The organism is Acetobacter sp. AC2005 (assembly GCF_037901235.1).
Taxonomy (GTDB): Bacteria; Pseudomonadota; Alphaproteobacteria; order Acetobacterales; family Acetobacteraceae; genus Acetobacter; species Acetobacter oryzoeni.
Window position 1 is genome coordinate 1,612,672 of the sequence record NZ_CP149625.1, and the last position, 114,733, is coordinate 1,727,404.

The following is a 114,733-nucleotide window of genomic DNA, read 5'->3' on the forward strand; positions in this document are numbered from 1 at the left end:
CCAACAACACGCCGGGGTTGGATACGGGCGGCACGCTGCCATCGCACATGCGTACGCCACGCAGCGCGTCTTCAAGAAACAAGCGTAACGGCACACCGGCTGCGGCTGCAGGCACCATACCAAAGTTGGAAAGCACGGAATAACGGCCACCAATTTGCGGGTCACCAGAAAAAATCTTCCAGAACCCTTCAGCCTTGGCATAGGCCTCCAGCTTGGAGCCCGGGTCTGTAATGGCTACAAAATGTGAACCCGCTTTTTCTTTCAGCGCCCGTTTGGCCAGATCCTGGAAGTAGGCCAGCATAATGCTGGGTTCCAGCGTGCTGCCGGATTTGGAGGCCACAATAAACAGTGTGTGGTGCGGGTCTATCTTTTTCTCAAAAGCGGCAACCTGCTGCGGGTCTGTGCTGTCCAGCACGTAAAGATGGCCAAAGCCTTCGTGCTTGCCAAAGGTCATGGCCAGCACTTCTGGCCCAAGGCTGGAACCACCCATGCCCATCAGCAGAACCTGATGGAAACCGCGTGCTTTCACTTCAGCCTGAAAGGCTTCCAGACTCCCAATATGGTTTAGGCGGTCATCTACCGTGTTCAGCCAGTTCAGCCATTTGGCTTCTGGTCCATTGGTCCAGACAGAAGCATCCTTGGCCCACAGGCGGCGGATGGAGCCATCCTTACGCCAAGCGTTTAAGCCTTTATCAACGGCTTCCTGAAAATCAGCTGGCAGGCTTGTTTTCAGGGTAGTGAGCTTATCTCTAAGAAGAGTCGCCTGCTTGGCGGCAACAGAGCCCAGCAGCCCATCAAAGGCATCAGCAAAGGACTGCACACCTTCATCTACAAGGGTTTTGGTAATGCCATCCAGATCAAGGCCAAGGCGCTGGGTATCTTCCATCACCTGTCGGGCGTTGGTGATATCCGTGCCGAGTGTTTCGGCTACGGTGCCGTGGTCACGGAAAGCATCCATAGTGGCGGGCGGCAGGGTGTTGACAGTCTGCGGGCCGATCAGGCTCTCAACATACAGCACATCGCTATAGGCTTTATCTTTGGTGCCAGTAGAGGCCCACAGGAGGCGCTGAGTTTGAGCACCTGCTTCTTCCAGCGCTTTCCAGCGCGGCGTCTGCATCATTTCCTGCCAGTACACATAGGCCATCTTGGCATTGGCAATGGCAACTTTGCCACGTAGGGTCTTTAGGGCTGCGGCGTCTTTATCTCCCGCAGCAACGCGCCGATCAATTTCTGCATCAATCTTGCTGTCAATCCGGCTGACAAAGAAGGAAGCAACGGATGCAACGCGGGACAGATCTCCGCCTTTGGCTTGCAGGTCTTCCAGACCGCTAAGCCATGCGTCCACCACGTCTTTGTAAGCATTCAGAGAGAAAATAAGTGTGACGTTGACGTTAATGCCCGCAGCAATGCTTGCCCGAATAGCCGGAATGCTTTCTGGCGTTGCGGGAATTTTAACCATCAGGTTGGGCTCAGCCACATCTGCCCACAGGCGGGCGGCCTCATGTGCTGTGCCTTCCATATCCCGCGCCAGATACGGAGAAACTTCCAGGCTTACAAAGCCATCCTTGCCATGGGCCTGTTCATAAACAGGGGCCAGCACATGGGCCGCTGCCTTGATATCGGCAACTGCCAGCTTTTCGTAAAGCACACCCGGGGCAACAATTTCATGCGCCAGAATATCGCGCATCTGGGCATCATATTCCGTGCCTTCTCCCATTGCTTTTTGGAAGATGGCCGGGTTGGAGGTGACACCACGAATGTCATCATCCTGCACGAGGCGCGCCAGTGAACCATCTTCCACAAAGGAACGACGGATGAAGTCCAGCCAAGGGGACTGGTGGGCTTTTGCAAGTGCCCGTAGTGGATTGGCGCTTGGCGTGGCAGAGGATGTCATTGGTAGTTATCCTTTCTCCATCCTGCCCGATCAACAACCGGGCAGGCCGATGTCATATAACGCGCGGTGAAAGATCAGGTTTGCTTAGCCTGCCTGCCGCTTGGCTGCTGCCAACACGGCTTCTGGCGTGAAACCAAATTTTTCAAGTAGTTTGCCCGCTGGAGCCGAGGCACCAAAGCCACGCATGGCAATGATTTCACCTGTTGGTCCAGCATAACGGTCCCATCCAATGGGTGAGCCTGCTTCTACAACCACACGTCCTGTTACAGCGGCGGGTAGCACGCTCTCACGGTAAGATTGTGGCTGAGCTTCAAAAAGTTCCCAACTGGGCATGGAAACAACGCGGGCCGGAATGCCTTCTGCGCTCAGGGCTTCATATGCGCCCACGGCAAGAGAGACTTCGCTGCCCGATGCAATCAGGATAACCTTTGGTGTCTGTTCGCTGCTTGCAAGAACATAAGCACCTTTTGTGAGGCCAGAAGCCGGTGCGTAGCGGGTACGATCAAGCGTTGGCAGATTCTGGCGGCTTAGGGCGAGGGCAGTGGGGCCATTGCGATGCTGGATCAGAAAACGCCATGCTTCGGCTACTTCATTGGCATCGGCCGGGCGCAGCGTTACCAAGCCCGGCGTAGCACGCAACTGCACCAGCTGTTCAATAGGCTGATGTGTGGGGCCATCTTCACCCACCCCGATGGAGTCATGGGTGAAGATATAGGTGACAGGCAGGCCCATAATGGAAGAAAGGCGGACAGGGGCCTTCATGTAATCCGAGAAAATCAGAAAGCCAGCCGCATAAGGGCGCAGGCCATACAGGGCCATACCATTTACAATGGCCCCCATGGCATGTTCGCGCACCCCAAAGTGGAAATTGCGTCCAGCATAGCTTCCACCCCATTGAGCAGGCTGAAAGCTTTTTTCACCCTTCAGCAGCGTTTTGGTGGAGGGTGCCAGATCTGCAGATCCGCCCAGAAGCCAAGGCAAACGGCCAGCTACAGCGTTAAGCACAGTGCCAGAACTGGCGCGGGAGGCCTCACCTTTTGCGCTGGTTTCATAAACCGGAATATCAGCATCCCAGCCTTCTGGCAGAGTGCCATTGAAAATAGCGTCTAGCTCTGCAGCCAAAGCCGGATGTGAGGAATGGTAACTGGCAAACAGTTTGTTCCATGCGGCACTGGCAGCGGCCCCACGGGCGCCTAAACCATCCTGCATATGTTGCAGTGCTTCTTGTGGAACAAGGAAGCTGCTGTCTTCTGGCCAGCCGAAAAACTTTTTGGTTTCACGCACTTCTTCTGCGCCCAAAGGTTCCCCGTGGGCGGAGGCCATGCCAGCCTTATTGGGCGCACCCCATGCAATAACCGAATGTGCAATAATAATGCTGGGGCGGTTGGTTTCAGCCTTGGCTTGAGCAATGAGCTGAGTGAAGGCTGCTGTATCATTGGCATCCTTCAGTTCCAGAACCTGCCAACCATAGGCGGCAAAGCGTTCTGCCACGTTTTCTGTAAATGCAATGTTGGTGCCGCCCTCGATGGAGATACGGTTGGAATCGTAAATCCAGATCAGGTTGCCAAGCTGGAGATGGCCGGCGAGGGATGCTGCTTCGCTGCTTACACCTTCCATCATGTCACCATCACCACACAGGGTGTAAACATGATGGTTAAACAGCTCGAAACCCGGTTGATTAAAGCGTGCAGCCAGCCATTTTTCTGCCATGGCCATGCCAACGGAGTTGCCACAGCCAGCGCCCAGTGGGCCGGTTGTAGTCTCTACGCCGGTTGTGTGCCCATGTTCAGGGTGCCCTGGGGTTTTGGAGCCAAGCTGGCGGAACTGTTCTAAATCAGCCGTTGTGAGGGCCGAAGCGTTCGTTACCTTACCGTTAGTCACCTGCCGGATGCCAGACAGATGAATCATGGAATACAGCAAGGCAGAGGCATGCCCGATGGAAAGCACGAACCGATCCCGATTGGGCCACAATGGGTTGGTCGGGTCATAGTTTAAAAGGTTTTGCCATAGAGTATAGGTCAGCGGCGCCATGGACATGGCCGCCCCCGGATGGCCGGAATTGGCCTTCTGCACAGTGTCCATGACAAGTGCGCGAATGGTGTTGATGCACAGCGTATCAAGGCTGGATGCGCCACTGCCCTGCATTTGTGCAGGTGCGCGAACAGGAGTGGGAAGAGAAACGCGCATGCAGACCTATCCTCCAGACTGGGCCGTAATTACGAATTATGGCCGGAAAGTTATGAGCACCCTAAGCGGTGTGCCTTGTAAGAGTTCCGCACAATTCCACGGTTAGGCGTTTTTCGGCAAGAGATGATGACGCTTGGGCTGCTTTTTATGTTCAACAGGCCTGCTGTCATAACTCTGTGATTTTGGGCCTGAAATGCTCTTTTTACCTGGGCAGGGAGCAGGCGTGCCACTTGTGCGTTTGTGGTATGGACAAAGGGGCTGATATGGTTCTTTTTCTTAATAACGCGGCAGCGTAAGATAACCGTTGTTGCAAAACCATTCTTTTCCGGAGGTCAGTCATGACAGAAGTTTCTTCCCGGACTCCGTCCGAGCAGGGAACAGCCGCCCCGGCAACCGGTGGTGGCGCACAGGGCTTTACGCGTGAACAGATTGAAGCACTTTTCCTGAACGCGGCGCGTGAAGGGGATGCAGATATGCTGGCCCGCTTTTTGCAGGCTGGAATGGACCCGAACTTAAGGGCTGAAAAAGGCTACACGCCGCTTATTTTGGCCTCTTACAATGGGCATAAGGACGCCGTGAGCGTGCTGCTGGCTCATGGTGCCAAGCCAGATTTGCAAGATGAAAAAGGGGCAACAGCGCTGGCTGGCGTGGCGTTTAAAGGCGATATGCCTATTGCCACCATGCTGCTGGAAGCTGGGGCAGGGGTGGATATTCCCAACGCTGTTGGGCGCACACCTCTCATTTTTGCCGTGATGTTTGGGCGGGATGATATGGCTCTTTTGCTGCTTAAGGCCGGTGCCAACCCGACATTGCGCGATGGCGAAGGCCTAAATGCTATAGATCTGGCCCGTAGGCAGGGTAAGCCTGCACTTGAAGAAGCGCTGAAAGCAGTGGCCGCCAGCCTTTCCTGAAAAAGGATTGGCGGGTTATTTTGGTTTTACACCTTCAGATAAGAAGGGATAAGGCGGCCTGATATCAGGCTGCTTTTGTTTTTTTGGATATAGGTAGCATGAGTCGTTTCTGGAGCCCGCTTGTTCATAAGCTGACACCGTATGTGCCCGGTGAGCAGCCCAAAATGACCGATCTGATCAAGTTGAACACCAACGAATCGCCTTATGGCCCGTCTCCACGTGCATTAGAGGCTATTCGTGCTGCAGATAATGACACATTACGCCTGTATCCAGATCCCGAAGCTTTGGCTTTGCGCACGGCTTTGGGGGCGCGCGTTGGGTTGGGGCCAGAATATGTGTTTGTGGGCAATGGTTCGGACGAGGTTCTGGCCCATGCTTTTCAGGCATTTTTTGCGCATGGTGAACCATTGCTGTTTCCGGATGTAACTTACAGCTTCTACCACGTGTATTGCGGCCTTTATTCCCTGCCGTTCCGTACGGTTCCACTTACGGATGATATGCAGGTAAATATTGCAGATTACGCGGGCCCATGCAGTGGGGTTGTAGTGGCTAACCCGAATGCCCCCACAGGCATTGCCCTGAGCTTGGCAGAGGTGCGCCAGCTTCTGGAACTCCAGCCAGACCGCGTTGTGCTGATTGATGAAGCCTATGTGGATTTTGGTGCAGAAAGCGCAGTTTCCTTAATTAAGGACTATCCTAACCTCTTGGTCGTGCAGACTTTCTCTAAATCACGCGCACTTGCTGGCTTGCGGGTTGGTTTTGCATTTGGGCAACCCGAACTGATTGAAGGTTTGGTGCGCATAAAGGATAGCTTTAATTCCTACCCGTTGGATCGTCTGGCGCAGGTCGGGGCAACGGCTGCGGTGGAAGATGAGGCATGGTTTGCCTCCAGCGTGCAGAAGGTTATTGCCAGCAGAACTGCATTGGCAGAAGGGCTGCAAAAACTCGGTTTTGATGTCTTGCCGTCCAAAGCCAATTTTGTTTACACTTGGCACCCGAACCGGAACGCAGCAGAACTGGCTACCCAACTCAGAGAGCGTGCCATTATTGTCAGGCACTTAAGGGGTGAGCGCACCGCTGCGTGGTTGCGCATTACGGTCGGCACAGATCAGCAGTGTGAAAAGTTGCTTTCAGCATTGCGGGATATTCTGTGCAGCAATTCGCTCTAACCAGACCTTAAAAGTCTGCTTTTCTTACGCGTATAAAGGGCTTGCCTGCCGCTTTTTGCGGTGGGTGAACTGCTATGTGCGTTTGGCGCAGGTTTGAATGGGTCATTTCTGCACTGTGCAGGCAGCGCGGCCATAACACTGGCCGCGCCTTATTTTGTTGTAATGAGGTTCAGCTCATGCGTGCTTATCGTGGCCAGATGTCTGACAACCAGCCTATTCGTCGTTCTCTGCCAGAAAAACAGAAGCAGCTGCGCGATCTGAAGGAAACGCTGGGGGCAATGAAGGCTCATACCTCTCCAGCACTTAAGGAAAGCATACGCAAACGTATTGCTCAGCTTGAAGCCGAGCTTACAGCAGCCCCCGTTCTTAAGGCTGCACGCAAGCAGCAGAATGGCACGCGCTTTGCGCGTCCAACTGGAGAAGGTGCAGGCCGCCGTTCCGGAGGTTTGCGGGCGCGATCATAAGTTAAGTGTTGGCAAAAGGTGGTTTCCCTGCCTTTTGCCAATTTCTGGCTCATGTTATGCAACCTGACAGGCGCTGGCGCCAAAAGCAGGTTTTATGACACAACCCGCTTGGGGATATGCCCGTAAGAAAGCAGGGAGACCAGTGATGCCCAACTTACCATCAGCCGGAGCTCTGCCTGATCTTCTTTCGGAAGGGGGCACCCTGTTGCGGGATGGCTTGGTGTGGGCCATTTTCTGCCGCCCCGGTAAAGAACCGGTGGAACTGGGGCGTGATGTTGTTACCCAGCGCCTGACAACCGGCAGCTTTCCCCCAGAACTGATGCAGGAGGATGGGTGGGCCTGGTTCCATTTTGATATCGTCCATACCCTTTCTCGCGCGCAGATTGAAAGCATACCTTCGTTACCAGAAGAAGTGCGTCAGGTTCTGACCAATCTGGAACGCAGCACACGCTTGGAAAGTGAAGGCGATATTGTTTTTGGTGCGCTGCCAGCATTTGATGACACATCCACTGATGATGAAAGAAATGTGAGCACATGGCGGTTTGCGCTAGAGCCTGATCTGCTGCTGACCACACGCAGGCACCCCATTCCGGCATTGGGTGTGGTGTATCATGAGCTACAGCGCGGGCTTGTTCCCCGTTCTCCTGCCAAGGTGGTGGATAGAGCTCTTCTGGAATTTGCAGATACATTGCGGCGTGATTTTGCACGGCTGGATGATCAGTTAGACCGGGCAGAAGATGTGCTGCTGATGCTGGATCGAGATACCGATCTAGGCCGTATGAGCGGCCTGTTGGGTGTTGCCCGGCGTCGCTCTACAGAATTGCGCCGTGTTTTGGCGCCGGTAGATCGTATTTTTCGTGATGAAGAACTGGAGCTGCCGGAATGGGCTGAGGATGATTTGCGAGATCGTTCCCAGCGCCAAGTTCATGCGGCACTGGATGACCTTTTGGCCTTGCAGGACCGTGCGCGCTCTTTGCAGGACGAACTCACATCCAATCAGGCGGAAGAAACCAACCGCCGCCTGTATATCGTTTCCGTTGGTACAACTTTGATGCTGCCCGCCACGTTTGTAACCGGGTTTTTTGGCATGAACACGGGCGGCATGTTTTTGTCCGGCGGTGCGTGGGATACGGTTATTGCCGGTATTCTGTGCTTTGGCATTATGCTGGGCACATGGTTTGTGCTGAAGCTGACAAAGCTGCTTTAAAAATTATCCGTGCCGTGGGGCCAACAGAATAACGCCAGCACCTAGCAGGCAGATAAGGGCTCCGGTTATTTCCCATTTATCTGGTGTCCGGCCTTCTACACAGCGCATCCATATAAGTGATGCCGTAATGTAAATACCGCCATAAGCGGCATAGGCTCGGCTGGCGCTTTCTTCATCTATACGTGTGAGCAAAAGGGCAAACACACATAGACTGATAAGGCCGGGGATAGTCAGCCAGCCTGAGCGGCCTTCCTTGATCCAGAGCCAGACAGCAAAGCAACCTGCAATTTCGGCAAAACCCGCAAGAAGATAGATTCCGAAAGAACGCAGCAGAAAAATAAGTGTATTCATATTTCAGGAATGATCTTTCTGGGCATTTTGTTCAGATTCTTTGCGGTATGCATCCATAACGGATTCCACTGGGCCATCCATCCGTATCTGGCCATGTTCCATCCAGATTAGCCGGGTGCACCATTTTTCCAGCACACCTAGCGCATGTGAGGTGATAACCAGAATATCTGTGGAATCTACAACAGAGGCCAAGCGCTTTTCAGCGCGTTCCTGAAAGTGGAAGTCTCCTGCCATAAACCATTCATCCATCAGAAGAATCTGTGGGGTAATGGAAGTGGCAAGCCCAAAACCCAGGCGAATAGTCATGCCTGTGGAGTAAAGCCTTACGGGTAAGTCCAAAAAGTCATCCAGCTGGGCAAAAGCTTCTACGTCTTTTTCAAGTTGGATGATTTGTGCAGAGTTAAAGCCTTTCTGGTGGCCAAACAGGCTTATGTTTTCTCTGCCTGTAAGTTGTGGGTTCATGCCAGAAAGTAGGTCCAGTAACGGGGCTACTTTGCCATGAATATGCACGTTTGGCGCTTCTGGCATGTAAATGCCCGCCATGACACGCAACAAAGTAGATTTACCAGCACCGTTATGCCCGATAAGCCCCACGCGTTCTCCAGCTTTGATGCTGAGCGAAACATCGCGGAGTGCTTCTACGTAAACAGTGCCTGTTTCACCTTGTCCGAGGGTAACGGAGCCGCCTGTCTGAAGCCCACGTGCGCTGGCCAACAGCGATTTGCCGCGTTTGAGAAGCATTTTCTTCAGTGAGCGTGCGCCCCCATGGAAAATGGGAAAGCTGAGCGAAAGATCTGTAATGCTGATGGATGTAGATTGAGTCGTGGTTTTTGTGCTCGTGGGCGCAGAAGAACCTGTCATATCCAGAACGCCAGTCTGCTACGGGAGCGGGAGAAGGTGAAGAGTGCCAGAATCCATAAAATAAGGCTGAAACTACCGGCAATTATCCATAGTGTTGCTTCTGGAGCCTGCCCCAAAAATGGGCGGCGTACAATTTCCAGCAACGCGTAAAATGGGTTGAAGTATAGCCAGAAAGTTGTGTTCCCAAGCTGTTTGGGTTCCCAGATTACTGGGGTGACGTAAAACATAATCTGGAGAATACTGCCCACAATAGGGGGAATATCTCTAAAACGGGCGCAGGCACTACCCAGCAACAGGCAAAGTGCTACGTTGTTAGCGAGCCATATTGCAATGGCAGGTAGGGCCAAAAGCATTGTAAGGCCGGGCCACACGCCCAATACCAAAAACACCACTACAGGCACGATGATGTTGTAACCAAACATAATCCCGCACCGCACCATAGTGCGGAACGCCTGCACGGAATACGGCATGTTAACCGAGCGCAGAGTTTCTGCTGCACGTGTAAAGGTAGAGCAGCTTTCCTGAATAAGAGAGGAAAGCCCCGCCTGCCATAGAATAAGCGAAATTGCCAAGTATGGCAGGTAATCGTGCAGAACCAGATGGAAGAGCTGAGAATAGATCAGCCCCATGGAGCCAACCATGACACCTGTAGTGAGCGTGAGCCAGAAGGGGCCGATGCGTGACCCGTTGAATTGCAGCCGGATATCTAGCCAGCCCAATGAAAGGGCCAGCCGCCACAGGCGCAGCCCGCCCGCAATATCATTGCAGGCAGAAACAAGGCGGGAGCGCGAAGCCCGGCCTGGTTGTGTGGGTAACCCAGACCCTGAAAACTGCGCGGAAGAACCGGATGTGGCCGTCATACTTTATGGCCTATCCGATCAATTCGGTCTCTGCAACAGGCAGTATAATGGGGAGAGAACAACAGCAGCGATTTCTTGCATGAGAAACATCCGAGGTATAAATACCAGCATGAGTTTTATGCCAGATCGTCAGGAAAACCTCCCGACAAGCCGGTGCTTTGCCTTCCATGAATGGGATGACCAGATAGCATGACATCCAGACAGATCAGCCAGCATAAGCGGTGTTCTGTGGCATGGCGAGGCAAAAGGCTGGCCCATGCTGCCAAAGGTTCAGTTATTCTGGGGCTTCTGGCCTTGCTTTCTGCCTGTGCAAATCAGCCCAGTGGGGATGATATTACCATGCCTGTGGCAGAAGAAGCCGCACGGTATCGGGCACATGCACGTTCCTATTACGCACCACCGGGCACGGCGGAAGATCCTTGGGGCCCCTATATTCAGGAAGCCTCAAAGCGCTTTGATGTGCCGGATGAATGGATACGCGCCGTTATTCAGCAGGAATCGGGTGGGCGGCTTTTCCATAATGGCCAGCTTGTTACATCCGGGCCGGGCGCCATGGGGCTGATGCAGTTAATGCCGCCTACATATGATGAAATGCGCCAAGCCTATAATCTGGGTGACGATGCGTTTGATCCGCATGATAATATCATGGCGGGCACGGGCTATATTCGCCAGTTATATGATGTGTATGGTTCTCCGGGCTTTTTGGCGGCCTACAATGCGGGGCCCGGAAGGCTAGAAGATTTTCTAACGCGCAACCGCACTCTCCCGCGTGAAACCCGTAACTATGTTGCCTCTATTGGGCGCAGAATTGTTGGCATTTCACCTACCAATCGCTCTCAGGCAGATTTGCTGGTGGCCAGCCATGATAGCATGGCCCAATCTTACCAGCCCATTCAGTCTGTGGGGGAAGTGAACTCCGTTAAGTCCGCATGGGCGCAGCGGAGCGGAAATAGTGGTGCACAGCCCGTGCAGTTGGCTGAAGTTGTGGGCAGTGATGGAGATTCTGCAACCACTTCTTACACGCCAGAATGGCAGCCGGTTGCCCGTAAGGGGCGCATTAACGGGCTGACAGAAAGCCCGGCAGATGTGCGTGCAGCTTGGGCGCAGCGGTTGGGATCTTCTGAAACAGCGGTTTCAACTGCGCCGGTGCAGGTGGCGGATGCGTCTGACCCCATTCCAAACCCGCCAGAACAACCTACAGCACCTGCGCGCCTTGTGTTGGGGAATACATCTGCCCAACGGCGCATGCAGGTGTTTCCTGCCGCACATGCAGAACCAGCACCGTTATTGACGCACCGCACACGCGGCGATGAATCAAAAACATGGGCTATTCAGGTGGGGGCTTTTGGCACGCAGTCCATGGCGCAGAGCGCAACCGGGCAGGCCCGCAATCGGGCGGCTCTTTCTGGGGCCCGTGCGCAAATTGCAAGTGTTCAGGCCAAAACGGGCAAATTGTATCGGGCCCGGCTGACCAATCTTTCGCATGAGGAAGCATTGGATGCCTGCCGCAAGCTTAGCGGTTGTGTGGTAATTTCCCCCGGTTCGCGCTCATAAGGTTTCTCTTTCTCTGCCTATCTTGAGGGACGAGCAGAGAAAGAGATTCATTATTTCTTATGGTAATGCAGAAGGTGCCGGTTAATTTGGCTGGGCTGGTTTTGCCGTGCTGTTTGTGCTTCCGGTAGCTTTTGCTTGTTGTTGTGCGTTGGCAGCGCCTAATGGTGCATTATCTCGCCCAGAATAACGGCCAATAATCTGTTTAACGGCAGCGGCTGCTTCCTGCGCTGCGGCAACGGCAACATCCCCCCAATAATTATCTAGGGAATGGGCATCAATATCATGCAGCTGTGTCGCTGCTCCGGCTTCCTTGCCTTCCTTGTCCACAACGCGCCAAACAATTTCGATATGTTGCTGGGGGTGTCCAAGTGTTCCTACGGGGCCAGGTGTAAGTTTAACGGTGGAAATGACCGTGAAATCTGCATTTTCCTTTGAGTTCTGGATTGTATCTTCACTGTCTCGGAAAGAGGCGGTGAAGGCACGGGCCAAAGATATATTCCCATCGCCCGGTGCACCGGTTACACCGGTAAAGTAAACCCGTGCAGCACGATGCTTCAGGCTGTGTGGGTCTTTTTCCATATCATCTGCCTGAATACCCGTCAGCACAGAGGAAATGCGTGGCGCAGCATCCTGCGCAACCAGCGTGAAGAAGGATGCATCTCCGGCAGACCATTGGGTGGCTGGTACGGCTTGCCCTTCCTGCGTAGCGCGAATCTGGTTTTTGGGCGTCATGATTGTGTAAATTGGCACAACCTGATCTCCCCTTAATTCCGCCCGCATTTTAAGCCACCAGTCTCCGGGCCGTGTGGGTTGAGCAATGGCCGGAATGGTTTGCTGAAGCAGTTCCGATGCAACATCCTTGGCCCATATCTGGGCAGAAGCATTAGGGAGCAAGGAATCCGTAGGGGTAGGGATATCTAATCGGGATGGTGGTGCATTGGCCGCAAGTTTTGAAGCCCCTTTTCCGGGGTTAGAAAACGGATGCGGCACATCCAAACACCCTGCCAACAGCAGTAAAGAGGAAAGGGGCAGGGCAGTATGGCGTAAAAGGCGGTTCATCCGTTCTGAGGTCCCGTAGCAATCGCTGAAATCTGGTGTCCAATTTGTCCACCACCCGCCAAAGTGCGGCGGCGATGGCTAAAAAAGCGTTTTTCGTCAGAGAGTGTATCAACGCCTAATGCGGCAGCATTGCGCACCCCAGCTTGCTGCAACCTGAAAACACACCAACCAGCCAGATCAAACTGATAATGGCCGGGGCGTGTGCCCGGTGCAAAAAAGCGTGCGGCCTGTTTATCTGCCGAGGTAATGGCCGTGTGCATATCTTCAGCCGTTTCATAGCTTTCCTGAGCAATGCAGGGGCCAACAACAGCGCTAATACTTTCTGCGTTAGCGCCAAGGGCCTTCATGGCTTCCAAGGTAGATTCCAAAATACCAGCCAAGGCACCGCGCCAGCCAGCATGGGCGGCGCCAACAATGGTGCCTTCTGCATTGGCAAACAGCACAGGCGCACAGTCTGCGGTAATAACACCAATGGCGATATCTGGCTGATTGGTGACAAGCGCATCGGCAGGTGCGCCGGAGCCGGGTGGCCAAGGTGCTGTGGCGGTGACCACGGCACGACCATGCACTTGTGTAACGCCTAACAAGTGGTCTGCCTGAACGCCCAGATGGGTTGCAACCCGCCTACGGTTTTCAGCCAGATTCTGTGGGCTATCGCCAGATTTTGTAGAACAGTTGAGGCTGGCATAGGGGCCAGTGGAAACACCACCTTCCCGCGTAAAAAATCCGTGGCGTGTATGCCCAAGCAAAGGGCTGGTGAGAGGTGAGAGCGTTGTAGTCATACGTCCGCTCCTTTCATGAAGCCGGGAGGTGAGGGCAGGCCGGGGGAGGCAAGGGCCATAACACGGAACAGATGCCCCATTTTTTCAGGAGCGGCTAGCCGATGCGCGGCACTGCGCAATATGGCGGCCTCTTCTGTAGTTGCACGTGTGGCCAGTTGTTCGGTGCGTTCCATAAGGCCTAATGCGCGCAAAAAAGCACCTTGCGTTTCTGCGCCATAAACATGGGCACCTGCTTGTTGGGCAGCTGTGGCAAGGGCGGTGAAATCAACATGCGCCGTGAGATCAGCCTCTCCGGCGGCTTTTAGCGGATGGGCTGGGCGTGCATGGCGTAAGGCCTGTAGGGAATCACCCGTTAGGGTGGAATGGTGGCCGTAATCAATAAACAGTGCCGCACCCGGCTGTGCCGCAAAACGTTGCCCCAGATAGCGTGCAACCTCCAGCGCGGGTTCGCATAACTCTACAATAGTGTCTGGTTCCAGCTTTCTGCCATCAGGCAGTGCTGGCGCATGGCATGGAACAAGGTGAAATGCCTCATCCATAACGTAGCGTTCGTGCCAGCCTGAAGGGGTCTGCACGAACTGGCGAATGGGAAGGGCATCCAGAAATTCATTTCCCAATAGAATGAGCGGGCCAGAAGGAAGGTTTTCTATCCGATCATGCCATGTGGGGTGCACATAAGGGGCTAGAGCCTGCTTTTGTGCTTGCCGCATAAGAGGGGAAGTTTCTATCAGATGCACATCAAGGGCACGCGCAAAATCTGGGGCACAACGCGTAATCAGGCGTAGTGCATCTGCCATAAGTGTACCGCGCCCCGGCCCGGCTTCGACAAGAATAACCTGTGCAGGGCTACCCATATTCTGCCAGACCGTGGCAGCCCAGGCCCCCAGAAGTTCTCCAAAGACCTGAGAGATTTCAGGGGCAGTAATAAAGTCTGAAAGTAAAGGCTTGGTTGCATAATAGCGCGCATTGGCGCGCGCCATAAATATATCCAGCCTTTCAGCTTTTGGAGGCAAGGGGGAAGGCATGAGCGCGCTTATGGCTTGGCTTCTTCTGCTTCTGGGGGAATACCCTCGTAAACAGGGTGGCGGTTAGCATACACCATAAGCGCAATACCGGCGGCCAGCATGGGGCAGCACAACAATTGCCCCATGGTGATACCACCGGGCAGAAAACCAAGGAATGAATCCGGTTCACGGAAAAATTCACAAAAACTCCGGGCGCAGGCATATCCGGCTAAAAACAGGCCGGCAAGAAAACCGGGATGTTGACGGATAGAAAGTTTGCGAGAGGCTGCAAACATAATCAAAAAGAGCAGCAGCCCTTCTGTAAGCGCTTCGTAAATCTGGGAGGGATGGCGTGGGATGGGCCCTCCATCAGGGAAGATCATCGCCCATGGCAGGGAGGCCGGAGCTTCACGCCCCCAAAGCTCACCATTGATAAAGTTGGCCACGCGGCCCAGCCCCAAACCGATTGGTACAGCAATGGTTACACGGTCTGCAAAGGCTAGAAAGTTGAGCTTGTGCCGCCATGTAAACAGCATCATGGCAATAATGACGCCAAGCGCGCCACCGTGGAAGGACATGCCCCCGTGCCATACTTCCAGCATGGCCAGAGGGTGCGTGATGTAATAGCCGGGCTGGTAAAACAGCACGTATCCCAGCCGGCCGCCCATTAGAATACCAAGGGTTACCCAAGCCAGAAAGTCATCTGCCAGTTCTGGTGTGCCAGCACGCGGAGGGAGATTCACCAACCGCCGCAGCAGCGTAATGCCCAGCACAATGCCGATGATGTAGGAGAGCGCATACCACCGTATGGCAAATGGCCCGACATGCACCAGCACTGGGTTAAACTGAGGAAACATCAGAACAGGAAGCATGATGGGTGATCCGGTATGGCTGGGTCAGAGATAGGGATTATCAGTGGCAAGATAATCTTGCACGTAGCGTTTAACGCCCTCTTCCAGCGGTGTGAACTGGGCAGTGTAGCCAGCAGCCCGCAAGCGGGAAAGATCTGCCTGTGTGTAGGATTGATACTGCCCATGCAAGCTTTGGGGCATATCAATAAATTCTACCCGGCGTTCACAGCCAATGGCATCACACACGGCATGGGCCAGATCCAGATAGGTGCGTGCGGTACCTGTGCCGCAATTAAACAGGTCTGATACCTCTGGGTTATCATACAGCCAGAGCATAACGTTTACGACATCACCTACCCATATAAAGTCACGGGCCTGCATGCCATCTGCAATATCTGGCCTATCAGACCGGAACAGGCGTGCTGGCTGGCCGGATTTTACCTCATCATATTTTACTTTAACCACAGAGATCATCTTGCCTTTGTGGTATTCGTTTGGCCCGTAAACGTTAAAGAACTTTAGCCCGGCCCATTGTGGCGGGCGAGGTGTGTGCTGATCAAGCGTAGTGGTAACGTGCTGATCAAACACGTGTTTAGACCAGCCGTACAAATTAAGCGGGCGCAATTGTGAAAGATTGCCCGGATCATCATTGAAGAGTTCTGGTCTGTCAGCCGCGCCATATGTGGCGGCTGAAGACGCATAAATAAACCGTGCACGGTTGCGTGTGCACCAGTCCCATAATGTTTGTGAGAGCTCCACATTGGTGCGCCATACCAGATCACCATCTGTTGCGGTGGTTTCGCTGATAGCGCCCATATGGAAAATGGTGTCTATTTTTGGGGTTGTGGCCAAAAAGGCTTCCAGATTTTCTGGCGCAATCAGGCGCGTGGGCGCATGCTGAGACACATTGCGCCATTTGCCTTCCTGCCCAAGCCAATCAACAATTATTGTTTCCAGCCCTCTGGCAGCCAATGCAGCCTGTAGGCATGAGCCGATAAAACCGGCTCCCCCTGTAATTACTATCATGGCGGGGGAGTATAAAGGGCGGCATCGTGCACTCCAAGCTGTCAAATGCCTGATGTGCCCAGAAGTGGGGTTTCATCCCATAGTCAGGGCGAAACATATTGCCTAATATTCCTGCGTGATCGCAATTTAACAGGAAAGAGGCGCATAGCATGAGCGAAGAAATTACAGTTGTTGCTCTTTTGAAGGCAAAGCCGGGCGCAGAGGAAAAAGTGGCACAGGCTATGGTGGCGTGCATCAAGCCATCTCGTGCAGAAAGCACCAACAGCCAGTATGTGCCCAACCGTGATCTGGATGATCCGCAGACATTTGTTTTTGTAGAGCGTTGGGCAAGCCGCAAGGCATTGCAGGATCATATGGAAACGCCGCATTTTAAAACACTTGCAGCAGAACTGAACACGCTGTTGGAAGCCCCCATTCAGCTTCATATCTTGCAGCCTCTACCCGGTGCCTGAGTGCACGTGGTGAAATCTGCATAAAAAAACGGCCCCACCTCAATGGGGCCGTTTTTTGTTTTGTGTAATCGGAGGGCAGTAAATCGGCTATCGCAGCACAAACTGCTGAAAAACAACTACCAACCCGATACAGAATGTTAAAAACAGACTGTGCTTAAAGGTGCGTGCCAGCACTGTACCTTCCTGCCCTTTGAGGGATGTTACAGATACGCCGGTGGTGATGTTCTGGGGTGAGATCATCTTACCCATCACGCCACCTGATGAGTTTGCTGAAGCAAACAGCACCGGGTCCAGTGAAAGCTGATGCGCTGCGGCCACCTGCAGGTTGCCAAAAAGGGCGTTGCCGGAGGTATCGCTCCCCGTCAGGAACACGGCAATCCAGCCAAGGAAAACAGAAACTAGTGGGAATACCATGCCCGCAGAAGAAACAGCATACCCCAAAGTATAGGTCATGCCGGAATAGTTCATCAAAAACGCCAGCCCGATTGTGAGTGCAACAGTTACCACAGCCAACCAGCCCTGTTTGAGCGTAGTGCGGGCGGCCGCGCCAAACTGCTGTAGTGTTGTACGGGTGAACAGGGCTGTTAGAATGGTGGCAACCAGAATAGCCGTGCCTGTGCCCAAGGGTTCAAACTTCCACACCGCGGCATAAGGCGTTTTATACAGAGAGATAAACACCGCATTATCCAGCCCCGGCCAATGAATGGGCAGTGCGCCAATTTTGGCGATATGCAGCGCATCCCACGCAATAACCACAGCAATAACCGTAATCCACGGAATCCACCCTTGCCAACGCGGAACGGGGGCAGTGCCTGTGTGCTGGTTGTGCAGATGGCTAAGATCAATAGCGTATTGTGGGTCGGATATCGGTTTCCAAAAGCGCAGGAAGCCAATGGTCGCTACAAGTGCCACGCTGGAAGAAAGCACGTTGCTCAGGCTGTAAAGTCCGGCGCCAGAAATAATCAGCAGTGTTAAGGCAAAGCTGCCACCGGCAACCAGTAGTACGGGCCATGTCTGCCGGACGGAACGCCACCCGCCGTAAAGTGCCATAACGTAAAAGGGAATAAGCAGCGCAAACGGGGTAAGCTGCCGCCCAATGGTTGCCCCCAGCACATCTGCCGGTAACCCTGTAATGGAGCCCAGAACGGTAACGGGAATACCCAAGCCACCAAATGCTACGGGTGCGGAGTTAAAGATCAGCACATAGGTCAGGGCATCCAATGCCGGAAAACCCAGCATGATCAGCAAAGCACTGGTAATAGCTACGGGAGTGCCAAATCCGGCCACACCTTCTAGGGCAGCACTAAAGCAGAAGCCCAGAACAACAAGCATGATGCGCCTGTCATTGGGGACGTGCTGGATAATCCAGTCTCGGAAAGCATCAAATCGCCCGTTCTGTACAGCCACATTGAACAGAAAGAGTGCAGAAAGTGCGATCCACATAACTGGCAGAAGAGAAAACACAACACCGTTGCTGATGCTGGCAACAGCCAATTTGGCAGGCAGCCCCCAAATTGTGGTGGCTACCAGCAACCCTACAATCAAGCCGCCCAGAGTGGCCTGCCATGCCGGACGACGCAGAATGCCCATAACAAAGAGTGTAACGATAATAGGTGAGGCCGCGAGCAGAAATGACAGCACAAGGTTGTGCCCTGCTGGAACAAGTGGCTGTATGAACATGGCAGTTCCTGAATAGGCGTTAATTCCCCTTCTTACGTGGGGGATAAAACAATCTTAAGGGAACGGTTGCGGCGTGATGCAAGAAAAAATGTCGTTATAACAATATGTTGTGATGATGGAACTTTTAGAAAGGCAGCTAAACAGCCACCTTTCATGAAAATGACATATTGGTAATGGATGTGGAGAAGCCCCGTAATCCGTGCTTTTTGTCGCAAGTTTATGGGACAAGCCTTATTGGCAAAAGTTCATGCGGAAGGGGACGGCAGGTGTCTTTTCGGATTCAGCAACGGCAAACGGTATGTGCCGCGTTACTGCTGGGGGTGGCGGGGTGCGCTACGCCTGCTGTCAGACCCGGTGGATATGCATCCTCTCAGGCGTATTATCAGGCTGCATATGAAAGATCAGAAGCCAACCCGGCGGCCTATAGGCCTGTAGGCCCGGCAGAGGATCCGTGGGGACCATATATCAGGGAAGCAGCGCAGCGTTTTTCCATACCGGAAAGCTGGATACGTGCCGTGATGCAGCAGGAATCGGGCGGGCATCAGTATCTGGATGGTCAGCTTACAACGTCATCCGCCGGTGCAATGGGGCTGATGCAGCTTATGCCCGCTACTTATGCGGATATGCAAAGCCAGTTCAATCTGGGGGGAGATCCGTATAACCCACATGATAATATCATGGCGGGGGCAGGGTATATCCGCCAGATGTATGATCATTATGGTGCGCCCGGATTTTTGGCAGCTTATAATGCAGGCCCACAACGCGTAGATGACTATTTAACATCTGGGCGGCCTTTGCCGGATGAAACGGTGAATTACGTTGCATCCATTACGCCCCATTTGGGTACAGCAACCGCACCAGCTGGCAGTTTTGCCCCAGCACCTTCCCCTGTAATGGTAGCCAGTGCTGGTTCATCCACAGCGGCTGCTCCTGTGGCAGAATACGCACGGACAGATCTTTCGCGTACGGCCGATGGCTGTTTGCGTGACCCTGATGCAGCATATGACCCCTCAACCCCTTGCTTGATGGATAGAGATACGCCTCATCCAGACCCGCAGCCGGTTGAAGAAGCTGCTCCTGTAGAAGTTGCACAGGCGCAACCTACTGGTGTTTCAGATCAGGCGGTAACAGCTACGCCGCTTGCTGTGGTGCCTGCTGGGGCTGGTAGTGCCCCGGTGCAAGTTGCAGCGTATAATGTTCCTTCAGAACAAAGAGGATATGCGCGTTCCAGCCCGGCGCATGTTCTCACGCTGCCTTCATCATCTTTGTCAGCAAGATCATCTGGAGCGGTGCAGGTAGGTGCCTTTGCATCTTATGCCGAGGCACAGCACACGCTGGAATCTGTAAACCGTCTGCTAACAGCGCATGCCTTATCTGTGCGTCCTACTGTTACACAGGCTTCTGTAGCAGGGCGGTCTTATTATCGGGCGCAGTTTATTACGGCTCAGAATACCGGTCCGGCTGATGTTTGTCAGGTGCTACGAGCACGTGCGCTCCCCTGTATTCAGGTGCGTGGAGGATAAGAGGAGAAAGTCTTTTCCCTTTTGAGCCAATTACCTGTAAAGCCTCTGCGTCTTCCAGAAAAACAAAGTGGAACAATAAATGGAAAACGCAGCAATGCCTGAAAAGGAAGCAGATAGTACTGTTCCCATAAAGGTTGTGGTTGTTGGTGTTCTGGCTGCAACGGCTGGCCTGATGTCCGGGTTGGATATTGGCGTTATTTCCGGGGCGCTAGATTTTCTGGCGCGGGATTTCAACGCATCTACTCTGGCGCAGGAATGGATTGTCAGCGCCATGATGGCGGGCGCTGCCGTAGGGGCTGTAGGTGCAGGGTGGATTACCCGGCATACCGGGCGCAAATGGTCTTTAGTTTTTGGGGGCGGCGTTTTTATTGCCGGCTCCTTACTGTGTGCTCTGGCATGGTCTGTGCCCGTGCTTATAGCTGGGCGCGTGCTGATGGGGTTGGCCATTGGCGTGGCAGCTTTTGCCGCTCCCCTTTATCTTTCCGAGGTATCAGACCAATCCAGCCGTGGCGCCATGATTTCCACCTATCAGCTTATGATTACGATAGGTATTTTTCTGGCGTTTTTAAGCGATACATTTTTCAGCTACCACGGGCAGTGGCGGTGGATGTTTGGCATTATTGCCATTCCCGGCATTGTTTACGTTATTGGGGTTTTGTTTCTACCCTATAGCCCGCGCTGGCTTATGATGCGTGGCCGGAGGGCAGAAGCGCTGGAAGTGCTGACAAGCCTGCGCGCAACCCCGCAGGAAGCACGGGCCGAAATAAAGGCCATTCATAACCAGTTGCAGGCACGCCAGAATGGCTGGAGCTTATTGCGTGCAAACGGTAATTTTCGCCGTTCGGTTGGCTTGGGAATGTTGTTGCAAGTTATGCAGCAATTCGCGGGCATTAATGTGGTGATGTATTATGCCCCACGTATTTTTCAGCTTGCAGGGTTTGTAGGGACTGCACAGATGTGGTGCACCGCCATGATCGGGCTGGTAAATGTGATGGCAACATTTCTGGCCATCAGCCTGGTTGATAAGTGGGGGCGCAGGCCAGTGCTGTATTGTGGCTTTGCCATTATGGTGCTGAGCATGGCGAGCCTCTCCTTACTGCTCCATGGCAGCATGGTGGATCAGGCATCCCGCATGGCATGTGTGTTTATGGTCATGGTTTTTATTGTGGCTCATGCCATGTCTGCCGGGCCGATTGTGTGGGTGCTGTGTTCGGAAATTCAGCCAATGCAGGGTAGGGATCTGGGCATTATGCTTTCCACCCTTACAAACTGGATTGCCAACATGATTGTTGGTGCTTCTTTTTTAAGCGTGCTTGCATGGTTGGGTGGTTCTGCCACTTTTGGAATGATTGCCGCATTGAATGCCTGCTTTTTAGGGCTGACATATTTGTTTGTGCCAGAAACCAAGGGTATCAGCTTGGAGCAGATTGAGCGGAATCTGATGTCTGGCAAAAAATTACGGGATATCGGAATTTCTTAAGCAAACCATAAGAATGGGCGCAGACAAAATGCGTCCATTCTGAATGTGCAAAAAATACAAAATCACATGCAAAATCTTGCAAGGAAAGTATTTTAAATTTTCTTGAGAAAACTTGGCGCACCCGAAAGGACTCGAACCTCTAACCCCCAGATTCGTAGTCTGGTGCTCTATCCAGTTGAGCTACGGGTGCGCCGTGAGCGGGTATTTAGCCGAGCACGGTGGGGTCGGCAACCCCTAAAATGCAAAAAAGTGAAATTTTTTTGTCAGTCATTGCCTAGAAAGTTTTTCCAACCGCGGTTTTCTGGGCGATGGAGCGTAACATGGGCCCGACATTCGGGGGTTCCGTATACGCCTTCAAACGTATCACCAGCCGGATGTGCTTCAAACACCATGGGAAGCGGCTGGTTTTTGGCGTCTTTTAAAACAAGTTGGGCATGATAATGCTGCTTACTCTTATCAGGTGTACCGCGTAGGATCAGCGTGCCCATTTCAGGCACAAAGATCATGCGTTTGGGTTCGATCTGCATGAGTGATGTGCCGTTAACGGGGCAATTTTCGCCTTTGTCTTGCACAAGGGTGCCAATCCATTCCCCGTATGGGTCATCTGCGGCAGAGGCCGGTTGCGTGGCGGCTTGGGCGGATGTGCAAAAAAAGCCAAGGCTGCCTAACGCCAGTGCGCCATATTTCAGCCAACAGGAAAAACGTGTGTGCTTCATGCAAAAACTCCTGATTTCGTTGGCAATCTGTACCTTGTGTATGGCACAGGCAAGGCGGGTATCAGGCGGAATAGGTGTGCACCTTTCTGGTTTTTAGGGTGACGCCATGACTGCATGGCTTTATATCCGCCTGTAAGAGAGCCCGTGCAGCCCCATATGTGGCCGCACATCCTTAGGAAAAGCCAGTTCTGGCACTGAAATCAGAAAGACCTGCAGTTCATGTCTGTTGATGCCACCCCGCCTGTTTCGCCTTCCAAGCTGGATGAATCCTTGCACCATGACCGTATTCTGATTCTGGATTTCGGAAGTCAGGTTACGCAGCTTATTGCCCGCCGTGTGCGCGAAAGTGGTGTGTATTGTGAAATCTGGCCGTTTACGGCAGATGCTGAACGGATTCGTCAGTTTTCACCCCGTGGTATTATTCTTTCTGGTGGCCCTGCCAGCGTAAATAACCCGGATGCCCCGCGCGTGCCGGATGTGGTGTTTGAAATGGCCGTGCCTGTGCTGGGCATCTGCTATGGTCAGCAGGCCATGTGCAAACAGCTGGGTGGGCAGGTTGAAAGCGGAGACCACCGTGAATTCGGCCGCGCCTTTGTTGATATTGTAGAAGATTGCGCGCTGTTCCGTGGTGCATGGGCACGTGGTGGCCGTGAACAGGTGTGGATGAGCCACGGTGACCGCGTGGTGGAACTTCCTCCCGGTTTCCGTACCGTTGCAGTGAGTGAAGGCGCACCGTTTGCTGTTATCGCAGATGAAGGCCGCCGCCTTTATGGTGTGCAGTTCCACCCGGAAGTGGTGCATACGCCACATGGTGCAGCACTGCTCAAAAACTTTACCCATAATGTTGCAGGCTGCTCCGGCACATGGACGATGGCTGGTTTCCGTGAAATGGAAATTGCCCGGATTCGTGAGCAGGTCGGTGATGGCAAGGTTATCTGCGGTCTTTCCGGTGGTGTGGATTCTTCCGTAGCTGCGGTGCTGATTCATGAAGCCATTGGCGATCAGCTTACTTGTATTTTTGTTGATCACGGTATGCTGCGTGCCGGCGAAGCTGATGATGTGATCAAGACATTCCGCGGCCAGTTTAACATCCAGCTTGTGCATCGCGATGCTTCAGACATTTTCCTGAAGGAATTGGAAGGCGTTACAGACCCGGAAATCAAGCGGAAAACTATTGGCCGCTTGTTTGTGGAAGTGTTTGAAGAAGAAGCCACAAAGCTGGGCGGGGCGCAGTTCCTTGCGCAGGGCACGCTTTATCCAGATGTGATTGAGAGTGTCAGCTTTACGGGTGGTCCTTCCGTTACCATCAAGTCTCACCACAATGTGGGTGGCTTGCCAGAGCGGATGAACATGAAGCTGGTTGAACCGCTGCGCGAACTCTTCAAGGATGAAGTGCGCGATCTGGGGCGTGAGCTAGGGATTCCCGAAATTATTGTCGGGCGTCATCCGTTCCCGGGTCCGGGGCTGGCTATTCGTATTCCGGGCAATATCACGCGGGAAAAACTGGATCTGCTCCGCAAGGTCGATTCCGTGTTTCTGGAAGAAATCCGGGCTGCCGGACTGTATGATGCTATTTGGCAGGCCTTTGCAGTGCTGCTGCCAGTACGCACCGTTGGTGTGATGGGCGATGGCCGCACGTATGATCAGGCCTGCACCCTGCGTGCAGTCACCAGCACAGATGGCATGACAGCCGATGTTTATCCGTTTGACATGGGCTTCCTCACCCGTGTTGCTGGGCGCATTGTGAACGAAGTGCGTGGGATCAACCGCGTAACGTATGACATTACGTCTAAGCCCCCGGGCACGATTGAGTGGGAATAAGTTTCCCGTCATAAAAAAGCCGGGTGGCTGCAAAGCCCCCGGCCTTTTTTATTGGTTTGTGACCAAAGATCTTATTTGTTCAGCCAAGGTGCGATTGGCAGATTTTTTGCCCGCAGGAACTCGGGGTTGAACAGTTTGGATTCATAACGTGCGCCGCCATCGCAAAGAATGGTGACAATCCGATGCCCCGGGCCGAGTTTGCGTGCAGTACGGATTGCAGAGGCCACGTTAATGCCAGAAGACCCGCCAACGGAAAGACCTTCTTCACCTAGCAGGCTATAAATAATTTCCAGCGCTTCTGGGTCAGGAATCCGCTCGGCATCATCAATAGGTGCGCCTTCCAGATTGCCTGTTACGCGGGACTGGCCAATGCCTTCTGTAATGGAAGATCCAGAAACAGACAGATCATTGCTTTTTACCCAGCCATACAGCCCAGAGCCTTCCGGGTCTGCCAGCACAATACGGGGGGCGGTTACGCCATCGCGCTTGGCAGCGTCATGCAGCCCCAAGGCCACGCCAGCTAACGTGCCGCCCGTGCCGCAGGCGCAGGTAAAGGCATCTACCTTACCACCCATCTGCTGCCAGATTTCTGGTGCCGTGGTGGCGCGGTGGCCTTCACGGTTGGCAACGTTATCGAACTGATTAGCCCATACCCATCCGTTTTCTTCGGAGAGGCGGCGTGAAACGTGCACGTAATTGCCCGGATCACGGTAGGGTTTGGCTGGCACAAGGCGGAGATCTGCCCCGATCATGCGCAGAAAGCCGATTTTTTCCTGGCTCTGGGTTTCGGGCATGACAATAACGCATTTATATCCACGCGCATTGGCAACCAGTGTGAGCCCAATACCGGTGTTACCGGCGGTGCCTTCAACAATTGTGCCGCCGGGTTTAAGCACACCACGGCGTTCTGCATCTTCAATAATGGCCAGCGCCGCACGATCCTTGACAGAACCGCCCGGATTCATGAATTCGGCCTTGCCGTAAATATCACACCCTGTGGCTTCAGACGCTTTGCGCAGGCGTACCAGAGGGGTTCCGCCCACCGCGCCCGGCATGTCGGCAGAAAGCGTGGTCCAGCCGGGGTGAGGGGTGGAAACGGCGTTTTCAGTCATTTGGTTACACCTTATGCTGTCACGTTATAATGCGTTGGTCACACTATCATGCTCCATCTGAAAATTCTGCCCCAAGGGCGAACAGATGAAAGATAGCGGCTTATGCCGCTTTTTACTGACCAGCTGTTGGTTCCTGTTCTGCGTCGTAAAGCACTTCGAGAATAGCTGCCCACGGATAGCGTGAGTCGTAGCTCTGGCCATCGGGGGAGGCGAGGCGCCCTTGGGTATCTGTTGGTACATGGGTCAGGGCAACGGCATCATCAATATTGCCACCGATAATGCTGATTTGTCGGCCAAAAGGCTGTCCATTCTGACCAACAGCAACAACAAAGCCGCAATGCGCAGGAAACCCATAAGAGGTGGGCAGGCTGGAGAATCGGATTGTATCTTTGCTGCGGCCACGTGCCACACAGATGAGATCACCCGGTTTGGGGGTGTAATTTGCCGGATCCTGCGCCCGCAGAATGGGCGACTGCCCAGAAGCTGCAGCGTTGATATAAGTGGAATGGTTGGGAGAATAGGGAAAGCGGCTGTTAGCCCCTGCTACGCGCATAACGTAGGAAATAAAGGCGGCGGACCATGCATAAGATCCATCATGCACAAAGTCGGTCAACCTTCCGTTGGCATCGTGTTTGCCGGTCCATGATGTTTCTGTCATGTCCGGGTCCATACCAATCCACCAGTATTCCCCTACGCGTTCCCACAGACCGGGGGCGCGTTCAGGCTTTACAGAGGCCACTTGCGGTTCTGGGCGCTGTTCCGGGTCATCATCATTTACCGGGCTGCCAAACAGGCGCCATTCACGCATGGCAATGCCCACAACATCCTGCCGGTTAAAAGGTTCAAAATTGCGGGTGGCAAAATCTGGCACATGGCCACCATAGCCGTAGCCACCACTGGCTGTGTTCCACGTATTTGTGCTGGAAGCACTAGGGGTGGGGCGTGCACCTGGCTGCGGTTGCTGTGTGGCGCATGCTGCCAGACACAAAGGGGCCAGCAGGGCAACGGTAAGCTTGCGTGACAATCTCGTCTCCATACCAGAACAACTCTCCGGTAGATCCGGAGCGCGAGACAACCATTGGTCGGAAGTCTGAATGCTATAGCAATAAGCGCCTGTTGTTCTGGGTGGAAGAGGGTTTGTGTTTTTGTGCCGCGCCTGTTTCTTTTCTGTATCTGTGTTATCCGGCGTCAGGAACAGTAACATCAGCCGTGCGGGCATTCACGCAGCGGATAGCATCTGCCGGTTTAAGCGCGACCACCAAGCCTCTGCCGCCGCCGTTAATGTAAAGTGTATCCAGTTTGAGAACGCTTTCGTCTAACACCACCGGTACTTGCGTGCGAGCGCCAAAGGGGCTGATACCCCCTACCTTAAAACCGGTCAGGGCTTCGGCTTTTTCAGCTCCCAGCATACGTGCATTGCGACCACCAAACAGGGCAGCCACCTTTTTCAGGTCCATTTTTTTATGAACAGGAATGGCTACACAAACAATCTGCTTTTTATCGATTTCAACCATCAGGGTTTTGAAAACCTTGTTTTGGTCGATACCAATGCCAGCAGCAGCATGCAGGCCGATTTTTCCAGGGTCAGACACATAGTCATAATCCTGAAGGGTGAAGGCAATGCCGTGAGCAGTCAGAAACTGCGTTGTGGGTGTTTCAATGGTTTCTGACATGGTAACCCTTTCTGGAAAATCCATGAAGCATTGTGCCTTTTGCAAGGCCTGCACATGGTTTCGCTTATTCAATAGTTACTCTTAGCGTCAAGTCATGGAGGCTGCATACCGCCATGCAACATGGCGGTATGCAGGATGACTTTTACTTATGGTCAGGGAAAAGGGTGAGGAGACCGTTTTCTGTGGCCGGGCAGCAGCCTTTTTCTGTAATGAGCCCGGTTACAAGTCTGGAAGGTGTGACATCAAAAGCAGGGTTGGCTGCTGGGCTATGATCTGGGGTGATCTGTACAGAGCCTATTTTTCCGTCTGACATGCGCCCCTGTACGTGAGTCACTTCAGATGCTGCACGTTCTTCAATAGGAATATCACGGATGCCATCGGCAATACGCCAATCTATGGTTGTAGAAGGTAATGCAACCCAGAATGGTATTTTGTTGTCCTGTGCAGCCAGAGCTTTCAGATAAGTGCCTATTTTGTTTGCAACGTCCCCGTTGCGGGTTACACGGTCTGTTCCAACAATAACAATATCAACCTGACCATGCTGCATTATATGGCCACCGGCATTGTCTGTAATAACAGTATGCGGAACGCCGTGGCTTCCAAGTTCCCATGCGGTAAGGGCAGCTCCCTGATTACGGGGGCGTGTTTCATCTACCCATACATGCACGTTCAGGCCCAGATCATGCGCCATGTAAATGGGGGCCAAGGCGGTGCCCCAATCTACTGTGGCAATCCATCCGGCATTGCAGTGGGTGAGAATGTTCAGGCGCTGCCCTTTTTCTTTTTTGGCGGCAATATCCTGCAAAAGTTTAAGGCCATGCCTGCCAATAGCTTCATTTTGGGCCGCGTCTTCATCACAGATGTGCTGGGCTTCAGTATAAGCAGCGGATACTCGGTTTTCTGGCGGAATGGGCCGGAGAGCATTTAGCATTCTTTCAAGAGCCCAGCGCAGATTTATGGCAGTAGGGCGCGTTGCTGCAAGCATAGCTGCGTTTTGTTCAAGGCTGGTATCACTGCTGTCTGTGCGTAATGCCAGTGCCAGACCATAAGCGGCAACAGCACCAATAAGTGGAGCGCCACGTACCTGCATACTGGTAATGGCGTGGGCTACATCCTGAACGGTGGTAAGTCGCAGGATATCTAGTGAAAAGGGAAGGCGTGTTTGATCGAAAATATGAATAGACCATAGGTCTTTTTCATCAACCCATACACTGCGGAAAGATGTGCCGTTGATTTTCATGAAGTATGTTCCGTGAGAAGGAGAGGTCTGCATTTAAGATATAAGGATGATTGCCTGTTTTGAGCAATATGCCACAAGCACATGAATTTTTGAGAACGTATTTAGAGCATTTTTAAGGTAAATAGATCAGAAGAATGAAATATATCTTTAAATGTGAAAGTATTTTTTTGCATTTTCTATAGCATTTGTTATGTAGAATGAAAATCTAAGGCTATACCAGTTCTTATAGGTATGTGCTTCAGTTAAAGAAGTTTTGAAGTTTAAAAATGTTGTTTGTATGTCTCCTTATTTTTAAAGGGAGATGAAAAGGAGTTGGAATGAGTGAGACAAGAGCCCGCCGAAAACCTGCTGCGGGTAAGACGGTTTCCAAGCGCAAGGTTGCTACTGCAGCACCTAAAAAGCGCGCACCTCGTGCAAAAGTTGTCGAAGTAGAAGAGCTTTTTGATTTCGAAGCAGAGCCAGAAGCTCCTAAGCCGCGTCGTGCTTATGTGCGTAAGGCTGCTCCCCGCAAAACAGCAGAAGAAAAACCGGTCGCACCCAAAACAACAGCGCGTAAGAAAGCTGTAGCTGCCAAAGCTGAAAGTAAGGTTGCTCCCAAGACAACGCGGCGCACTAAAGCCAAAGCGGAAGATGTGGTTGAAAAGCCAGTGCGTGCCACCAAAACAACGCGGGCTGCCAAAGCCCCGGTTGCCACTGCAGCGCGTAAAACTGCAAAGCCAGCCAAGGTGGAAGCAGCAAAGCCTGTACGCGCCACGCGCACTGCCAAGGCACCTGCTGCCAGTAAGGCCGCAAAACCAGCAGCCTCAACACGTAGCGCTGCAGCTGCTACAACCCGTAAGCGGGCTGTGCGTGAAGTAGAACCCGTAGCTAAAAAGAAACTTTCAGCTGTAGAAAAGCTGCGTATTGTCCAGGAAGAACGTCGTCGTAAGCGCTACGAACGTTTGGCAGCAGCTGCAGAGGCTGAAAAAGTAGCAGTAAAGGCACCTGCTGCACGTAAGGCAAAAGCAAAAACCAGCCGTCGCACGCGTGCGTCCTAAATGTCATAACCTTTTATCTGGTTTAGACATTTAGCTGTAAAATAATGCTGTTTTAAAAAGGGTTCATTTCTGTGGAAACGGAATGAACCCTTTTTAAATGAAATACGTTCCTGAGAGGTAATTTTACATTTTACGGGTAATTTCCTTTTCAGGGGAAAAACGTTCTGAATCTATATTTAAGTATATATAGTTTTCTGGCTACTTTCCGATTGTTGTCTGTTAGATTTCTCTACGGCGTGTCGTCAGTTAAGCCCTGAGAGTGGCACGTGAGGGTTGTACTTTGTGTCTGCGTGTGCTGACTGTTTTCCCATTTTTTGGGGAGACAGACAGATGCGGCGCTATAGTTTACGCGATGACCAGTGGGAGCGGATAAAGGATCTTCTTCCTGGTCGAGAAGGCTATGTCGGCGGCACTGCGGTGAACAACCGTCTGTTCGTGGAGGCGGTGCTGTATCGCTATCGCGCGGGTATTCCATGGCGCGACCTTCCTGCCCGTTTCGGTGACTGGAAAAACGTGCACCGGCGTCTGCGCCGCTGGTGTGAAAGCGGCGTCATCGAACGGATATTTCGTTATCTGGCCGCTGATTACGACAACGAATACATGATGATCGACAGCACAATTGTCCGAGCGCATCAGCATAGTGCCGGAGCTCTCAAAAAAGGGGCACGGATCAGGCCATCGGACGATCACGAGGCGGGCTAACTACAAAGATCCATGCCATCTGCGACGCTCTGGGCAATCCAGTGGAACTCGGCATCACACCGGGACAGGATGCCGATATCACCCAGGCAGAACCACTTCTGGAAAACATCGAACCGGATGCTTTCCTTGCTGACAAGGCGTATGACGCGGACAGGTTGATCGATCGGCTGATACAGCGCGGGATTACCCCGGTCATCCCGCCAAAACGCAACAGAACGACACGACGGAAAACCGATTTTTCTCTCTATCGCGAACGGAACCTTGTTGAGAGGTTCTTCAATAAACTCAAGCAGTTTCGCGCTATCGCAACCCGCTACGATAAACTGAAATCGACCTTCCTCGCAGCCGTGCAGTTCGCCTCAATCATCATCCTGCTTAACTGACGACACGCCGTAAGACTACCGTGCTAAAATAGAGGTCTCTTTTTAAGTTATCGCGCACTTAAAGTTACCGCTAAGTAGGTAGCAGTTGCTTGCAAATTCTGCCGTATGATCGGGATCTGGTTCAAGCGCATCTTCTACCATTACACGGCGTAAGCGTAGGATAACGGCATCTGCAGAATTATTGTCCGGCACGTAATCTGATAGCTTTGCCAGCCACGCACTTATGCCATTCTGTTCTGTCAGCATGAGTGGATGACGCTTATTAAGAGGAAGCCCTTCTTGTAATAACAAAGATGCCATAGAGGCATTTGCGATATGATACAGGAAACCATCAGCTTCCTTGGTATGAGTGGCTGCCAAGGAAGGTATGCGTGTCAGGCGGATTTCACTTGGTAAAAAGCGTGTGCGCAGCGGTGGAAGAAGAGGAAGAGAGAATAAGTCTGTTTGTATTTCTTTTGTGTTGATTGGTCGTTTCTGTTGAGTGCGCTGTTGTCTGGGCCTGCGTGGTGGTTGCTTTTCTTGCGATGCAGGCAGCGATAATTCTGGCAGCATGTCCTGCAAGGAAGAAGGGCGATGGTTACCCATTATGCACCTTGGTGCGGAATCTCTTTTGCGGGATGTATTGCCGACTGTTGAGATGCACAGTTTGCGCATAGTCCTTCTACTTCTACCGAGGTGCTCTGAATAACAAAATTCTTGTTTTTGCAAATGTGTTTCAGGGTTTCCAAAACGGTTGTATCTGCAATTTCCGTGACAGTTTTGCAGTTACGGCAAATGAGAAACTGCGCAGTATGCAGGCAAGCTTCTGAGTGCTCGTGCGTATGGGAACAATGGCGCAGATTGGTGCAGGGGATAAAAGCGGAAAGGCGTTCAATGCGGTGGATCAGGCCGTGTTCAAGCAGAAAATCCAGAGCGCGATATACGGTGGGGGGTGCAGGACGCCGTTCTGCTGTTTTTAGCTCTTCCAGTAAGTCATATGCACCTACCGGGTGTGCATGCATAAGGATAAGCCCAAGCACGTCGCGTCTTTGCGCTGTCATACGGGCGCCTTGCTGGGCGCATAGGGCAGTCGCTTTATCAAGTTGATGCTCAATATGCGCGGGAAAGGTATGAGGTGTTGCTGTGGAAGAAGACGTAGGGTGGGGCATGTTCATCATCCGTTCTCTGTATTTCTTAGCGTAACTGATCTGAGAGGTGAAGACCAAATTTGCGCGTGTGAGGTGGTGACGCGCAGCTGATAAAATGTAATAATATTACATTGCATTCAGGCATGGCAGGATAATGGGTATGGAATTGAGGAAAACAAAAGGCACTTCACGCCGGATGTTGTTTGGTATGGTGGCTGTGCTTGGTTTTGCAACCATGGGCACAGGTTGTGCGGCTGCACGTCCTTTGTCTGTTGTGGCGGCAGAAAACACATGGGGGGATCTGGCTGCGCAAATTGCTGAGCCAGACATGCACGTTACATCCATACTTGTATCACCCGCTGTCGATCCGCATTTATACGCTCCTACACCCGATGATGCGCGTCGTGTTGCAGATGCTACCTTGGTTGTGGCCAATGGCGCGGGATACGATGCATGGATGGATCATTTGGTGCAGGCTTCTGCTTTACCACAGGCGCGGTATGTGCGTGCAGATGCATGGTCCGGTTGGCACGAGGGCGGTAATGCCCATTTATGGTATGATCTCAACGCTGTAGTAGATTTTGCGCAAAGGTTTGAAAAAGCGTGCGAACAGGCAGATCCAGCACATGCAACAGCATATGCTGCGCGCGGGCATAAGTTGCAGGCTGATATTGCCCGAGTGCAGGCGCAGGCCGCTGCATTGCGTCCACACGTGCAAGGTATGGCTGTGGCAGCAACAGAACCGCTGTTTACCCCGTTGGCTAATTATCTCGGTTTGGACATGAAGGAAAATGCTTTCCAGATTGCCATCATGAATGATGTTGAACCACCACCCGTTGCAGTTGCCACGTTTGAACAGGATCTTAAGCAAAAAAAGTTGCGGCTACTTGCCTATAATGTGCAGGTAGAAGAACCAGCCAGCAAACAGCTGATTGATCTGGCACATAACGCAGGTATACCCATTCTGCCATTGGCGGAAATTATGCCGCAGGATACGCATTGGCAGATATGGATCGGCTCAACTCTTACGCAAGTAGCGCACCTGCTGGGTGTAGCGCAGTAATGCCATCTTCTGCTGTGCAAGTGGCTGGCGTAACTCTGTTGCGCCAGAAAAAAGCAGTTCTGGACAATATCAGTTTTACAGTTCCTGCAGGCAGTTTTGTGGCTGTTCTGGGTGGAAACGGGGCTGGAAAAACAACCCTGTTTAGAACGCTTTTGGGGTTGGAAAAGCCCTCGGCTGGCCAGATATGGATAGAAGGCCAGCCAGTGCAGAAGGGCCGTATGCCCATAGGGTATATGCCACAGGTGCGAGCCATGGTGGCCGCACAACTTAGCGGCTGGAGCACAGTTGCCGCAGCGCAGCAGGGATGGAAGTGGGGCCTGCCATTTTACGGCAAACAGGCCAGAGCAGACATTGATGCAGCTTTGGCTGCAGTAGATGCGCTGGCGCTGGCGCAGCGGCCAGTCGGTTCCCTTTCTGGGGGCGAAAGGCAGCGGCTGATGCTGGCGCAGGCATTGTTGGATAACCCGCATATTTTGCTGCTTGATGAGCCTTTAGCCAGCCTGGATCCTGCCCGTATGCGTGAAACAGCAGAGCGCATTCATACACTGGCGCGCGATAGAAATATGACAGTGCTGATGTCTACCCATGATATCAATCCGCTTATGGGGTTGATGGACCATGTTCTTTACATGGCACATGGCAAGGCGGTGCTGGGGCGCGTGGAAGATGTGATGACAACCCAAACGCTTAGCGCACTTTACGGGGCACCGGTTGAGGTGATTAAGGCGGGAAATAGATTATTTGTTGTGGCAGAAGGCGGTGGGGCATCACTCCAGTCCTGTATGTGCGTGGGGCATGGTGCTTGATGCTTGAGTATGAATTTATGCGCACTGCCTTTCTGGCAGCGTTTCTGGCAGCTTTGGTGTGTGGGCCTGTAGGCTGGTTTCTTGTTTTGCGTGGCCAAAGCTTCGCAAGCCATGCGCTTTCACATGTGGGATTTGCAGGGGCCGCAGCAGCTCTTCTGTTGGGGCAGCCCGCTTTGCTTGGGCTTGGGCTTGGCGCTGTTGGGGGCGGTGTTGCCATAGGGCTGGCGGGAGACAGGCTTGTAGGTCGGGATGTAACAATCGGGCTGGTGCTTTCTGTTGCCATGGGTTTTGGGGCATTGTGCCTGCATTTTCTAACCCACTCTGCCAGCTCGGCTACCGCACTGCTTTTTGGCGATATTCTTGGTATTGGGCCTTCCATGCTGGGTTGGCTGGGTGCTCTTTCGGTAACCTGTTTGATGGCTTTGGCGTTTGTTGCAAGGCCACTTCTTTTTGCGTCACTCCAGCCAGAACAAGCAGAGGCACGAGGCGTTAATATGCGCCTGCTTGATATTCTTTTTCTTATGATTGTTGCTGTAGCTACAGCGCAATGCGCCCAGATTACGGGTGTCTTGCTGGTGTTTACGCTTATGATCGCGCCTGCTGCAGCAAGTTTGCGGATGGGCTTTTCGCCCTTGTTGGGAATGGGCGTTGCAACGTTACTTGCGTTGCTGGAGGCTTGGCTGGGTTTGGTGTTAGCTTGGTACACCAATTGCCCTACAGCATTCTGGATTGCTGCATTGGGTGGCAGTGTGTTTATAGCTGCGAGCCTGTTTTGCCGTGTGCGGGGCAGCTAAAAAATTGCAGCTCAGTCTTTTACTGAGGTAAGGACCAATCTAACCAAGACCATAAAGCTACGGCTATTAAAAGCGCAACATGTATGATGATGAGGCCTTTAACCGTAAGAAAAGGGACGTAGTCACTATCCCCTTTTACTGGGTAATCATCATGAAAATTCTGCGACATCATTCAATACCTTGGTTGTATGCCTAAAGCCCTTAGGGCTTTAGGGCCGGCACATGAGGTAGAGCGTGGTACATTCTGTTAAAATACACAAGCCCATGAGCCGTTGCATGGGTGCGTAACGCCTGCACAATACCAAACATCACGCTGTGTGTGCCAACTTCTACAATCTGGCTGATCTTGCAGTCAAACGAGGCTACAGCCTCTTCCAACACAGGTGCACCAGTTGCCAAGGTTGTCCAATGCCCAGTGGCAAACCGTTCCTGCATGGAATTGGGGCTGGCAAAATGGTTGGAAAGATGCTGCTGGGTAGATGCCAGCACGTTTACACATAATGCGCTACCTTCATGAAAAGCCTGTCGGGCACGGCTTCCACGGTTCAGGCAGACCAGCAGCGTAGGTGGGGTATCTGTTACGGAACACACGGCTGATGCGGTAAAACCAACGGGGTTTTCCAACGTTCCTGTTGTAACAATGTTCACAGCTGCGCCAAGTCGGGCCATGGCATCGCGGTAGGCGCTGGTCTCCGGAGCCAACATCTGCTCTCCTTAAATCAATCAAAAACGGTCTGTGCGTGTTTGTGCATGAAATAAAGAGGAAAGCAATGATAGAGCAAACTCTTTCCGACGTATCTGGCGTAAGAATGCAGCAGGAAGGGCATTTGGGGCGTATTATTCTAGACCGCCCCAAACGTTTGAATGCTGTGGATATCAGCATGGCCAGTGGCATAAGAGATGCTTTGCAGGCATGGCGGAATGATCCGTCCATCCACACTATTCTGCTGGAAAGCAGCAGTGCGCGCGCTTTTTGCGCCGGAGGAGATTTACGCGCCATTCATGATTGCTTGAAGGCACACGGAGCATTGGCTGCATATGAGCTGATGAAGCGTGTCTATAACGTCATGCTGTTGCTGGCAGATTATCAAAAACCCATCGTTTCCTTTCTGGATGGCGTGGCCATGGGAGGGGGTATCGGCTTGGGTGGACATGTGCAGTATCGGGTGGTTACGGAAAGATCCGTGCTGGCTATGCCTGAAACGGCTATAGGTCTGGCTCCAGATGCTGGCGGTAGCTGGTTGTTGGCGCGTGCACCTGGTTTTTCTGGGTTACGGCGAGCTGTAACCGGTGGCCGCATGAATGGCGCAGAGGCCGTAGCTATGGGGTTTGCAGATGTTCTCGTGTCATCGGACTCGCTTACAGATTTAAGAGAATCGCTGGGTATTGAGAGTGCGGAGCACGTATTTGCTCGCCTGCATTCTCGGCCAGAAAGTCTGGACGTGCAAAATCTGGATGCGTGTTACGATGCACCAAATATTTTGCAGGTTATTGAAAAACTGAAAGCGGAAGGGTCAGAAGGGGCGCAGGAAGATCTGGAAGCTCTATCTCGTGCCTGTCCGTTTTCTGTGCAGGTGGCATGGTGTGGATGGCACCGGGCACGTGCAGCTTCCTCGTTACATGCCGCTTTCGCACTTGAGGAAAATATGGTGCGCCATATGGTAGCTCGGCCTGATTTTGTAGAGGGTATTCGGGCACGCTTGATTGATAAAGATAACAAGCCTGTGTGGGTACCTTCAACTTTGGCGGACGTGCATGAGCGCGAAGCGCAGAATTGCTTTGATAACTAACTCAAACATATTGCCCCGGAGCATTTTGTGCTGCGGGGCAACATATTTTGGGGATATTTACGCAGATGCGGTTCGGAAAGATATGGAAGCCGGGGCCGGTTTGCCAATCGGCAGTACTGCATATCCGAATGCTTCTTCCAGTATTTCGGAAGCAGCCAGATAGATGGCGGAAAAACCGCAGAACAGTCCTTCATATCCAGCAAACTGCGTAACAACTGGCATAGCCAGCATATCACCCGTAGCCAGTAAGGCGAATAGAACAGTCAGGCTCAGGAAAATAACCTGATGTGCCCGTGTGGCGCGTAGTGAGGCTATAAACATGATAAAAGTGAACAATCCCCACGCCAGCAGGTAGCTACCTACAAGATTAGGGCTGCTGGCATCCACAATGCCAGTATGTGGCAAGCCAATAAGTGCCACGAATGAAAGCCAGAATGCACCGTAAGCCGTAAAAGCTGTCATGCCAAAAGTATTGCCGTTACCATACTCTAGCATCCCTGCCAGAATTTGGGCCACACCTCCAAATGTAAGCCCCATGGCCAAAATGGCAGACCCCATAGGCACCAGATCTGCATTATGTAAATTGAGAAGAACGGTTGTGAGCCCAAACCCCATTAAACCTAATGGAGCTGGGTTGGCTCTTCGGTATGTCACCGGAGGCGATGTTTCGGAGTATGCCATGCCAGATACTTCTTTTTATGAGTGATGACTTAAACATTAAGCAACTGGCAGGGCAGAAGTTTTCTGAAAATCGAAGAAATATGATAACATTAAATTCATCATTATGTATTTTATTTTAGGAAACTTTCCTCTTTATTTTATGCTGACTTGATTGTGTTGATATAGAATGGAAACAGAGGCTGTAGTGCCGATTTGCTACCATTATAATGCATTGTGGTGACGTAAATATATCTGACTTGATGTATTTGTTGAAAGATGGAGCATCTGTGGATGTGAGGAACGGAACGATCTTTTTTCAGTTCCATACCATCCGAACTGGTGATTACCTGTAATCTAAGGGCATCCCAATTCCTATCTAGAAAAGAGTGCACTCTATATTGTTCAAGCGAAAACGCTGTCTGCGACAATCCCACAATATAACATACCAACGATAGCGCTACGTTTGATTGTTTGCGAGACCAATGCAGGCGTTGTCATAACATTACGTTTTTAGGAACCTGCGCCAGCTTCATATGTTCGGACTTTCAGGTCCAGTCTTTTGATAAGGTACAAAGTGATCAATAAAGACCCGGTTTGTTTCGATACATAAATGCCAAACACCCAGATTTAACAATTCGTGAGCTTGTCGGTAAAACTAACGCCTATTACCCGACACAGCAGAAAATTTGCCTCCTATAGTCTATGAGCAAGGAGTTTTTTGGTCGCTACGAACCGGGATATTCTGCTATTTCAACATGTATTTGTCCTATTTTAAGTGGCTGATTGTCAACCAGAACATTCAGAATGAGCACATATAAAAGCTGCGACACGACGATTCCGTTGTTATTTGTAGCGCCTGTGCCCACAGTTTAAAGCATTCGATGCGATAGTAATTGTTTGTTATTAATCACAGGGACACGTTAAGAATGGCTGGTGTCAATGGTGATTCATGAGACAGAGTGAAATCGATGGCTTTTTCATGCTAGCTCCCAATCACGCAGGCTTTCGCACTCTCAGACGCTCATCGATGTCGTATGCTGCAGATCATGTTACAATATTTCATCATGAGGGATATCTGCTTCAATCAACGATTCCCATATCGTCTATGAGAGTAACTTCGCTATTTCCATTTAAATATTTAATATTATTAAAATAAATGTTTTTAGAAATCAAGTTAAATTTCAATATTTTCATATATTAAGCCGTCATTCTATATTGTTTCTTCATGCGTGCAAGCAGAAGGGATAGAATCATAGAGCATGCATCAAAACTGGAAGGCTTTCGATTGTTCAAATTGGTATAGCCAGTATTGTTTGCAACGTGCGCTACTTCTTTTCATTGTTGTATGCATGTGTTAGATAAATATGGAACGTACGCGGTTAAATCAATAATTTGTTTGAAATCTATTATGGAATCGTTATTTTGCCGTTCAGTTAATTCTTTGCTACCATTTTATCACCCATGGTGCGCAACGAGATCTTGTTCTAACATTAAAGTTAGCGGTTTGTTCAGTAATACCGCTTCATACCACCAGCGCGGACGTTAGTTTATGAATATAGCAATTCTGACTCTTGGCATGAGAGAAAAGAACGACTCTGTATGCAATGATGTAGCCTATCAGTATCGTCTCCTTGTGCAAAATGGCTTTTCAGTTCAAAATACAAGGATCTTTGCCAATGATTATGATCAGGATGCTTTTCCTGATATTCCGGTTGAAGACGTGTCTGCCTTGCATGACTGGGTGCGCGAGGACGAAAACGTAACGGTTTTGTTCCATTATTGTGATAGCCGAACAGATCATGACGAGTTTTTGCGTAACATTTGTCGTAATGTGATTATACGATGGCACAATGCTACACCTCCTTGGTTTACCTTTGGTATTGAAAACCAGAAGACCGTCCACGCCGTAATCGGTTATGAGAACATAATCGATTTTATTGACTGTGAACATATACGTTTCTGGACAAACTCACAGTTTACTCTTGACCAATTGGTTGCATTGGGAGCTTCAGCAGAACGCTGTCGCGTTGTTTACCCCGCTAGCCGCTATTTGGATGCTTTGCCTTCAGAGCCACAGCAGACGACGGTTACACAATTATCTACTCATACCCTTGATTTACTTTTTGTCAGCCGCGTTGTTTCTCATAAGGGGCATGCTAATGCCATAGCCTTGGCCGAACGTGTTCAAAGTATGACACATAATCGTGTGCGCCTTCATATTGTGGGCAAGGGGTTGGACGACCAAGGAATATTTGCGAGTGGTTTACGCAGACAGATTGCCGCATCTAGAGCAGATATCGTTGTGCATGGATTGGTCAGTGATGAGAAATTAATGTCGCTGTATCGTACCTGCGATGTGTTCGTGTGTCTGTCTGAGCATGAAGGCTTTGGTCTTCCAGTATTTGAAGCCATGCGCTGCCGTCTGCCTGTTGTGGCTTGGGCCACAACAGCCTTTCGCGAACTGCTGGACGATCACCCGTTTGCTTTTCCGTATTTTAACCTTGACCTTTTTGCGTCTGCAGTCTTGGCCCTTGAAAATTCAACAGTCAGACAGGAGTTGCTCGAAATTCAGTATTCGGTGTTGCAGAAATATTCTTCACCTATTGTACAAGAGCAAATCTACTCTGCTTTGGCTGCATTTGAAAGTTCATGGAATCAACCCCCGATACAGGATCTACAACGTAATGCTGTGCGCTTCAGACCGGTAATTGGTCGACAGCTAGATGAATATTATCATATTACAAAAAAACTCTACCCAATTGGCTTTGATAAAGACTTTGTATTTGATGCACATACAAATCTTATTTCCTTGCATGATTTGAGATTATTTAGAACCTTCCTCGATCAGCAGAAAGAGCTTATTAGCGCACTTACTGCACCAGTTGGCGAAGCTTCTGTAACATTTATGCCGGATGAGTTTTCGATCCGCAAGGGGGTTACACCTGGTAATTTGGATGATGCAAGTGTATTCCCTCAACCAGTGCAAGTGGAAACACAGCACCTGATTTTTGGTCCCTACACTCGACTTCCAGCTGGAAAATATTCGGTCGTTCCGAACATTGTTCTTCTTAATGCTGAAAATGACCCGATTGAGCTCGAAATTGATATTAATGCCAGTGGAGAACAATTGGCGTCGGAAATATTTTCCATCCCGTCTGGCAGGCATCGCTTCCATAAAAGCGTAAAATTTGACATTACATCCGGGAATAGACCGGTAGAAATACGGCTTCGTGCTCTACGTTCTTTTCAAGGTTGCTTAGTTTTCTCAGGTATGAAAATCACGAAAATACCTGAATATTCCAAGCATGAGGAAAGATTATATGAAATAGAAACTATAAAGAACGAAGAACAAAGGATAAAGAATAAAGAACGTAAAAGTGGTGCTTTGGTATGGTTGAAAAAAGCCGTAAATTTACAAAGAGCGAGGAAGTTTTTCCAAAAAGGTGATGCCGCACGGGATCGGAAAGATTATGCTGAAGCTGCACAGTTCTATACTCAGGGTTTGGCTTTGGCACCACGAAGCTTTGGCCATCTTGTCCAAGCAGGTCATATGTACAAAGAAATAGGTAACATGCCTCAAGCCTTAAAGTATTATTCCATGGCTAATGACATCAATTCTGAAGATGCCGACCTGTGCTTACAGATGGGTATTTTCTTCAAAACAAATAATGACTCCGAAAAAGCGGAAGAATTTTATAAAAAAGCGCTAAGCCTCCATGGGAATACTGTGAAAATAGCTGCAGCTGAACTACTTTCTATGAACAGAAATTGATCCTTTAGGAAGAATAGAATCATGAAAATAGCTTTTCTAGTTCAGGGGCTTTTCTCAAAGAGTGACTCTATAGGCTATGATTGTGTTTATGAATATAAACGCTTTCGGACTATGTTTCCTGACAATGCTGCAAACATCTATCTCTTTGCTGAACGGTCGGATCCTGACAGATACCCAGATATTTCCATTTGCAATATGGAGGCATTTTACAAATGGTGTGAGGAATATCCAGAAGGAATTATAATTTATCATTACTGTGGGGCATGGAAGGAAGTTGATGATTTCCTAGTGCGTCGTCCGACTCGTTCGGTAGTACGTTGGCACAACAATACTTCTCCATGGTTTTATCTGTCGGAAGAAGGTAATCTTTCACATACCGTAGAGGGGCTTGAAAATATTGTTAGAATTGTCGACAAACCTAACTTATTTTTTTGGATGAACTCTTCGTTTACTCGTGAACAGTTTTTGGCTCTTGGAGGCCAAGCAACCCGAGCAGCCGTAGTGTTTCCCGCTAGTCGTTATCTTGAAAAACCTGCCAGCATAAAATTACCCAATCGGCAATTTGCTCCTGATGACATCATCAACATGCTTTTTGTGGGCCGTGTTGTCAGGCACAAGGGGCATCAGTCTATCATGTCTGTTGCTGAGCGCGTGCATAAGGTAACAGGTAAGGGTGTAATTGTTCGTTTTGCCGGACGTGAAGATAAGATACGCTATGAATTGGAGAAATACGCTAAAACTCTTGAGGGGATAGAAGTACATTTTTATGGTGAAGTATCCGAAGAAGAGCTTGAAGAACTATACAGAATTTCAGATGTATTTCTGTGTTTGTCTGAGCATGAAGGTTTTGGTTTGCCGGTCTTTGAGGCTATGCGTTGCGGTTTGCCAGTCATTGCTTGGTCAACTACGGCCCTGCGTGAACTGATGGCCGATCACCCACTGGGATTCCATTTTTACGATTTAAATATGTTTGCTGCTGCCGTGCAGTCACTGAATAACCGCGATGTGTATGATGCAGTTATCGCTGCTCAGGATAAAGTTTTGCAGATATATACGGCCAATGTTGTCGATAACCAATTACAGAAAGCCTTGAATGCTTTCTTGATGCCTGCCAGTCATGATAGCTTTGTTGAAAGTTTTCCGAATACTCTTACCAAATATCCGGTTCTAGCAAATGCTGTAGCCACGAAGATGGAAACTATGACGGCACAACCGAATGAAGCGTCGTCCAAGATTCATGATAGTGGATACAATCTGTTTTCACGTTATGACATCAAAACTTTCAGCATGCTATCAGAGCGTGCAAATCGCCTTAAGTTTGCTGCTTTCGAAAACTATTCTAATAACGGTGAGTATAAGATAGAGCCAGAAGAATTTCATCACCATCGAGGTCAGATGGAAAATGGTGTTCTATATTTTCCATTAGGCAAGTATAACGCAGGGCATATTATTTTTGGCCCTTACATCGCTTTGGCTGCCAATAAATATGTTATAAAATTCGATTTTCGTATTTGTGTCAGCGGTCCAGTGGTTCCTGATCTTAAACTTGATGTACAATCCCGTAAAAACGGCCAACTTGCGTTGGAAGAAGTTAAAATAGAAAACGATCAGAGAATGTCAGTCAAAATGATATTTGATAACCCAGATTCTGATGATATTCTTGAATTTAGGTTCGATTTTACAAATGACTTTGAAGGTGAGTTCACATTTTATGGGGCTACGCTGAAAGCGATTTCTTGAGAGTTGACGTTAGGAAAGGAAAATTATTGATAAGACGGGTCTGCTTGGGGGGGGGAATCAAGTCAGACCCGTGTTGATAAGCATAGTGAACTGTCTATTTAGCCCAAATTTCAGTGTTTGATGTTGCCGGCAACGTATCTACTGCTGCCTGTAACATCACCCTCTATGAATTCATCGCTTATACCAGTTCCTCTATTCCCTATTATTACGTAGCCATTGGATGCACCTGGGGCCAAGCTTATGGCATGCTTAAGTTTGATGGTGCTACCTATCGTGGCAAAATATCCACCTGAACCAATCTGATTATTTGTGATGGTGAAATCGGAAATATTTGAATTTATTACAATTCCAGAAAACTTTTTGGAAGAAGAACAGCCATTTCCAAGTATTTTATTCGCATTAATCTGTATGTTTCTTCCTCCCATAATAACTAAACCATTTTTTGCAGCGGAATCTATAGTGGAACTTCCGATTAAAATACCATCCCCTGACTCGATGACAATATTATCTCCATCAATTGATGTGCTAGCCCAGCTGTTGACAAACTGTATGTCAGCAACTTTTCCTTCTCCGCCAATATGAAGGTTATCATTACGGCTGCTATCAAAGAGACACATGGAGCAAATTAAGGCATTAGCAACCTGATTATGTTTGGGTTCAATGTTTAGACCTTTAGTAAAGAAGTTCGATCCTTTATTGGTGATATCCACATTCGTGAGGTATAGGCCGCCAAAGCTGTAGGCGTGGATGGCATCTCCGGCTGTAAGTTGTCCTGGTTGTATGCCGCCATAGGATAAATAAATATCAGTAGGTGGATTAATTTGTTTCGAATTTTTTCCAAAAACGAATCCATCATGTAAAATACTATCAAACCAGAAGTGGCTGATAAAAACTCCATATGTACCGCGATTAGGATTTTCGATACGAATTCCGTCATAAATATTGTTTTTCATGATAATATGATCAATGTTCAAGTTATTGACGTCTTGAGCTAAAATAGCTTCACCAGTAATCAAGGGGTGGTTGGCACTAAATGCTAAGTTAGAAATCCTGATGTTGGAATTGTGGGTAGATGAAGAGGACCCGATGTTAATGAATGTGCCAGTTGTGAATGTTGCCTGAAGAATAGTGGAATTTGCGTTTGCTCCTATCAGAGCAATCCCACTTCCGGCCACATTTAGAGCTGAGCTTATAAGGTACACTCCATCGGGAAAATAAACACGTCCGCCATAATTGGGGGTAGCAAGGGCATGTCCTATAGCGGCCTGAATAGCGGCAGTGTCATCATGCATTCCATCTCCTTTTGCGCCAAAATCCTTCACACTAATTACATCATTGAATTTTTCACTTATCTCGCGTGGAGTCGTAGCCTCTGCAGCTAATGCTTTCATATTACTAATATCTGTTTGGATGGTCTGTGACCAAGCAGTCGGGGTGGAGAGATACATCAGTAGCGAAGTCATAGCCAATATATGTTTCATGTTCCTCTCTTTCTGTTAATTACGAGAGCTTTTTAATAGTCTCGCAGTTTTGCTAATTCATCTTGCCCATTTTTTATAATGCTAATTTAGAAACTTGAGCATTAGGAGATGGTGGTTAGTTTTAAGCTGATTTCAAAGAGTTTAATTGGGTTTAATAGGCCTTTATAAGTTTGTGAAACTGATGATTATTCGTTGGTCAATAGATGGTTGTCGATATTTTCCTAGATTAGGAAAATCACTTTCTGGAAATATGATTATTTTGTTTGCACAGATTTGTCTATTTTAATAGAATGTTGCTGCGAACTGTACAGATTCGGATCTACCAGAAATGTCGTGGGTTATTGCGAGTATAATGCTTTCTTCTAAAAATATATGAGGTGTATTTTCATGAGATTCGTGTGGGAAACGTTTCTTTTATCGTTCATGGACATCTCTCGATATGGTAAATATTTGTGTTTTTAGAGAAATTCTAGTGTGATTTAAGGATGTACAACTCCATACTATATACCTATTGAGTAGGTGGCAACGAGATATGGAAGTGGCTTGTTTTTTTGTTGCTATTAAGTATTTTATACCTCAGTACACGATTTTCCAGTGGTTTACAAACTGAGGTTCTGGAAAGCAAAAATTGGATAAAAAATGACACTTACATTACAAGGTATTCCATCAAGATCTAGCTGTATATTTTTGAGCCCTTCTAATATAGAAAAAATAACACAGGGTCGCTTGACTATAAATGGAATGGGTGAACGCAATAACGTTGTTGCATTTCACCCAAACTTTCATGAATTTCGCGGAAATGCTCGTATAAATTTTTGGGGAAGTGGAAATTTTTTGTATCTAGATCAAAACTCTCCACTGGAAGGGGAAATAAACTTTCCAGAAGATGATGGCTGTGCATATATATACGGCGGTATGCCTACATTGCGTCTTACTGCGGGTATTTATAAAAAATCAACTTTTGTTTGGGGTTTTGAAACTGTAAGTTTTGGAACCTCTGTGTGGGTGCATGGTGGCTGCACATGCAACATTGGTGAAAAAGGTTTGTGGTCCGAAGGTATCCAAGTTCGCACCAGTGACCATCATGCCATTGTTGATCTTGGAACAGGCACAATTTTAAACAGTCCTCGTGACGTCCTGATTGGTAGGCGAGTTTGGATTGGTGCGCAGGTATGCATCTTAAAAGGTACGCAAATTTCTGACGGTTCTATTGTAGGTGCACGCACAGTCGTTTCTGGTCCTATCGGAGAAAACGAATTATGGGCTGGCACGCCAGCTAGAAAGCTACGGGGAAATGTTTCATGGTCCGGAGTTAGTGATCCCTCGCCGGAAGCAATTAAGAATCTAATTTCTGGGAATGTGTAGATGTAAGATCTATATTTCGACTATTGCGGTGGATTCCAGACATTTTACATTATAAAAAATATATCGTATCTGGAGAATTTTTGCCCTGTACAGCCTATTGTCAGAAAGTAAATGATTAAGTATCAGAAGCTGAAGAAGGTCGTTCAGGTCGTTGATAAGACCAGTTTTCTGCTATGTCGGGTGATAGGCGTTAGTTTTACCGACAAGCTCACGAATTGTTAAGTCTGGGTGTTTGGCATTTATGTATCGGAACAAGCCGGGTCTTTATTGATCACTTTGTACCTTTCAAAAGACTGGACCTCAAAGTCCGAGCATATAAAGCTGGCACAGGTTCCTAAAAACGTAATGTTATGACAACGCCTGCATTGGTCTCGCAAACAATCAAACGTAGCGTTATTGTTGGTATATTATCTTGTGGAATTGTTGCAGACAGCGTTTTCGCTTGAACAATATGGAGTGCACTCTTTTCTAGATAGGAATTAGGGAAGCCCTTAGATTACAGGTAATCACCAGTTCGGATGGTATGGAACTGAAAAAAGATCGTTCCGTTCCTCACATCCACAGATGCTCTATCTTTCAACAAATACATCAAGTCAGATATACTCGCGTCTATTGCGTCACCACAATGCATTATAATGGTAGAGAACGATGGATCGGTCCGTATTTATCGTAAAACTCAGGAATGGTTCGGATAATGTCGGCAGCCTGTATCAGGCAGGAAATAGTTCTGTCTCGCATCAGGGAAGTGTCTTCTTGTTCTGAAGACGTTGCATGAACGACTGCAGCTGCCTGTTCCAGTGCATTTGCCGTGGTAAGTGGAGTGTGTCGCAACTGGGCAAAAGCTTGCAACGCATCTGCCAAGGCAGAGCGCGCCTGTGTGTTGAGTTTTAAGTGTTCTGCGTTCCAACGCAGGCGTAAAATGAGCCTTCCTAGGGAAAGTGTTGCAAAGGCTGCATCTGTATATCCCTGCCTGTCTATACCGGAAGGAATAAAGGAAAGACGCATCATCAACCGCGTAATTTTCTGAAGTTGAAGACTCTCCCATGCAATCCATTGCACCGGCTTGCGGCTATGGGAAAGAGCCAGTTGTTGTAGGCTACGCGTAAGGGAAGAAACTAACCGTGCAGCATCCAGCCGATGATCTGGCGGTAAAATAACCCGGAAAACCAACACCAGAAGCACGCAGGCGGCCACCATGGTCATCCAGTTATTGGTGAGTGCTAGGTCATTATAAACAATAGGGTTGTTGATAGAGAGCAGCATGGTGAAAAACACCGCATATCCAAATGCACCAATGCTGTAGCGTGGGTGAAATTGTAGCCATACGCCCGGCAGCAGAAACAGGCAGAGCGTCAGCCATAAAAGCGGGTAGCCATCTATGCGGGGTAAAAACAGGGAATGGCATAAAAATCCCATAGGCACGGCCAACATCGTCCCAGTTGCCATCATGGGGCTTGCTTTGCCGGCAGAGGGCGCCGTTGAAAGCAGGCTGGAGGCTGCCACCACGTACAGGATCAGCATAGGGCCTGCGCTCCAGTGGAAAACATACCATAACATGCCAGCCAGAAGCGCAATAAACATGCCACGTACACCATTACGCAAGGCAACAGGCCATTCCAGATATTGGCGCGTGTAAGAGGATTCACGATCGCGGCGCAAGCTCGTCAAATCGTACAGGGCCAGATCTATCTGCACTAGAATATCACGCGTATTATCTAGTGTTGCCAGCAAGCTGGGTGCCGGATTATTGCGTGAAAGTTGTTCCAGATTTTTCAGGCAATCATGTAAGCAGGTAGAAACTGGGGCGGGGTTTTCCAGCCAACCAGGTTGCTCTGTAAGATGCAGAATGTGCTCTAATGTTTCGGCAACATGCTGATGCACGGGGCGTGATTGTGCATCCACCAAAGAGAGGTTTAACCAATAGGGATGATAGCTGACAATCAGCCCGGTTAAACGGTTAAGAGCCAGACGCAGGTTAGAAATACGGGCCTGCATATCTGGGTCATCTGCAGCGGCAAATTCTATGGCTGGTGTTAAACCGGCCATACCTGCCAGAAGGCGGCTGCGGCTATCATAAAGGGGTTGTGGCAGGCTGCGGAATGCTGTGCCTGTGGTTGCGGTATCTGTGGTTTCAGATGGGTTGTTTTCTTCTGCCGCATGTTCTTCCGGTGTGGCAGAAAGGCCTTCCTGTGCATGAAAGTTTTTTGCATGGAGAATGGTATCCCGAAAAGCGTTTCCCAGCTTTTCCATCACCGCGCTGGGTTTGCGCGGGCTTGTCACCATAAATACGCAGGCTGTTACCACCACGCCTGTTACCACGGCAGATAAGCGCCCCATTGCAGAAAGAAAGATATTGTCTGGGTCTGCAAAAGCGGGTGCAGCAATAATAACAATTGTATAACCGGTTAGCACGGCAGCATAGGCACGAAAGAAGCGCAGAAACGTGGCCACCATGCAGGCTATACCTACAAAAACAGAAAGCGCTGCAAAATACAGAACGGGAGACTGCACAAACACAGCCATAATGCCAACGCTAATAACAGCCCCGATAACTGTGCCGATAACACGCCATACGCTTTTTGAAACCATGGCCCCTACAGTTGGGTTTGCCACAATAAGAACAGTTGTGGCTGCACTGAGGGGGGAATGAAGTTGGAACATAAATGCCAGAAAAACGGCAATGCCAATGCACAAAAACACGCGGGCAGAATAACCTGCGGTAGCTTTAAAAGCATTCCATTGGGCTTCATCAGAAAAAAAAGCCGGTAAGCAGCGGGATAATAGAGTGTTAAGGGAAAAGAGCGTATGACTGCTGTGCTCAGATCTAGCGTTCATGATGCGTTTCCAGCATGCAGGACAGATCATGAATTAAGCTACGTACCTGATCTTCTGTAAGATTCTGGCGAACGTTCTGCTCAAGTTGCGCTGCAATGGTATGGAACAGCGTACATCTTTCCTGCCCAGCAGAAGTAAGCACAAGTTTTTTGGCACGCCGGTCCCGCGTATCCTGCAGGCGAGTGATCAGCTTTTGTTTTTCCAGCAAATCAAGAATACGTACTAGTGCCGAGCAATCCACATTCATGGCGGCTGCAAGATCACTTTGCGTGGCGCCATCGGGCATCATCATCAAATAAGCCATCGGGCGCATGCTGGCCAATGTCATGCCATGCGGGCGTAAAGCCCGGTCCAGTTGCGTGCGCCAGACGGTGGCTAACCGCATAATGCGGAAGATAAGCGCCATGTCTGAAAAACGCGTTTCATCCAGTGTGGGCAGAACGCGTGGGGAGGTCATAGAATCCTCATTAGTTAGCGAAAGAATATTTGACATATAAAGTATATTCATACGAATATAACATAGCTGTTTTGCGCGTCAATAATGGAAATAAGGCTGCAAAGCACAGGAACATTAGCGTGAAGCCTCAATCCTGTTTCAGATCAGCAGACTTTTAAAGTTGCAGGGCTAAAACTGCGGGTTGAAAGCAAAGGCCGCTTATGCGCATTGTGCGCGGGCTAATGGTGTCCTTTACGGGATGAAAAGGGAAGAACGGTGCAAGGCCGTCGCTGCCCCCGCAACTGTAAGTTACCCATGGTGTTCCGTATGGGCTTTCTGGCCCAATGTGCCACTGGCCTATGTGCAGGCTGGGAAGGTAGGGAACGCTGTTTTATGTTCTGGCCTGTAAGGGAGAGCATATGTGGGTACAAGCCAGGAAACCTGCCATTGGTGCCTTATGCGTAAGCATATAGGCGGGCCTTAATTATTAAGTTCTGGCGTTGCTGCTGGCGGGGTGCCCGGCAGGCATAGATGCACCATAGGGTGCATTTCTTCTGTCATCTCTGGGCAGGGGCGCCGGGTATCTGCACCCCTTTCAAGCAGCCGTTCTTTTAGAATGGTAGTTATTTCAGGGATACAGCATGGCCGAAGCGTCCGATTCTTCTCAAAAATCACCTCAGAATCGCCCTGTTTTGCATGTGTGTGTCACATGTCGGCGTGGTGGACCTGCTATGGATCAGCCGCCGGGTGCCCAGTTGTATGCACGTTTGCAGACCTTGGTGCAGGAAGCAGAAGCTGCTGGGCAGGAAGCTCCGGTTCTGTTGCGTCAGGTGCAGTGTCTGGCTGCCTGTGATCGCGGATGCACTGCAGCTATTGCCATGCCAGAGCGTTGGACATGGTTATTAGGGCATCTGGGCGCTGAAAAAGCAGAAGATCTTCTGACGTATGCCCAACTCTATGCAAAATCCGCGCGGGGCACGGTCATGCCTTCGCGCCGTCCGGCATCTCTTTCCAATATGGTGCTGGGGCGTGTTCCCGCACAACTTTATGATGAACAGGAGCCTTCATGACACTCGCATCTCGCGTGCCTGTAACCATTATCACTGGTTTTTTAGGGGCAGGCAAAACAACCCTTTTGCGCAATCTTCTTCAGCGTGCAGCAGGGCACCGCATTGCCGTGGTGGTGAACGAATTTGGTTCTCTTGGCATTGATGGAGAAATTCTGCGCGGGTGCGGCGTGGAAGGCTGCAAGGAAGATGATATTGTCGAACTGACCAATGGCTGCCTGTGCTGCACGGTAGCAGATGATTTTCTGCCAACAATGGAAGCCCTGCTAGATCGGGCCGATCCGCCAGAACATGTAGTTATTGAAACATCAGGTCTGGCGCTGCCTAAACCATTGCTCAAGGCCTTTGGGTGGCCAACAGTGCGCAACCGCATGACTGTTGATGGGGTGATAACCGTAGTGGATGCACCAGCAGTAGCTGCTGGCCGTTTTGCAGATGACCCGGAAGCTATTGCCCAGCAGCGTGTGGCAGATCCATCCCTAGATCATGACAACCCTTTGGCAGAGGTTTTTGAAGATCAGATCAACGCTGCAGATCTTGTGGTGTTGAACAAGACAGATCTGCTTGATGCAGATGCGCTTGCACGCGTTGAAGATGAAATCCGCCACACAGCACCGCGCCCTGTGCAGATTGTACGTGCCACGGAAGGCAAGGTAGATCCGGCCATATTGCTTGGTATCGGAGCTGCGGCAGAAGCTGATCTGGCCGCTCGTCCTTCCCATCATGATGCAGAAGATGGCGAACACGAACATGATGACTTCGAAAGTTTTGTGGTGCGTGTGCCTGAGCAACAGAGTGTGGAACAGTTTTTAACGCTCTTGCAGGATACAGCACGCCGTTATGATGTGCTGCGCATGAAAGGTTTTGCTGCAGTGGCAGGTAAGGCCATGCGTTTGGCAGTGCAGGGTGTGGGAACGCGTTTTCGGCATGAATTTGATCGCCCTCTTGCTGCCAACGGTGGACGAGAAGGCCGCATTGTCGTGATCGGGCAAAAGGGGCTGGAGGCTCCGGCTATAGCCAAGGCGCTTGGCGGTACATTGGTAACGGCCTGATTAAGGACGGAGTGGGCTTATGCATCTCTTGGTGCGGGAAAACCGGACGCTTGATGAACAGGAAGTGGCGGAAGATCTCAATCTTCCTTCAGCTGATCTGGTTGTACTTTCTTTTACAGAAAGCGATCTTCTGGCCCTGCGCCATGCAGAAGCTCTCTTACGTGCACAAACTGAAGGAAGCGCGTTGCGCCCTACCTTGCAGGTTACAAGCCTTGCACGGTTACGCCACCCTATGTCGATTGATCTGTATATTGAAACCACATTGCAAAAAGCGCGCTGTGTTGTCGTGCGGTTGCTGGGTGGTTTGGATTACTGGCGCTATGGGGCAGAAGAGTTAGCGGCATGGAGCCGTGAAACAGGTGTGCCGCTAGCTTTGCTACCCGGTGATATTTTGCAAAGCCATAGCTCTGATGCGCAGCACCAAGCAGGACATATAGGAGGTGATAGGCGGCTGGCAGAACTTTCCACCGTTTCTGCTGAACATTACGCGCGCTTAAATGGTTTTTTCCAGCAAGGTGGCCCGGATAATATCTGTGCAGCATTAGGGCTCATGTCTGCTCTTGCAGGTATGCAGGAAGATCAGGGAACACAACCCAAAGCATTGCCAGCATGGGGTGTGTATCGCTCTTATTCTCCTGCCGCCGCTCAGACGCAACTCCAGATAAAAGCGATCATACTTCTGTATCGCGCGCATTTGCTGGTAGGGGATGTGGCGGGCCCGGAATGTCTGGCAGAAGAACTGGCACAGCGTGGCTGCACTGTAGAAATTGTGTATGTTACATCTTTAAAGGACCCATCCGTTTCCAAAGATGTAAGCCATTACCTACAATCTGCAAAACCTGATGTTGTTCTGGATGCAACGTGCTTTTCTGCACGAAACCAGAATGGTTTTTCACCATTGGATGTAGCTGATGCGCCTATTCTGCAACTTTTGCAGCCGGGATGTACACAGGCTTTGTGGGAAGAAAGCCCACGTGGTCTGGCACGGGCAGATATGGCCATGCAAGTGGTCTTGCCAGAGTTGGATGGCACAATTGCAACTTTTCCAATTTCTTTCAGAAAGGATGCGGAGCCTGGGCAGCCTGCGTTCAGAGATCCTTATAAACCAGGTATAAAGTTGGTGGCAGGCCGTGCAATTGCATGGGCTAGACTGCGGAAAGTTCCGCAATCAGACAAGAAAATATCTATTATTCTGTCTGATTATCCAGGCGCGGGGCTAGAAAAATCTGGAGCGCATATAGCGCATGCTGTAGGATTGGATGGTTTTGCATCAACTTCTTCCATTCTCACATTCTTACATCATGCAGGCTATAATATAGGAGCAGAAGATGCTCCTGATGCAAAAGCTCTTGCTGCTGCTTTGATGGATAGCTGCTCAAAGCCTGTTCTGGATACAAAGCTCTATCGTCAGCTTTTGGCAGATTTAGATCCGGCTTTTGTGCAATCTGTTTGTGCAGCATGGGGTGACCCTGAACAGGATGCCAATGTAAAAGATGGTGTTTTTTGCCTGCGTTACATTCAGCTGGGGAATATTTCTCTGGCTGTGCAACCAGACAGAGGGGCCGCGGCTGATCGTAAAGCCCTGTATCATGATCCGGATACACCGCCATGCCATGCGTATGTTGCGTTTTACTTGTGGTTGCAGCATGTGAAAAAGCTCGATGCCATGGTGCATTTAGGTACGCATGGCACACTGGAATGGTTGCCCGGTAAGGCTGTGGCGTTATCTCCATCTTGTGGGCCAACCGTATTAACAGGTGATTTACCAGTTATTTACCCATTTATTGTTAATAATCCGGGCGAGGCTGCGGCCGCACGCCGGCGTTTGGGAGCGGTTATTATTGGCCATATGACGCCCCCTGTTATGCAGGCTGAACTTTCGGCAGAGGCGCAGGAACTCGAACGCCTGATTGATGAATATGCTGAGGCAGATGGGCTGGATCCTCGTCGCGGTGCTTTATTGCGTGCTGATATTCTGGATAAAGCCATACGCACGGGTATGCTGGCCGAAAGTGGTGTGCGCCCCGGAGAACTGGATGAAGCAGAAGCACTTGCACGGCTTGATGCTTATTTGTGCGATGTAAAAGATCTGCAAATTCGTGATGGCCTGCATGTTTTTGGTAAACCAGCTACACATTCCAAAAAACTGGTGCAAATTATTGCGCAGGCCTGTGGGCGGCAGGAAGATGCTGCTTTTACGTCTAATGTCGCGCATAAAATCATGCAAAGTGGGCAAGCGGAGGCTCAGGCGCTTCTTGCTGCCTTAAGTGGGCGTTTTGTCGCACCTGGCCCAGCAGGAGCCCCAACCCGCGGGCGCGTAGATGTGCTGCCAACAGGGCGTAACCTGTTTACGGTGGACCCACGTGCATTGCCCACACCCTCTGCCATGGTGCTGGCCAAAAAAATGGAAAAACTGTTGCTGACAAGGCATTTGCAGGAACAGGGCGAACATCTGACGCATATTGTTATGGATATGTGGGGATCTGCCAGCTTACGTACGGGCGGTGAGGATATGGCGCTTGCCTTGCGCCTTATGGGGGTGGAAGTGCAGCGCACTGCCAGTACAGGGCATGTATGCGGGTTTGAAATTATTCCCTTGCCATTGCTGGACAGGCCAAGAGTGGACGTAACTTTGCGTGTTTCTGGCTTGTTTCGGGATGCTTTTGCAGATCAGATAGCCCTGTTTGATCAAGCTGTGACTGCTGTTGCCCAACGAAATGAACCGGCTGAATGGAACCCTCTGGCAGCTTCTGTCAAAGGGCTGGAAGGAGAGGCCCGAAAGCGTGCCACGGCTCGTATTTTTGGGGCTGCGTCTGGTAATTACGGCACAGGTGTTGAGGAACGCCTGAATACTGGCGCTTGGGACAATAAGCAGGAACTCGGAACAGCTTGGCTGGAAGGATCATCCTGGACATATGGTGGTGGCAGAGATGGCCAGCAGGATATGCAGGCGCTTTCCAATTTGGTTGGCCAGGCAGAAGCTGTGCTGCATGTGCAGGACAATGCAGAAACCGATATTTTAGAAAGCCCGGATATAGCTGCGCATGAAGGTGGTCTTTCTGCCGCCGCGGCTACATTAGGGGCAATGCCAACTATATTGCATGGAGATACATCTCGGCCGGATATGCCCCGCTTGCGTACAGCAGCGCAGGAAGTGGCGCGTATTGTGCGCGGCCGGTTGGCTAATCCGCAATGGATTTATGGCATGCAGCAGCACGGATACGCAGGGGCCGCAGAAATGGCGCGCGGGCTAGATGCGTTGCACGGATTTGCGGCCACGTTGCCCCAACGTTTTGATAGGCAATTTGATCTAGTTTTTGACCAAACCTTAGGTAATGCCGTGTGTGATGCATTCTTGAAACAGGAAAACCCAGCAGCACGGGAAGCGATGCGCGCACGCTTTGCCGATGCATGGCGGCGAGGCTTGTGGCATCCACGGGGAAATAGTGTGGCTTGTGTTTTGGATGAGGAAAACAAGGCATGAAAACCCCTCGTATTATTATGGTTGCGGCCCCTCGCTCTGGTGGTGGCAAAACAACGGTTACACTTGCATTGCTGGCAGCTTTTCAGCGCCGAGGGTTACGGGTTGGGGCCGTTAAAACTGGGCCGGATTATATAGATCCCGCTTTTCATGCCGCTATCACACATCGCCCACCTCTGAACTTGGATAGCTGGTGCATGCCTACAGATTTATTGGCTGGCATTATGGATGCCGCTGCCAAAGATGTAGATGTGGTTGTGGTGGAATCTGCCATGGGTTTGTTTGATGGATTGATGGCGCCAGAGGGTGCACGTGGCGCGCCTTCTGATATCGCAGCTCTATTTGGTATTCCTGTTTTGCTGGTGCTGGATGTTTCCGGGCAGGGGCAATCTGTCGGGCCAATTGCACAGGGTTTTGCACGGTGGTCCGATGCTGTGCAGGTGCATGGTGTTGTACTAAACCGCGTTGCATCCGAACGGCACGAGCGTTTGGCGCGCTCTGCTGTGGCTATGGCAGACCTGCCTGTTTGTGGTGCCCTCCTGCGCCAAAAGGGTGAGGTATTGCCAGAACGGCACTTGGGGCTGGTGCAGGCGCGTGAGCACGGCAACCTCGCAGGGTGGTTATCTGACCTTGCAGATAAGGCAGAGCGTGAACTGGATTTGGATGCCATTTTAGAAGCGGCAACGCCTTTGGCTGAGCGGAAAGTGGATCCGGTATCTATGGCAAAGGCGTGTATTCCTCCTCCGGGGCAACGTATTGCCGTGGCAGATGATGCCGCTTTTTCGTTTCTATATGGGCATCTTTCTTTATTCTGGCGACAAGCTGGTGCGGAATTGGTGCCGTTTTCTCCCTTGGCCAATCAGGCTCCAGACGCTTCTTGTGATGCTTGTTGGTTGCCCGGAGGATACCCAGAACTTTACGCAGGCCAAGTAGCGCAGGCAGAGCACTTTAAAAAAGGGTTGCAGGATTTTGCGCTTAAGCACCCAGTGCATGGGGAATGCGGGGGCTATATGGTTTTGGGCCGTGCATTAGAAGATGCACAGGGGCAAATACATTCCATGACAGGTTTGTTAGGGCATGTAACATCTTTTGCACATCGGAAGCTGCATTTGGGCTATCGTGAAGCCACATTACTGGCAGATAATGTATTGGGTTGTGCAGGTACACGCTTGCGTGGGCACGAATTCCATTATGCTACAGTCACAGAAACAGGTGATGATGCACCACTGGCTGATTTGGCAGCAGGTGATGGCACATCCCTTGGTGTGTGTGGTGGTCAGCGTGGTTTGGTTTCCGGATCATTCTTTCATGTTCTGGCGCGGTGCTCCAATCAGAATATTTTGAACTCTTCCTATTTGTGAAAAGAGCATATGCAAAAACGAACGCGGAAATTTGTGTGATAACAAGGTATGCACAAAGTGCTCTGCCGTCCTGATAAAGCCGGGGCAGGCGGTGAGAAGGAGATATTGAAATGCGATCTTTTCCCGTGTTGCTGGTAAGGCATGCTCCTGTTCAGGTTGCGCAGGGCGTTTGTTATGGCAGGCAGGATGTTGCTCTCAAACCTGGGTGGGAGAATATCGTTTCTGGGCTTTCTGTTCTTGCAAAAGGTGCTGTGTGCCAGGTTTTATACAGTTCTCCTGCGCAAAGATGTTGGCAGATGGCGCAGCGTTTGGCGCAAAGTGCGGGTATGGAATTACGCGTGGATCATCGGTTAGCGGAATTGAATTTTGGTAGGTGGGAAGGTGTGCGTTGGCAGGATATAGACCGCACATTGCTGGATGAATGGGCACAGAATCCGGCAGGTTTTGCACCGCCAGAAGGTGAAAGTGGGCAAGATCTGCATCAGAGAATTCAAAGCTTTTGGCGCGAAGTGTGTCAGCGCGAAGAAAATGTATGTGTTTTATCGCATGGGGGGCCGCTAAGGCTGCTTAGCGCCTTTGCAGGCGGCTATAAACCGCAGCTTCTTGCACCTTCTATGCCGCAGGGGTTTGCGCGCTTGTTCATGGTAGGTGACAAGAGCAACTTGAATTTAACTGAAGCAGATTTTCACAAACATCATAAAAAGAAAGAACCGTGCCAGGTATGACAAGTTCGCAAAAGCCACCATCAGCACAGGATGCAGAGCATCACCGTACCAAAATGCAAAAACGCAAAGCTGTGCAAGATAAAGAAGTTGCCAGCAAGACAGTGGAAAAAGGCCTGTTGATTGTAAATACAGGTGCCGGAAAAGGAAAATCTACTGCAGCATTTGGTCTGGCTTTGCGGATGCTCGGATATGGGCGGCGTGTTGTTGTGATCCAGTTTATCAAAGGGGCTTGGCATACGGGGGAGCGCAAGGCGCTGGAGCGATTTGAAGATCTGGTAGAATGGCACGCTCTGGGTGAAGGCTTTACATGGGAAACGCAGGATAAAGCACGAGATATTGCTGCGTGCCAGCGTGCATGGCGTGTTGCACAGCAAACACTGGCAAACCCGGATGTTGGGTTGGTTATTCTAGATGAGCTAAACATTGCACTCAGATATGATTACCTGCCTATAGAACAGGTGTTGGCAGATATTTCCGCACGCCCCGCAAACCAGCATGTTGCCGTAACAGGCCGCAATGCCAAGGAAGCCATGCTGGAAGCGGCTGATTTGGTGACAGAAATGACATTGGTGAAACACCATTTTAAAGCAGGCGTAAAAGCGCAGGAAGGCATAGAGTTTTGAGTGCTCGCGTTCTGATGGTGCAAGGCACCGGGTCCAGCGTAGGCAAATCTACACTTGTTGCAGGTCTTGCGCGGGCTTTTACGCGGCGTGGTCTGAGAGTGTTACCTTTTAAGCCGCAGAACATGTCCAATAATGCTGCAGTAACATGGGATGGTGGTGAAATTGGGCGTGCTCAGGCCTTGCAGGCGCGTGCCTGTGGCGTGCCTGCAAGCGTGGATATGAATCCTGTTTTGCTCAAACCACAAGGGGAAACAGGCGCGCAGCTTGTTGTGCAAGGGCGTATTGAAGAAACAGTGCAAGCGCGGGATTATCAAAGCCGAAAAGCATTTTTAATGCCGGCTGTTTTACAAAGTTTTTCCAAACTTGCGGCCAAGGCAGAACTGGTTTTGGTAGAAGGTGCTGGGTCTGCTTCTGAAGTCAATTTACGAGCACATGATATTGCCAATATGGGGTTTGCAGAAGCTGTAAACGCACCGGTTGTACTTGTGGGGGATATAGATAGAGGCGGAGTAATTGCCAGCCTTGTTGGCACACAGGTTGTTGTAAGTCAGGAAGATGCTCAACGTATTAAAGGGTTTATTGTAAACCGCATGCGGGGTGATCCAACATTATTTGCTTCTGGGATGCAGTTTATTGCTGAACGCACAGGATGGCAGCCATTAGGACTTGTACCGGATTTGCCAGAAGTGAGAAGCTTGCCAGCAGAAGATGCGGCTGATCTGGATGAAAAACTTGCGTATGCAGAAAAGAATTCAAAAACAAAATTAAATCAAAATACTCCGTTGCGTGTTGTCGTGCCTCTTTTGCCGATGATCGCGAACTTTGATGATTTAGACCCACTTTATGCAGAACCCGGTGTGCACCTTATTCCGGTTAAACGTGGGCAGATTTTGCCAGAATGTGATCTGATTATATTGCCTGGATCAAAAGCAACCCTATCTGATCTTGCCTGTTTGAAAGAGCAGAGGTGGGGCAAGCAGATTGCAGAACATGTTGCCAATGGCGGCTATGTGATGGGAATTTGTGGTGGTTACCAGATGTTGGGTAAGACTGTTGCTGATCCTTATGGAACAGAAGGAGCAGTAGGGCAGACGGAAGGCTTGGGCCTGTTAAAAATTGATACAGTTTTAAGCCGAGATAAAAGTCTGGAACACAAGGAAGGAAAACTGGCAATAGAAGGTCGTAAAGTTGCTGGATATGAAATGCATGTAGGGCAAACAACAGGTTCAGATTGCCAAAACCCATTGATTTATTTAGATAACCAAGCCGAAGGTGCCGTTTCTGTCAATGGGCGTGTATGGGGCACCTATTTGCACGGTATTTTCAACCATCGCGCCGCACGTATGGCTTTGCTGGCACGTATAGGTGGGGCTGCATTTCAGCCAGATGGCGTATGGAATACAGCTGGCGCAGATTTGCCTATGTGCCATGATCAAAGTGTCGAACAGGCATTGGATGCGCTGGCTGATCATCTGGAACAACATATTGATCTTGATGCCGTGTTGCAGTTGGCTGCTGTGCCAGCGGGTATTTAAAGCCGCGTATATTTTAGCGTTGAATCCACCGCCTTCTGGCTGGGTTGCGTTGTTCCCACCCGCGGCGTTCCAGTTCAGGCGTATTGGCATATTGTTCAGGAAAGCCAACACATAGATAGGCAAGAAACTGCCAATTGGGTTCGACACTTAAAGCAGCATGTGCTTCTTGCGGGTTAAGAATGGAAACCCATCCTACCCCAACACCGCGTGCAGTGGCAGCCAACCAAAAAGTATGAATGGCCATAACAGCAGACCACGTGGTGGTTTGCGGCATAGTGGTCCGGCCGAGCCCACGCCCCTGTTTGGGGTTGGTTTCGCAAAATACAGCAATATGATGAGGAGCATCATCCAACCCGGCAAGTTTTAGCCGAGCATAGCGTTGCGCATCTTTTCCTTCGCGCCCTTCCAGCTCCTGCGTATTGCTGCGCATAAAGTTCTGGCGGATAGCATCGCGGCGGCGAGAATCATTTACCAGCACAAAGCGCCATGGTTCACTCAACCCGACTGAGGGTGCCAAGCACGCCGTTTCCAGCAGCTCATCCAGGACGGGCGTTGGGAGGGGTGTTGTGCGAAAATGCCTTACATCTCGCCGCCATATAAGCAGTTGCTCTAATTGGTTCTGAAAAGAAGGTGAGAAAAAAGGTGCTGTCATGACTTTATCATGCAGCCAATAGCGGCCAGCAGCAACCCACCTATCAGAATACCACACGCTCTGCGGTAAAGGGTAAGGCCGTGTTCCAAATCATGCAGGGTGGCAGTTGTGGTGCCTTCTCCAATCCACCCATCATCTACTATGGTGCCTGCATAATTGCGGGGACCACCAAATTTTACACCAAGAGCTGTGGCTAGAGCTGTTTCTGGCCATCCTGCATTGGGGGAGCGATGGCGGCGCGCATCTCGCCAAATGGTGGACCAGATTGTGCGCCAGTGTGTTGGGGGGCTGGAAAGCAGAATACACAATGCGGCCAAGCGGGAAGCTGGCAGGTTAATCAGATCATCCATTTTGGCAGCAGCCATGCCGAATGCTGCATAACGAGGGTTAAGGTGGCCGATCATGCTGTCTGCCGTGTTAACGGCTTTATAAAAGACAGTTCCGGGCAAGCCGAGTAATGCCGTCCAGAATAAAGGGGCAACAATGCCGTCGGAAAAGTTTTCTGCCAGACTTTCCAAGGCTGCACGCACAACGCCGGTTTCATCCAGCACAGATGTATCGCGCCCCACAATTTGGCTTACCGCATTGCGTCCGCCTTCCACTTCGCTGTGTTGAAGTGCCGTGGCAACTGCTTTGACATGCACCCATAAAGACTTCTGAGCCACTAGTGTGCATGCGGCTACAGCCTGCACACCAAGCATAAAAGTTGCAGGTAAAAGCATATAACCAATATGGAGGATCAGTACCGTCAGCCCGACAGGAATACCAACAAGCAGCAAAAGCGTGAACAAACCGGATATCCGGCGTGCGGTATCTGACCATTCAGGCCGGTTGAACGTCTGCTCCAGCCTGTTTATCAAGAAGCCAATCCACACAACAGGGTGGCTTATTGTAGCAAACAGCGGTGCAGGATATCCGCATAAGGCTTCTAGCCCCGCAGCTATAGCGGCAACGGGTAGGGTTGTAGAAAAAGGATAAAGCAGCATGGTAGATGCAGGCGTGCGGGAAAAGCGGCAAGAAGGCAAGGGGTATCCGCTGCAACAGGCATCTGCAGTTTCTGTGTCGCCTGCAAAAACATCATCAGCACCAAGCTATATCCCTGTACATGGCGGGCAAGTGCAAAAAATTATGCAGATGTTTGCAGATGCACCGCAACCGTTTGTAGACCTTTCTACAGGGATCAGTCCTTTTGCTTACCCAGCAAAATTGCCTGATCTATCTGCTTTGCACACATTGCCAGAAGAGGCAGAAGAAGCGGCGTTACAGCATGCTGCTGCTACAGCATATGGCGTTTCTGACGCCTGCATGGTGGTTGCTGGTGGAGGAAGCCAGAGCCTGATTGCTTTGTTGCCAAGGGTGTTGAAGGCAGAACGGGCCTGCATATTGGGGCCAACGTATTCCGGGCACGTGCAGGCATGGAAGCAGAACGGCATTTCAGTTTCAGAAGTATCTGATTTTGCTGATCTACAATTGGCAGCACAGCAAAAAAATACGGTCTGCGTTGTATGTAACCCCAATAATCCTGATGGGCGTTTGATACAGGCTTCGCATCTGCTTGATTTGGCTCATACCTGCCAGACTGCGGGAAGTTGGTTGGTGGTGGATGAGGCTTTTGCAGATATTACTGGCCAGAGTGTTGCGTTTGCATTGCCGCACCCTGCGTTGCTTGTTTTACGTTCTTTTGGCAAAACATATGGGTTACCAGGGGTAAGGCTGGGGTTTTTGTTGGCTCAACCTAGCATAGCCGCATATGCGCGGGATCTGTTGGGATCATGGCCTGTGAGCACCATTGGGTTGTCAGTTGGATGCCAAGCCCTGCAGGATAAAGAATGGTTAAGGCAGGCTTCAATTAAACTGCGTACTGCAAGTTCTCGTTTGAAAAAATTGCTGACAAAATCAGGATTAAACCACAAAGGCCAAGCTGTTTTGTTTGAGCTAGTAGAATGCGAACAGGCCACAGATTTATGGCAGCATCTTTGCCAGAAAGGAATTGTAACCCGGATTTTCCCGTACAATGCCCAGTGGCTGCGCATGGGCTTGCCTGCATCCGAACAGCAATGGCACAGGTTGGAAGAAGCTTTGCAGGATTGGTGTGCACTTTAATAAAAAAGCGCTGATAATACCGTCATAATTACACATTCTGTAATAACAGCACAGGCTCCTAGAATATCACCTGTATAGCCACCAAGTTTGCGTTTTGCATATTGGGCTATCAGTAAGGCGATAGCCAAAGCCAGCAAAAGAGGAATCGCTATAAATGTTAGTAAATATGCCATTGTCAGCGGGACGGGTATTAAAAATACTGCCAGCAAAGTGCTAAGACAGATCGCGCCCGTTATAGCGATTGTTAGATTGTTGCGTGGCAAGGGGTAAAGCGAGCGTGCCAGACCATCTGGCCGGGCCGGTGGAACTGTTTTTGTAACAACCAAAAACGCGCCACGTGCCAAGCATCCAGCAAGCCCACATATCAGGCAAGCCAATGCGATGGAATGTATGGATGAAAGCACGCCCGCGCGTATCAAGATTGCCAAACACAAAGCCAGCACCCCGTAACTGCCAATGCGGCTATCACGCATGATTTCCAGCTTGCGCTCAGGGGTTATGCCACCAGAACTATCGGCGGTATCGGCCAATCCATCTTCATGTAAGCCGCCTGTTATAAGAACTTGCGCTCCTAACGCTATGCCCGCTGCTGCAAGGGGCGGAATGTGGCTCAATTGTAATGTTGCGGACAGTCCCCCAGTAAATACTCCAATGCCCATGCCAACAAGAGGCCAGCACCAGATAGATTGTGCCAAGGGCCAAGAAGTAGAACTATTTTGGTAAGCAGCAGGTAACAGCCAATTCACAGGTATGCGGGTAAGAAGCCCAATACCACAGGCCAAATGCAACCGTAATCTATCTAATATGGAAAGGGAGCCAGAAGAGGTCATGTTTTCTGGCTTACAGCGGCTTCTGCAAAAGTAGCCATACCTGTGTGGCAGGCGAGTGCTGCACGTAAAATGGAAACAGCGAGAGCAGCGCCTGAGCCTTCACCCAACCTTAGTCCCAATCCCAAAAGGGGCTCTAATTTAAGATAGGAAGCAAGGCGATGCGTTTGGCCTGTTGTGGTAGCGCAGTGCGAAAGGCAGGTATGGGCCAGTCCATCAGGATGTAACCGCGCAAGAGGTGCAGTGGCTGCCGTACAAACAAAGCCATCTAGCAGCACGGGTACGTTCTTATGCCTGGCAGCCAATGTGGCACCCAATGTGGCTGCCAGTTCGTATCCACCAACACAACGTGCGGTTTCCAATGGATCAGAAGATGCGTGCTGATGCAGGGTAAGTGCTGCGTCAATAACAGTTGCTTTGCGCTTTAATCCTGCATCATCTGCACCGGTTCCGCGCCCGGCCCAGATAATGCCGCTTTCCTTAAATAAGGCGGCGGCCAAAGCTGCTGCGGTTGTGGTGTTTCCAATGCCCATTTCACCCAGGCACAGTAGATCGCAGTCAGATGAAACGGCATTGTAGCCAAGCGTGACAGCTTGCAAGAAATCCTGCTCTGTCATGGCAGCTGCATGCGTAAAATCTGCTGTAGGTTGCAGATCATGCACAGGAATAACGTGCAAGGATGCCCCAACCGTTCTGGCGATCTGGTTGATAGCAGCCCCTCCGTTACGGAAATTACTGACCATTTGAGCTGTAACATCAGAAGGCCAAGGAGAGATTCCTTGCCGCGTTACTCCGTGGTTGCCTGCAAAAACCAAGACCTGCACATTTTCCAGTTGTGGTGTGGCACGTTGCTGCCAACCGCCTAGCCAGCTTGTCAGTTCTTCAAGGCGGCCAAGGCTACCTTCGGGCTTGGTAAGCTGCTGCTCACGCTGTGCAATGGCGTTTTGGGCAGCCTTATCTGCTTGCGGCAAATTGCTACATAGGTTTCTGAGTTCCTGCATGGAACCAAGGCAGAGCGGCGCGTTAGAAAAAGAAAGAGATGCTGGCATATCGTTGATTTTGTGATGTTATAAGGATGTAAGCAAACAAAAATGGTGAGGCGCATATAGCATGAGTGTTCTATCTCTCAATCCAACAGAAACAGGGGCGCAGGGCACTGTTCTGATTTTGGGGGGCGCCCGTTCAGGAAAGAGTGGTTTAGCTGAAGCAATGCTAACTGCCTTGCCATCTCCTTGGATCTATCTGGCAACAGGTCGAGCGTTTGATGCAGAAATGCAGGAACGGATTGAACACCACAAGGCCAGCCGCACAGAACAGGGATGGCAAACGGTTGAAGAGCCATTTGACATTGCATGGGTGTTAAAAACCTATGCGCATTTGCCTGTATTGGTGGATTGCCTGACCTTGTGGGTGACCAACATGTTGCTGGATGATCAAAATATTGAGGAAGCAACACACCGCCTGCTGGAAGTGTTGCCAGAGCGCTTGGCCCCCACCATTCTTGTAGGCAATGAAGTAGGGCTGGGAATTGTGCCAGAAAATGCCTTGGCCCGCCGCTTTAGGGATGAGGCAGGGCGCCTGCACCAGCGAATAGCGGCGCAGGCAGGGCAGGTTGTTTTTGTGGCAGCCGGGCTGCCATTAGTGCTTAAGGGGAAAGCCTTATAGGCATTGATTTTATATCAGTTTTCGGATTCTGAATGATCATGCAGCACGCGTGGGAAGGCAACGGGGCTGCACAGACCTAGTGCTGTGGCCATTATAACAATGCCAACAGCCATGGGCGGCAAAACAGAAAGCCCGGCGGTATTTAAAATCATGCCGCCAGCGGCAGACCCGAACAGAATACCCACATTGCTGCTGGCGTTTACGGCTGCACCGGCAATGTCAGCCGTTGTGGCGCGACTGCGAATAGCACCAGACATAATAACCGGAATAAGTGCGGCGTAACCTGCGCACCACAGGCCCACAGCAGCAACAGCGCTCCACCCACTAAGGAGAGAACCGCAGAGCGAGCCCATACCGCACGCGGTAATTAGGCCAGCTACCAGCAATCCGAGTGCTGGTCTGGAATCCACCATCTGTCCGGCAGCCCATAATCCAAGAATACTCACGCCACCTGTAATCAACAGGGCGATACTCAGCGCGCTTTCTGGCAACCCATGAGACATCAGCAATGGTGAAACATAAGTGTATAAAAGGTTATGCCCCAGAAAGAACAACGTGTTTACGGCAATCACCACCGCAAAAACCCGCGCAACACCCGGTGTACGGAATGAAGGAAGATGCACGGAACTGGAAGATGCTTCGACCTTGGGCAGAAAAAACGCGATGCACACGGTGAGAATAGCGGCCAACCCCGTAACCACCATCATGGAAACCCGCCAGCCTGCCAGTTGTCCAATGGCGGCAGTGCCGGGTACTCCCAGAACAGACCCCAAAGATGTGCCGCCAAATACAAAGGAAATGGCGCGTCCTGTCATGCGAGGGGGAACCAGATGCGCCGCATAAGCAGAAACAATGGACATCATAAGCGCATGGGCAGCCCCACCCACGGCACGGCCTAAGCACAAAATGGCAAAGGTGGGCGCCAAAGCGGCAATGAGATTAGACGCGATATAGCCAATCAGAGCCCACAGCATGAGCGTCTTGCGGTTGATTTTAGCTGTAAGAATGGTGAGCGGCACCGCCGCCAGCGCCACAACCAGCGCATATGCACTGACTGCCAGACCGGCTTTACCTTCTGTGATATGGAAGGAATTTGCCATATCTATCAGCAACCCTACGGGGGCAACTTCGCTGGTAATGGCCGTAAAAGTGGCAGCAAACAAGGCGCACAGCCCGATGATTGTCTGACCGGACAGGGTTTTGAAAAGCATGGGCTTTCTACTGATACAACTGAGGGTTTGAGGGATAATAGCCCTGCCGGATGGAACTGAGCCGGGCAGGAAGCCATTATGCGCTGGGGTGTATAGACCTCTTTTTTCTTGCATGGCAGTACATAAAATGGTGTCAGCAAAAAAAATCCGGACAAAGGCTCCATGGTGGATGTCTGCCCGTTCTGCTTGAGAGATGTAGATGTCAGAAAAAGAAATACGCACGCAGCTGTTGGTGGCCGGGAAATGGCAAGATGCGGCAGATGGTCGTACCATTCCAGTTACCAATCCGGCTACGGGTCAGGTTATTGGGCAGGTAGCCCATGCTTCCAAGGCTGATCTGGAAAAAGTGGTTGCGGGTGCGCAGGTAGGTTACCAGGCATGGCGTAACCTTACGGCGTGGGATCGCTTTGTGATTATGCGCAAGGCGGCAGATCTGCTGCGTGAACGGGCAGAGCAAATTGGCCGTATTATGAGTGAGGAACAGGGCAAACCTCTTGCTCAGGCAATTATCGAAATTCAGGGCGCTGCCGGTGTTATTGAATATTTCGGTGAAGAAGGCCGCCGCCTGAACGATGAACTGGTGCCACCGCGTGCGCCTTATGTGGAACAGCGCGTGTTGCACCGCCCGATAGGTGTTGTGGCTGCCTTTACACCGTGGAACTTCCCCATCAACCAGATTGCCCGCAAGCTGGGCGCCGCTTTGGGTGCAGGGTGTGGGGTTATTGTAAAGGCCCCGGAAGATACGCCCGCTTCTCCGGCAGAACTGATCCGGTGTTTCTGTGATGCCGGCATTCCGGCAGGTGCAGTTTCTCTGGTGTATGGTGTGCCAGCAGAAATTTCTGAGTATCTGATAGCGCACCCCGTTGTGCGTAAAATTTCCTTCACAGGTTCTACGCCTGTAGGCAAGCATCTGGCAGCATTGGCTGGTGCGCAGATGAAGCCAGTAACCATGGAACTCGGCGGCCACGGTCCGGTTATTGTGTGCCCGGATGCAGATCTGGATGCCGCTGCTGAACGTCTGGCAGCAGCCAAGTTCCGCAATGCCGGGCAGGTGTGCATTGCTCCCACACGTTTTCTTTTACATAAGGAAATTGCAGCGCCATTTATTGAAAAATTCAAAGCTCAGATGAGCGCGCTTAAGATCGGCAATGGTCTGGATGAAGGCGTGACCATGGGGCCATTGGTGAATGAGCGCCGCGTAAAGGCATTGACCGAACTGGTTGCGGATGCCCGCCAGAAAGGTGCGGAACTGTGGCAGCCCGATATTTCCATGCCAAATGAAGGATGCTTCTTCCCACCCACATTGGTGTTGAAGCCAACGCTGGAAATGCGGGTGATGCAAGAAGAACCTTTTGGTCCGATTGCCATTATGGATGAGTATTCTGATCTGGCTGATGCAGTAACGGAAGCCAACCGTTTGCCATATGGTTTGGCAGCTTATGTTTATACACGTTGTGAACGCACGGAACGCTTGCTGGGTGAAAAGCTGGAAGCCGGCATGGTTGCCGTTAATCATCATGGCATTGGTGTGCCGGAAGTGCCGTTTGGTGGCATGAAAGATTCCGGCTATGGCACGGAAGGTGGGCCAGAAGCCCTAAAGGCACATACCATTACACGCTTGGTATCTGCTCTTCATGAAAAGCCTTCTTTCTAAGGTTTCAGTCTTCGTTCTGAAGATCATGCAAAAAGGGCGGAGGGGTTTTAAATCCCTCCGCCCTTTTTGTTGTGTGGTGCAACCACCTTGTATGTGGGGTGGCTGTTATTTGTCTTTATGGAACTGCGCAACCTGATCTGCTGTTACGTGTGGGTCTCCACTGCCAAAGGTTGCCATCACATAATTCACGATCTTGGCAATCTCATCATCACTCAAACGTTGCACGTCTGAATGCCCGCTAAAGTCAGGCATAGAGACATCACCTGCTTCGGTTTTACGCTGCACCCCGTGTAGAATGGTCATGATAAGGTTATCTGGCCGTGCGCTGCCTATAGTGGAGTTGTGGAACAGTGAGGGTGCGTATTGGTCCTTCGTGCCCATACCTGTCTGGCCGTGGCAGGCTGCGCAGTTGGCATCATATGCGTGTTGACCGTCCATCTCGGTCAGATCATCAATGCGGGTAGGGGCACTTTGGCGGATGTCCAGCGCTTCGGTGGCTTTGCCAAAGCTATCTCGTGCCTGATGTTCCATATCATCATCCATAGCTGGCACTTGATGAATATAAGTGGCTATGGCGTGCAGGTCCTGATCTGTCAGATGGCTGGTACTATGTTCCACGGCTTCTGCCATGGGGCCTGCTGCCTGCGCATGGCCATTGGCGTGGCCTGTTTTCAGGTAGGCAACAATATCGTCTTCGCTCCAGTTGCCGATACCGCCGGTTTTGCTGGAGGTAATGTTGGGAGCATACCATCCATCTAGCGAGGTGCCGGCCAGATATCTGTCCTGCTTTTCACTTAGCATGAAGTTACGGGGGGTATGGCAGGTACCACAATGTTCCAACGCATTGGTAAGATACTTACCCCGGCGTAGCGGATCATATGTGCTGGAATCCCCGCTTTCTGGTTCTTCCTTGGTGGTTACAAAGTTCCATGCCGCCATTGCGCTACGCATATTGGCAGGAAACACCAATGTTGTTTCTGCTGGGGCGCTGGCTACTGGTTTTACGCTGTGCATGAACCACACATAAAGTGCATGCACATCTTGGTCTGTCATACCTGCGTAAGAAACATAAGGCATAACAGGGTACAGGTAAGCACCATCTTTGCGCACACCGTGGCGTACGGCCTGTTCAAAGTCCTGCTCTGTATATTTGCCAATGCCGTGGTCTGGGTCCGGCGTGATGTTGGTGGAAATCACATCACCCATAGGTGTTGCAATTTTTAGGCCACCAGCAAAAGGCTGCGAACCGGGTTTGGTGTGGCAGGCAATACAATCTGACGCAGTGGCAATATAGGCACCACGATCCAGCACCGCCTGATCTGGAGCAGCATTTTCTGCATGCACAGGTGTCTGGCTAAGGGCACAAACACCAATGACCGTGCTTGCTGAAAGAAGGACGCGCAAGGTTTTGGAAAAATCAGGCATGAGCAAGTTCTTTTTTCAGCGTATCGGCAACACGTAGCGCCAAGGCGGCTACAGTCAGGGTGATGTTGCCGGTGCCAACGGTTGAGAAAACCGAGGAACTGGCAATAAACAGGTTGTCATGGTCATGCGTCCGGCAATGGCCATCCACTACGGAATCCTTGGGGTCCGTGCCCATAATGGTGCTGCCTGCGGGGTGATCCTGCGGGAAGTAGCCCGGTGTCCATTGTTCATCCGTGCCGTGCATCAGCTTGATAAGGTCACGGAAAACATAGCGCGTGTGTTCACAACTGCGCACGGTATATTCGGGCAGCTTGTAATACACTTCCGGGTGCGGGATCCCCAGAATATCCTTATGATCCTTGCTGAGTGTGAGGCGGTTATTGGGGTCTGGCAGGGCTTCGTTATGGCTGAACAGGCGCACTGTGTGCGAAGCCAGATAGCGGATCTGTTCTTCCAGTTCTCGGCCAACGTAACCTTTGGAAATTGCCAGCTGGGTGGCCAGATCCACCTGGTTATCATCCACCATATGTACAAGATAAGCACCACGATCCGTACGCCAGTTTCCATCACGGAAATTGTCAATCACGTTCGTTTCGAGAGGTCCACGGCCTGGCCACAAGGCTTGGTCACCACTGATAAAGGTTACCTGCACGCCTGTATGGTCCATCATGTTGCGGCCTACATGGCCGGAACTGTTGGCAACACCATCTGGGCTTTGCTCATCGGCAGAAAGTAGCAGCAGTTTGGCTGTTTCAATGCAGTGCGCGGCAATAACAAAATATTTGCCCGTTACGCGGTGAGACCCTTTGTCGGGGTCAAAGTAATGCACGGCGGTTACGCGCTTGTTCGCGCTGTCTCGCTCAATCTTATACACTACAGCGTTGGGGATAAACTTAGCCCCGGCGGCTTCTGCGTGGTAAACAGAATAGCTGCCGTTATACATGGCCCCAATAGGGCAGATAGGCATGCAGTTATTATGCCCTTCACACGTTGGGCGGCTATCATACGGGCGGGTGTTACGGGCCTGTGGTTCATGCACCACGCGCCACGGCGTTTTTTCCTGAATCAGCTTACGAAACTGCTGCGCAGCGTAGGAAATGGGCAGCGCATCCATAGGATAAGGCTGTTTACGGGGGGACCCAAGATCTTCCACCGCAGGATCTGGCCCACAAACCCCCATCATGACTTCTGCCTGATAGTAAAAGGGTTCTAGGGCCTGTTAGGGCTTGATCCAGTCTGCTGCGGCAGCGATGTGGATGACCGCGAGGAACGACGTTGCTGTTTTTTCATATCTGGTTGCGACAGCGCGCCACTCCTTGAGGCGAGCCCAGAGGTTCTCAACGAGATGCCGACACCGATAGGCCCATTTGGGGCAGGCGACCGGGCCATCGCGTCGTTTCGCGGGAATGGCTGGCCGTGCTCCCATGTCCCATATCCGTTCACGCATGGCGTTCGACGCGTAGCCCTTGTCCGCTACTACCCACAGGGGAGTGGCGGGAAGGCTGTCGAGCATGGCTGGTGCCAGAGGCAGTTCATGAGCCTGTCCAGGGGCCAGCGCAAAACCGAAGGCTTTTCCATGTCCATCAGCGATCACGCAGACTTTTGTGCCATAGCCACCGCGAGAGCGGCCAAGTGCTTCACGATGGTCTCGCTCTTCGAAAGAGGCCCCTTTTTTTGGGCTCCCGCCGCTTTGTGGTGAGCCCTGATGTTTGTGCCATCCAGAAAAGTCATTCCGAATGCCACTCCCTGTTGTTCCTGAACCAGTGCGAGCAGCCGCTCCCATACGCCGAGCTTCGCCCAGCGGATGAAAAGCTGCGCAGCCCGCCACCACGGACCCAGTTCAGCGGGGATACTCCGCCATTTCGCGCCATTCTCATGACGCCAGAAAATCGCTGCTATCGTCCGCCGCAGATCATGTGGCGGCGTCTTGCCCCTCGGGCGAACCTCCTCAATCAGAGGTTCCCAGATCGCCCATGTCTCGTCCGTAAAGGTGCCTGTTCTGTCTCCTTCTTCCATCCCTACAATATGGGAAGAAATTCAAGATCTAACAGGCCCTAGATCATCATATGTCAAAGCCCAATCGCGGCCCTGACCGTAACGTGTTTTCAGTTCAAAGTCTGATGGCAGGTAGCGCCAGGCACAACCTGCCCAGTGCCATGTGGTGCCGCCCATCATGCGCAGGTAAACCTGCTGATAGGCTTCGGCATTCGGGCCGGTGGTGTGCAGGTAATCGTTCGGGGTTTGCTGATCAGGCGGATGCCGTGCCCAAGGTACGGCCGGGAAGGGCCCTTGGTAGGACGGTTTGTTTTCCAGATTGCGGAAGTTTTCCACAAAATGCTGGCGGTCAACGCGCGGGCCAGCTTCCAGCACAATGACGGAAATACCGGCACGTGCCAGTTCATTGGCAATAGAGCTGCCTGCAACGCCTGATCCTACGATCACAACGTCGGCTGAAAGATTTTCTTCGGAGGGCATAAGGCGGGGTATCCCGTAAGATCAGGTCGGTTCGATAACAAGGGCGGAAGCAGAAAGTGCAGGATGCCCTTTGGGGCGTGCAACTTCTGGTGGCTTGCTTGTCCAGTAGAATGGGCCGCCCGTTGCGTAGGTTTTGGGATAAACGGCATCCTTGGTGATGTCGAACATCAGGGCAGAGCGGTAAACCACCACCTTGCCATCCGCAATGCCCCGGTACCAGCCGGTTAGAATTTCGTGGATGACATCTTTAAGCTTTGGATCAGATTTTTCCGCAGCATGTGCAAAGGCTGATGCTGTTGTAAATTTTTCCCGCTCCAGCAGGGTATGCAGGGCGTTAAGTTTGTCTTTCCGATCTACGTTGGCCTGCACGATGTTGGCGTACAGGGCCGCGCCAATCTGGGGGTTTAACGTCTCTCTATCTGTCAGGCGCTGGGATACCTGCATAAAGCGGGATAGATCTTCATTGTTTGGAGTGGCAGGAGCGGTATCTGCCGCAAGGGCTGCACCCGTTGCGCCTGCAACAGAAAGACCAATACCACCTAAAAGCACATCTCGCCGGGACATACGTAAAAGCTTGTTCAAGCGCATGGCGTTAGGGGATGCACACCATTCCGCTACAGGCTGCCCCTTGTGCGTTTGTCTCATTCTTCGGGTTCTCCCTACAAAGCCGGGCTCCGCCCTGTCGGAATGAAACATTGCGGAGAAATATTGAATGCCAAATTGTGAATGGTTTTATAGAGAAGGCCTGAGCTTGCAACCTGTTATAACGGCATAATACCTATTTCATGCCTAGTTGATGCAGGTATGCTCAGGAGTTAATGCGGCAGTTATTACCTATATGGCCATGAAATGGCTGCCACGTATCTGTTCTGCCAAAGAGTTCCAAACCTAAAAAACCATGCAATTTCAGGGAGCCGTCTTCCGCCACCCATACAATGGCATCGTAAGTATTTTTGCTTTGAGGGTCAAAAATGTGGCCTTTCCAATGGTCATGCCGGTCTTCCATGGGGTGGAAGCCTTTGAGCATCTGAAGGTTACATTCAGTTTTTCTGCGGCCAGAAGCTTCTTCATCCTGCGTTAGGTTCAACCCTACAAGATTCCCGCACATCTTATCGCCACAGCTATGGATATCGAACACGCCTTTGCCGTCTTCTGTAATCCATTGCCCTGTTATGGTTGGTGTGGAGGCGTTTTCTGCATGAGCATGAGAAGGTATGGTGCCCCATGCAAGAAGCAGTGCTGTTATAAATGAGCTAAAGGCATGTTTGTACATTTTGCTGCCTTGTCCTGCCGCTACCGGTTCATCCCGCCCGGTGTGATGTGCCTGATGGAGGCAGGTCTCCTGGCTTGGGGATATGGTGTGTGTTAGACCTTTTGCCTTCCCAGCCGTATTACTGGCCAGTGGCTAGCCGTGACCGGCAGCAGGTCCAACCTCCCCTTACAGTTGCGGGAGCAGCTGCCGACTATAAGTTTCTGCTTCAATATGAAGCAAAAACCGTGCACGGCATTCCCTTTTAAGCCGCTTGCGCAGCACCATCCATCTGTTCAAGCATTTATTCTAGCAATAAGAGGACTTGGTGCCAGTATGGGAAAAGCAGAGCAGGTGAGAGGTTTTTGCGCCTCGCTTTGTCTTACAGGGCAGCAATAACCTTAAGTCCCGCCAGAATGGCATTGGGAATAACCGAGGTTTCTCCGGGGCGCATCATATATTCAAACTCCGGCGTAATAACCAAACCCGGTGTGACAGGAATGCCGTAATACGCTTCTAGAATGGCGGAATGCGTTTGTGGTCCATTGATATAAGGGCCAAGCGGAACGCCAGCGGCTTCCTGCATGCGTTGCCCGTAGGCCAGACGGGGGCTGAGCTGGTAATAGGAATACATCACGCCCAGACGATCCAATGGCCGGTGGGGGATAATGCCCAGAAGGGAAGCGCCAGCATAAAATTCGTTTGAGAATGTAGAGTTACTTGGCGTGTTATGAATAAACCCTGCCAACACGTAGCCGCCAGCCATTTGGTGTTCGCCATGGCTGCGATACACCATCTGATCTGCCTCTATATAAAATGTATCACGCGGCTTGAGCTTGTGTGGATGCACAGACCCCGCAAAAGCCGCCGGAATGGTGCCAACCATATCCGGGTAAGGTGAAGTATCGTGGCCAAAGCCGATTTTGTAATGACCGGGAAGCTTACGCGTGCCAAAAAACGGCTCCCACGTTAATTCAACCGGAGTTTGAATGCCCGTATAAGGCTCATCGCCCCATGCCCAGCCTGTGTTATCGCGGGCTTTAGGGCCTATGCGATAAATGCCTGTGCGCAGGATAAGATCATGCGTTGGCCGAAAGCGTACTGTGCCTCCCCATGATGTTTTGGGGTAAACACTCCAACCAGCCGGTTCTCGTATAGCCATGGGCGCAGAGCACATGGTCATGAATGTGCACAGTAAAATAGAAGTAGAATATGTGTGCGTAAGTGAAATGCGTCCTACATTGATATTGATGCGGTTATTGAGAAAAGATTTTTCCAGATACAGATCTGCCAGGCGAGCTGCTGCCGGCCCGTGGATGCTCCATACTTCTGTAAGAAGTACGTTTCTTTCTCCAACATGATCCCAACCGACCTGCCTGCCTTCACGGTTCATAACAATACCATGCAGGTACCACCCTTGTAGCGGATTCCAACCTGTTAACTTGCCCAGATCAAACAGCATGCTGGCACGTATTTCGTGCGTGTAATCCATACCTTTTGAAAGGCCGCCAGCAAGATTGGCCATACCTTCACCTTTGTAGGTTAACTCAAAGGTGAAGCCGTGTTCACTTAACCTGTCGCGCCAAGGTTTAAGGCCGGGGGCCAAATTGCCAAAAGCCTGTTCGGCAACAAAATACCCAGCGCTGATATCCTGCCTACGTAACGCTGTATTATTGTGGTTTAGCAGGTAGGAAAGGCTTTCTGTATCAAACAGAGCGTCCAGACGTTCTTCTGCTATTGGGCGTTTGTGTTTTTTGGGTATCTCAGCGTTGATAATAGGTTTTGAAGAAAGTTGGGGGCTCTCAAGAGATTTAGTCGGTTCACTCTGCTGGGCGCGTGCAGTGGTGGCGTTAAAAGCAATATTCAATGAGAAAAGAACTGTTCCGACATAGATTGCACGGACAATGGATAAAAAATCTTGCCGATAGCATGATATTTTTTGTTCTGAATTGGAAATGATATAAGTTGAGGGCATTGCCCGATCCTCATGGCGCAAGAATGGCCATTGCATGCAGTTAGCATGAAGCAACGGCGTATTTCTGAAGCAGGGGGAAAGAAATACAGAGACTAAAGAGAAGGGTGACTGGCAGCTTTCTCTTTAAAAAATGGATTTTGTAATTTCTGCAAACATTTTCCCATTTCCGCGTTTGTTTTTGTTTTTATTGTTACGGAATATAGTAATTAAATTACACGCAGAAAGATTCAAGAGATTTTTTCTGTTATAACGAATGTTCAAGCAAAAGTTTACAAAGTTATGTTGTTACAACAGGAATGATTCTAAAACACGCATAAAGGAAATCCGTAGAAAGCTAGCAGAGAGCTTTCTACGGAAAATAACAATTAAGCTGATGGTGCTTTTGTAATTTGTGGCCGTGTGTGTAAGGCGTCCTGAAGTTGTGCATCGTCCAGCGCATTTTCCCAGCGAGAGACAACAATCGCAGCAACAGCGTTACCAACCAGATTGGTGAGAGAACGACATTCAGACATAAAACGGTCAATCCCCAGAATAAGGGCCATACCACCGACAGGTACACTGGGCACAACAGAAAGAGTGGCAGCCAGAGTGATAAAGCCTGCCCCTGTCACACCGGCAGCACCTTTAGAACTCACCATGGCAACCAGAAGCAGGGCAAGCTGTTCCTGAAAGCTAAGGTGTACATCAGTAGCCTGCGCAATAAACAGTGCGGCAAGTGTCATGTAAATGTTGGTACCGTCCAGGTTAAAGGAATAGCCCATGGGCACAACCAGCCCTACAATTCCTTGGGAACAGCCAGCCCGTTCCAATTTGGCAATCAGGCCAGGTAGGGCAGATTCGGAAGAACTCGTGCCCAGCACAATGAGCAGCTCTTCTTTTAAAAAGACCAACAGCCGCAGAATGCTAAATCCAGCCAACCTTGCCACAATACCCAAAACAACGCCTACAAACAGAATGGCAGTGAGGTAAAATGTCAGCACCAAGGCAAGAAGGTGCAGAATGGAATGCAGGCCAAATTTACCAACGGTAAAGGCCATGGCACCAAAAGCGCCAATAGGGGCCAGATACATTACCAGACGCACCACCCCAAAAACCAATTCTGTCAGGCTATAAAACAGGTTGAGGACAGTTTCACCCGCCTTACCCATTTTGGCCAGACTGATGCCAAACAGGATGGCAACCAGCAGAACCTGTAAAATTTCACCAGATGTAAATGCACCGGCGGTGGTGGAGGGAATGATTTGGAGCAAAAAATCTGAAAAAGAGTGATGTTGTGCAGCAGCACTTACAAACTGTGTAACAGAACTTGTATCAAGGCTTTCCGGGCGAATATGCAGCCCGGCACCGGGTTGCAGAACGTTGGCTACAAGCATGCCAATTGCCAGTGCCAAAGTGGAAAAGCACAAAAAATATAGCATGGCTTTGCCTGCTACGCGGCCTGTTTGCTTAAGGTCCGCCATGCCTGCAATGCCTGTGCACACTGTTAGAAAAATAACAGGTGCAATGACCATTTTGATAAGTTTAACAAACCCATCTCCCAGCGGTTTAAGCGCAGTGGCAACAGAGGGAAACATTGCACCCACGGCAATGCCTGCACCCACAGCCACCAGAACCTGAAGGTAAAGGAAGCGTTGGTGTGAACTGGAAAGGGGAGCAGATGATGGAAGCACGCCTAAAAACTTTCTGTTCTTGTTTTTGTGCCTGTGGTGCATCCTGATGAAATATATAGTGTTATATCAAGAATATACGCGCAGACTCACGTAAGGTAACGCGTGTTTATATCGTTTGGGAAGAGAGGGTATATCTCTTTTTCTTGAGTTTTCTAGGTTCAGGCACTGCGTAAGGTGAATATTCAGGTTGAAGATTCTGGGTTATATCAATGTAATTACATGAATGTAATGATACGGAGTTTGACCATATTTTTATTTTGAATGTTAGAAATGTCGGGTGGGCAGGCTCTATATGTGTGGGTGTTGGATAAGAGTCATGTGGTTCTCTCAACTCACATGAAAGTGGCTGAGTAATCTCAGCACAACTTTCATGTAAGAAGGGGAACTGTGATTTTTTAATTTTTCAGGCGGTAAAAAACTGGCTTAAGCCGATGTTGCGTAAGGCGCGCCGATAGGCAATGGAACTGCGGTCTGCCACCACATGCACTTCCAATGAAGGGTCAAGTGGCAGGTTTTCGGGTTTCTGGGCTTCTACCAAGGCGCGGTCTTCTTCAAAGACTTTCAGATTGAAATCATAAACATCCTGCAAAGGCAGATCGGTATCAAAGTTACGGCACATAGGGGCAAACATACGTGTTTTTTTGGCAGAAACAGGAGAAGCCGCATTCATGATGACCAGCCTACCGTTATCGGGAAAGTGAATTTCCAGCGTGGCGGTGAAAGGAACATGCACCCGAAAATGGCGAAGCCATTCAAAATCTGGCCGTCCGCGTTCTGATTGCCCAATAGGATAGTTGCCTACATAGCTACGGTATTCTGCTTCAAACCCATATGGTGTCATTTTGGGCATGTAAGCTGGCACAACAGGGTTGTTCGGGTCTGCAAAAGTTTCTGTATGCACAAATGCAAAATGGGCAACATCTATAAAGCCTTCAACCTGCCGTCCGGCAAAACCGGCAATGTCTATCCAAGGGCAGTTGATTTGTTGAAAATCAGCTTCATCCCAATGAGGCATGGATGGAATCGAGATATCTCCATCGGCCTGTGGGCGCAGGCACGTCCAGATTAAGCCATACCGTTCTACGGCAGGGTAAGTGTGTAAGTTCAGGCGGGAGGGAATGGCGCTATCCGGGTGGGCAGGAACACGCACACACCGGCCTTGATGACCAAACTGGAAGCCGTGATAGGCGCAGGCAACTGTTTGGCCGTTACCCTTGCCCATGCTGAGGGGCACACCACGATGGGGACACAGATCATCTGCTGCAACAATTTCTTCACCTGCCCGATAAACAACCAACGGCGTATCAAGCAGTGTTACACCTAATGGTTTGTCTTCTACTTCACGCACAAGGGCAATGGGGTGCCAGTAAGAGGCAAGAATAAGCCAGTCATCAGCATCAAAACTGAGCTCGCGGGGGAGTTTGGTATCGGTAGTGCGGGCGCAGGCTGGTGGTGTCACAGCTTAATCTCCTAAATGGGAAAGGTTTCCCGTTCCTTTAAGAGACAGTGTTTCATCAAGCATATATTATCGGATATATCTATTTCATGCAGTATGCATTCTCAAACTGAGAACAGACAGATGAACCCATTTTCGCGCTTTCTGATCTATTTTTTGGCCGTGGCACGGCATGGCTCTATCCGCAAAGCATCGGAAGACCTGCATATTGCGGCTTCTGCCATTGATAGACATATTTTGTTAGGTGAGCAGGCCCTTCAAACACCGCTATTTGAGCGCCTTTCTTCCGGCATGCGTTTAACTGCGGTGGGAGAGTTATTTTATGCGCATGCCAGCCGGTGGGCGAAGGATTTTGAAAGCCTTAACCGTCAGATTGATGATCTAAAGGGAATGCGCCGTGGGCGCATAGATATTTTGGCCCCGGAGGCTTTGGCGCGTGTATTTTTACCCAGCATTGCTGCGCGCCTTAAAGAACAATACCCCGGAATTATTCTGAATATTCATATTCACGACAATGCAGAGTTGGGAGAGCGTCTTTTTGCAGGGGAGGGAGATTTGGCATTTCTGTTAGATCCAGCAGATTTGCGAGACCTGCAGGTGCGTTCCATGCTTTCTTTCCCGTTAGGGGTAGTAAGCCTACCCAAGCATCCAGTCACTCAGCAATCTTCTGCTCGGTTCTCAATATGTGCTGAATATCCTGTTATTGTGCCAGAAGAGCCATTGGCGCTCGCATCTGTTTTTGCAAAACTGGAAGCAGACACAATGGTCAATCCGAATGTGATTTCTGGGGCTAATAATGTGCAGATGATAAAGTCTTTGGTGAAGGCAGGCTTGGGTATCACCATTCTCAGCTATCTGGATGTGATGGATGAGGTCCAGAGTGGAGAAATGGCTTTTACGCCCTTAGCAGGAGCACATGTTCCTCCTTTACGGTTGGCGCTGGCGCATGATCGTGCACGGCCTTTATCTGCTGTGGCACGGCGCGTTGCAGATAGCGTAGAGGCAGAATGGGCGCTCTTGCGTCAAAAAATAATATGAAGGGAAAGAATTTTTTGTGATATATTAAAGATATCACTAATATAAAATGACTTTTTAATCCCGTTCTTGTTCCATATAAAATTCGATTGGCACGGTGAGTGTAATAGAAGCACCTGCCACACTATCGGGTGGGCTAGGTAAGGGTTCGGCACGTCGTACAAGTGCCAAGGCTTCACCATCTAACAATGAGTAGCCAGAGCTTTTTTCGATATGGGCAGAAAGCACATGTCCTTTTCGGTCCATAGTAAAATGTAGTTTTGGAGTTCCTTCCTGATGAGTCGACATCGCTTCTGCCGGGTAACGTTTATATTTTTCTAGACGAGCCAGTAAAGCTCCTTGCCATGTGGCGGGACTCAGGGAAGCATGAGAGGAAGACGATCCTTCAACAGGTGCAGCCTGCGTTTGAGCCGGTGGTGCTTTGGAGGTGGGAGGAGCCGTTGTTTTTTCAGCCGGTGGTGTTTTGTCAGGAACTGGTTTTTTAAGATTTACTGTAGGCTTCTGCTTTTTCACAATTTTATGTGGTTTTTCAAGTTTGGGAACAGGGATAGGTGGGTGTGGAGCTGGCGCAGGAGGGGCTTCCAACTTAGCGGGATCAACGGGAGATGGATCTGATTCTGAAATTGTTTGCTGAGGGCCGAGCGGCGCATCTGTAGGCGGAGAAGGGGTTGCAACAGGTTCTGGTGCCATATCAATAGCAATAGCCGCTGGCGGAGGCTCAGGTATGGCAGGGGCTGTATGCGGCATGTACAGGAAAGATAAAGCGGCGGCGCCGGTTGTCGCCACGACAATTAAAAAAGATATGCCCCAACGGAAGGTATCTTCTTGCCGAGCTTTTCGTATTTGTTGAATCTTCCAATCAGAAAAAGCTGTTGAGGGCACGTTTTCTGCTACATTTTTATATGTTGTTGTGCTCATGGCTCGGCCTTTGCCGCTGGGGCAGATCCCTCTTCTTGTCCTTGCAAATTAACAAGAGCAACCTTGAGATAACCAGCAGAGCGAAGCTTATCCATCACACTCATGAGTGTTCCGTAATCTACCGTTTTGTCAGCACGCAGGAAAATACGTTCATCTTTGTTTCCCTTGGTCGCTGTTTCTAACGCTTGGGGTAGGTTCTCAGCCGATACATTATCTTCACCAAGTGCTAGTGCATGATCAGCTTTTACTGTTAGAAAAACAGGATTTTCAGGGCGTGGTGCCGGTTTTTCTGTTGATGAAGGCAGATCTACAGGTACGTTGACTGTGGTGAGCGGGGCCGTAACCATAAAGATTACTAAAAGCACCAACATAACATCAATGAACGGCGTTACATTGATCTCACTTGCTTCGTGTGGATTTTCATCTGCATGCTGGATACGGCGCATATGGCTTATTCCCCAGCCATGCGGTTGACATTAAAAGGGGTAATCTGAGCACTGGTTGTAAAGATATGCGCTCGGCTCAGATCACGAGAAACCAATCGCATGACAAGGGATGTCAGATCCGCCACTTGTGCTCTGCAGGACGCAGATTGGCGTGCAAGATGATTATAGATAACCACCGCAGGAATAGCAGCTACAAGCCCGAGCGCGGTGGCTAACAAGGCTTCTGCAATGCCAGGAGCCACCACAGCGAGGCTGGTGGCTTTGCTGGCAGCAATACCTGTAAAGGATGTCATAATTCCCCACACAGTGCCGAACAGCCCAATAAAAGGTGATGTTGCACCAATGGTGGCCAATAGGCCTGTGCCGCGCATGAGCCGACGCCCCTCTGCTGCTTCCAGGCGCTCAAGGTGTAAAACAATACGTTCCTTAAGGCCTTCGTTGTCATTAGGAATGTCGTGCGAAACGGCTTTTTCAGTTTCTGCTGCCATAACCAGTGTGTGCGCAATGCTGTTTTGGCGTGTGCCTTTTTCACCCAAAGCTAATGTGCCGGCTTCTTCCAGAGTTTTTTCTGCTGTTCTCAGTTTTTTACGAATACTCAAAAACTCAACAGATTTGGCGATAAAGATGGTCCATGTCAGAAGCGAGGCAAGCGCAAGAAGTGCCATGACACATTGCACAACAGAACCCGCATTCAGGAACATCTCCCATGGAGAAAAAGAAAGGGGGATCTGAAGAGATGATTCTGATGAGGGCATAAGATACCAAGTACTTTCACAATACATATAATGAAGTGATACGCAGGAGAACCTGTAAGGAACAACCGATGGCGTAATTGGAAAACAGGTGCCTTATGCTTTCTCACGCGAGGCATATCTCAAGCAGCAGATAACAAAGCGGTTATCGATACGCAAGTGCGAATCACTATCATCTAAGCGTGAATATCTTAATATTTTGCAAATACCCGGTATGGATCATTTGCTCAAAGATCCTTTCTAAATGCAGATGTCTTTCTAACATATTGAAAAATTAAAATTTATTTTACAAAGTCTGGTTTGCAGGCAATCTTTGGTCATTAACAATCTGTTGCGACAAAAGCACACCCCATGCAATTTGATAATATATGATATTGATAATCATTTGCTTCGTAAGATGAGAATGATTATCAGGTAGCCGTTTCGTCCCTATTATCTAGTAAGGTGAACCAGAAACTAGGGTTCATCAGGAGTGCGGCAAATGAGTCGATCAGAGTTGTCTCACCCGAGTTCACAAGGCAAGGGCCTGCGTGTGGCTGTTGCCTTGGGTGTATCTGTTGGGTTGGGTGTTACAGAAAGCAAAGCGCAGGCAGAAGATGCGGCGCAACCACCTCAGCCTTCCTCATCCGATACATCTATTAAACTTTCCGCAGTGCGGGTGGGAGGACATGCTGAATCTAAAAATGAATCTTATGAGGCAGGGAATACCAACAGTAAGATACTGAATATTTCACGTATGCCTGCTTCCGTGCGTGATACCCCTCAAACCATTAACGTCGTGCCACAGGAGCTCATGAAGCAGCAGCGTGCTTTCACGCTGGATCAGGCGCTGAGCAATGTTCCGGGCATTACGCTTTCAACAGGGGAGGGAGCTGGGGGCCTGAATGGTGATCAGTTTCGTATCCGTGGCCTGCAGGCCAGGCAGGATATTTATACCGATGGCCTGCGTGATTTTGGCACATATACCCGAGATGTTTTCAACACGGAAAGTGTTGAAGTTATTAAGGGACCATCAGGCGAATATTTTGGTGCAAGCAATGTTGGTGGGGTTATTAACCAAAGCCAGAAGCATGCACATGCGGGTAACAGTTACAGTTATGACCAGTCCTTTGGGAGTGGCCCGCTCTTCCGTGGGGTAGGGGACATCAATTATCAGATCAATGATGATATGGCCATTCGTATCAACGGAATGTTCAATAAACAGGATGTCGTTGATCGTAATAATGTAACCTCAAATAGGTACGGTGCTGCGGTTGATTTTGGCGTTGGCTTGCGTAGCAAAACATCCTGGCATTTAACGTGGCAGTGGCTAAACAGTGATAGCAAACCCGATTACGGTGTAAGTATGATCCAGGTGAATGGGATTTACCGTCCTATTACAGAATATGGTCTGTCTCGAAACACCAGCTATACACGTAATTTCGATTTTGACCGCTCCAACATTCATTCTTTGACATCTTCTCTTAAATCCGAGATTTCGCGCTGGTTTACGCTCACGAATGATACACGTTTAAGCCTGTATAATCGTGATTATACTGCTACAACGCCTGCTGCATGTTCCGGTGCTTGCGCAACAGCATTTCTGGCTGGTGGTAATTATGCATTGCCTTATGGTGCCGGTGGTGGCGCTGCTTACCGTCAGGAAGGCTGGGGTGTGCAAAATATCCTGATGGGACGTTCACAGTTTAAAACAGGCTTTGTGCATCACGACATTAAAGCTGGTGTAGATGTAAACTATGCGAGTGATTCCCGTTGGCCTGGTAGCTTTACCAACCGAGTGAATAATCAGACCATTCGTAATCCACAATATGCTTATTCTGGCACGTCAGTTAGTTTTCCATCTTCTGGGTATGGGAATGCAAATGCCAGAGATGTTGGGTTGTTCTTTTCTGACCGTATTCAGTTAACCAAACAGCTTTCTCTTTTTGGAACCGGTCGTTGGGATTCCTTCAGCAGCACATATTACGCGCGCTCCAAGGCTGCGCAGGGCCGTGCAGAGCAGAAATCTGATCGCTGGAGTCCATCTGCCAGCATTATGTATTCTCCTTTAAAAAATGCCTCTTTCTACTTTACGTTTGCACGTTCCTATAAGCCAGTGGGAACCGATGTGTCCTCTCTGGTTACAATCAAGCCACAAGCAGGGGATGTTGCGCAGAAAGGTGTGAATCTTTCACCGCAGCGGAGTGATTTGTTTGAGTTTGGTAGTAAGGCGGATTTTCTACATAAACGGCTGGGAACAACCGTTTCTTTCTTCCAGATCAGTGAAAATAATTCTCGTTACTATGATGTAAACGGTGATATGGAAACAGGGTTTGCAGATTCAGGAAGCGGCCGACGCATCCGTGGTGTGGAATTAAGCGCCAATGGCAAGCTTACACGAGATTGGCAGGTGTTTGCATCTTATTCCTATATGGATGGGCGTGTAACCCATAGTAGCACCGGAGATAACGGGAAAACTGCTCCACAGGTGCCACATAATACAATGTCTGTTTGGAGCTCGTATGATCTTTCCAGACAATTGTTGAATCCTGAATGGGGCACGTTAAAAATTGGTGGTGGCGTACAATATTCATCTGGTTATTGGGCAGGTCCAGATACGGCCAATACGGCACGTATTCCCAATACGTTCCTACTGAATGGGATGTTGTCTTGGGATTACAAGCATTATCGTGTCTCGTTTAATGCCAACAACATCACAAATAAGTTGAATTATGCTTCTTCATTCTCTGGCTCACGCGTTGTTCCTGCATCTGGCCGGTACTTTATAGGAAACATTGGTGTGACATTCTAATAATATATCAAAAAATATAAAAAACTTATGATGCATGCTTTGTTTTTGTGGTGCAAATTATGAAACCAGTTACAGGTGTTGGTACGCTTGATAAAGATTTCCCGGAAGACAAAGCATGTCATTCTGTTTCCACAGTGAATGTGCAACTCATGCTTGGGCAGATTTATCTGAATAATGGTAAATTTTCAGATGCATTTAATATGTTTGAAGTTGCAGCACGATCGGGAGACCCTCGTGCGTTAAACATGCTTGGGCGTGCGTATGAGCGCGGTTGGGGTGTTCCGTGTAATGCATCAGCTGCGGCAATGTATTTCTCTCATGCAGCGAGCATGGGGGAAGGGTGGGCCATGTTTAATCTGGCAGACCTTTATTTGGCAGGTAAGGGCGTAAAAAAGGATACGCAAACGGCATATAATTTGTATGTTATGTCTGCACAGCATGGCGTTTCTAAAGCGTTTAACATGCTTGGTCTTATTATTGAGGATGGGCTTATTCCTGAAATTGATCGTGGAAAATCCATTGATTTTTTTAGAGCAGCCATAAATTCTGGAGATTGTTGGGGCTATTTAAATATGGCGCGTTACCACCTTTTGTATGGAGAGAGGGATGCCGCCTTGATGTGCCTTGAAGGGGCTCTTGATCTTGGGTTTGAGGATGTTTTTCAGGCAATAGAAAAACTATTTTACGGTGTGGAAGATGCGCGTTTTTGCAAAATTGTAGAAAGAGCAAAAGAGCAAAAGAGCGCTTCTTCCATTCTTGTAAGAGTGCTTAGAATGCACGCTGGGTTTGAATATTATTCTTGTTTTAACAGGGTATGGTTTCCATGAATATCGTTATAAAAAATATTCTACTCCGTTGATCACCGGCTTGTTTATTGTTTCAGCTGTTTCTGGAACAGCCCTGTTTTTTCATTGGATGCCAGGGATGTTCCACTCCATGCATACATGGCTCAGCATGGTATTGTTGCTGCCTTTTTTTATGCATATGTGGCGCAACTGGTCTCAGTTTTTGCTCTATTTCCGTAATAAGACAATGATATTTGCATGTATGGCGTCTTTAGTGGCAGCAGGAGCTTTTATGCTAACGACAGGCCATAAGGGAGGAAATCCGGCTGCCCGAGTTTTTCCTGTTTTAACGCATGCTCCGCTTATAGATCTGGCCCCTTTACTTCATGTATCGCCAGATGAATTGGGTGCGCGTTTAACGCGAGATGGTTATATGGTACATTCTACATCAGAAACACTGGATGAGATTGCTTCACGATCAGGTAAGTCTGCTTCAGACGTGTTGCTGAAAATTTTGCCTCAGCATTCAGGTAATAATCATAAACATTCTGATGTAAAACCTAGCTGAACGGTAAGACCTATTATGCTTGTTCACATTCCCAACATTCTGACTTCTGAAGAAATTGCTTATTGCCGTAAGACACTGGAAAAATCGCAATGGGTTGATGGTAAGGTTACTGCGGGAGATCAATCTGCAAAAGCAAAGTTTAATCTTCAGATCCCGCAAGAAAGTGCAGAAAGCCAAGAACTGGGGGAAATCATTCTGCAAGCGTTGGGGCGTAATCCGACGTTTAACAGTGCAGTATTGCCGTTACGTGTTTTTCCACCTTTGTTTAACCGGTATGATGAAGGAATGTGTTTTCATACGCATGTAGATAACGCCATTCGTCATTTGCCTGGTACAGGTTTTCGTATTCGTACGGATGTTTCTTCTACATTGTTTCTAAGTGGCTTGGATGAGTATGATGGAGGAGAACTTATTGTACAGGATACGTATGGTGTTCAAAAAATTCGTTGTCCGGCAGGGGATATGGTTATCTATCCTTCTACAAGCTTACATAGTGTGGAAAAGGTAACGCGTGGCAGCCGTTGGGCCTCTTTTTTCTGGTCTCAATCTATGGTGGCAGATGATACACAGCGTACGCTTTTGTACCAGTTTGATCAGTCAATAATAGATGTCAGGAAACAACTTCCTGATGATCATTCTGCAGTTCTTGGCCTGACGGCAACATATCATAATCTATTACGTCAGTGGGCGGTGCTCTAGGTATTAGATAAGATGATTTCTTTTTTGGAGGTATTTTATTATAAATTTTATTTATTATGATGAGATGGGAGAAATGTTTTTATATAAATGTTTAAAATATTATGTAGGTGTGTGCTCACAGGAATAAATAGCTCTATACAATTGGTATAGAGCTATTTATTTAATTAAATATAATAACTTTTTTTCCCATCTACGCTTATAGGTATGTCTCCTTTCACTGTAATACGTCTTAATTCTCTGCGGTGTTGATCAAAATCTGCAGGAGCATAATGTTGGGTGCTACGATTATCCCATATTGCCACGTCTCCAGGCTCCCATCTCCAGGTAATAGTATTTTCAATTTCTGTTATATAATTCTGAAAAATTTCGAAAAGTGCATTGGCGTCTTTGGTGGAAAACCCATCCAATCCAATCACAAAATGCCCTAACACCAGACTTTTTTCTCCATTGTCTGGATGGACTCTTACAACAGGATGTACTGTTTTATATATTTGAGATGTAAATTCTTTTCTGAAAGCCGATATTTCTTCTTTTCGGCTATCAAATTTATAATAATTTGTATCATAATCATTAGAATGAATGGCCCAAGCCGCATCTGCCAATGCTTTTAATGGTGCAGGCAATGCCTCATACGCGGTTGCTGTATTTGCCCAAATTGTTGTGCCTCCGTATGGGGGAATATGTAAAGCCCGCAAAATTGAGGCTTTTGGATAGTTTGTCATAAACGTAACATCTGTATGCCATGAATCTGTTGAACGCCCATAACGAGATTTAAGTTCAAACGTATATTTTGTGCCTTGAGGCGGAGCGATTGTTGGGTGCAGAATAGGTTCCCCAAATACACTGCTTAAACGTTCATGTTGCGCATCATCCAAAAACTGTTTTTTTAGGAAAATAACTTTATTTTTTACAAGTTCTTTATTTAAAAATTCTTTTTGATCTTCTGTTAGATCTTTTTTCGCATCTATTCCATGAAGGACAGCCCCTAACCGTGATCCAACTTTTTCAGCAACAAGATGTTCTGTATTGAGTGTTTCAGACATTGCAGTATTTTCCTCTTAGTTAAAGTTGCATAGGAGAGAATATTGAGGAAGAATTCTGGCTATGCAGGATCCTGCCTTCTGATTGTGGGATCTTGATGAGTGACACCAGAATGCCACTTACAAAAAAGAGAAATGCGTAAATATGGATAACGCCCGCAACGCCAACAAATGGCTGAAAAATATAAACAATAAGAGGCCCCAACCATACACTGCATCCCGCCCCCAGATTTAGGAACGACATAGCAACCCCTTTCTTTTCTGGTAAAAGGGAAGGCGTTAAGGCTGAAAGCGGAACATATCCGGCTAATGTGAGGCCAAACAGAATTGCGGCTACGTACACGCTCCACGGATGGCTATGCCCATATAAGGCAGGCACCCAATATAGCAGGGCGCAAGCAAAGCTGCTTCCTATGCCACCAGCCCACAAAACAGTTCCACGCCAAGACAAACGATCACTTACGGCTCCTAAAAGTACGTTAAAAATGATATTACTGGCAAAAATGGTTTCTAAAAAATGGATCCATAATTCATTTGATAATCCAAGCGTTTGCACAAAATAGAATGGCATGAACACAATAATACCATGCGTAGCTGCTGAATTAATTGCTCTAATAATGCATACAAGCAGCAAAGAAGGATATGCGTATCCGTCCTTCAGAAACTGCAAAAAATGTCTATCCTGATGTATAGATAAAGCCTTTGGCTGATCCGAGTTATTGGGCAAAGCAATTACACTCAGGCTTCCACCTAGTATAACAACGCCTAGTGCAACCCAAAAAGTAAGATATTCTCCTAGTATCGGTAAGCTTGCAGCAGCTACAATAGTGCCGAGTGTTGGCAGCCCACACGTAAAGCAAAACCAGAAAATGCCAGAAGCCAGACCTCTTTGCGCTGCACTTACTTCTTTAACAATAAGAGTGAGAATACCGTATGCTAATAAAGGATATCCGAACCCTCTGATACTGTATGTAAGCAAGATACCCCATGTTGTATGCGATGGCAGCGCCCAGGCCAAAAAAAGCACTTGTGGCACCACCCATAATACCACACCTGCAATAATTACCTTGCGGCAGCCCACATACTCGCACAGCAATCCAGCGCCCCATGCAGAAATTGCAGCAGCAAAGCCATATAACGTAAAAATAAATGCTACCTGATGCTCACTTATGCCTGAGGAGACCAGAAATGGTGACAGGTAACCAACCTCCACACCATCTCCAATCATAAAAAACAAAAGCCCCAGATACTGCATGCCAAAATCACGTGGCGTTTTTCCTGCTTGTTGTAAGGATTGCACCATCAGACTATTTCTTTCAGGCTGGAATTTTCTGATCAAACGCATAGCGTGCAGCCGGATGATCTGCTGAGGGTCGACCATTTTCGTTATTAGGAAACAACCTTTCTCTTAAGGTTGCTCCTTGATCGCGCCGAATACGCCCGCGCTTTTTAAGTTCTGGAATAACCAGACGACCAAAATCTTCAAAGCTTTCTGGATTAACGAGCTGAATCAAGTTGATGCCGTCAGTCTCGGTTTCATCCAACCACTGTTCCAGATCATCCGCCACGGTTGTGGCTGAACCTATAAATGTACGTGCGCGCCCAAATCCATTTTGCGGATTAGCGGCTTGAGCCAATGTCCATTGGCGCCCACTGACTTGCGGATCAAATTGACGTAGAACAGATTGGCTGGCTTCCGTGTTTTGGTAACGAAGTACATTGTCAGGAGCCGTTTGCGAAAAATCTACACCAGTCATGGATGAATAATGGATAATTGATGCTATAGGATCATAATATCCATAATATTCTTCAAACTTTTCCCATGCGGCTTCATCTGTTTCTGCTGTCACAACAGCAACTGCTGTAATAAATTTTATGTTTTCTGGTTTTCTTCCATACTTAACTGCCTGAGCACGGATACGGCGCACATTTTCTCTCACGCCACTTGCGCCTGCTCCTACAACAAAGACAATCTCGGCATGCTTGGCAGCAAAGTCTGAACCACGGGCAGACGTGCCGGCTTGTAACACTACAGGCACGCGTTGCGGGCTGGGTTGTACAACATGCCCGTCTGGCACTGTAAAATACTTACCTTTATGCTGAATGGAATGTACCTTGGATGGATCTGTATAAATACTTTTTTCCAGATCAGTATTCCGGATAACGGCGTTATCTTCCCAAGATCCTTGCCAAAGTTTGTAAGTCACATCCATAAACTCATTGGCAAGATTATAACGCTCATCATGAGCTATTTGGTGGCCAAGACCAAGATTGCGCGCGGCACTCTCTTGCTGTGACGTGACAACGTTCCAACCAATGCGACCATTGGTGATGTGATCCAATGTGCTGAACTTACGCGCAGCTTGATAAGGATGTTCGTATGTGGTGGAAAGCGTAACGCCAAATCCCAGCTTTTTTGTTGCCGCAGCCATTGCGGAAACAAGCAGGAGTGGATCAATTAAAGGTGACTGAATGCCATGCTTGAGAGAAGGCGCAGGACTTGCACCATAAACATCAATAAGCCCTAGAGCATCGGCTATAAACAGGCAGTCAAACCCAGACGTTTCTAGAGATCGTGCAAGTTCAACCCAATACTCAACGCTTGTGTATCTATATGTTCTATCCCGTGGATGACGCCATAGCCCGTAATTGAGGTGTGATACGGTGGCCATGGTAAACGCATTGAGAATGATTGGATCTGTTTTTTGTGCGGTATAAGCCATGCTGAGATTTCCAAATAAGAAACGGTAAAACAGACGTTCAAACAGTCCCTACGCGCCATTGGCCGGGCGGTGGATTGCCGTTTACCAAGTAATCCCCCACAATTCTGGTGCGATAGACCCGTGGATTATGGCAACCAATTGTACGGATATTGCGCCAATACCTATCTAGTGCAGCGCTGCGCAATGTTGCTGTGCCTCCCAAGGCATCAAACAACAAAGACGTTGCATTTAACGTAAGCGGAAAGATAATTTCCTGAGCTTGCCAGACTTCGAGTTCTGCCTTGATAATATCGGGGCCTCTATCTTCATCTTTCTTATCTACTGCAGCTTGCAGCGCTTCTGCTGCGTGTCTGACAATAGATCTGGCTGCATGCGCGGCAGACGCAACCTGTCCCACAATTTCCAGAATCTGAGGGTCTTGCGCAGGTAATTCGTGGTTAGCGTGGCTAAAGGCTCGTTTTCTGTTTTTTACAGCCCCGGCAATATCCAAAGCGGCCGCTTGCGTAATGCCCGCCACTGTTGCGAGGTGATAAAGTTGGAAAAATGCTTGAGAATACGGGAACTCGGTATTGCCATAACGCAAGATATCATCATGCACTCGCACATCTTGAAAATGCGCTGTGCCACTTGCTGTTAATCGCTGGCCAATTCCATCCCAATCATCAACAATGTTCAACCCAGGATCATGGCGAGATGCAAGGCATTTAACTGTCTGGCCATCCTGTGTAGAGGCTGTAACGGTCAACCAATCGGCATATAAAGAGCCGGTTGTGAAAAATTTACTTCCATTGATCACAAAATGTTCATTCTTGCGGGAAACCGTGGTGGCAAAGCGATCTCGCCCAGTGCCTTTTTCGGCTGCGGCTGCTCCTGCTGTTTCCCCTTTTCCGACACGCTTAAACCATTGGTCTGTATAAGCGGAAGGTTGTTCAAACAGCAGATGTTCTACAAAGCCAAAATGTGCACGCAGGGCCTGTGCCACATTTGAATCTGCTGTTGCCAGATCAATAACTGCAGAAAAGAATTCAGACAGCGGCCGCCCAAGCCCGCCATACTGTGCAGGCACGCGTAAAGCAGTAAAACCACTTTGTTTTAGTCGCTTGATCGCCTCAAAAGGGAGTGCGCGTTCAACTTCAGCCTTGGCAGACTGTTGGCGAATATCTTCCAGCAGTACAGCATATCCACTTATTTCTGTCGGATATTGTAGAGGAAACGCCTCCTCCCACAAAACAGAGCTCCGCTCCTGCTCAACAGATCTATTTCGCTTCAACACCTTAAACCTCCTGCGCAGAATGGTTCTGCCATTCTGTTTCTAATTTTCTTTCCACAAAAAGAGGTTTTCCCGAATCACATGGAAGGTTCTCCATGTCTACGAATCACTCTCATGATTCGTATTAAGCGCATATTCTACGAAACAAACAAGCACATAATTCTGAAATTTATAATTTTATCATATTGACTCGTATTTAATTGTAAATGCATTCTAATAAACGATTCTGAGTCATTGTTTTATGAATCTCATAACAACGAACAATTAACGTGAAATGCCATGTTCTGGAGCCGAAAGTGAAATCAAAAAGAGCTTGGCACTACGCCACCACAACTGCGCTTGCTGTATCCTCTGTATTGTGGGCAGAAAACTTGGCTCATGCACAAAGCAAGCTAGATGCTGAACATTCTCCGGCGGCGATACGTAATACCGTTACGTCTCAACAAAAAAGGAAAACCATCACAGCCGTTGATGCACATTCTGTAGAGCACGTGAATATACAGGGGCAAAGGCAAGCCAACTGGGTTGTTACCCCCGTTTCGGCCTCTACAATTGCGAATTATGCACCTGGTACTAACGCCTTAAAAGCGCTCACTACTCTTCCCGGCGTCATGTATAACTCTGCGGACCCTCAAGGCCTGAACCTGTGGGGACAATCCTTTTTGATGCACGGTTTTGACCAATCCCAGATTGGCATGACATTAGACGGCATGCCTTTAGGGGGACAATTATGGAGCAATTCCAATGGTCTTAGCCCGTCTGCTGCTATTTCTTCCGAAAATATCAGTCGGCTAGATGTATCTGCTTCTGCGGGGTCTGAAGGAGCAGCCAGTATCAGTAATCTGGGCGGAACCGTGCAGTTTGTTTCCCGAGATCCATCGCATAAAGCGGGGGGCACAGTGCGCCAAACTTTTGGCAGCAACTCCATGTTTCATACTTTTGTGCGGGCAGATAGTGGTGACCTAAATAAACAAGGCACACGTTTTTATGTGTCCTATATGCGGAATGACACAGATAAATGGCGCGGGGGACAAAATCAGTTCATGCAGCAGGTGAATGCCAAGCTGCTGCACCCTATTGGAGAGCAAAGCAAGCTAACTGCTTTTTTCAACTATGCTGATGAAGAAATGCAGAATTATCAGGACTACAGTATGAATATGTTCCGCCACGGCGGCTATCATATTGATAATCTTGCAGGCACACCCAATGGTTATGAAACAGCATACCGTCTTGCTCTTGCCTCCAATGGTATGCCTGGAGGCAGTGTGCCAGCTGCTTATCAAAATCTTTCTAGCCCATATACGGCTTCTTTTTATGATGGTGCGGGCAATCAGCGGCAATATTTTGGCGGTGTAAATGCTGATTTCGCGCTTACAGATAGATTGCGTTGGAACTCTACTTTTTATGGTCATCGCTCGTGGGAAGTTGGAACGGTTACAAGCCCGCTTATTTCATCTCCGAATGGCGCACCTTTTGTTGAGCAGGCTACCATGCCAAGTACCAATAGATTTGGTTTGCTTTCCTCTCTGACATACACAATTGCCAAAAATGAAATTAACGGTGGTGTTTGGTACGAAAACACAAAATTTGTTGCCGATAAAAGAGCTTATGAAGAACCTTTGTTAGAAGACGTTCTTTCGGGTAATGCACGACCCGTTGATGGTATGCACCTGACATCTCCTTATCAGAGGGAATATGAGCAGGTTTTTAATACCAATACTTTTGTTGCTTACCTGCAAGATACTTATCATCCTCTGTCTAATTTGGCATTCCACTTTGGCTTTCGGTCAGTGCTCAACACAACGCGCGTAGGGCAGTTGGCAAACTGGACTACCTATACCCGAACAGATGCCATTGCCGGTGGCGATGGTATTACCACAAGCAAGCCCTTTCTGCCGCATATTAGCGGCCAATGGAGCTTTTTACCGGGGCATCAGTTTTATTTTGATGTTGCCAATAATGTGAAGGTTTTACCTGTGGCAGGTTACAATAGTGGAGCTTCGCCTTTTGCAACAACACAAGCTGCCTTTGATGCATCTAAAGCCGGTTTGACATCAGAAACTGATTGGAATTACGCCGTGGGGTATCGTTATACATCCCACCTTATTACCGGGAATGTTTATGCGTATCACACAGATTTTTCTAACCGCTTGCAACAGATTTCAACCGGAAATCCCAATAATCCATATACTGTTATCAAAAATGTTGGTGGTGTAAGCATGAACGGCGTAGATGCAGGCTTTGTGCTAAGGCCATTGGAAGGTCTGCAACTTGCCAGTAGCATTAGTTATAATCATGCAACTTACTCAGATAACGTTACAGAAACCACAAGTTCTGGAAACGTAACTGATGGGTTAAAAGGCAAGCAGGTGGTTGCCTATCCGCGGTTGATGTACAAAGGTCAGATTTCCTACAAATGGCGAGATGCCGAAATACATGCTGATACACAATATATAGGTACCAGGAACCTCAGCTATACAGGGGATGAGAAAGTGCCTGCTTATTGGCTGACAAATGTAGGCGCAAGATATGACCTTACGCCTCTGTTTAATCAGGGAAAGGTGGGGAATATTATCAAACATGCATCATTAAGCTTTAATGTTTATAATATTACTAACGAGCACTACATCTCCACAATGGGGCAAAATGGCTTTCCCATGTCTGGAGATTACCAATCCGTCGTTTTAGGCGCCCCTAGGCAATATTTTGGCACTGTTCAGATTGATTTCTGATAATTGGAAACAAATGTCATGTCACAAACAACGCTTTTCCCTGCAGTAGATTCTCAAAAGTTTCGTAATGGTATGTCTCTTGTGCCTAGTGCTATTTGTATTATCGCAACAGATGGTGAAAATGGCTGCTATGGATTTACAGCTACTGCGGTATGCAGTGTTTCTGATGCACCACCCACCTTGCTTGTCTGTGTCAATAAAAGCACAACAGCACATGACCATATTCTGGCTCATCAATGTCTTTCCGTTAATGTACTGGCCCCTTCGCAAGAAGCACTCTGTGCAGGTTTTAGTAATCGCTCTTTGACTCAAACTGAGCGGTTCGCTCTTGCGAAATGGAATAAGCGTAACAGCGGTGCACCGCTGCTTGCCGGATCTACCGTATCTTTTGATTGTATGATTGCGCAGACGATTGAGACACAAACACACACAATCATTATCGCCTCAGTGGTCGATATTGTTTATGAGCAGGAGCCTCAGAATGGCTTGGTCTGGTACCGTAAAAAAATAGCTTACACAGTTTAACCGAAAATATTTTTTCTAATGAGGGGCATTTTAGAGAGCTTTTCCCATAACCTGCGGGTGAAGCTTCATGATGGCTCCATTGCCATGTGCAAGGAGTATCTCCGCTGGATCGTCAACCTTGTAGAGGTTGATGATAAGGAAATTCGTATTTGTGGAAGAGAAGGGGAGACTGATAAAAACAGAGTATCTCAAGCTATGTAAAGCGAAGCCCGAAGCCTCTTGTTTTCGCATAGAAGTGGCGTCCCGTACGGGATTCGAACCCGTGTTGCCGCCGTGAAAGGGCGGTGTCCTAGGCCTCTAGACGAACGGGACAAGAGGCTGATGCGGCTTCCTACGAGAAAAATATCTTTAACACAAGAGGATTCTTTAGAGTGTTTGCTTGTTTGATACGAAAATGCAGGCAAAGCGCTGAATTTGTGCGCGTTCTGGCCTGATACGGATTATGAAACGTGGCGGAAATGGCATTATTATAAGGAGTGCGTCACCTCAGAATAACGCCAGTGTTGGGTCATGGGGTCGCACCTAGCAACAGACACTATAACACTTCAAACGTTTGAGGAGCGTACTTAGAAGTTATCAGCCATCTTCAATATGATAGTGGTTTTTGTGCGTAAAAGCAGGTTCTGGAAATCTTTTTTGCGTTTAAGGTGTTTGGCCTCTTGCATCTGGGCCAGAAGACTGCTTGCAGAGGCATTATGCAAGGTTTGTCAGAAAATACAGGTTGGTTTCCCGTTGTGTTTCGCATGGAAGGCGAGCGGGTTCTTGTTGTGGGTGGCGGAAATGTTGCTGCCAGCAAGGTGCAACTTCTTGTCTCCACAGGTGCGCGTGTTGAAGTGCTTTCAGCTTTCTTGTGTCCAGAGCTTGAGCGGCTGGTAGATAAAGGTGCCATACATCATCTTGCGCAGGATACTTCTGAACAGGATTTACGGCCACGGCTTGCTGGCTGCCGTCTGGTTTATTTAGCGACGAATGACCGGGATCTGAATCAAACACTTGCGACTCTTTGCAAAGCGCAAAACGTGCCGGTTTGTGCTGTAGATGATCCGGCTATTTCTACATTTATTACGCCAGCACTGGTTACGCGTGGGAAGGTGCAGGTTGCTATTTCCACAGGAGGAGCAGCTCCTGTACTCGCACGTAGGCTCAGAACAATGGTCGAGCGTGTTTTGCCAGAAGGTTTGCATCATCTGGCAGATTTTATGTCTGCCATACGGGATGAGTTACGCCAGCGTATTCCAGACACCTCTGCTCGTCGGCAATTGTGGGAACATTTTCTGGATGGGGAAGGTGCACGCGCAGCACTGGCACGAGATACGGCTGAAGCCACACGGAAGCTGCAGGAATTGGAAATAGGTAATGCTGCGCGTGGCGAGGTCTGGTTGGTAGGGGCCGGCCCGGGTAATCCTGATCTGCTTACTCTGGCGGCTTTGCGGCTTATGCAGGATGCCGATGTTATTTTGTATGATAACTTGGTAGGGCCAGAAATCCTGAATTACGTGCGGCGAGATGCTGAGCGTGTTTTTGTAGGGAAAAAGCGCAACCGCCATACATTGCCGCAGGAAGATATCAATCATGAACTTGTACGTCGTGCGCAAGCCGGCCAACGGGTTCTGCGCCTGAAGGGTGGAGATCCTTTTATATTTGGCCGCGGTGGGGAAGAGCTGGAAACATTGGTAGAGGCTGGCGTGCCTTTCAGAATTGTTCCCGGTATTTCTGCAGCTAATGGATGTGCCGCATATGCAGGTATTCCGCTGACACATCGTGATTGCGCACAGGCATGTCTATTTATTACGGGACATGCACGCGCAGATGGCGTGCTGCATCTGGAATGGGAAACCATCGCCCTTAAAAATCAGACAGTAGTGATTTACATGGGGCTGACAATGCTTTCCCAGCTTTGTGCTCAGCTTGTTAAGCACGGATTGCCTGAAAACTGGCCCGTTGCGGTGGTAGAAAAAGGTACTTTGCCAGAGCAGAGAGTATGCGAAGGCACATTGGCAACGTTACCAGATATGGTGGCGGAACAGCAGATACAAAGTCCGGCCCTTGTTATTGTTGGGGAGGTTGTACGCCATCGTGTGATCTCACCTCGTTATTGATTTAAGATACAACACTACATCGTTGATATTTGCGGCATTGTTACCTGCAGGTTTTAACCGCCATTTATCGGGAAAACAGGATAGAGCATGACAAGCACTTCATTATCTCATGCAGATGCAGCCAAACGGGTTGAGGCTGTGCTCGCGCAACTGAAAGCGCAGTTTGGTGAACGTGTTTCGTGCAATGAATCTGTTTGTGAAGCCCACAGCCATGGCGAGGCTTTGCAGGTGTCCCGCATGCCAACGGCTGTGGTGTTTGCTGAAAGCACGGCTGATGTATCTGAAGTGCTTAAGCTCTGCCACCATCACCGGGTTCCGGTGGTTGCCTTTGGTGCAGGTACATCCGTAGAAGGGCATGTCACGCCCCCAGAACATGCCATCAGCCTTGATCTTTCCCGTATGACAGAGGTGTTGGAAGTAAACCCGGCGGATCTGGATTGCCGTGTGCAAGCAGGCCTTACCCGGCAAGATTTGAATGTGCAGTTGCGGGATACGGGGCTGTTTTTTCCGGTGGATCCGGATGGTGAAGCAACATTGGGAGGCATGTGCGCTACACGTGCTTCTGGCACAGCTGCAGTGCGTTACGGCACCATGAAGGAAAATGTGCTTGGGCTAACAGTAGTTCTGGCGAATGGGGAGGTTATTCGCACTGGGGGGCGTGTACGCAAGTCTTCCACAGGGTATGATCTTACTTCTTTGTTTGTCGGTTCAGAAGGCACGTTAGGAATTATTACAGAGGTGCAGTTGCGCCTGCATGGTATTCCCGAACAGCTTTCGGCTGCTATTTGCCAATTTGAAAATCTGCATGATGCTGTCAGCACGGCTATTGAGATTATCCAGATGGGCGTGCCTATTGCCCGTGTGGAACTGATGGACGAAGTGCAGATGGCTGCCAGTATCAGCTACTCTGGCCTCACAGATTTGCAGCCTCTTACAACCCTGTTTTTTGAATTTGCTGGTGCACCAGAATCTGTGCGTGAACAGGTAAGCGTTACGGAAGAGATCGCGCGTGAAAACAACGGGCTGCGCTTTATGTGGGCGGATACGGCAGATGAGCGTGCACGCCTTTGGAAAGCGCGACATAATGCGTTCTGGGCAGCTAAAGCTGTTGATCCAGCCGCACGTGTGATCAGCACGGATTGTATTGTGCCTATTTCACGCCTTGCGGATCTGATAGATGGGGTTCGGCAGGATATAGCAGCTTCCGGCTTGCAGGCTGCTATTTTGGGCCATGTAGGTGATGGCAATTTCCATACCCTGATCATGACAGAAGATAGCGATGCCGGGCATGCGCGTGCGCTTGATCTTGACCGCAAGATTGTTGCACGTGCTTTGGCAATGGGTGGTTCATGCAGTGGTGAACACGGTGTGGGCTTGGGGAAACTGGAGTTTCTTGAAACCGAGCATGGGGCAGGGGCTCTGTCTGTCATGCGGGCGTTGAAAGCAACGTTGGATCCACTGAACATTCTCAATCCAGGCAAATTGCTGCCAGACGGGCCTGTGTTCAAAGGGTAAGAAGTGTTCAGGCAGTTCACCGGTATAAACTTGACATCTGCGTGTTATTTTCTGTTTATACACACCAAATCGTATTTATCTGGAATGGACTATAAATCATGTCTTCGTCCTTTTTATCCCGTAGGGTAATGCTTGCCGGAATGGGCGTGGCCATGATGGCCCCCTACGGTATTGCTCATGCTGATGGTCAGGTTTTGCGCATCGGCATTATTGCTGGTGAGGATGAAGATGTCTGGCGCGTGGTAGCTGAAAACGCTGTCAAGGAAGGGCTGACTCTCAAAATTATTCCGTTTTCAGATTACAATGCGCCGAATGAGGCATTGGCTGAGCACGAACTGGATGCAAATGCGTTCCAGCATGGACCATTTCTGGAAGCGCAAAACAAAGCCAAAAATTTCCACATTGTGCCTGTTGGCAATACGTATCTGTCGCCTATAGGTTTGTATTCTCGGCGTTGGAAGTCAGTTGCAGAACTGCCCAATAAAGCCGTGATTGGCGTGCCGAATGACCCGACGAATGAGGGGCGTGCCCTTTTGCTGTTGCAGAAACTGGGGCTGATCAAAGTGGCGGAAGATGCGGGCCTAGTGCCCACAGCATTAGATATTACCGAAAATCCACGCCAAATTTCTGTAAAGGAAATGGATGCCGGAATGGTGGGGCGCGCACTGCCTGATATGGATGCGGCTGTGGTGAATACAGATTGGGCCAACAAAGCGGGCATTGATCTGCAGAAAGAGCGGATTGCACAGGAAGCCCCGCAAAATAATCCGTATGTCTGCTTTATTGCGGTAAACGAGGCAGACAAAAATGCACCGTGGGTCAGCAAGCTTGTTTCAGCTTTTCAGCAGGATAATGTCAAACAGGCGCTGGCACAGGCCTTTCATGGTGCAGTTGTGCCGGGTTGGTCATGAGTCTTTTACAGGTTGAACATCTTACCCGCTCATTTGGCGGGCAGCCTGCCCTCAAGGATATTTCTTTTACGGTGGAAAAAGGCGATAGCCTTGGCATCATCGGGCGTTCGGGGGCGGGAAAGTCCACCTTGTTGCGGTGCCTATGCGGGCTGGATCGTCCTCAATCCGGACGTATCCTGCTAGAAGGGCAGGATCTGGCGGTTTTGCCAGAATCTCAGATCATTCCTTTGCGGCGGCGTATCGGGCTGGTGTTTCAGCATTTTAATTTGCTGACATCCCGCACCGTTGCGGACAATGTAGCGCTGCCATTGGAAATTGCAGGTATACCGCGCGATCAGCGGGTAAAGCGTGTAGCGGAATTGCTTGATCTGGTAGGTTTGGCTGATCATGCCAATAAATACCCGGCCATGTTGTCTGGCGGGCAAAAGCAGCGGGTGGGTATTGCGCGCGCCCTTGCTGCACAACCTGCCTTGCTACTGTGCGATGAAGCGACTTCTGCACTGGACCCCGAAACAACAGAGTCGATATTGGCTTTGTTAAACAGCATCAATCGTGAATTGGGGCTGACCATTGTTTTTATTACGCATGAAATGGACGTTGTGCGTACATTGGCCAAGCATGTTCTGGTGCTGGATCACGGCCGAATCATAGCCCGTGGCCTGCCTGCTGATATTCTGGAAGAAACCAGCCTGCAAGCAGCTTTACCCTCCAATATGGAACATAGCCCGCAGGAGGGTAGCCATGCGGTGGTAAGGTTAACGGTAGATCAACATCTGATTATGGCGCCATTACTGCAAAATGTGCAGGAGATGTGCCAGACACAGGCATCTTTGCTACGCGTTATTCCTGCCGACGATGCGAAATATCAGGTTTTGGATGTTCTTTTACAGGTTGGGGATGTTTCGGTCGCAACCATGAACTTTCTTCAGCAAAATTGTCATGCAGCAGAAGTGGTAGGATATGTCCCGGCTCATTCTTGATCTGCTATGGCATGCCACAGGCGAAACGCTGATAATGGTGCTGGTATCTGGGTTTATTGCAGTACTCTTTGGGCTGCCATTGGCCGTTTTTATGGTTGTAGCCGGCCGGGGCGGTCTTTACCCATTGCCTGTGCTGCCACGTTTGCTTGGTGTGGTGATTGATGCCATCCGGGCTGTGCCATTTATTATTCTGCTGGTGCTGCTGATTCCATTTACCCGAATGGTTGTGGGTAGTGCGTTGGGCACAACAGCTGCCATTGTTCCTCTTTCCATCGCCGCTATTCCGTATTTTGCGCGCATTGCCGAGGTTTCCCTGCGGGAGGTGGATCATGGATTGGTTGATGCCGTGCGCGCCATGGGCGGAACACGGTGGATGGTAATCCGTTATGTTTTGCTGCCAGAAAGCATGCCAGCGCTTGTATCCGGCATAACAGTTACGCTGGTAACCTTGGTGGGCGCATCAGCTATGGCAGGTACCATTGGGGCCGGTGGTTTGGGAGACCTGGCTATCCGTTATGGCTATCAACGTTTCAATACAACGGTGATGTTAGGGGTAGTGGCCGTCTTGATTGTGCTGGTAACGGGTATGCAAGCCTTGGGTAACTGGCTTTCACGCATACTACGTCATTCTGAGCGCGCCAGAATTGCAGATTAGAACTTAAAAATAGCCTCTCTATTCTTCATGAAATAGAGAGGCTATTACGTAATTACGCGCCTACAAGTTCCGTATCAGCGGCAGATCCAAAGAATTCATAGTGGATTTGTTTTTCCGGCACGCCGGCTTCTGTCAGAGCTTTAATCATGTCTCGCATAAAACTATCAGGCCCACAGATATTGTAATCTGCCGTGATATCTATGTGGGGTTTAAGCCATTCTGCGGTCACTCTGCCTTCATGCAGTGTCACGTTCTTGCTCGAACGGTTGGTGGGTGCGGGGGAATGACTATAGAAAATATCGGCTTTGAGAGCATTTTTTTCGGCTAGGTCGTATATGTAGTCGGAAAATGCTTCATCCTGTGCCGTATGGACGCCGTGGATGTAATGAATATCACGCTTGGTTCCATCTTTTAGAAATGCACCCAAAGTAGAAATAAAAGGTGTTTGCCCCACGCCTGCGCACAGAAGAACGATTTTGCTGTTTTTTTCCGTTTCGGGCGTAAAGTCTCCTGCTGGTGCAGAAACGTCCAGCATTTGCCCTTCTTGTACGGTATCATGTAGCCATTGAGACACCACACCACCATCTGCACGACGCACACTAATGCGGTAATGATCCGCACCGGGTTCGGAAGAAATACTGTAGTTGCGGCGTTGTGAACCGTGCCCCGGAACATCTAGCTTGAAGCTGAGATATTGCCCGGCTTCGTGCTTCATAATGGGTTTGTTATCGACTGGTACCAGTTCGAAGGATGTAATGGTGTCACTTTCACGCACTTTGCGCCGTACCGTAAAGGGCCGCCAACCTACCCATCCGCCGGGGGCTGCTGCATGGGCTTCATAAATCTGTTCTTCACGGCCGATGAGAATTTCTGCCAAGAACCAGTAAGCTTTGCCCCATGCTTCCAGAATTTCGGGGGTGGCGGCATTTCCTAATACCTGCGCAATCGCTTCCAAAAGTGCATCTGCTACATAGGGGTAGTGTTTGGGCAGAATATTCAGCCCAACGTGTTTTTCAGTAATGCGTTCAACCATACCGCCTAAGGCGCCAAGGTTATCAATGTTACGCGCATAAGCCAGCACAGCCAAGGCAAGGGCTTTTGGTTGTTCACCATCTTTTTGGTGAGACATGTTGAAAAGGTCCCGGATATCGGGGTTGGACAGTAGGCGTTTGTACATCTCCCGCGTAATATCCAACCCGTGTGCCTCAAGAGCAGGAACGCAGGCTTTTATGATTGAGATTGTTTTTGCATCAAGTGGAGAAGGCATGAGTAGGATTCCGTATAAAATGTATTTCAATTACACCTTATAGGGGTATTTAAAGGTGTCAATATGACACATCTTTTGTGCGGAGATAGCTGCATTGTGATGCACGCAATATTTAGAGAGAATTAATATTCTATATTTGAGTTATTATGTTAGGTAATGGCTAATATTAGGCGTTTTCTGGAAAAAGGCAGCTTTTGCTTTTGCATTTCTATAAAACTACGGCGTGTCGTCAGTTAAGCCCTGAGTGTGGCACGTGAGGGTTGTAGTTTGTGTCTGCGTGTGCTGACTGTTTTCCCGTTTTTTGGAGGAGACAGAGAGATGCGGCGCTATAGTTTACGCGATGACCAGTGGGAGCGGATAAAGGATCTTCTTCCCGGTCGAGAAGGCTATGTCGGCGGCACTGCGGCGGACAACCGTCTGTTCGTGGAGGCGGTGCTGTATCGCTATCGCGCGGGCATTCCATGGCGCGACCTTCCTGCCCGTTTCGGGGACTGGAAAAACGTGCACCGGCGTCTGCGCCGCTGGTGTGAAAGCGGCGTCATCGAACGGATATTTCGTTATCTGGCCGCTGATCACGACAACGAATACATGATGATCGACAGCACAATTGTCCGGGCGCATCAGCATAGTGCAGGAGCTCTCAAAAAAGGGGTACGGATCAGGCCATCGGACGATCACGAGGCGGGTTGACTACAAAGATCCATGCCATCTGCGACGCTCTGGGCAATCCGGTGGAACTCGGCATCACACCGGGACAGGATGCCGATATCACCCAGGCGGAACCGCTTCTGGAAAACATCGACCCGGAGGCTTTCCTTGCTGACAAGGCGTATGACGCGGACAGGTTGATCGATCGGCTGATACAGCGCGGGATTACCCCGGTCATCCCGCCAAAACGCAGCAGAACGACACGACGGAAAACCGATTTTTCTCTCTACCGCGAACGGAACCTTGTTGAGAGGTTCTTCAATAAACTCAAGCAGTTTCGCGCTATCGCAACCCGCTACGATAAACTGAAATCGACCTTCCTCGCAGCCGTGCAGTTCGCCTCAATCATCATCCTGCTTAACTGACGACACGCTGTAAGATTACTTACTGGATATAAGAAAACATGTTATCAGGTTATTAAGTTTTCAGTGGTTTGTCATACTTTGTAGAATGACAACCATAAAATATTGGGCATGCTACAAGAACCACGGTAACTCTGGAGCAATGGGTATAAAGAACAATGGCTGACCAGGACGACGTTATTTCACCCGGGATAGATCTTGGGCAAAGGATCAAAATCCTGCGTAAATCTGCTGGGCTTACACAGCAGCAGGTTGCGGATGCGCTGGGGGTTTCAAGGCCAGCTATCGCTTTTTGGGAAACCGGACGCGAAGGAAGCGCTAGAAAGCATATTCCCAAGCTGGCTGCACTTTTTAATGTTGATCCAGAAATTTTTCTGACAGGTTATGTGCAGGAAGATATTGAACTGGTGATTACACCGGATGAGCATGATGTGATCCGCCTTTACCGTATGCTTGATCCATCTCGCAAAGTATCTGCACAAAAATGGCTGGAACGTCAGGCGCGGATGGCGCGGCAGGAAGACTAAATTTATCGCGTCATTTTTATATAATTAGGTAAGTTCTTTTCAGTGTTTGTGGGCGCAACCCCTGTGTAAACATTGAGAAGAACTTACCTTTCAAACTGCTTCTTCAAAGCTGCTCTAAGGCAAGTGCAGCCGCAGAAGCCACATTATGCCTTAAGGCAACAGCATTGCCCTTTCCATAAGGGTGAACCCGGTTTGTTAAAATCAGAACAAAGCTGTCTGTTTGTGGCACCAACCATAGAGATGTGCCCGTAAAGCCGGTGTGACCAAATGATCCTACAGGAAAGTAATCTCCTCGCGGGGTAGAATAGTGAGTTGCAATATCCCACCCTAAACCACGTTGGTCTGTTTTACCTGCAGGTTGCTGCGGTGATGACATCATAACCAGAGTTTCTGCCTTGAGCGGAAAAGGGGAGGAACGCCCGGCGCGCTTGTTAAGCAGCGCAATGGCGTAGTGGGTCATGTCATCTGCGCAGGAAAACAACCCTGCGTGGCCTGCAACGCCACCCATGCGGCGTGTTGTGGGGTCATGCACAATACCACGGAGGAGTGTCCCGTTTTCATCATACTGAGTAGGGGCAATGGTGCTGTAAAGTGTAGGTGTGGGCGTAAAAAAAGTTCTTTTTAAGCCGAGTGGTTTGAGAATATTTTGAGTTGCATAGTCTTGTAAGGTCAGGCCTGAGAGTTTTTCTACAATCAGCCCAAGCAGGATGAAATTGATATCACTATAGACAAACTGTTCTCCGGCAGGGTGGATCGGGGTGCAGGAAAACGCCATGTGTATAGCTGTATTACGGCCTATCCAGGGCGTTGAAAGGTCCAGATCTGGTGGCAGGCCGGAATAGTGAGTGAGCAACTGTCGGACAGTAATATCCTGTTTGCCCTGCCCGGAAAATTCAGGAAGGTAATGGCAAACAGGAGTATCCAGTTGCACTAATCCGCGTTCATAAAGCTGCATGATGGCAGGGGCGGTAATAAGCACTTTGGTGAGAGACGCCATATCAAACAGCGTATCCCATGTCATGCCTTCTGGATGAGGCACAAGTGCACGTTGCCCGAACACACCTTTCCAAACCACACGGCCTTTATGGCCAATGGCAGCAACGGCTCCCGGTGTTTTATGGGTTTTGACGGCATCCTGAAAAATCTGTTCCACTTGTGCAAAGTGGTTTTTTGTCTCGGAGGCCATACTTTTCTTTATCGGCATGTAGAACAGGTTTGTCATACCCAACAGCAGAATACGGCGGTTCAAAGCGGGAGAGGGCATACTTGTTCTGCCTTATAATAAAATGCGGTTTGTTCAAAAAGCAACGAATCTGAATGTGATATTCAGGCGTGTTTCTCCTGTTCGGGAGTGTGTGCCTTGGCGGAGGGGTTTAATTCCATGAAAGCGTAGGCGATCAGGCCCACCCCATACCAGCACATCTCCATCTTTGAGCAAAATTTGCCGGGTAGGGTCTGATCTTTTGAGACCACCCCACAGAAAAGTTGCTTCCAATCCAAATGAGAGAGAAACCACGGGCTGATCTGTGCATCCTTCATCTCGATCTTGATGAAGCCCCATACGGGCACCGGGGCTGTAAGAATTGATAAGGCAGGCATTTGGCTGAAACTGTGCAAAGCCTGCTTTCTGGGCAGCCTTGTGCGCCAGAGCTTGAAAAATGGCAGGCATATCTGGCCAAGGTTGGCCAGTAAAAGGGTTTACTTTGGTATAGCTGTAACCTTGTAATGTGCTCACCCACCCAAATGTTCCGCAACATGTCATGGCTACAGACATTTGCCCTCCACCAGGAGTATGCATCTTCCTGAATGGAGCCTGCTGCGCAATATGATGAATAGCTCGCATACAAGCTTCAGCACTATGCAGGGCGAAACCGGGCAATAACACAGCACCTGTATCTAACTGTACATACTCTGGCCGTGTATCTGGTAAAAGAAAATCCAGTTGCGCGGGATGGTTGTCTTTCATGCAGGAAGCTCTGTGTGGAAAGTGTTTGCGGTGATGTGCGCAGTCTGGCACAGCATGCAAAGAGTATAGCAGCACCTATGTTTGAAACAGAAGGAGCAGATTCCCAACAATGTCGGTTTCTGGTCGGGATATGATGTTTATCGGCGGCATTCCGGCTGTTATCAGCTTTAATGCCAGCAGCCGCATGTTTCGTGGGGTTTTTATAGGCTTGAACGCAGAGGTGGATTTTCTGGCGTGTTCCCCTATGGATTTGCAACCGCAAGGCGAAGCAGCTTTGAGTGTGTTTTTGGAAACATGCCGCCAGCAGAAGCGTTCTCCCTTGCTTGCACGGCAGAAGGGGCAAAAAGGCTACCTGCTTGAAGATATATATGCAGAACTGGAAGGGCCAGCACGCCAGAAAGGGATAGATCTGTACCAGCTTGTACGAGATCAGACACTGGAGTTTCAGAAAACAGGATATCGGGAAAAGGGGCCGGTCGTTTTTCTGAATTTTTAACGGGAACGGCTAACTCTCTAAAAATAAAAAGAGGGCTTGAGATATAAGCCCTCTTTTTAACATCTGTTGCGTTAGACTGTTGTTTTAGCTGGGATATTTTGTTTGGCGGGAGCCATTACAGACACAAGTGCAACCATAGCAATATTGATAGCCAGAGAAAGCAGGCCCGTAGAAATATTACCTGAAAACAGCCCCAGATTAATGGGGTGAATAGGTTTCAGGCCGTCCATCCAGCACATGCCAACGCCAAACACTGTGCCTACAGCCCATCCCGTCAACATAGCGGCGGCAGAAAAGCGCACACGTAACAGGCCCAGAATAAGCGCAGGGAATGTTTGGAGAATAAACACCCCTCCCAGAAGCTGGAAATCAATTGCAAATTGTGCGTTCAGGAACAATACGCAAATCAGCGCGCCAATTTTAACGATGAAAGCTGTAATGCGGCTGGTACGCACCGGGTTAGCTTGTGCGGGAAGCAGATTGTTGGTGACCAGATTTGCTGCGCCAATGGCCATAACGGCAGCTGGCACCAACGCACCCACGGCAATGGCAGCAAGGCAAAAACCGGCAAACCATGCCGGAAAGACGCTTTGGAACAGCAGAGGCACAACCATGGACGTATTGGTGGTGTTAATGCCCGCCGCATGCGCCATAAAACCCAGCATGGCGATAAGCCCCAATACAATGGTGTATGCCGGTAAAAAAACGGCATTCTGTTTGATGGTATCTGCCGAGCGAGATGCCAGAATCCCTGTAAGTGTGTGGGGGTATAAAAAGGCAGCCAGAGCGGAAGAAAGCGCAAGTGTGGCATAGGGCAAACCTTGCCCGGTTTTAAGCACCGTATCGGCATGTGCCGCCGTGGCGAACAGCGCGCTGTAACCGCCGGTGTGCAAAGGAATAACAGTTACCGCCACTAGTACGGCAATATAGATCATAATATCCTTGATAAAGGCCGTAAGCGCTGGTGCGTGCAGTCCTCCCAGCCATGTGTAAGCGGCAAGAGAAATAAAGGCGATAATCAGCGGTAGATCGCCCGGTAATCCCAAAGCCTGTACTACTGTACGGATACCAATAAGCTGGAGGGCAATATAGGGCATAACCGCTACCAAGCCGGTTAATGCGATAACCACCTCCAATGCCCGGCTGTTAAAGCGTGCCTTTACAATATCTGCCGCTGTGGCGTGGCCGCCTGCACGAGCAAGCTTCCAGAGTTTAGGCATGACAAGAAAAATGAACGGGTAAACGATAATGGTATAAGGTAGCGCAAAAAAGCCGTATGCTCCCGCCGCATACACCAGTGCTGGCACGGCAATAACAGTATAGGCGGTGTAAAAATCTCCACCCACCAGAAACCACGTTACCCACGGCCCAAATTCTCGCCCGCCCAAAGACCACTCTTCATGGCTATTGGTGTCACGCTTGGCATGAAACAGGCCGCGTATCCATTGTATGGAACTGCCAACAACAATGGTGGCAGCAAAAAAGAAAACAAAAACGCCAAGCGCCCACGGGTTTATGGTGTTCATGTGCTTTGTCCCTTTTTCCAGACAATCCAGATAAGGGCAGAGGTTACGGGCACCCATGCGAATTGGTACCAGTAGAAAAAGGGAAAACCCCATAAAACAGGATCGTGCCTGTTATACAGGGGTGTCCAGAGCAACCCTAAAAAGGGCAAGGCGAGTAGGAAGTTCAGATATTTCATTACAGAAAACCCGGTCATTTTGTTTTTTTTGTTCGTGACCGGGATAAGAATGGCGATGAAAGTTACCGCCTGTCAATTATTCTGTATGTTTTTCTGGTTTGAGAAACCAAGCTGTGGCTTTTCCACTACAAACAGCTGAATTGCCTGTAATGGAGTAAAAAGGACCAGTGTATTTTAACGTGTGGCGCTATGCTTTTTGTTCTGTAAAACTTGGTTCAGCTTATCGCCATACTGCCGATAGCTGCCCTCTGGCACGCAGCCCATTTCTTCCAGATCAGCCAGATCCGCTCCGTGATTGATCCACATATTCACTTCACGTGAATCAATAGTCGCTGGGATCTCTCGTGGTTCATAAACGATAGGTGGGTTTTCACCTTCCGCTGCGCCAAAAAGCATAAAGCTATCTGGTTCCGGTGTTTTGCTGGAACTCAGGCTGATTTCACCACACACAACCTGCTTTTTTTCTGCATTAGGATGTGTGGTAATTGCGCGGAAAAATGGATGTGTGTCTGGGAATCGTTTTGTTAGTGTTTTGAGGGTGTTTTTGACAAAAGGAGAGGCCTTTTTATCGCTACCATCGATAACGGTTTGTGCACTCGCAGAACAGGCCAGTCCCGGCGCGCCAAGGGCAGCAAGCAACAGGCTGAATGCCAGAAAGCGTTTCATGGTTTTAAGTCTTTCCTGTTCAATGGAATGTATTAGACAATATTATACTGCATTTTCGTGTTTAAAACAGCTTTTGCCTTCCATGGTGTAATGCCGCCGCAACTTAACCGGCCCCCCTGTTGAGGCGCGGGCACACCGGTGGTGGATGGCAGAGATAAAGGTAATCCGTAAAGGCTTCTGACTGCCAGAAAGCCAAAGCATTCGGCTTCCAGCGCATCCCCGTTCCATCCCAGAGTTTCAGCCGGAAATACTTGGCCAGAAAGGCGTTGTGCAAGCGCTTCCATAATAGCGGGGTTGTGCCGGCCACCACCACACACAAACCATGCCTTTGGTTGTTCTGGTAACGGGGTGCGGACAATGGTTTCCGCCGTAAAGGCGACCAATGTAGCAGCCCCATCTGCCGGAGGGAGTGCAGTAATATCCTGCAAGGCAGTATGGAAGCTCAGCCTATCGAGAGATTTCGGGGCTGGTTTGCTAAAAAATGGATGTGCCAACAACTGCTTCAGAAGAGGTTCTGCAACCTTACCACTGCGTGCCAGCAGTCCATCTTTATCGTAGGGGATACCGGTATGGCGGAAAGTCCAATCATCTAGCAGGGCATTTCCGGGTCCTGTATCGCAAGCCAGAATCTCACCTTCCGAAGTCAGCAAAGTGAGATTGGCAACTCCCCCAATATTCAGAATTGCAACAGGCCGTGGCTGATTATGTAGCAGAGCGGCATGATATAAAGGAGCTAAAGGCGCACCTTCTCCACCAGCCTGAACGTCTGCGGTGCGAAAGTCATGGATAACTGGTAAATCTGCAGCAGAAGAAAGAGCAATGGCATTGCCTATCTGCCATGTGCGTCCAGGTTGATGCAAAATGGTTTGGCCATGAAAGCCGATAAGATCGGCAGGCATATCAGGAGCCATTTGGCGCAGTTGCTGTACAGCTATGGCATGCACTTCTGTCAGATCATGTTCTGCAGAAAGTAATATAGGGTCAGAAGGTGCAAGCTGGGGTGCCGCATCCAGTATGTGGCGCAGGCGCGCGCGCAACTCTGGCGTATAAGGCACGGTTAAGGAAGGACCATGCTTGGATATACGTGTGCCATCAGTTTGTATGAGCGCTGCATCTACGCCATCAAGCGATGTACCACTCATAAGCCCGATGGCGGTGAGGAGAGGGGAAGAAGGCATAGTGTTACTGTGCCGTGTTGATATCCAGCCCGGTCCGTAACTGCCCGGTAGGTACATCCCATAGCACAATGCGGTCCTGCCCCTGTTCTGTAACATGTAGGGCCAACAGATTATCCCGCACACGCGTTACGCTTAACAGGTGTTCACCTGCAGGTAACGTCGCATGTGCTGTGGGAAGGCTGGCGGATGGTGCAGCATCAGATAACGCAACAGGTGGAAGTGGCGGGGAAGCAGGCTTGCTGCTCATGCGATGAATGAGTACGCCTGCCAATACAACAACGCCAACCACAATCAGCACACCCATGCCAATAACGGCTACAAGTAAGGCTTTGGGTGTTTTGTATTCCTGTGGTTCTTCCATTTTAAAGAGCCGCACCTTCTGCAATATGGCGTTTCATGTTTTGAACAACGGCTGCCAGACCATCAAAAATGGCCTGTCCAATCAGAAAGTGCCCAATGTTAAGTTCTCGCAGCTCTGGCAAGCCTGCTATGGGGCCAACGTTTTCAAATGTCAGACCATGCCCTGCATGTACCTCCAGCCCAAGTGCGGCGGCTTGTGTGGCTGCGGCACGCAGGCGTTCCAGTTCTTCGGCTTTCCCTTCTGCGTAAGCGCCAGTGTGAAGTTCTACTACTTGTGCGCCTATTTTGGCGGCAGCTTCTATCTGTACGGGTGAGGGGTCTATAAACAGCGAAACACGAATACCTGCTTGGGCGAGTTGTTGCACTTTTGGTGTAAGTGTTTCTAGCTGTCCTGCTACGTTCAGGCCACCTTCCGTGGTGAGTTCCGCACGCCGTTCGGGCACAAGGCAGCAGGCATGGGGGCGTAAGCCAAGGGCTATGCCAACCATTTCATCAGTTGCGGCCATTTCCATATTAAGAGGTGCCGCAATTTTTGCGCGCAGGCGTTCCAGATCTTTATCACGGATATGGCGTCTATCTTCACGTAGATGGGCAGTAATGCCATCTGCACCAGCCTGAATAGCCAACAAGGCCGCGGCAACGGGATCTGGATATGTGCCACCACGTGCATTGCGAATGGTAGCGACATGATCAATGTTGACGCCAAGCCGGATAGCTGAAGTCATGCTGCGTTCCTTCTGTTCTGCGCAAGCTGTGCTGCCAACCGAATGGCCGCAACAAGGCTGCTTGGGTCTGCCTTGTTCTGCCCCGCAATGTCAAAGGCTGTACCATGGTCGGGTGATGTACGAATAATGGGCAGACCCAGCGTTACATTCACGCCTTCTGCCATATCCAGCGTTTTGAGCGGGATCAGCCCTTGGTCATGATACATGCATAAGGCCACATCATAACGGCTGCGGGCTGCGGGTGTGAACATGGTATCTGGCGGCATGGGGCCTGTAATGTTGAGCCCTTCCTGCTGTAACGTTTTAATGGCAGGGGTGATAATCTGCTGCTCTTCATGCCCCATTAAACCGTTTTCCCCTGCGTGAGGGTTTAATCCGGCTACAGCAATGCGTGGTGCTTTCAGCCCAAAATCGCGCTTGAGCCCAGCCGCGACTGTGCGGGCTGTTTTAATAATCAGCTCTGTATTTAATTGTTCCAGCGCGTGGCGGAGGGATACATGCACAGTAACAGGCACAACCCTCAGAGAGGGGCTGGCCAGCAGCATCACTTCATGCCCCGGCACATGGCATAGTTCTGCCAGATAGCTGGTGTGCCCCGGATGTTTAAACCCTGCGCTTTGGATAACTTCCTTGCTGATAGGGTTGGTAATAATGGCGGAGGCTTCACCATTCTGGGCCAGTTCTACCGCCAGACGGATGCTTTCAATAACACTGGGTGCGTTCTGGCGGTCTGGTTCTCCGGGGGAAGCAGGTGTTTCCAGACGGAGAGGGAGTACAGGAATGGCGTGAGAGAAAACATCCGTTCCCTGTTCCAGATAACGCACAGTTTGCACTGGAGCATGTTGTTCCAGAAGAGTGGGGTCTCCTACAAAAACAAAAGGAAGCCCACTTTCGCGTAATATGCGCCATGCTTTTACAGTAATTTCAGGTGCAATACCTGCTGGGTCACCTTGTGTTAAAGCAAGCATGGGCTTCTTCCTTCAGTGCAGGAAAATATGAGTATGTGGGCAGGCAGAAACGCTCAGAAATGGTCTGGCGTAAAGGCGCTAAGGAACTGATACAGCACGTTAGGTGCAAAACCATATTCTACAGCCATAACGGCATCCGGGCAAAGGGCGCGATACCATGTAGGATTAAAGTGATCAGACAGTGAAATGGAATTGGGAAGACTATGTGCTGAATGAAGTAGGTTCATAAACGGGGCCAGCCCCTGCAGGTTTGGATCAGCAGGTCTATTTTGCAGGTAGATGTTTGGATCAAAAAATAGATGGCCGGAACGCTTTTCTTGATCGCCAGATCGTAGGAAATGATCATACCCATTTACAAAACCGCCTGATTGCAGGTTTTGTTCCGAGATATCAGGATAGCGCTGGCGATAATAACGTTCTGAAAAGAGGTAATGCGGGGAAAAGCTTTTGTAGCCCTCGTTGCAGTAATGCTCAAAGCCAGAAGTATAGGTGCCGTTTGTAATGGCTTCTGCCGCTTGGGAACAATTAACCCGGTACCATTCCTCGTTGAAATATCTGTTTGGTGAATGGCCGGAGGGAGCGCCTTCGGTTTTATACCAGTGTTCAAGTTCCTGATCAGAAAAAGACAGCAAAGCATCCATAATTGCGCCGTATTCTGCGCGGTACCAATTTGCATCAAAAGAGTACCATAAAGCTTTGGATGCTTTAGCAGCCATAGTTTGTTATCTTTCTTTTGCAGGTATAAAAATCAACAGGCCGGAATGTTGCTTTCAGCCTACAGCGCGGCGGTTGCGCCATAATGCGGCAAAATCAATCTGCTGCATGATAACAGGCAGAAAGCCTGCTTCACGGCATAGAGTGCCTAGCATATTGCGTGCAGCCGGGTAGAGAAGGCGCGGGGCTTCAATAAGCAGCAGGGTTTCAAAAGTTTCGGCTGTTGCATGTTGCAACGTAAAGATACCTGCATACACCAGATTAACATCAAACAAGGGTGTGATTTCTTCTCCTTCCCGTTGTGCAGGAAGATGCCCCTGGCAACGCAAGATAAGTTCAACTTCAAAATTTGGCTGGTTTTCACCCATTTGATGGGCACGCACATCTACAGAAACACCAAGGTGTGGGCGGTCTGTTACGCGTGTGTAAACTGCAGGTGCGCCGAGAACCTGAAATTCAACAGATTTAACGTATTGGATTCCCATCTGAATAGACGGTGCACGAGGTGTTTGAGAGGCACCGCCAAGTGAATCTGCAGTCTCGGTATTCATGATGGATGTCTGATCCTCAGGAGTAATGTCGCAAACAGAAATGGCTCATTATTCAGGAAAAATGAGCAAAACAATACAATCCACATCAGCCCTAGCAGATTCAGGCAGTTGCGGCGAGAGGAAACACAATAAAGTTCTTTATCTATTGCAGTTTGGTGATCCTGTAAAAAGGTGTGAAATATTTTATCATTAAGCGTGCAGTTGATGATATTCAGTCGCTTGTTCTTTATGTGTGATACGGCTACGACTTGCTATCATGATCAGGCTGATAATTGTTGTCCCATTCCTGCTGGCGCTTGTCGTGTTCAGTGCCAGTAATCAGGATCCGCTCGATATGTGGCTGCTGACATATAGCTGGAAATCTTCCGCTGGTGTGTTGGCGCTGTTGGTCGCTGCTGTTGCTTTTCTGCTAGGCGCGTTCTGTTTGTGGACGGCTGAATTCAAGCAGCGTCGGCGTGCGCGCAAGGCAGAACAGCATGTAAAGGAATTGGAAGCACAGCTTGCGCAAGTGCAGGTTGTATCCAGCCAACCGGTGGCTCCTGCGCCTGTAGCCGTGGCAACTCCGTCTGTTTCTCCTTCTTCGGGGGTAGAGCCACATGTCTGATACGGCAAGACAAACAGGTTTGATTGTGGCGCTGGATACACAGGATCCGGCACAGGCCAAGGCATGGGCTCACGCAGTGCAAGGTGCTGCGGGCGTTATTAAGCTTGGTATGGAATTTGCTTATGCGGCCGGTTTTCAGGCTGTAGCAGATGTGGCCGGGCAGAGGCCTTTATTTCTGGATCTCAAGCTGCATGATATCCCTAATACAGTTGGGGCAGCTGTAAAGGCACTTTCTCATTTGCGCCCTCGTATGCTGACACTCCATGCAGTTGGCGGCGTAGACATGATGAAAGCTGCGTGTAAGGCATGTGATGAAGCTTTTCCAGAGGGAGAGCGGCCATTACTGCTGGCTGTAACTGTGCTGACCAGCATGGATGATCAGGCTTTGGCAGAAGTGGGTGTGCCAGATGATACGCGCACGCAGGTTTTGCGTTTGGCACATCTGGCCATGGAATCCGGGATGGACGGATTAATCTGCTCAGCGCATGAACTGAAGGCCATTCGAGATGCTCTGGGAGATAAACCCGTTTTGGTAACGCCCGGTATTCGGCCCGCAGGTGCCGCGAAAGGGGACCAAAAACGTGTTATGACACCAGCTGAAGCGCGTGCCGCTGGAGCAGATTGGATTGTAGTGGGAAGGCCCATAACACAGGCAGCAGATCCGGCCGCGGCTGCCGCCGCCATTGCTGCAGAGCTGGCAGCATAAATCTGCTGTATAGATGGGGTGGGTTATGGACGGCGTTCAGACAGGCGTAAAAATCTGTGGCCTGACGGAAGAAGTCGGGCTTGAGGCTTGCGTGGAATATGGCGCCGATTGGATCGGTTTTGTTTTTTTTGAGCGCTCACCCCGTTATATAAGTGCTTTGCAAGCAAAGGCTTTGGCTTCTCGGATTACGGGTAGCATCAGGAAGGTTGGGCTGTTTGTGCGTCCTGATGATACTGTTTTGGAGCGGGTGCTGGATCAGGTAGATCTGGATATCTTGCAACTTTATACAACGCCTGAACGTGCCGTGCAGATACAAGCCAAGTTTGGGCGGCCTGTCTGGTTATCCGTACCAGTCGCATCACAGGCCGATTTGCCACGACTATGCGCGGTGGAGCGCCTTTTAATTGAGCCTAAGCCTCCTGTGCATGCAACACGTCCAGGCGGCAATGCACAGCAATTAAACTGGGATCTGCTGCACGGGTGGCAGCCTGGTTATTCGTGGATGTTGGCTGGGGGCTTGAACCCGGAAAATGTCAGCCAAGCTGTTGCAATAACTGGCGCTCCGGCGGTGGATGTATCATCAGGAGTTGAGAGCGCTCTGGGTATTAAGAGCCCGGATGCAATTGCCCATTTTATCCACAATGCGCGTAGCCCAGCCATTAGTTGAGATAAAAACATTATTTTTTCCGCTTTAGGTCTTGCCTGTTTCGAAAATTTTGCTATTACCTCTCTCGCGTCGGAGAGATGGCCGAGTGGCTTAAGGCGCACGCTTGGAAAGCGTGTGTACGTTAATAGCGTACCGAGGGTTCGAATCCCTCTCTCTCCGCCACAGTGCTTTTCCTTAAAAATATTGAACTTTATGAACCTGTCTTTCAGAGATTCTGTGCCGTTGTTCTGCACGGGACGTAAATACGGGGTCTTAGGGCTTTCTGTTGCCTCAACGTTATAAGGTTGAGAATCGTCTGGGCAGAAATGGCAGTGTCTAGAAAGAGGGGTAGCAGAGTTCTCTAAATAAGGACTGTTCGCTCTCAGTTTAATTTAGTAAGCGCGTATAGAATTCCAATTAGAGATTTTTGTAATTATGCGCAAAAATGGCAATGCCGAGCAAACTGTTGGCAATCCTCGTAAGCAAAATACGAGTCAAATCTTGGATGCCGCAGAAAAAGTGTTTGCCGTTCACGGTTTAAACGGCACACGTATAGATGACATAGCCAAAGCATGTGCGTTGCCAAAGGCAAATATTCTTTATTATTTCAACACAAAAGAAATACTTTACCAAGCTACGCTAGGACGGTTTTTGGATGATTGGCTGGGAGATGCCAATGTGCATCTTTCCGCAGATATGAACCCGCGAGAAGGTTTGCAAAGCTACATTCAGGCTAAAATGTTATTTTCCCGCCAGAGGCCAGAGGCCTCTCGCCTGTTTATGCATGAGCTTTTAGCTGGTGGTGAACAAATCCAGTTTTTTCTACGGGAAACACTGAAACCACACGTAGAGCACTTAGCGATCATATTTGCTGCATGGTATGAGAAGGGACTTATCAAAAAGATAGATCCCTTCCATTTCATGTTCATGCTTTGGGCGATGACGCAATCTTATGCAGATATGCAGGTACAATTTGCCGCAGTTTTAGGAAAAAAGCGCCTGACAAAGCATGATTTTGAAGCAGGCGCAGAAACAATCATGCAGTTGGTTGCCTCAATCTGTATTGATGCGGAATAAGGGAGCTAAGTAGTGTTTGTGCAAGCATGCCAATAACAAAACCAAAAAGGCATGAAAAATTTCGCACACTTTCCAAGCTGGGCAAGAAAATAAAAAGAACGCCGCATCCTGTACTGATAAACAGTGAGAGCAAGGCAATAGGATTAAATCCAGATTTATACCAATAAACATTTCTTTTGTCTGATGAATACAGAGCTTCGGTGACAATGTTTTGTTTCTTGATAAGATAATAATCTGCCAGAATGATACCGATAAGAGGCGTAATAAATGTGCCCAAAACATCAAGAGTCAAATGGATCAGTTCTGGACGTGCATATAAATTCCATGGCGTGAATAAGATGGCACCTATGGCAGCAATAAGCCCACCCTTGTGCCAAGAAAGAAGGTGAGGTGCCATATTAGAAAAATCAAAGGCAGCAGATACAAAATTAGCGGAAATATTAATGCCAATGGTCGCAATAACAATAGTTATCACGCCAACAATAGCTGTTCCTAAACTCGTAGTTTTGACGACCGTTTCTACGGGGTCAAAAATCATATGCCCGAATACAGGCAGTGTCAGTGTTATGGTAATAAGAGTAAGAAGTGAGAAGGCAAAAAAGTTAAACGGTAATCCCCAAAAGTTCCCTCGATTTATAGATTGCATACTCATGCCATAGCGTGAAAAATCTCCAAAATTTAAAATAATAGGTGCAAAAAAGGCAAGTATTAAGGCCATTGCATTTATAATGCCCAGAGTATGCGCAATAAGGCTAATAGATTGATGTGGTGCAAAAAATTGAAAAGAAAGATGCCACCCTGTTTTAGAAAACAACCAAATATCTAGTAAAGCCATCAGGCCATAAATAACGGGGCCAGCCCAATCTATAAAATGGCGTATGGCATCCATACCATTCCAAAAGACAAGGGTTTGTAAAGCCCAGACAATCAAAAAGGCCAACCATCCCACGTAGGATAATCCAAGAAAACCATGGTGTGTGGCATTGGCCCAA

The 114,733-nt window shown here is 49.5% G+C and carries 102 protein-coding genes, 3 tRNA genes, 3 pseudogenes and 2 riboswitches (2 of these 110 running past the window's edge); of the genes and pseudogenes, 49 read left to right on the plus strand and 59 right to left on the minus strand.

What is annotated here, in order from left to right; genetic code table 11:
- Both QQM41_RS07840 and tkt read right to left on the minus strand, forming a co-directional pair.
- Positions 1 to 1,894, minus strand: the 5' portion of a protein-coding gene (locus QQM41_RS07840; RefSeq protein ID WP_339076764.1) for a bifunctional transaldolase/phosoglucose isomerase. Its footprint begins 962 nt before the window's first position; only the first 1,894 of its 2,856 coding nucleotides appear in the window; the start codon lies at positions 1,892 to 1,894; its stop codon lies beyond the left edge, outside the window.
- An 84-nt stretch (positions 1,895 to 1,978) separates the two neighbouring features.
- The gene (tkt, locus tag QQM41_RS07845) at positions 1,979 to 4,081 is read right to left on the minus strand and encodes a transketolase (RefSeq protein ID WP_339076765.1); all 2,103 of its coding nucleotides are present in this window, start codon (positions 4,079 to 4,081) and stop codon (positions 1,979 to 1,981) included.
- A gap of 338 nt (positions 4,082 to 4,419) precedes the next feature.
- Between tkt and QQM41_RS07850 the strand changes: the two genes are divergently transcribed.
- The 4 genes from QQM41_RS07850 to QQM41_RS07865 all read left to right on the plus strand — a co-directional run bounded on the left by QQM41_RS07850 (position 4,420) and on the right by QQM41_RS07865 (position 7,832).
- Positions 4,420 to 4,992, plus strand: coding sequence for an ankyrin repeat domain-containing protein (locus QQM41_RS07850; protein ID WP_050818555.1), 573 nt, complete (start codon positions 4,420 to 4,422; stop codon positions 4,990 to 4,992).
- Positions 4,993 to 5,090: 98 nt separating this feature from the next.
- A complete protein-coding gene (hisC, locus tag QQM41_RS07855; RefSeq protein ID WP_339076766.1) occupies positions 5,091 to 6,161 on the plus strand; it encodes a histidinol-phosphate transaminase in 1,071 nt (356 codons plus the stop codon).
- Positions 6,162 to 6,337: 176 nt separating this feature from the next.
- Positions 6,338 to 6,625, plus strand: a complete 288-nt coding sequence (locus QQM41_RS07860; protein WP_339076767.1) for a hypothetical protein — start codon at positions 6,338 to 6,340, stop codon at positions 6,623 to 6,625.
- 145 nt (positions 6,626 to 6,770) lie between these two features.
- A complete protein-coding gene (locus QQM41_RS07865; protein WP_128105971.1) occupies positions 6,771 to 7,832 on the plus strand; it encodes a transporter in 1,062 nt (353 codons plus the stop codon).
- Between the two features lie 3 nt (positions 7,833 to 7,835).
- Here the strand turns inward: QQM41_RS07865 and QQM41_RS07870 are convergent, their stop codons facing one another.
- From QQM41_RS07870 to QQM41_RS07880, 3 genes are read right to left on the minus strand one after another with little or no spacing between them, the layout of a single operon-like run.
- Positions 7,836 to 8,183: a YnfA family protein gene (locus QQM41_RS07870; protein ID WP_070322603.1), complete on the minus strand. Its 348-nt coding sequence runs from the start codon at positions 8,181 to 8,183 to the stop codon at positions 7,836 to 7,838.
- Between the two features lie 3 nt (positions 8,184 to 8,186).
- Complete coding sequence (locus QQM41_RS07875) at positions 8,187 to 9,044, minus strand: ATP-binding cassette domain-containing protein (RefSeq protein WP_339076768.1); 858 nt, start codon at positions 9,042 to 9,044, stop codon at positions 8,187 to 8,189.
- Positions 9,041 to 9,904 (minus strand): ABC transporter permease, encoded by an 864-nt coding sequence (locus QQM41_RS07880; protein WP_339076769.1) that lies wholly within the window; start codon positions 9,902 to 9,904, stop codon positions 9,041 to 9,043. Before QQM41_RS07880 ends, QQM41_RS07875 begins: the two co-directional genes overlap by 4 nt.
- 189 nt (positions 9,905 to 10,093) lie before the next feature.
- Between QQM41_RS07880 and QQM41_RS07885 the strand changes: the two genes are divergently transcribed.
- Positions 10,094 to 11,458, plus strand: coding sequence for a transglycosylase SLT domain-containing protein (locus QQM41_RS07885; RefSeq protein WP_339076770.1), 1,365 nt, complete (start codon positions 10,094 to 10,096; stop codon positions 11,456 to 11,458).
- Positions 11,459 to 11,539: 81 nt separating this feature from the next.
- Here the strand turns inward: QQM41_RS07885 and QQM41_RS07890 are convergent, their stop codons facing one another.
- The 5 genes from QQM41_RS07890 to rfaD are packed head-to-tail and all read right to left on the minus strand — an operon-like array spanning position 11,540 to position 16,180.
- Positions 11,540 to 12,517 carry a hypothetical protein gene (locus QQM41_RS07890; RefSeq protein ID WP_339076771.1) on the minus strand — a complete coding sequence of 326 codons (978 nt, stop codon included), beginning with the start codon at positions 12,515 to 12,517 and terminating at the stop codon, positions 11,540 to 11,542.
- Positions 12,514 to 13,299 (minus strand): peptidoglycan editing factor PgeF, encoded by a 786-nt coding sequence (gene pgeF, locus QQM41_RS07895; protein WP_339076772.1) that lies wholly within the window; start codon positions 13,297 to 13,299, stop codon positions 12,514 to 12,516. The genes QQM41_RS07890 and pgeF overlap by 4 nt, the downstream gene beginning before the upstream one ends.
- The gene (locus QQM41_RS07900; RefSeq protein WP_339076773.1) at positions 13,296 to 14,324 is read right to left on the minus strand and encodes an SAM-dependent methyltransferase; all 1,029 of its coding nucleotides are present in this window, start codon (positions 14,322 to 14,324) and stop codon (positions 13,296 to 13,298) included. Before QQM41_RS07900 ends, pgeF begins: the two co-directional genes overlap by 4 nt.
- Before the next feature lie 8 nt (positions 14,325 to 14,332).
- Positions 14,333 to 15,175 (minus strand): prolipoprotein diacylglyceryl transferase, encoded by an 843-nt coding sequence (gene lgt, locus QQM41_RS07905; RefSeq protein ID WP_339076774.1) that lies wholly within the window; start codon positions 15,173 to 15,175, stop codon positions 14,333 to 14,335.
- A 24-nt stretch (positions 15,176 to 15,199) separates the two neighbouring features.
- Entirely contained in the window at positions 15,200 to 16,180 is a 981-nt protein-coding gene (rfaD, locus tag QQM41_RS07910) for an ADP-glyceromanno-heptose 6-epimerase (protein WP_339076775.1), read from the minus strand.
- Between the two features lie 149 nt (positions 16,181 to 16,329).
- On the opposite strand from rfaD, the gene QQM41_RS07915 reads away from it, so the two are divergent.
- Entirely contained in the window at positions 16,330 to 16,632 is a 303-nt protein-coding gene (locus QQM41_RS07915) for a putative quinol monooxygenase (protein ID WP_003623595.1), read from the plus strand.
- Positions 16,633 to 16,719: 87 nt separating this feature from the next.
- Here QQM41_RS07915 and QQM41_RS07920 read toward each other — a convergent pair whose 3' ends face one another.
- Entirely contained in the window at positions 16,720 to 18,312 is a 1,593-nt protein-coding gene (locus QQM41_RS07920) for an L-lactate permease (protein WP_050818542.1), read from the minus strand.
- A 179-nt stretch (positions 18,313 to 18,491) separates the two neighbouring features.
- On the opposite strand from QQM41_RS07920, the gene QQM41_RS07925 reads away from it, so the two are divergent.
- Together QQM41_RS07925 and QQM41_RS07930 are read left to right on the plus strand one after the other, a co-directional pair.
- A complete protein-coding gene (locus QQM41_RS07925) occupies positions 18,492 to 19,835 on the plus strand; it encodes a transglycosylase SLT domain-containing protein (RefSeq protein ID WP_339078087.1) in 1,344 nt (447 codons plus the stop codon).
- Positions 19,836 to 19,914: 79 nt separating this feature from the next.
- A complete protein-coding gene (locus tag QQM41_RS07930; RefSeq protein WP_339076776.1) occupies positions 19,915 to 21,315 on the plus strand; it encodes a sugar porter family MFS transporter in 1,401 nt (466 codons plus the stop codon).
- A 113-nt stretch (positions 21,316 to 21,428) separates the two neighbouring features.
- Here the strand turns inward: QQM41_RS07930 and QQM41_RS07935 are convergent.
- A tRNA-Arg gene (locus QQM41_RS07935) sits at positions 21,429 to 21,505 on the minus strand.
- 73 nt (positions 21,506 to 21,578) lie between these two features.
- Entirely contained in the window at positions 21,579 to 22,031 is a 453-nt protein-coding gene (locus QQM41_RS07940; protein ID WP_050818539.1) for a hypothetical protein, read from the minus strand.
- Positions 22,032 to 22,250: 219 nt separating this feature from the next.
- On the opposite strand from QQM41_RS07940, the gene guaA reads away from it, so the two are divergent.
- Complete coding sequence (guaA, locus tag QQM41_RS07945; RefSeq protein WP_339076777.1) at positions 22,251 to 23,852, plus strand: glutamine-hydrolyzing GMP synthase; 1,602 nt, start codon at positions 22,251 to 22,253, stop codon at positions 23,850 to 23,852.
- Between the two features lie 71 nt (positions 23,853 to 23,923).
- Here the strand turns inward: guaA and QQM41_RS07950 are convergent, their stop codons facing one another.
- The 4 genes from QQM41_RS07950 to mtnA all read right to left on the minus strand — a co-directional run bounded on the left by QQM41_RS07950 (position 23,924) and on the right by mtnA (position 27,910).
- Positions 23,924 to 24,964, minus strand: coding sequence for a cysteine synthase A (locus QQM41_RS07950; protein ID WP_003623602.1), 1,041 nt, complete (start codon positions 24,962 to 24,964; stop codon positions 23,924 to 23,926).
- A gap of 112 nt (positions 24,965 to 25,076) precedes the next feature.
- The gene (locus QQM41_RS07955; RefSeq protein ID WP_339076778.1) at positions 25,077 to 26,000 is read right to left on the minus strand and encodes a DUF2272 domain-containing protein; all 924 of its coding nucleotides are present in this window, start codon (positions 25,998 to 26,000) and stop codon (positions 25,077 to 25,079) included.
- Between the two features lie 142 nt (positions 26,001 to 26,142).
- Complete coding sequence (gene ybaK, locus QQM41_RS07960; RefSeq protein ID WP_050818536.1) at positions 26,143 to 26,661, minus strand: Cys-tRNA(Pro) deacylase; 519 nt, start codon at positions 26,659 to 26,661, stop codon at positions 26,143 to 26,145.
- A gap of 118 nt (positions 26,662 to 26,779) precedes the next feature.
- Positions 26,780 to 27,910 (minus strand): S-methyl-5-thioribose-1-phosphate isomerase, encoded by a 1,131-nt coding sequence (gene mtnA / locus QQM41_RS07965; RefSeq protein ID WP_339076779.1) that lies wholly within the window; start codon positions 27,908 to 27,910, stop codon positions 26,780 to 26,782.
- Between the two features lie 284 nt (positions 27,911 to 28,194).
- On the opposite strand from mtnA, the gene QQM41_RS07970 reads away from it, so the two are divergent.
- A complete protein-coding gene (locus QQM41_RS07970) occupies positions 28,195 to 28,914 on the plus strand; it encodes a histone (protein ID WP_339076780.1) in 720 nt (239 codons plus the stop codon).
- Between the two features lie 330 nt (positions 28,915 to 29,244).
- Positions 29,245 to 29,999 (plus strand): IS5 family transposase gene (locus QQM41_RS07975; RefSeq protein WP_087651418.1). Its coding sequence is split into 2 segments (ribosomal slippage): positions 29,245 to 29,584 and positions 29,584 to 29,999, totalling 756 coding nucleotides; the frame shifts between segments, so codons are not numbered across the junction.
- 42 nt (positions 30,000 to 30,041) lie between these two features.
- Here the strand turns inward: QQM41_RS07975 and QQM41_RS07980 are convergent.
- Both QQM41_RS07980 and QQM41_RS07985 read right to left on the minus strand, forming a co-directional pair.
- Positions 30,042 to 30,584 carry a hypothetical protein gene (locus tag QQM41_RS07980; protein ID WP_339076781.1) on the minus strand — a complete coding sequence of 181 codons (543 nt, stop codon included), beginning with the start codon at positions 30,582 to 30,584 and terminating at the stop codon, positions 30,042 to 30,044.
- A complete protein-coding gene (locus QQM41_RS07985) occupies positions 30,584 to 31,156 on the minus strand; it encodes a transcriptional repressor (RefSeq protein WP_050818533.1) in 573 nt (190 codons plus the stop codon). Before QQM41_RS07985 ends, QQM41_RS07980 begins: the two co-directional genes overlap by 1 nt.
- Before the next feature lie 124 nt (positions 31,157 to 31,280).
- Between QQM41_RS07985 and QQM41_RS07990 the strand changes: the two genes are divergently transcribed.
- The 3 genes from QQM41_RS07990 to QQM41_RS08000 are packed head-to-tail and all read left to right on the plus strand — an operon-like array spanning position 31,281 to position 33,789.
- The gene (locus QQM41_RS07990) at positions 31,281 to 32,189 is read left to right on the plus strand and encodes a metal ABC transporter solute-binding protein, Zn/Mn family (protein ID WP_339076782.1); all 909 of its coding nucleotides are present in this window, start codon (positions 31,281 to 31,283) and stop codon (positions 32,187 to 32,189) included.
- Complete coding sequence (locus tag QQM41_RS07995) at positions 32,189 to 32,995, plus strand: metal ABC transporter ATP-binding protein (protein WP_339076783.1); 807 nt, start codon at positions 32,189 to 32,191, stop codon at positions 32,993 to 32,995. Before QQM41_RS07990 ends, QQM41_RS07995 begins: the two co-directional genes overlap by 1 nt.
- Positions 32,995 to 33,789, plus strand: a complete 795-nt coding sequence (locus QQM41_RS08000) for a metal ABC transporter permease (protein WP_014457408.1) — start codon at positions 32,995 to 32,997, stop codon at positions 33,787 to 33,789. The genes QQM41_RS07995 and QQM41_RS08000 overlap by 1 nt, the downstream gene beginning before the upstream one ends.
- A gap of 201 nt (positions 33,790 to 33,990) precedes the next feature.
- Here QQM41_RS08000 and QQM41_RS08005 read toward each other — a convergent pair whose 3' ends face one another.
- Complete coding sequence (locus QQM41_RS08005) at positions 33,991 to 34,494, minus strand: flavin reductase (protein ID WP_050818530.1); 504 nt, start codon at positions 34,492 to 34,494, stop codon at positions 33,991 to 33,993.
- Positions 34,495 to 34,559: 65 nt separating this feature from the next.
- On the opposite strand from QQM41_RS08005, the gene QQM41_RS08010 reads away from it, so the two are divergent.
- Positions 34,560 to 35,579, plus strand: coding sequence for an enoyl-CoA hydratase/isomerase family protein (locus QQM41_RS08010; protein ID WP_339076784.1), 1,020 nt, complete (start codon positions 34,560 to 34,562; stop codon positions 35,577 to 35,579).
- 57 nt (positions 35,580 to 35,636) lie between these two features.
- Here the strand turns inward: QQM41_RS08010 and QQM41_RS08015 are convergent, their stop codons facing one another.
- A complete protein-coding gene (locus QQM41_RS08015; protein WP_050818528.1) occupies positions 35,637 to 36,260 on the minus strand; it encodes an acetate uptake transporter in 624 nt (207 codons plus the stop codon).
- A gap of 1,528 nt (positions 36,261 to 37,788) precedes the next feature.
- On the opposite strand from QQM41_RS08015, the gene QQM41_RS08020 reads away from it, so the two are divergent.
- On the plus strand, positions 37,789 to 40,011 hold the full coding sequence (locus QQM41_RS08020) for a glycosyltransferase (RefSeq protein ID WP_339076785.1): 2,223 nt from the start codon (positions 37,789 to 37,791) through the stop codon (positions 40,009 to 40,011).
- Positions 40,012 to 40,032: 21 nt separating this feature from the next.
- Positions 40,033 to 41,751, plus strand: a complete 1,719-nt coding sequence (locus tag QQM41_RS08025; protein ID WP_339076786.1) for a glycosyltransferase family 4 protein — start codon at positions 40,033 to 40,035, stop codon at positions 41,749 to 41,751.
- Between the two features lie 110 nt (positions 41,752 to 41,861).
- On the opposite strand, the gene QQM41_RS08030 is transcribed toward QQM41_RS08025, so the two are convergent.
- A complete protein-coding gene (locus QQM41_RS08030; RefSeq protein WP_339076787.1) occupies positions 41,862 to 43,232 on the minus strand; it encodes a glycosyl hydrolase family 28-related protein in 1,371 nt (456 codons plus the stop codon).
- Between the two features lie 639 nt (positions 43,233 to 43,871).
- Between QQM41_RS08030 and QQM41_RS08035 the strand changes: the two genes are divergently transcribed.
- Complete coding sequence (locus tag QQM41_RS08035) at positions 43,872 to 44,597, plus strand: hypothetical protein (protein WP_339076788.1); 726 nt, start codon at positions 43,872 to 43,874, stop codon at positions 44,595 to 44,597.
- Positions 44,598 to 45,227: 630 nt separating this feature from the next.
- On the opposite strand, the gene QQM41_RS08040 is transcribed toward QQM41_RS08035, so the two are convergent.
- Both QQM41_RS08040 and QQM41_RS08045 read right to left on the minus strand, forming a co-directional pair.
- The gene (locus tag QQM41_RS08040) at positions 45,228 to 47,432 is read right to left on the minus strand and encodes an FUSC family protein (protein ID WP_339076789.1); all 2,205 of its coding nucleotides are present in this window, start codon (positions 47,430 to 47,432) and stop codon (positions 45,228 to 45,230) included.
- Positions 47,422 to 47,940, minus strand: a complete 519-nt coding sequence (locus QQM41_RS08045; RefSeq protein WP_339076790.1) for a MarR family transcriptional regulator — start codon at positions 47,938 to 47,940, stop codon at positions 47,422 to 47,424. Before QQM41_RS08045 ends, QQM41_RS08040 begins: the two co-directional genes overlap by 11 nt.
- 154 nt (positions 47,941 to 48,094) lie before the next feature.
- Positions 48,095 to 48,332: riboswitch (cobalamin riboswitch) on the plus strand.
- A 177-nt stretch (positions 48,333 to 48,509) separates the two neighbouring features.
- Between QQM41_RS08045 and QQM41_RS08050 the strand changes: the two genes are divergently transcribed.
- From QQM41_RS08050 to QQM41_RS08080, 7 genes are all read left to right on the plus strand, one after another.
- Positions 48,510 to 48,938: a DUF1636 domain-containing protein gene (locus tag QQM41_RS08050; RefSeq protein ID WP_128105952.1), complete on the plus strand. Its 429-nt coding sequence runs from the start codon at positions 48,510 to 48,512 to the stop codon at positions 48,936 to 48,938.
- Positions 48,935 to 49,987 (plus strand): cobalamin biosynthesis protein CobW, encoded by a 1,053-nt coding sequence (cobW, locus tag QQM41_RS08055; RefSeq protein WP_339076791.1) that lies wholly within the window; start codon positions 48,935 to 48,937, stop codon positions 49,985 to 49,987. The genes QQM41_RS08050 and cobW overlap by 4 nt, the downstream gene beginning before the upstream one ends.
- Positions 49,988 to 50,006: 19 nt before the next feature.
- The gene (gene cobN / locus QQM41_RS08060) at positions 50,007 to 53,471 is read left to right on the plus strand and encodes a cobaltochelatase subunit CobN (RefSeq protein WP_339076792.1); all 3,465 of its coding nucleotides are present in this window, start codon (positions 50,007 to 50,009) and stop codon (positions 53,469 to 53,471) included.
- Positions 53,468 to 54,829: a cobyrinate a,c-diamide synthase gene (locus QQM41_RS08065; RefSeq protein ID WP_339076793.1), complete on the plus strand. Its 1,362-nt coding sequence runs from the start codon at positions 53,468 to 53,470 to the stop codon at positions 54,827 to 54,829. Before cobN ends, QQM41_RS08065 begins: the two co-directional genes overlap by 4 nt.
- Positions 54,830 to 54,939: 110 nt before the next feature.
- The gene (locus tag QQM41_RS08070; RefSeq protein WP_339076794.1) at positions 54,940 to 55,554 is read left to right on the plus strand and encodes a histidine phosphatase family protein; all 615 of its coding nucleotides are present in this window, start codon (positions 54,940 to 54,942) and stop codon (positions 55,552 to 55,554) included.
- A complete protein-coding gene (cobO, locus tag QQM41_RS08075) occupies positions 55,551 to 56,177 on the plus strand; it encodes a cob(I)yrinic acid a,c-diamide adenosyltransferase (protein WP_339076795.1) in 627 nt (208 codons plus the stop codon). The genes QQM41_RS08070 and cobO overlap by 4 nt, the downstream gene beginning before the upstream one ends.
- A gap of 14 nt (positions 56,178 to 56,191) precedes the next feature.
- Positions 56,192 to 57,712: a cobyric acid synthase gene (locus QQM41_RS08080; RefSeq protein WP_339078089.1), complete on the plus strand. Its 1,521-nt coding sequence runs from the start codon at positions 56,192 to 56,194 to the stop codon at positions 57,710 to 57,712.
- 13 nt (positions 57,713 to 57,725) lie between these two features.
- Here the strand turns inward: QQM41_RS08080 and bluB are convergent, their stop codons facing one another.
- Positions 57,726 to 58,364: a 5,6-dimethylbenzimidazole synthase gene (gene bluB, locus QQM41_RS08085; RefSeq protein WP_339076796.1), complete on the minus strand. Its 639-nt coding sequence runs from the start codon at positions 58,362 to 58,364 to the stop codon at positions 57,726 to 57,728.
- On the minus strand, positions 58,361 to 59,350 hold the full coding sequence (gene cbiB, locus QQM41_RS08090) for an adenosylcobinamide-phosphate synthase CbiB (protein WP_339076797.1): 990 nt from the start codon (positions 59,348 to 59,350) through the stop codon (positions 58,361 to 58,363). The genes bluB and cbiB overlap by 4 nt, the downstream gene beginning before the upstream one ends.
- On the opposite strand from cbiB, the gene cobD reads away from it, so the two are divergent.
- Positions 59,349 to 60,467, plus strand: a complete 1,119-nt coding sequence (gene cobD / locus QQM41_RS08095) for a threonine-phosphate decarboxylase CobD (protein WP_339076798.1) — start codon at positions 59,349 to 59,351, stop codon at positions 60,465 to 60,467. The two genes, cbiB and cobD, sit on opposite strands and share 2 nt — an antisense overlap.
- Here the strand turns inward: cobD and cobS are convergent.
- On the minus strand, positions 60,464 to 61,297 hold the full coding sequence (gene cobS / locus QQM41_RS08100) for an adenosylcobinamide-GDP ribazoletransferase (RefSeq protein WP_339076799.1): 834 nt from the start codon (positions 61,295 to 61,297) through the stop codon (positions 60,464 to 60,466). The two genes, cobD and cobS, sit on opposite strands and share 4 nt — an antisense overlap.
- On the minus strand, positions 61,294 to 62,343 hold the full coding sequence (cobT, locus tag QQM41_RS08105) for a nicotinate-nucleotide--dimethylbenzimidazole phosphoribosyltransferase (protein WP_339076800.1): 1,050 nt from the start codon (positions 62,341 to 62,343) through the stop codon (positions 61,294 to 61,296). Before cobT ends, cobS begins: the two co-directional genes overlap by 4 nt.
- A 61-nt stretch (positions 62,344 to 62,404) precedes the next feature.
- Here cobT and cobU point away from each other — a divergent pair, with 61 nt between their 5' ends.
- Positions 62,405 to 62,959 carry a bifunctional adenosylcobinamide kinase/adenosylcobinamide-phosphate guanylyltransferase gene (cobU, locus tag QQM41_RS08110; RefSeq protein WP_003623645.1) on the plus strand — a complete coding sequence of 185 codons (555 nt, stop codon included), beginning with the start codon at positions 62,405 to 62,407 and terminating at the stop codon, positions 62,957 to 62,959.
- Between the two features lie 14 nt (positions 62,960 to 62,973).
- Here cobU and QQM41_RS08115 read toward each other — a convergent pair whose 3' ends face one another.
- Positions 62,974 to 64,284 carry an MFS transporter gene (locus tag QQM41_RS08115; protein ID WP_339076801.1) on the minus strand — a complete coding sequence of 437 codons (1,311 nt, stop codon included), beginning with the start codon at positions 64,282 to 64,284 and terminating at the stop codon, positions 62,974 to 62,976.
- 85 nt (positions 64,285 to 64,369) lie between these two features.
- Between QQM41_RS08115 and QQM41_RS08120 the strand changes: the two genes are divergently transcribed.
- A complete protein-coding gene (locus QQM41_RS08120; RefSeq protein WP_339076802.1) occupies positions 64,370 to 65,824 on the plus strand; it encodes an NAD-dependent succinate-semialdehyde dehydrogenase in 1,455 nt (484 codons plus the stop codon).
- A gap of 105 nt (positions 65,825 to 65,929) precedes the next feature.
- Here QQM41_RS08120 and QQM41_RS08125 read toward each other — a convergent pair whose 3' ends face one another.
- The 9 genes and pseudogenes from QQM41_RS08125 to QQM41_RS08165 all read right to left on the minus strand — a co-directional run bounded on the left by QQM41_RS08125 (position 65,930) and on the right by QQM41_RS08165 (position 76,077).
- Positions 65,930 to 67,249: a cytochrome c gene (locus QQM41_RS08125; RefSeq protein WP_339076803.1), complete on the minus strand. Its 1,320-nt coding sequence runs from the start codon at positions 67,247 to 67,249 to the stop codon at positions 65,930 to 65,932.
- A pseudogene (locus QQM41_RS08130) lies at positions 67,242 to 68,462 on the minus strand (GMC family oxidoreductase); the annotation flags it as partial. The gene QQM41_RS08125 and the pseudogene QQM41_RS08130, both read right to left, overlap by 8 nt.
- Before the next feature lie 6 nt (positions 68,463 to 68,468).
- A protein-coding gene (locus tag QQM41_RS08135) for an IS5 family transposase (RefSeq protein WP_082779839.1) occupies positions 68,469 to 69,265 on the minus strand; the annotation gives its coding sequence in 2 pieces (ribosomal slippage) (positions 68,469 to 68,926 and positions 68,926 to 69,265; 798 coding nt in all).
- A gap of 33 nt (positions 69,266 to 69,298) precedes the next feature.
- Positions 69,299 to 69,724 (minus strand): annotated as a pseudogene (locus QQM41_RS08140) (FAD-dependent oxidoreductase); the annotation flags it as partial.
- Positions 69,725 to 69,745: 21 nt separating this feature from the next.
- Complete coding sequence (locus tag QQM41_RS08145) at positions 69,746 to 70,420, minus strand: sorbitol dehydrogenase family protein (RefSeq protein WP_339076804.1); 675 nt, start codon at positions 70,418 to 70,420, stop codon at positions 69,746 to 69,748.
- A 112-nt stretch (positions 70,421 to 70,532) separates the two neighbouring features.
- On the minus strand, positions 70,533 to 70,997 hold the full coding sequence (locus tag QQM41_RS08150) for a DUF2147 domain-containing protein (protein ID WP_339076805.1): 465 nt from the start codon (positions 70,995 to 70,997) through the stop codon (positions 70,533 to 70,535).
- Positions 70,998 to 71,038: 41 nt separating this feature from the next.
- Positions 71,039 to 71,277: riboswitch (cobalamin riboswitch) on the minus strand.
- A gap of 78 nt (positions 71,278 to 71,355) precedes the next feature.
- Positions 71,356 to 72,948, minus strand: a complete 1,593-nt coding sequence (locus tag QQM41_RS08155; RefSeq protein ID WP_339076806.1) for a carbohydrate porin — start codon at positions 72,946 to 72,948, stop codon at positions 71,356 to 71,358.
- A gap of 365 nt (positions 72,949 to 73,313) precedes the next feature.
- Positions 73,314 to 74,618, minus strand: a complete 1,305-nt coding sequence (locus QQM41_RS08160) for a dicarboxylate/amino acid:cation symporter (protein WP_339076807.1) — start codon at positions 74,616 to 74,618, stop codon at positions 73,314 to 73,316.
- A gap of 403 nt (positions 74,619 to 75,021) precedes the next feature.
- Complete coding sequence (locus QQM41_RS08165; protein WP_339076808.1) at positions 75,022 to 76,077, minus strand: aromatic ring-hydroxylating dioxygenase subunit alpha; 1,056 nt, start codon at positions 76,075 to 76,077, stop codon at positions 75,022 to 75,024.
- Positions 76,078 to 76,170: 93 nt separating this feature from the next.
- Here QQM41_RS08165 and QQM41_RS08170 point away from each other — a divergent pair, with 93 nt between their 5' ends.
- Positions 76,171 to 77,112, plus strand: a complete 942-nt coding sequence (locus tag QQM41_RS08170; RefSeq protein WP_339076809.1) for a LysR family transcriptional regulator — start codon at positions 76,171 to 76,173, stop codon at positions 77,110 to 77,112.
- A 54-nt stretch (positions 77,113 to 77,166) separates the two neighbouring features.
- On the opposite strand, the gene QQM41_RS08175 is transcribed toward QQM41_RS08170, so the two are convergent.
- Genes QQM41_RS08175 through exbB form a run of 3 tightly spaced genes read right to left on the minus strand, consistent with a single transcriptional unit; the run spans position 77,167 to position 79,255 of the window.
- Complete coding sequence (locus tag QQM41_RS08175; RefSeq protein ID WP_339076810.1) at positions 77,167 to 78,027, minus strand: energy transducer TonB; 861 nt, start codon at positions 78,025 to 78,027, stop codon at positions 77,167 to 77,169.
- The gene (gene exbD / locus QQM41_RS08180; RefSeq protein WP_087651761.1) at positions 78,024 to 78,473 is read right to left on the minus strand and encodes a TonB system transport protein ExbD; all 450 of its coding nucleotides are present in this window, start codon (positions 78,471 to 78,473) and stop codon (positions 78,024 to 78,026) included. Before exbD ends, QQM41_RS08175 begins: the two co-directional genes overlap by 4 nt.
- A 5-nt stretch (positions 78,474 to 78,478) precedes the next feature.
- Entirely contained in the window at positions 78,479 to 79,255 is a 777-nt protein-coding gene (exbB, locus tag QQM41_RS08185) for a tonB-system energizer ExbB (protein ID WP_339076811.1), read from the minus strand.
- A 451-nt stretch (positions 79,256 to 79,706) separates the two neighbouring features.
- Here exbB and QQM41_RS08190 point away from each other — a divergent pair, with 451 nt between their 5' ends.
- From QQM41_RS08190 to QQM41_RS08205, 4 genes are read left to right on the plus strand one after another with little or no spacing between them, the layout of a single operon-like run.
- A complete protein-coding gene (locus tag QQM41_RS08190; RefSeq protein WP_339076812.1) occupies positions 79,707 to 82,016 on the plus strand; it encodes a TonB-dependent receptor domain-containing protein in 2,310 nt (769 codons plus the stop codon).
- A 59-nt stretch (positions 82,017 to 82,075) separates the two neighbouring features.
- Positions 82,076 to 82,843, plus strand: coding sequence for a tetratricopeptide repeat protein (locus QQM41_RS08195; protein WP_339076813.1), 768 nt, complete (start codon positions 82,076 to 82,078; stop codon positions 82,841 to 82,843).
- A complete protein-coding gene (locus QQM41_RS08200) occupies positions 82,803 to 83,369 on the plus strand; it encodes a hypothetical protein (RefSeq protein ID WP_339076814.1) in 567 nt (188 codons plus the stop codon). The genes QQM41_RS08195 and QQM41_RS08200 overlap by 41 nt, the downstream gene beginning before the upstream one ends.
- Before the next feature lie 15 nt (positions 83,370 to 83,384).
- On the plus strand, positions 83,385 to 84,068 hold the full coding sequence (locus tag QQM41_RS08205) for a Fe2+-dependent dioxygenase (protein ID WP_339076815.1): 684 nt from the start codon (positions 83,385 to 83,387) through the stop codon (positions 84,066 to 84,068).
- Positions 84,069 to 84,232: 164 nt separating this feature from the next.
- Here QQM41_RS08205 and QQM41_RS08210 read toward each other — a convergent pair whose 3' ends face one another.
- Genes QQM41_RS08210 through QQM41_RS08225 form a run of 4 tightly spaced genes read right to left on the minus strand, consistent with a single transcriptional unit; the run spans position 84,233 to position 89,101 of the window.
- Positions 84,233 to 85,111: a TauD/TfdA family dioxygenase gene (locus tag QQM41_RS08210; RefSeq protein ID WP_339076816.1), complete on the minus strand. Its 879-nt coding sequence runs from the start codon at positions 85,109 to 85,111 to the stop codon at positions 84,233 to 84,235.
- A 19-nt stretch (positions 85,112 to 85,130) separates the two neighbouring features.
- Entirely contained in the window at positions 85,131 to 86,453 is a 1,323-nt protein-coding gene (locus QQM41_RS08215) for an MFS transporter (RefSeq protein ID WP_339076817.1), read from the minus strand.
- Entirely contained in the window at positions 86,425 to 87,831 is a 1,407-nt protein-coding gene (locus QQM41_RS08220; RefSeq protein ID WP_339076818.1) for an LLM class flavin-dependent oxidoreductase, read from the minus strand. Before QQM41_RS08220 ends, QQM41_RS08215 begins: the two co-directional genes overlap by 29 nt.
- A 37-nt stretch (positions 87,832 to 87,868) precedes the next feature.
- Entirely contained in the window at positions 87,869 to 89,101 is a 1,233-nt protein-coding gene (locus tag QQM41_RS08225) for an acyl-CoA dehydrogenase family protein (protein WP_339076819.1), read from the minus strand.
- A 491-nt stretch (positions 89,102 to 89,592) separates the two neighbouring features.
- Between QQM41_RS08225 and QQM41_RS08230 the strand changes: the two are divergent.
- The 3 genes and pseudogenes from QQM41_RS08230 to QQM41_RS08240 all read left to right on the plus strand — a co-directional run.
- Positions 89,593 to 89,904 (plus strand): annotated as a pseudogene (locus tag QQM41_RS08230) (TonB-dependent receptor plug domain-containing protein); the annotation flags it as partial.
- Between the two features lie 51 nt (positions 89,905 to 89,955).
- Positions 89,956 to 91,833 (plus strand): TonB-dependent receptor, encoded by a 1,878-nt coding sequence (locus QQM41_RS08235; RefSeq protein WP_339078090.1) that lies wholly within the window; start codon positions 89,956 to 89,958, stop codon positions 91,831 to 91,833.
- A gap of 18 nt (positions 91,834 to 91,851) precedes the next feature.
- Positions 91,852 to 92,358 (plus strand): flavin reductase, encoded by a 507-nt coding sequence (locus QQM41_RS08240; protein ID WP_339076820.1) that lies wholly within the window; start codon positions 91,852 to 91,854, stop codon positions 92,356 to 92,358.
- 236 nt (positions 92,359 to 92,594) lie between these two features.
- Here QQM41_RS08240 and QQM41_RS08245 read toward each other — a convergent pair.
- Positions 92,595 to 92,670 (minus strand) — tRNA-Glu (locus QQM41_RS08245).
- A 383-nt stretch (positions 92,671 to 93,053) separates the two neighbouring features.
- Between QQM41_RS08245 and cysG the strand changes: the two genes are divergently transcribed.
- The 5 genes from cysG (at position 93,054) to QQM41_RS08270 (ending at position 98,518) form a co-directional block, all read left to right on the plus strand.
- A complete protein-coding gene (cysG, locus tag QQM41_RS08250; RefSeq protein ID WP_339076821.1) occupies positions 93,054 to 94,457 on the plus strand; it encodes a siroheme synthase CysG in 1,404 nt (467 codons plus the stop codon).
- Positions 94,458 to 94,544: 87 nt separating this feature from the next.
- A complete protein-coding gene (locus QQM41_RS08255) occupies positions 94,545 to 95,972 on the plus strand; it encodes an FAD-linked oxidase C-terminal domain-containing protein (protein ID WP_339076822.1) in 1,428 nt (475 codons plus the stop codon).
- A gap of 98 nt (positions 95,973 to 96,070) precedes the next feature.
- Complete coding sequence (locus tag QQM41_RS08260) at positions 96,071 to 96,883, plus strand: MetQ/NlpA family ABC transporter substrate-binding protein (protein ID WP_339076823.1); 813 nt, start codon at positions 96,071 to 96,073, stop codon at positions 96,881 to 96,883.
- A complete protein-coding gene (locus tag QQM41_RS08265) occupies positions 96,880 to 97,863 on the plus strand; it encodes an ATP-binding cassette domain-containing protein (protein ID WP_339076824.1) in 984 nt (327 codons plus the stop codon). Before QQM41_RS08260 ends, QQM41_RS08265 begins: the two co-directional genes overlap by 4 nt.
- Positions 97,844 to 98,518 carry a methionine ABC transporter permease gene (locus QQM41_RS08270; RefSeq protein ID WP_050818487.1) on the plus strand — a complete coding sequence of 225 codons (675 nt, stop codon included), beginning with the start codon at positions 97,844 to 97,846 and terminating at the stop codon, positions 98,516 to 98,518. The genes QQM41_RS08265 and QQM41_RS08270 overlap by 20 nt, the downstream gene beginning before the upstream one ends.
- Before the next feature lie 52 nt (positions 98,519 to 98,570).
- Here the strand turns inward: QQM41_RS08270 and hmpA are convergent, their stop codons facing one another.
- On the minus strand, positions 98,571 to 99,785 hold the full coding sequence (gene hmpA / locus QQM41_RS08275; protein ID WP_339076825.1) for an NO-inducible flavohemoprotein: 1,215 nt from the start codon (positions 99,783 to 99,785) through the stop codon (positions 98,571 to 98,573).
- Positions 99,786 to 100,103: 318 nt separating this feature from the next.
- Between hmpA and QQM41_RS08280 the strand changes: the two genes are divergently transcribed.
- Together QQM41_RS08280 and QQM41_RS08285 are read left to right on the plus strand one after the other, a co-directional pair.
- Positions 100,104 to 100,858, plus strand: a protein-coding gene (locus tag QQM41_RS08280; protein WP_088365012.1) for an IS5 family transposase whose coding sequence is annotated in 2 segments (ribosomal slippage) — positions 100,104 to 100,434 and positions 100,434 to 100,858 — 756 coding nt in all. Because the reading frame shifts where the segments join, the coding sequence is not laid out codon by codon here.
- 155 nt (positions 100,859 to 101,013) lie between these two features.
- Entirely contained in the window at positions 101,014 to 101,382 is a 369-nt protein-coding gene (locus tag QQM41_RS08285) for a helix-turn-helix domain-containing protein (RefSeq protein WP_003626381.1), read from the plus strand.
- Between the two features lie 103 nt (positions 101,383 to 101,485).
- On the opposite strand, the gene QQM41_RS08290 is transcribed toward QQM41_RS08285, so the two are convergent.
- Both QQM41_RS08290 and alkB read right to left on the minus strand, forming a co-directional pair.
- On the minus strand, positions 101,486 to 102,646 hold the full coding sequence (locus QQM41_RS08290; protein ID WP_339076826.1) for a serine hydrolase domain-containing protein: 1,161 nt from the start codon (positions 102,644 to 102,646) through the stop codon (positions 101,486 to 101,488).
- 33 nt (positions 102,647 to 102,679) lie between these two features.
- Positions 102,680 to 103,348, minus strand: a complete 669-nt coding sequence (alkB, locus tag QQM41_RS08295; RefSeq protein ID WP_339076827.1) for a DNA oxidative demethylase AlkB — start codon at positions 103,346 to 103,348, stop codon at positions 102,680 to 102,682.
- 109 nt (positions 103,349 to 103,457) lie between these two features.
- Here alkB and QQM41_RS08300 point away from each other — a divergent pair, with 109 nt between their 5' ends.
- The gene (locus QQM41_RS08300) at positions 103,458 to 103,844 is read left to right on the plus strand and encodes a toxin-antitoxin system protein HicB (protein ID WP_339076828.1); all 387 of its coding nucleotides are present in this window, start codon (positions 103,458 to 103,460) and stop codon (positions 103,842 to 103,844) included.
- Between the two features lie 71 nt (positions 103,845 to 103,915).
- Here the strand turns inward: QQM41_RS08300 and QQM41_RS08305 are convergent, their stop codons facing one another.
- The 9 genes from QQM41_RS08305 to QQM41_RS08345 all read right to left on the minus strand — a co-directional run bounded on the left by QQM41_RS08305 (position 103,916) and on the right by QQM41_RS08345 (position 110,708).
- Positions 103,916 to 105,370 (minus strand): sodium:solute symporter family protein, encoded by a 1,455-nt coding sequence (locus QQM41_RS08305; RefSeq protein WP_339076829.1) that lies wholly within the window; start codon positions 105,368 to 105,370, stop codon positions 103,916 to 103,918.
- Positions 105,367 to 105,564, minus strand: coding sequence for a DUF3311 domain-containing protein (locus QQM41_RS08310; protein ID WP_080986704.1), 198 nt, complete (start codon positions 105,562 to 105,564; stop codon positions 105,367 to 105,369). Before QQM41_RS08310 ends, QQM41_RS08305 begins: the two co-directional genes overlap by 4 nt.
- 156 nt (positions 105,565 to 105,720) lie before the next feature.
- The gene (locus QQM41_RS08315; RefSeq protein ID WP_050818482.1) at positions 105,721 to 106,212 is read right to left on the minus strand and encodes a hypothetical protein; all 492 of its coding nucleotides are present in this window, start codon (positions 106,210 to 106,212) and stop codon (positions 105,721 to 105,723) included.
- 32 nt (positions 106,213 to 106,244) lie between these two features.
- A complete protein-coding gene (locus tag QQM41_RS08320) occupies positions 106,245 to 107,390 on the minus strand; it encodes an anhydro-N-acetylmuramic acid kinase (protein ID WP_339076830.1) in 1,146 nt (381 codons plus the stop codon).
- Positions 107,391 to 107,394: 4 nt separating this feature from the next.
- Positions 107,395 to 107,751: a DUF6476 family protein gene (locus QQM41_RS08325; protein ID WP_339076831.1), complete on the minus strand. Its 357-nt coding sequence runs from the start codon at positions 107,749 to 107,751 to the stop codon at positions 107,395 to 107,397.
- Position 107,752: 1 nt separating this feature from the next.
- The gene (locus tag QQM41_RS08330; protein WP_339076832.1) at positions 107,753 to 108,475 is read right to left on the minus strand and encodes a pyridoxine 5'-phosphate synthase; all 723 of its coding nucleotides are present in this window, start codon (positions 108,473 to 108,475) and stop codon (positions 107,753 to 107,755) included.
- Entirely contained in the window at positions 108,472 to 109,443 is a 972-nt protein-coding gene (gene pdxA / locus QQM41_RS08335; protein WP_339076833.1) for a 4-hydroxythreonine-4-phosphate dehydrogenase PdxA, read from the minus strand. The genes QQM41_RS08330 and pdxA overlap by 4 nt, the downstream gene beginning before the upstream one ends.
- A 53-nt stretch (positions 109,444 to 109,496) precedes the next feature.
- Positions 109,497 to 110,159, minus strand: a complete 663-nt coding sequence (locus QQM41_RS08340; protein WP_339076834.1) for a glycosyl transferase — start codon at positions 110,157 to 110,159, stop codon at positions 109,497 to 109,499.
- Positions 110,160 to 110,213: 54 nt separating this feature from the next.
- Entirely contained in the window at positions 110,214 to 110,708 is a 495-nt protein-coding gene (locus QQM41_RS08345; RefSeq protein ID WP_339076835.1) for a protein-export chaperone SecB, read from the minus strand.
- Positions 110,709 to 110,964: 256 nt separating this feature from the next.
- On the opposite strand from QQM41_RS08345, the gene QQM41_RS08350 reads away from it, so the two are divergent.
- From QQM41_RS08350 to QQM41_RS08370, 5 genes are all read left to right on the plus strand, one after another.
- On the plus strand, positions 110,965 to 111,312 hold the full coding sequence (locus QQM41_RS08350) for a lipopolysaccharide assembly protein LapA domain-containing protein (protein ID WP_128105909.1): 348 nt from the start codon (positions 110,965 to 110,967) through the stop codon (positions 111,310 to 111,312).
- Entirely contained in the window at positions 111,305 to 112,018 is a 714-nt protein-coding gene (pyrF, locus tag QQM41_RS08355; RefSeq protein ID WP_339076836.1) for an orotidine-5'-phosphate decarboxylase, read from the plus strand. Before QQM41_RS08350 ends, pyrF begins: the two co-directional genes overlap by 8 nt.
- A 25-nt stretch (positions 112,019 to 112,043) precedes the next feature.
- On the plus strand, positions 112,044 to 112,685 hold the full coding sequence (locus QQM41_RS08360) for a phosphoribosylanthranilate isomerase (RefSeq protein WP_339076837.1): 642 nt from the start codon (positions 112,044 to 112,046) through the stop codon (positions 112,683 to 112,685).
- 71 nt (positions 112,686 to 112,756) lie between these two features.
- Positions 112,757 to 112,847, plus strand: a tRNA-Ser gene (locus QQM41_RS08365).
- A gap of 249 nt (positions 112,848 to 113,096) precedes the next feature.
- Positions 113,097 to 113,741 (plus strand): TetR/AcrR family transcriptional regulator, encoded by a 645-nt coding sequence (locus tag QQM41_RS08370; RefSeq protein ID WP_339078091.1) that lies wholly within the window; start codon positions 113,097 to 113,099, stop codon positions 113,739 to 113,741.
- Here QQM41_RS08370 and QQM41_RS08375 read toward each other — a convergent pair.
- Positions 113,701 to 114,733: the 3' portion of an NCS1 family nucleobase:cation symporter-1 gene (locus QQM41_RS08375; protein WP_339076838.1), read on the minus strand. 425 nt of this gene lie beyond the right edge of the window; the window shows 1,033 of its 1,458 coding nt (coding positions 426-1,458); the start codon falls outside the window, past its right edge; the stop codon is at positions 113,701 to 113,703. The genes QQM41_RS08370 and QQM41_RS08375 overlap by 41 nt on opposite strands.

What these genes read in the sequence shown, in the direction of transcription:
- QQM41_RS08290 (WP_339076826.1), bottom strand. Translation starts at nt 102,646, where the DNA reads ATGCCCTCTCCCGCTTTGAACCGCCGTATTCTGCTGTTGGGTATGACA.
- QQM41_RS08310 (WP_080986704.1), bottom strand. Translation starts at nt 105,564, where the DNA reads ATGACCGGGTTTTCTGTAATGAAATATCTGAACTTCCTACTCGCCTTG.
- QQM41_RS08155 (WP_339076806.1), bottom strand. Translation starts at nt 72,948, where the DNA reads ATGCCCTCAACTTATATCATTTCCAATTCAGAACAAAAAATATCATGC.
- hisC (WP_339076766.1), top strand. Translation starts at nt 5,091, where the DNA reads ATGAGTCGTTTCTGGAGCCCGCTTGTTCATAAGCTGACACCGTATGTG.
- QQM41_RS07985 (WP_050818533.1), bottom strand. Translation starts at nt 31,156, where the DNA reads ATGATGAACATGCCCCACCCTACGTCTTCTTCCACAGCAACACCTCAT.
- QQM41_RS08145 (WP_339076804.1), bottom strand. Translation starts at nt 70,420, where the DNA reads ATGTTTCATTCCGACAGGGCGGAGCCCGGCTTTGTAGGGAGAACCCGA.
- QQM41_RS07995 (WP_339076783.1), top strand. Translation starts at nt 32,189, where the DNA reads ATGCCATCTTCTGCTGTGCAAGTGGCTGGCGTAACTCTGTTGCGCCAG.
- cobN (WP_339076792.1), top strand. Translation starts at nt 50,007, where the DNA reads ATGCATCTCTTGGTGCGGGAAAACCGGACGCTTGATGAACAGGAAGTG.
- QQM41_RS08035 (WP_339076788.1), top strand. Translation starts at nt 43,872, where the DNA reads ATGACACTTACATTACAAGGTATTCCATCAAGATCTAGCTGTATATTT.
- mtnA (WP_339076779.1), bottom strand. Translation starts at nt 27,910, where the DNA reads ATGCAGACCTCTCCTTCTCACGGAACATACTTCATGAAAATCAACGGC.
- QQM41_RS07875 (WP_339076768.1), bottom strand. Translation starts at nt 9,044, where the DNA reads ATGACAGGTTCTTCTGCGCCCACGAGCACAAAAACCACGACTCAATCT.
- QQM41_RS08080 (WP_339078089.1), top strand. Translation starts at nt 56,192, where the DNA reads ATGGTGCAAGGCACCGGGTCCAGCGTAGGCAAATCTACACTTGTTGCA.
- QQM41_RS08000 (WP_014457408.1), top strand. Translation starts at nt 32,995, where the DNA reads ATGCTTGAGTATGAATTTATGCGCACTGCCTTTCTGGCAGCGTTTCTG.
- pgeF (WP_339076772.1), bottom strand. Translation starts at nt 13,299, where the DNA reads ATGACTACAACGCTCTCACCTCTCACCAGCCCTTTGCTTGGGCATACA.
- QQM41_RS07850 (WP_050818555.1), top strand. Translation starts at nt 4,420, where the DNA reads ATGACAGAAGTTTCTTCCCGGACTCCGTCCGAGCAGGGAACAGCCGCC.
- QQM41_RS08045 (WP_339076790.1), bottom strand. Translation starts at nt 47,940, where the DNA reads ATGAATATACTTTATATGTCAAATATTCTTTCGCTAACTAATGAGGAT.
- QQM41_RS08190 (WP_339076812.1), top strand. Translation starts at nt 79,707, where the DNA reads ATGAGTCGATCAGAGTTGTCTCACCCGAGTTCACAAGGCAAGGGCCTG.
- QQM41_RS08030 (WP_339076787.1), bottom strand. Translation starts at nt 43,232, where the DNA reads ATGAAACATATATTGGCTATGACTTCGCTACTGATGTATCTCTCCACC.
- QQM41_RS08175 (WP_339076810.1), bottom strand. Translation starts at nt 78,027, where the DNA reads ATGAGCACAACAACATATAAAAATGTAGCAGAAAACGTGCCCTCAACA.
- QQM41_RS08220 (WP_339076818.1), bottom strand. Translation starts at nt 87,831, where the DNA reads ATGGCTTATACCGCACAAAAAACAGATCCAATCATTCTCAATGCGTTT.
- guaA (WP_339076777.1), top strand. Translation starts at nt 22,251, where the DNA reads ATGTCTGTTGATGCCACCCCGCCTGTTTCGCCTTCCAAGCTGGATGAA.
- cobU (WP_003623645.1), top strand. Translation starts at nt 62,405, where the DNA reads ATGAGTGTTCTATCTCTCAATCCAACAGAAACAGGGGCGCAGGGCACT.
- QQM41_RS08070 (WP_339076794.1), top strand. Translation starts at nt 54,940, where the DNA reads ATGCGATCTTTTCCCGTGTTGCTGGTAAGGCATGCTCCTGTTCAGGTT.
- QQM41_RS08015 (WP_050818528.1), bottom strand. Translation starts at nt 36,260, where the DNA reads ATGGCATACTCCGAAACATCGCCTCCGGTGACATACCGAAGAGCCAAC.
- QQM41_RS08115 (WP_339076801.1), bottom strand. Translation starts at nt 64,284, where the DNA reads ATGCAAGAAAAAAGAGGTCTATACACCCCAGCGCATAATGGCTTCCTG.
- QQM41_RS08320 (WP_339076830.1), bottom strand. Translation starts at nt 107,390, where the DNA reads ATGCCTTCTTCCCCTCTCCTCACCGCCATCGGGCTTATGAGTGGTACA.
- cobD (WP_339076798.1), top strand. Translation starts at nt 59,349, where the DNA reads ATGGTAGATGCAGGCGTGCGGGAAAAGCGGCAAGAAGGCAAGGGGTAT.
- bluB (WP_339076796.1), bottom strand. Translation starts at nt 58,364, where the DNA reads ATGACAGCACCTTTTTTCTCACCTTCTTTTCAGAACCAATTAGAGCAA.
- cobS (WP_339076799.1), bottom strand. Translation starts at nt 61,297, where the DNA reads ATGACCTCTTCTGGCTCCCTTTCCATATTAGATAGATTACGGTTGCAT.
- QQM41_RS07865 (WP_128105971.1), top strand. Translation starts at nt 6,771, where the DNA reads ATGCCCAACTTACCATCAGCCGGAGCTCTGCCTGATCTTCTTTCGGAA.
- QQM41_RS07955 (WP_339076778.1), bottom strand. Translation starts at nt 26,000, where the DNA reads ATGGAGACGAGATTGTCACGCAAGCTTACCGTTGCCCTGCTGGCCCCT.
- QQM41_RS08345 (WP_339076835.1), bottom strand. Translation starts at nt 110,708, where the DNA reads ATGAATACCGAGACTGCAGATTCACTTGGCGGTGCCTCTCAAACACCT.
- rfaD (WP_339076775.1), bottom strand. Translation starts at nt 16,180, where the DNA reads ATGATAGTAATTACAGGGGGAGCCGGTTTTATCGGCTCATGCCTACAG.
- QQM41_RS08010 (WP_339076784.1), top strand. Translation starts at nt 34,560, where the DNA reads ATGATAGAGCAAACTCTTTCCGACGTATCTGGCGTAAGAATGCAGCAG.
- QQM41_RS07880 (WP_339076769.1), bottom strand. Translation starts at nt 9,904, where the DNA reads ATGACGGCCACATCCGGTTCTTCCGCGCAGTTTTCAGGGTCTGGGTTA.
- QQM41_RS08260 (WP_339076823.1), top strand. Translation starts at nt 96,071, where the DNA reads ATGTCTTCGTCCTTTTTATCCCGTAGGGTAATGCTTGCCGGAATGGGC.
- QQM41_RS08050 (WP_128105952.1), top strand. Translation starts at nt 48,510, where the DNA reads ATGGCCGAAGCGTCCGATTCTTCTCAAAAATCACCTCAGAATCGCCCT.
- QQM41_RS07915 (WP_003623595.1), top strand. Translation starts at nt 16,330, where the DNA reads ATGAGCGAAGAAATTACAGTTGTTGCTCTTTTGAAGGCAAAGCCGGGC.
- QQM41_RS08215 (WP_339076817.1), bottom strand. Translation starts at nt 86,453, where the DNA reads ATGCGTTTGATCAGAAAATTCCAGCCTGAAAGAAATAGTCTGATGGTG.
- QQM41_RS08300 (WP_339076828.1), top strand. Translation starts at nt 103,458, where the DNA reads ATGTCGGTTTCTGGTCGGGATATGATGTTTATCGGCGGCATTCCGGCT.
- QQM41_RS07930 (WP_339076776.1), top strand. Translation starts at nt 19,915, where the DNA reads ATGGAAAACGCAGCAATGCCTGAAAAGGAAGCAGATAGTACTGTTCCC.
- QQM41_RS08350 (WP_128105909.1), top strand. Translation starts at nt 110,965, where the DNA reads ATGATCAGGCTGATAATTGTTGTCCCATTCCTGCTGGCGCTTGTCGTG.
- lgt (WP_339076774.1), bottom strand. Translation starts at nt 15,175, where the DNA reads ATGCTTCCTGTTCTGATGTTTCCTCAGTTTAACCCAGTGCTGGTGCAT.
- QQM41_RS08360 (WP_339076837.1), top strand. Translation starts at nt 112,044, where the DNA reads ATGGACGGCGTTCAGACAGGCGTAAAAATCTGTGGCCTGACGGAAGAA.
- QQM41_RS08340 (WP_339076834.1), bottom strand. Translation starts at nt 110,159, where the DNA reads ATGGCTGCTAAAGCATCCAAAGCTTTATGGTACTCTTTTGATGCAAAT.
- QQM41_RS08305 (WP_339076829.1), bottom strand. Translation starts at nt 105,370, where the DNA reads ATGAACACCATAAACCCGTGGGCGCTTGGCGTTTTTGTTTTCTTTTTT.
- QQM41_RS08065 (WP_339076793.1), top strand. Translation starts at nt 53,468, where the DNA reads ATGAAAACCCCTCGTATTATTATGGTTGCGGCCCCTCGCTCTGGTGGT.
- QQM41_RS07860 (WP_339076767.1), top strand. Translation starts at nt 6,338, where the DNA reads ATGCGTGCTTATCGTGGCCAGATGTCTGACAACCAGCCTATTCGTCGT.
- QQM41_RS08265 (WP_339076824.1), top strand. Translation starts at nt 96,880, where the DNA reads ATGAGTCTTTTACAGGTTGAACATCTTACCCGCTCATTTGGCGGGCAG.
- cobW (WP_339076791.1), top strand. Translation starts at nt 48,935, where the DNA reads ATGACACTCGCATCTCGCGTGCCTGTAACCATTATCACTGGTTTTTTA.
- QQM41_RS08210 (WP_339076816.1), bottom strand. Translation starts at nt 85,111, where the DNA reads ATGTCTGAAACACTCAATACAGAACATCTTGTTGCTGAAAAAGTTGGA.
- QQM41_RS07900 (WP_339076773.1), bottom strand. Translation starts at nt 14,324, where the DNA reads ATGCCTTCCCCCTTGCCTCCAAAAGCTGAAAGGCTGGATATATTTATG.
- QQM41_RS08325 (WP_339076831.1), bottom strand. Translation starts at nt 107,751, where the DNA reads ATGGAAGAACCACAGGAATACAAAACACCCAAAGCCTTACTTGTAGCC.
- pyrF (WP_339076836.1), top strand. Translation starts at nt 111,305, where the DNA reads ATGTCTGATACGGCAAGACAAACAGGTTTGATTGTGGCGCTGGATACA.
- QQM41_RS07885 (WP_339076770.1), top strand. Translation starts at nt 10,094, where the DNA reads ATGACATCCAGACAGATCAGCCAGCATAAGCGGTGTTCTGTGGCATGG.
- QQM41_RS07990 (WP_339076782.1), top strand. Translation starts at nt 31,281, where the DNA reads ATGGGTATGGAATTGAGGAAAACAAAAGGCACTTCACGCCGGATGTTG.
- QQM41_RS08240 (WP_339076820.1), top strand. Translation starts at nt 91,852, where the DNA reads ATGTCACAAACAACGCTTTTCCCTGCAGTAGATTCTCAAAAGTTTCGT.
- QQM41_RS08195 (WP_339076813.1), top strand. Translation starts at nt 82,076, where the DNA reads ATGAAACCAGTTACAGGTGTTGGTACGCTTGATAAAGATTTCCCGGAA.
- QQM41_RS07950 (WP_003623602.1), bottom strand. Translation starts at nt 24,964, where the DNA reads ATGACTGAAAACGCCGTTTCCACCCCTCACCCCGGCTGGACCACGCTT.
- QQM41_RS08025 (WP_339076786.1), top strand. Translation starts at nt 40,033, where the DNA reads ATGAAAATAGCTTTTCTAGTTCAGGGGCTTTTCTCAAAGAGTGACTCT.
- QQM41_RS08150 (WP_339076805.1), bottom strand. Translation starts at nt 70,997, where the DNA reads ATGTACAAACATGCCTTTAGCTCATTTATAACAGCACTGCTTCTTGCA.
- QQM41_RS07890 (WP_339076771.1), bottom strand. Translation starts at nt 12,517, where the DNA reads ATGAACCGCCTTTTACGCCATACTGCCCTGCCCCTTTCCTCTTTACTG.
- QQM41_RS08270 (WP_050818487.1), top strand. Translation starts at nt 97,844, where the DNA reads ATGTCCCGGCTCATTCTTGATCTGCTATGGCATGCCACAGGCGAAACG.
- alkB (WP_339076827.1), bottom strand. Translation starts at nt 103,348, where the DNA reads ATGAAAGACAACCATCCCGCGCAACTGGATTTTCTTTTACCAGATACA.
- ybaK (WP_050818536.1), bottom strand. Translation starts at nt 26,661, where the DNA reads ATGGATTTTCCAGAAAGGGTTACCATGTCAGAAACCATTGAAACACCC.
- QQM41_RS08125 (WP_339076803.1), bottom strand. Translation starts at nt 67,249, where the DNA reads ATGCCTGATTTTTCCAAAACCTTGCGCGTCCTTCTTTCAGCAAGCACG.
- hmpA (WP_339076825.1), bottom strand. Translation starts at nt 99,785, where the DNA reads ATGCCTTCTCCACTTGATGCAAAAACAATCTCAATCATAAAAGCCTGC.
- QQM41_RS08285 (WP_003626381.1), top strand. Translation starts at nt 101,014, where the DNA reads ATGGCTGACCAGGACGACGTTATTTCACCCGGGATAGATCTTGGGCAA.
- cobO (WP_339076795.1), top strand. Translation starts at nt 55,551, where the DNA reads ATGACAAGTTCGCAAAAGCCACCATCAGCACAGGATGCAGAGCATCAC.
- QQM41_RS08205 (WP_339076815.1), top strand. Translation starts at nt 83,385, where the DNA reads ATGCTTGTTCACATTCCCAACATTCTGACTTCTGAAGAAATTGCTTAT.
- QQM41_RS08330 (WP_339076832.1), bottom strand. Translation starts at nt 108,475, where the DNA reads ATGACTTCAGCTATCCGGCTTGGCGTCAACATTGATCATGTCGCTACC.
- QQM41_RS08005 (WP_050818530.1), bottom strand. Translation starts at nt 34,494, where the DNA reads ATGTTGGCTCCGGAGACCAGCGCCTACCGCGATGCCATGGCCCGACTT.
- QQM41_RS08020 (WP_339076785.1), top strand. Translation starts at nt 37,789, where the DNA reads ATGAATATAGCAATTCTGACTCTTGGCATGAGAGAAAAGAACGACTCT.
- cobT (WP_339076800.1), bottom strand. Translation starts at nt 62,343, where the DNA reads ATGCCAGCATCTCTTTCTTTTTCTAACGCGCCGCTCTGCCTTGGTTCC.
- QQM41_RS08120 (WP_339076802.1), top strand. Translation starts at nt 64,370, where the DNA reads ATGTCAGAAAAAGAAATACGCACGCAGCTGTTGGTGGCCGGGAAATGG.
- pdxA (WP_339076833.1), bottom strand. Translation starts at nt 109,443, where the DNA reads ATGCTTGCTTTAACACAAGGTGACCCAGCAGGTATTGCACCTGAAATT.
- QQM41_RS08255 (WP_339076822.1), top strand. Translation starts at nt 94,545, where the DNA reads ATGACAAGCACTTCATTATCTCATGCAGATGCAGCCAAACGGGTTGAG.
- QQM41_RS08315 (WP_050818482.1), bottom strand. Translation starts at nt 106,212, where the DNA reads ATGAAACGCTTTCTGGCATTCAGCCTGTTGCTTGCTGCCCTTGGCGCG.
- QQM41_RS07920 (WP_050818542.1), bottom strand. Translation starts at nt 18,312, where the DNA reads ATGTTCATACAGCCACTTGTTCCAGCAGGGCACAACCTTGTGCTGTCA.
- tkt (WP_339076765.1), bottom strand. Translation starts at nt 4,081, where the DNA reads ATGCGCGTTTCTCTTCCCACTCCTGTTCGCGCACCTGCACAAATGCAG.
- QQM41_RS07940 (WP_050818539.1), bottom strand. Translation starts at nt 22,031, where the DNA reads ATGAAGCACACACGTTTTTCCTGTTGGCTGAAATATGGCGCACTGGCG.
- QQM41_RS07970 (WP_339076780.1), top strand. Translation starts at nt 28,195, where the DNA reads ATGAGTGAGACAAGAGCCCGCCGAAAACCTGCTGCGGGTAAGACGGTT.
- QQM41_RS08040 (WP_339076789.1), bottom strand. Translation starts at nt 47,432, where the DNA reads ATGAACGCTAGATCTGAGCACAGCAGTCATACGCTCTTTTCCCTTAAC.
- exbD (WP_087651761.1), bottom strand. Translation starts at nt 78,473, where the DNA reads ATGCGCCGTATCCAGCATGCAGATGAAAATCCACACGAAGCAAGTGAG.
- QQM41_RS07870 (WP_070322603.1), bottom strand. Translation starts at nt 8,183, where the DNA reads ATGAATACACTTATTTTTCTGCTGCGTTCTTTCGGAATCTATCTTCTT.
- exbB (WP_339076811.1), bottom strand. Translation starts at nt 79,255, where the DNA reads ATGTATTGTGAAAGTACTTGGTATCTTATGCCCTCATCAGAATCATCT.
- cysG (WP_339076821.1), top strand. Translation starts at nt 93,054, where the DNA reads ATGCAAGGTTTGTCAGAAAATACAGGTTGGTTTCCCGTTGTGTTTCGC.
- QQM41_RS07980 (WP_339076781.1), bottom strand. Translation starts at nt 30,584, where the DNA reads ATGGGTAACCATCGCCCTTCTTCCTTGCAGGACATGCTGCCAGAATTA.
- cbiB (WP_339076797.1), bottom strand. Translation starts at nt 59,350, where the DNA reads ATGCTGCTTTATCCTTTTTCTACAACCCTACCCGTTGCCGCTATAGCT.
- QQM41_RS08170 (WP_339076809.1), top strand. Translation starts at nt 76,171, where the DNA reads ATGCATTCTCAAACTGAGAACAGACAGATGAACCCATTTTCGCGCTTT.